Here is a 113,957-nt window from a genome sequence, read left to right on the forward strand (position 1 = left end):
TGACGATCTTGGTGGTCGAGGCAGGGATCGCGACCGGGGCGCCCTCGGTGGCCTCGTAGGTCAGGCCGTCGCCCTCCAGCGGGCCGACGGCGGCGATGACGTGGCGGCCGAGGTCGGGCGAGTCGAGCGGGGCGAGCGCCTGGCGCACCGCCTTGCGGTTCAGGACAGCGGCGCCGTCGGCGGCCGGCGCGAGAGCGGCCGGCGCCACGACCGGGGGAATGTCGACGCTGGGCGGCGGCGCGACGGCGGCGGGGTCGGCGGGATCGCCCGCGTCGGCGCGCAGCTCGTCCCACCACCGCTCGGCCCAGCCGGTCTGCCAGGCCACGCCGGCGCCGGCCAGCAGCGCGATGACCAGTACGCCGGCGAGCACCCGCCGGGCGCGCCCGGCACCCGGCTCACGATCCCTCTTCCCCACCCGTTCTCCTCCCCGACTGCGCGTTCGGGGCCATTGTGCGGGACAATGACGCGTACATCGGCGTCGGGCAGGTTCCAGGGGCTCCCGCGAGCACGTCCGCGCCAGACCCTTTCCGGGCCGAGATCGTGTGGAGGAAGCCAGTGCTGGAGTTCGACGTCCTCGTGGAGATCCCCAAGGGGAGCCGCAACAAGTACGAGGTCGACCACGAGTCCGGGCGGATGCGTCTGGACCGCTTCCTCTTCACCTCCACGATGTACCCCGCCGACTACGGCTACATCGAGGACACCCTCGGCCAGGACGGCGACCCGCTGGACGCCCTCGTGCTGCTGCAGGAGCCGACCTTCCCGGGCATCCTGATCAAGTGCCGCGCGATCGGCATGTTCCGGATGACCGACGAGGCCGGCGGCGACGACAAGGTGCTGTGCGTGCCCGCGGGCGACCCGCGGATGGAGCACCTGCGCGACATCAACCACGTGGCGAACTTCGACCGCCTCGAGATCCAGCACTTCTTCGAGGTCTACAAGGACCTCGAGCCCGGCAAGTCCGTCGAGGGCGCCGACTGGGTCGGCCGCACCGAGGCCGAGGCCGAGATCGTCGCCTCCTTCGAGCGGTTCAAGACCTCGGGTCACTGACCTCGTTGAGTCGTCACATTCTCCAGCTGAGTTGCCACCAACTCCCACACCAACGGTGAGTTAGTGGCAACTCGAACGGAGACTGTGACGACTCAACGGACCACAGCTACCCGCGCTTGACCCCGCGGAAGTAGGCGATCGCACCACTCCGATCGAGGAGTACGTCGTCGATCCCCTCGTCCTCCAGCCAGCGCTGCACCTCCGCGCCGGTGCAGCCCGGCCCGAGCAGCCCCGCGACCCGGCCGGCCCGGCGCAACGGCTCGAAGCGGAGGCCGGTGTCGTTGAGCAGCGCGCTTCCGGTGAGGACTCCGCCGGGGCGCAGCACGCGCCCCATCTCGGCCACGGCGCGCTCCGGGTCGGGGAAGCAGTGCAGGCCGGTGAAGGTGACGACCAGGTCGAAGGAGGCGTCGTCGAACGGCAGGTCGCCGACGTCGGCGATCCGCGGCACGACCTGGTCGGCGACACCATGGCGCTCGGCCATCCGCAGGGTGCGGTCCAGCATCGCCTGGGAGATGTCGCCGGCGACGTACTCCACGTCCTGACCGCGGCGCAGGCCGCGCAGGGCGACCCCGCCCCCGCAGGGGATGTCGAGGATCCGGCTCCCGGCGGGCTGCCGGCCGATCTCGTCGGCGGCCCGGTACAGCAGGCGCAGGTCGCTGTCGATGCCGAGCCGCCAGATCGCCCCGCCGGCGGTCGGGTGCTCGACGGTCCAGTCGTAGAACGACGCCCACAGGGGGTCCTCGGACCACCCGCCGAGTCCGGGCACGTGGGCCAGGGCGGAACGGATCATGCCTCTCCTCGGATGAGTGCCGGGGCGCGCAGGAGCTCCTCGGGTACGGCGAACGCGTCGACCAGCTCGCGCGCGATCGGCCGGACCCGGCGGCACAGGTCCCCGATCTCGCGGGTGATCGCCTTCGAGCGCTGGGTGTTCAACCGGCCGTGCTCGATGAACCAGCCGCGGTCGGCCTCGATCCCGGACAGCGCATGCAGGTCGCACAGCAGGTTCAGGGTCAGCCGCAGGTCGCCGGCGTCCTCGGGCAGGGACGCGACCTTCGAGACGTTGGCCTCCAGGACCAGGCGCTCGACGTGGGCACGGGCGGCCGCGATGACGTGGTCCTGCACCCGCGAGAAGACCTCACCGGGGTTCATCCCCTCGTCGACACCCCGCTTGAGCCGGCGCGCGACGCCGCCGATCAGGTGCTCCTCGCGGAACCGGTACATCGCGAGGTGGTAGTTGGGGTCGCGCAGCCCGCTGTCGGTGTGCCACTCGTCGTCCCCGCCGGGCAGGACGTCGCGGAGCTGCTCGAGCAGCCGGTGCACCCGGGTCCGCTCCAGGACCGTCTCGACGGCCAGGCCGGCGACGAAGCGCACCATGCCGAGCTGGTCGAGGTCGGAGAAGTCACTGGCGTAGTCGGTCAGCAGGCCCTTGCCGACCAGCTGCAGGAGGACGTGGTTGTCGCCCTCGAAGGTGGTGAAGACGTCGGTGTCGGCCTTGAGCGCGGCGAACCGGTTGACGGCGAGATAGCCCGCGCCGCCGCACGCCTCGCGGCACTCCTGGATGGTGTCGGTCGCATGCCAGGTGGTCAGCGCCTTGGTGCCGGCGGCCCGGGACTCCAGCAGCCGCCGGGTCTCCTCGTCGGTGCGGAGACCGGAGAAGACGTCGTGCAGCTCGCCGGCGAGCACCTCCTGGGCGAAGTGCAGCGCATAGGTCCGCGCCAGTCGGGGGAAGAGCCGCCGCTGGTGCAGTCCGTAGTCGAGGAGCAACTGCTCCTGGCCCTCCGGACCGTCCTCGGCACCGGTCTCGAACTGCCGGCGCCGCAGGCCGTAGCGCACGGCGACGGTCAGCGCCGTCTTCGCGGTGCTCACGCCCGCCGCGCCGACCGACACCCGGCCCTGGACCAGGGTGCCGAGCATCGTGAAGAACCGCCGGCCCGGGCTCTCGATGTCGCTGACGTACGTCCCGTCCTCGGTCACGTCGGCGAACCGGTTGAGCAGGTTCTCCCGGGGCACCCGCACGATGCCCGCCGGATCGAACCAGATCCGGCCGTTGTCGACGCCGTTGAGCCCCATCTTGGCGCCGTCGTCCTCGATCCGCACACCAGGCAGGACCGCGCCGCTCTCGTCGCGCAGGGGTACGACGAGCGCGTGCACGCCGTGCCGCTCGCCGGCCACCTCCAGCTGGGCGAACACGACGGCCACCCGCGCGTGGGCGGCGGCGTTGCCGATGTAGTCCTTGCCCGCCTCGGGCGTCGGCGTCGTGATGACGAAGGTGCCGGTCGCCGGGTCGTAGGTGGCGACGGTGCCGAGCGCCTGGACGTTGCTGCCGTGCCCGGTCTCGGTCATCGCGAAGCAGCCGAGCAGCCGGCCACTGACCACGTCGGCCAGGTAGGCATCGTGGTGACGCTGCGTGCCGAGCTGCAGGATCGCGCCGCCGAACAGGCCGAACTGCACCCCGACCTTGACGAGGACCGACAGGTCGCCGTACGCGAGGGTCTCGAAGGCGGCGATCGAGGCGCCGATGTCGCCCCCGCCGCCGTACTCCTTCGGGAAGCCCATCGCCGCCGCGCCGGTGCCGGCCATCTCCAGCACCACGTCCTTGACCCGCTCGCGGAACTCCGCGCGGGGCATCGTCTCGGCATCCTCCAGCACGGAGGCGTACGCCGGCAGCAGTGCCCGCACGGAGCGACGGACGTCGGCGTACCTCCCGTCGAGCAGCGCGGTGAGCGCGGCGACGTCGACGCTCAACTCGGGGGGCGCGGTCGCGGTGGGGTCCTCGGCCATGGAGCGAACCTAGTGGATGGGGCGCGGGCCGATCAGGGGCGAGCGAAGAAGTCCGGGGTGCGCCAGTAGTCGATCGACTCCTCGCTGACCGGGCGACCAGTGCGCGGGGCGTGGATGATCCGGCCGTCGCCGGCGTAGAGGGCGACGTGGAAGATCGAGCCCGGCCCGCCGTCGGACCAGAAGACCAGGTCGCCGGGCTGCAGCTGGTCGCGGCTGATGGGCGTGGACTGCTCGTACTGGGCGACGGAGTAGTGCGGCAGGGTCCTCCCCGCCGCGGCCCACGCCTTGGCGACCAGGCCGGAGCAGTCCCACGCGCCCGGACCCGCCGCGCCCCAGCGGTAGGGCTCACCGAGCTGGGCACGGGCGAAGGCGATCACGGCCTGGGCGCCGCCCGCGGGGGCAGGGGCGGGGGCCGCAGTCGCCGGGGCGCCGCCGTCCGCCTGCTCCCCACCCGCGTGCTTCGCGTCCTTCGCGTCCTTCGCCGCCTGCGCGTCAGCGGCGGCCTGGGCGGCTTGGGCGGCCTGGGCGGCGGCCTCGGCGTCGACCGCGGCCTGGTGGGCGCGCGCCACGGCGACGCTCACCCCCTGGAGCCGGGCCAGCCGCTGCACCAGTCGGGTACGACGGGCCTCGATCCGCTCCGTGACCGCGGCGGCGTCGCCGGCGGCTGCCCGGGCGGCGTCGCGCGCGGCCCGCGCGTCGGCGAGCGCCGCGGTGGCCTGCGCGGTCGCGGCGGAGGCGGCATCCGCGGCGGTGGCGGCGGCATCGGCCGCGTCTACGTACGCGATCCGGCGCTGATCGAAGAGGGACTGCACGTAGTCGCTGGCGGCCGACCGCTCGAGCAGGGCGTCCATGCCCTCGGCGTCGACGAGCGCCTCCACCACCGACATCTCGAGGCCCATGCCCTGGGCGGTGATGACCGCGTCGCGGAAGGCCGCCTTGTGCCCGGCCAGGATCTGGTCCGCGGCGGCGGCGTCGGCGACGGCCTGCCGCTCGACGGCCCGCGCGGTGCGTGCGGTCCAGCGGGCGCCGTTCCAGGCCTCGGTGGCCTTCGCGGCGCGGACGGTCGCGGCGTCGAGCCGGGCCGCGGCGTCGACGAGCTGCTGCCGGATCGCGGCGACGTCGCCCTCGGCGGCACCCGCGCGCTCCTGGGCCGCCTGCACGTCCGCGGCGCTCGGGGCGCCCTGCGTGACCGGCGGGACCGGCGGGACCGGCGCGGGCGGGTCAGCCTGGGCTCCGGGGACGCAGACCACCGCCGTCACGACGAGGGCGAGCAGTCCGGATCCGAGGCTGGGAGAACGCACTTGCGTCACCGTAGTGCGCTTTTGTCACATCCGAAACAAAAATCTCAGAAATCTCAGAAGTCACCGGCGTGTCGACTTGCGAACTACACCGATGTAGTTCTCGGCTCCGCCGCCGCTCGACGGGCTCGCGCCACCCACACCGCCCAGACCACGGCGGGAACGCCGGCCGACCAGACGCAGGAAGCGAGGTACGAGCGACCGGAGCCGACCAGACCGGTGCTTCCCGCCGTGCCGAAGGCGTGCCGCCACGCGAAGCCAGGGCCTACGACGCTCGACCGCGCGCGGCAGCGCGGCGCGAGGAACGAGCGACGGGCTCGCGCCATCGGACTCAATCGACGTCGACGGGGACCTTGGAGGTGGTGGTCGTGGGATGCGAGCGCAGATGTCGGTCGAACTTCTGGCCGCTGGCGATGCCGCCGACGTAGAACGCCACGATGGCGATCGCGATGCCGGCGAGGTCGTCGGCGACGTAGTGCCAGCCGAAGTACAGCGTGGCGATCACGGTGAGGCCGAAGTTGACCCAGAAGATCCACTTGAGGACCTTCGAGTGCAGCGTGTACTGCACCATCAACGCGATCAGCAGGGTGATCGCGGTGTGCAGGCTGGCGAAGCCGGCGATCGAGTTCACCGATCGGGTCGCGCCGCCGTAGAGCACGTTGCCGCGCGCGTTGACGATGCTGTCCATCAGGTCCGTGGTGCCGGTGTGGGCCAGCGAGGTGTACTCCGGCCAGAACGCGATGCCGGGACCCAGGGTCGGCAGCAGGTAGTAGGACAGCGTGCCGAGCGACCAGGCCAGGCACTGGGAGGTCACGAACCAGTAGCCGAAGGACAGATTGCGCGACCACACCAGCCACGCGGTCAGGCCGAGCGGCACCAGCGGCAGGAACATCAGGTAGATCGGCGACAGGACGTGTGCCGTGAGGCTGGTGCCGAAGACGGCGTGCAGGACGTCGCTCGGGTCGTGGCCGAAGAACATGACCCGGTCCATGATGTGCAGCTCGCGGTCGTAGGACAGCGCCTTGACCACACCCGGCTCGGCGTCCGGGTCGGAGCGCACGAACGGCAGGAACGACTTGAGGTTCCGGTAGCTGACGTAGGTCAGGTAGAAGCTGATGACGCCGATCGCGACCAGCGTCGCGCGCTCCTTGGTCCAGTGCGTCTTCAGCCGCTCGCGCACGACCGGGATCACCCGGCTGGGACGGCCGTGGGCCTTCCACAGCGCCAGGGGCAGCAGGTCGAGCAGCAGGGCGCCGAGGAGAAGCAGCGGCAGCCGGATGTACGACGGGCCCAGGAAGCTGCCCTCCGGGTCGAGAAGCCGGCGATCGAGCTTCCACGCGGTGAAGACAGCGAGGCCCAGCATGAGCGCGGCCGTGCCGATGAGGAGGGTGTAGGCGCGGCGATACACCCGACGGATCCTACGGTGCCCCTCCAGCCGGCCCGGTGGCAGCGCCCGGCAGGACGGCGATGGCGTGCGCTTCGACACGTACGACGACGGGCCGGCCCGGCTCCACGACCCACCCTGGAGCGCCGATCGCGTCCAGGTCGCCGACGCCTTCGACCGACACCACGAGCCGTCCGGCGTCGGGGGCCGGGCGGAAGCTGCGGACGACGGCCGGGATCCCGTCGCCCGGGGTCCCCTCGCCCGGCCCGGAGCCCGGCCCGGGGCCGGCCAGCACCGCGGACGGGCGCAGTGCGACGGCGCCCGCGGCCGGCGGCAGTCCGGCCCGGCGCAGCAGCGTGGCGGCGGCCGCCCCGTCCAGCACCCGGCCGTAGCCGAGGAAGAGAGCGGTGTCCGCATCGGCCGGGTGCGCCCAGACGTCACCGGTGGGTCCCTCCTGGACGATGCGCCCGGCCCGCATCACCGCCAGCCGGTCGGCCACCGCGAAGGCCTCCTCCTGGTCGTGGGTGACCAGCAGCGCCGTCGTACCGGACTCGACGAGGATGCGACGCAGGTCGGCGGCCAGCCGGCCGCGCAGGCCGGTGTCGAGCGCGCTGAGTGGCTCGTCGAGCAGCAGCAGCCGAGGCCGGGCGGCGAGCGAGCGGGCCAGCGCGACCCGCTGCCGCTCGCCGCCGGACAGGGTGCGGGGCAGGCGGTCGGCGTACCCGCCCAGGCCCACCAGGTCGAGCAGCGCCGCGACCTCCGTGCGGATGTCGGCCCGGGAGGCGCCCTGCAGGCGGCGGGCGTACCCGACGTTGCGCGCGACGGTGAGGTGGTCGAAGAGCTGGCCGTCCTGGAACATCAGCGCGAACCCGCGCCGGTGGGTGGGCGTGCCGGCGAGGTCGGCGCCGTCGCAGGCGATCCGGCCCGCGGCGAGCGGCTCGAGTCCGGCGACGGCTCGCAGCAGCGTGGACTTGCCACAGCCGGACGGTCCGAGGACGGCGAGCACGTCGCCGTCCGCGACACTCAGTCGGACGTCGTCGACGGCCGGTGTCCCGTCGAAGGTGACGGTGGCTCCCTGCAGGTCGAGCATCACCATGCTCCTACTCCCGGCACCCGCAGGCGCTCGACGACGAGGATCACACCCGCGGTGACGGCGGCGAGCACCACCGACGCCGCCATCGCGGTGCCGTAGTTGAGGGCACCGGGATGCCCGAGCAGACGGTAGATCACGACCGGCAGGGTCGGCTCGGCCGGCCGCACGATGAACGACGTCGCGCCGAACTCCCCCAGGGAGACGGCGAACGCGAAGCCCGCGGCGGCCAGCAGCGGGCGCCAGACGACGGCGAGGTCGACGGTCAGCAGGGTGCGCACCGGGCCCGCGCCGAGGGAGGCCGCCGCCTGCCGCTGGCGATCGTCGATGCCCGCCAGCACCGGCACCAGGACGCGGACGACGAGCGGCAGCGCCACCAGCGCCTGGGCGATCGGCACCAGCAGGGGGCTGGCGCGCAGGTCGAGCGGCGGCCGGTCGAGCGCGATGAGGAAGCCGAACCCGAGCGTGACCGCCGAGACGCCCAGCGGCAGCATGAAGAAGCCGTCGAGCACCGCCCGCGCCCGCCGCCCCGCACGGGTGCGGACCGTGCGGGTGACGACGAAGGCCACGATCAGGCCCAGCGTGAGGGACATCCAGGTGGCGTCGACCGCGATCCGCAGCGAGGCCGTGAGGGCGTCGGTCACCGACACCTGCAACAGTCCGTCGGCCGAGCCGGTGAGAGCTCGGTAGTGCGCGAGGGTCCAGCGGCCGTCGCGGCGGACCGAGCCGATCAGCAAGGCCAGCACCGGCAGGGCCACGAGCCCGAGGGTCAGCAGCGTGACCGCCAGGGCCGGGGCGTCGCGCCACCGTGGCCGCGCCGGTGCGGGGACGACCCGCCGCACCGTCGGGTCCGGTACGGCGCGCAGCCGGCCCACCACGACGAGCAGGGCCACGACCGCGAGCATCTGCACGAGCGAGAGCGCCGCCGCCGCGGGCAGGTCGAGCAGGTCGGCGGTGAGCAGGTAGATCTCGGTCTCCACCGAGGAGTAGCGCACGCCGCCGAGGACGAGCACCACGCCGAACGCCGTGGCGCAGAACAGGAAGACCACGCTCGCGGCGGACACGATCGAGGGCCGCAGCGCCGGGAGGGTGACCGTGCGGAACACCTGGGCCGGCGTCGCCCCGAGTGCGGCCGCGGCCTCGCCCGGACGCCGGTCCAGACCCTCCCAGGCCGCGCCCACGGTCCGGATCACCACCGCCACGTTGAAGAAGACCAGGCCGATCAGGATCGCGACGGGGGTGCCGTCGAGGCCGAGCGCGCCCAGCGGTCCCGAGTCCGCGATCAGCTCGCGCACGGCCAGGCCGACGACGACCGTCGGCAGCACGAAGGGCACCAGCAGCGCGGTGCGCACCAGCGCCCGGCCGGGGAAGCGCAGCCGGTGCAGCACGTAGGCGGCCGGCAGGCCGAGCAGCACCGCGACCGCCGTGGCGACCGTGCTCGTCCACACCGTGAACCACAGCACCCGCCCGGTGCGGGGGCGGCGCAGCACGTCGAGCACCGCGCCGGGGTCGAACGCGCCGTCCGGCCAGACCCCCCGCTGCAGCATGGCTCCGACGGGCAACACGAAGAAGACGGCGACGACCGCGACCGGGACCGCGGCGAGCAGCCCCAGCCCCAGCCGCCGGACCATCATCGCGAGACGATCTCCGTCCACTGTTCGAGCCACGCCTGCCGCTCGGCGGCGATCTCGGCGGGTGCGACCTCCTCGGTGCGTTCCGGCCGCGGGGCGAAGGTCGCCCAGTCGGCGGGCAGCTCGGCGTCCGCGTCGACCGGGAAGACGTACATCGACTCCGGCAGCGCCGCCTGCACCTCGGGCGAGAGCAGCCAGTCGATCACCGCGTGGGCACCGGCGGTGTTGGTGTCATCGCCCGCCAGCACGCCGGCGTACTCCACCTGCCGGAAGCAGCCGTCGAGCAGCGCGCTCGTCGTCGACCGCTGCCCCGCCTCGTCGAGGGTGAACGCCGGCGAGGAGTCGTAGGACACGACGATCGGCCGGTCGCCGCCGGAGAAGGTGAAGTCGGTGTAGTAGGCGTCCGACCAGCCCTTGACGACCTTGGCGCCGTTGGCCACGAGCTTCGTCCAGTACGACGACCAGTCGTCGCCGTACCGGCCGATGGTCGCCAGCAGGAAGGCCAGGCCGGGCGAGCTGGTGCTGGCGCCCGGGATCACGAAGAGGTCGCGATAGGCGGGCTTCGTGAGGTCGTCCAGCGTCGTGGGAGCGGGCACGCCCTCACCCTCGAACCAGGCGTCGTCGACGTTGACGCAGACGCTGCCGGTGTCGACCGGTGTGAGCGCGTCGTCCTCGTCGCCCGACAGCTCGTAGGCGTCGGCGCCCGCCGGCAGTGTCGGGGCGTACGACGCGAACACGCCTTCGTCGACCGCGCGGGTCGCGAAGGTGTTGTCGACGCCGAACACCACGTCGCCGACGGGATTGCTCTTGGTGAGCACCAGCTCGTTGGTCAACGCACCGGCGTCCTCGAGCTTGCTGATCCTCAGGTCGTAGCCGGTGTCCTTCTCGAACGCCGCCACGAGCTCGTCGGGGATCGCGAAGGACTCGTGGGTCACCAGGGTGACCGTCGTGTCCTCAGCCCGGTCGCCGGCCCGGTCGCCGTCGCTCTCGCTGCCGATCAGCGAGCAGCCGCTCGCCAGGAGGGCGGACGTCGTGAGGGCCGCCAGGCCGAGGCCCCTGAGGCGGCCAGTGAGCATGCGCGTACGCATCGGATGACTCCCTTCGCCGGTGCTAACCGGATCAGGTTCGGAGGGTCTGCGGCCCGCGCCGCACTCTCAGCACCCCCGTGGGTGCTCCCCTGTCTGACGCCGCCAGTCTAGGCCGTCCCGGCGCGGCCCCGCGCGCGGGCCGCGGCCGTCAGCGCGCGGTGTAGACGACGCCGTCCGGGTGATCCGTGGCCGTGGCCTGACCGCGGGCGACCAGCAGGTCGAGGTGGGCCTTGGTCTCCATCGCGGCCATGCCCTGGCTGAAGACGTCGAGCTCGGCGAAGGCCCGCTCGTGCCGGGTCCAGCCGAGGTCCTTGGCGACGACCAAGGAGGTGACGGCACCGCGGTCCACGAGCGAGGCCAGGCACAGGGCGAGCCGGTGCTCGTGGTGGGCGAGCAGCTCGTCGACCCGGGCGTACGACGAGGGGGCGACCGGGCCGTGCGCGGGCAGGATGCGCAGGTCGGGCAGCTCGCGGACCCGCGCGAGCGAGGCCATGAACTGGCCCAGCGGCTGGTCGGCGGGCGGCGCGGTGAAGCCGATCGACGGCGTGATCGTGGGCAGCACGTGGTCGCCGGCGAACAGGACTCCCTCACGCTGGTCGGCGTACACGTAGTGGCCGGGGGTGTGGCCGGGGGTGTGCACGGCGTCGATCCGCCGGCGGCCGATGTCGAAGGTGCGGTCGCCGTCGAGCCACACGTCGGGGAAGGCCCAGTCGGCGGCGTCGGGGAGCGCGCCGTCGTGTCCCTCGCGCCACTGATCGGCGACCTCCTCGGCACCCGCGGAGCGCAGCATGTCGAGGAACGGGCTCTCACCGAGGTCGGCCTCGGAGGCGCGGTGGAGCAGCTCGAGCGCGGGCTGCTCCTCGGCGCCGAGCACCACCTCGGCGCCGTACTCGTGGCCGAGGACGGTCGCGAGCGTGAAGTGGTCGCGGTGCACGTGGGTGACCAGGAACCGCCTGATGTCACCGAAGCCGGAGTCGATCGAGCGCAGGCTCTTGTCGAGGAGCTCGCGCGCGACCGGGATCGACCAGCCACCGTCGATCAGCGTGAGGCCGTCGTCGCCCTGCACGACGTACACGTTGATCGCCTTGAGCGCGTCCATCGGGAGGGGCAGCGGGATCCGCCAGATCCCGTCGGCGACCTGCCACGCGCCCTCGTCGGACCAATAGCGACCGGAGTCGGGTGAGACGGCGTGGCCGGTGGCGATCCCTCCAGTGGTCATGAAGGCACTCTAGGTGGCATTCACATCCGGCCGGAGATCGGGTAGCTGGAGGTCGAGGTTCGGCTCCTGGATCCCGCCGTCGACCTCCAGCATCTTGCCGGTGACGTACTTCCCCGCCGGGGACGCCAGGTAGACCACCGCCGCAGCGATGTCCTCGGCCTCGCCGATCCGGCCGAGCGGCGTCGCCTCCTCCAGCTGGGTCCTCATCTCCGGCACGCCGGCGACGAACTCCAGCGCACTGGTCATCACCGAGCCGACGAAGACGCCGTTCACCCGGATCTCCGGGTTGAGGTCGGTGGCGGCGAGCCGCGACCAGTGGGCGAGGGCCGCTTTCGCGGTGCCGTACGCGAGATAGCCGCGCCCGGCCAGGCGCCCCATCGCCGAGGAGATGGAGGTGATCGACTTCTGCCGCCCCTCCCCTGCCGAGGCCAGCATCAGTGGCACGGCGGCCCGGCTGAGCGCGTGCGCGGTCGCGACGTTGAAGTGGAACGCCTCCTCCAGGTAGGCGACGTCGGTGTCGAGGAAGGCGTTCGGGATGGTGCCACCGACGTTGTTGACGACGACGTCGAGCCGACCGAACGCGTCGTACGCCTGTTGCGCGAGGCCCGCGACCTCCTCGGTGTGCGCGAGGTTCGCGGGTACGACGAGGGCCCGGCGCCCGGCGTCCTCGATCCGCCGCGCCACCTCCTTCAGCTGCGCCTCGGTGCGCGAGGAGAGGACGACGTCCGCACCCGCCTCGGCGAGCGCGACCGCGGTGGCGGCGCCGATCCCGCGGCCGGCCCCGGTGACGACAGCGACATGGTCGGTGAGCCGGAACCGGTCGAGGATGCTCATCGCGTCGTACCGCTGACGAGGCCGCGGCCGGTCACGAGCGGCAGGTCGAGCGCGGTGACCAGGCCCGGCCTCGCCGCGACGACCGCCGGGATCGCGTTGATCAGCCGCTGGGCGGTGACGATCATGCCCGAGACGTTGTGGTCGCCGTGCTCGCCGTGGTGGGTGAACTCGAGCTTCATGCACGGCTCGCCCGTGACCTCGATGCGGTAGCAACCGTCGCCCTCGTGGGGCGTGGGCCAGTCGGGCTCGGCCGCGGCGTCGGTGCGGGTGACGTGCTCCAGGGTGATCCGCGGGACGCCGTCGACGGTGCCGATGACCCGGAACAGCACCGATCCCATCGTCCCCTCCTCGATGTCGAGGGAGACCGTGCTGACCGAGCGCGGCGCCGGCCGACGGGTGACCTCCTCGACGAGCGGCTCGTCCAGGGTCACGCCGAGGCCGGCCGCGATGACCCGGACGACCGGGCCCCAGGCCGTGGTCAGGATGCCCGGCTCCCACAGCAGTGGCTTGGCGTCCAGCGGCTGTCCGAAGCCGAACAGGTCGCGCATCACGACCGGCTGGTAGTAGGTCGAGTAGTCGGCGATCTCGCTGACCCTGACGTGGTCGATGCGCTGGCTGAGGCTGGTGAGCACCAGCGGCAGCACGTCGTTGGCGAAGCCCGGGTCGATGCCGTTGACGTGCAGGCTGGCGTCGCCCTGCCGGCCCGCCTCGTCGATCTGGTCGATCATCTCGGCCGGCAGCGTGCCGTCGCGGTGGAGCAGGATGACCGGACCGGACGAGACGACGTTGACGCCGTCGCGGATCAGCTCGGTGAGGTCCGCGATCGACTCGAACACCCGGTCGTCGGTCATCGCGCCGTGCACGATGCAGTCGGGGCGGAGCGCGACCAGCTCGTCGCGGTCCGTCGTCGCCCTGATCCCGAGCTCGCGGTCGAGACCGGCGAGCAGGCCGGCGTCCTGGCCGTGCTTCTCCGGGGTCGACGTCCACACGCCGACCAGCTCGAGGTCGGGATGGGCGTCGACGCCGACGATCGCGTGGCGGCCGATCGTCCCGGTGGACCAGACGACGACCCGCAGGGGCTTCTCAGGGATGGCCTGTGACATGCGGGTCAATGTAGAACAGGTTCTAGTTTCTGGGAAGGCCCAGGTCAGCGCGGGCCGGGGATGACCTCGCCCGGCGCCCATTCCGGGCAGCGGGTCCCGGAGTAGATCGTCGGCATGCACCGGTTGCAGTGGATGCAGATGCCGCGACTCGCCTCGCCGCCCCGGAGCCGGTCGACCAGGTCCGGCTCCCGGAGCAGCGCGCGGCCCATGACCACGAAGTCGAAGCCGTCGGCCATCGCCTGCCGCATGGTCGCCAGCTCGTTGATGCCGCCGAGCAGCATCAGCGGCATCGCGACCGCGCCGCGGAGCCGGAGCGCCTTCTCGCGGAAGTAGGCCTCCTCGAAGTCGTAGCGCTTGAGGAAGCCGCGCCCCGCCGGGGTCCGCATCCCCCACCGCACCAACGGCGGCATGGTCGCGGCGAACTCCGCGAGCGGCACGCCACCGCGGAAGAGGTACATCGGGTTCATCAGGGACGAGCCGCCGGAGAGCTGCAGCGCGTCGAGGTGGCCGTCGGCCTCCAGCAGCTGCGCGAGCTCGATGCTCGTCTCCGTCGTCACGCCGCCGGAGAAGCCGTCGGAGACGGACACCTTCGCGGTCACCGCGGCGGCGTCCCCCACCTCCTCCCGCACGACCCGCGCGACCTGCCGCGCGAGCCGGGCCCGCCGCTCCAGCGGGCCACCCCACCGGTCGCGACGTCGGTTGAGGCCGGGGGCCAGGAAGGACGAGATCAGGTACGAGTGCGCCATGTGCAGCTCAAGCACGTCGAACCCGGCGCGCACCAGGGTGCGCGCGGCGTCGACGTACGCGCGGGTGACCCGGGTGAGGTCACGCTCGGACGCGGCGCGGATCATCTGCATCGACAGCGGGCTCGGCATCGGGCTGGCGGCGATCGCGTGGACGCCGTTGGAGCGGCCGTTGGCGACCGGGCCGGCGTGCCCGACCTGGCCGGCGATCTTCGCTCCGGTCGCGTGGATCTCGTCGGCCAGCCGGGCCAGGCCCGGCCGGGTCGCCTCGCCCACGACGATCTGCTCGCGGTGGGTGCGGCCGTCGGGCGCGACGGCGAGATAGGCGACGGTGGTCAGCCCGACGCCGCCGGCGGCGGGCGCCCGGTGGTAGGCGATCAGCTCGTCGGTGACCACGCCGTCCGGCGTACGTCCCTCGAAGGTCGCGGCCTTGACCGTCCGATTGCGCAGGCGGACCGGACCGAGCTCGGCCGGGGCGAAGACGTCGGGGATGCTCACCCGGCGCACTCTAGACCCGCAGTGGAACACGTTCTAGGAGTCCGGGCTCCGCAACAGCGTGAACTCGTCATCTATTGCGAACGGCCGGACCGTCCTAGGCTCCGGAGCATGGCCAAGACCCTCTGGCGGGACCGCAACAACGCCCTCGACCCGGAGACGGACTATGTCGAGATCTACCAGAACCTCGCGCTCTACGAGTTCACCTGGGACCTGACCCAGGCGCTCAGCTTCGCGCTCTTCCGGACCTACGCCGTGCCGAGCATCGGCCGGCTCCTCGACGAGACCGGCGCATTCACCGGCGCCGTCCAGAAGAGGTACGACGACACGGCGCTGCTCCTCGAGGCGCCGTTCGTGCACGGCTTCGACTCCGAGGCGGGCCGGACCGCGATGCGGCGGATCAACCAGATGCACCGGATGTACGACATCTCCAACGACGACTTCCGCTACGTCCTGTCGACCTTCGTCGTCGTCCCCAAGCGCTGGCTCGACGACTACGGCTGGCGCTCCCTCAGCGACGGCGAGCTGCGCGCGAGCGTCAACTACTACCGCGCGCTCGGGCGGCACATGGGGATCAAGGACATCCCGGAGACCTACGACGCGTTCCTGCACCTGATGGACGACTACGAGCGGGCCCACTTCGACTTCGACGCGGGCGGCCGCCGGGTCGCGGACTCCACGCTGCGCCTGCTCGCGACGTTCTACCCACGCCCGCTGCGCAAGCCGGTCGACCTGTTCAGCCGCGGGCTGATGGACCAGCCGCTGCGCGAGGCCTTCGCGTACCCCGACCCGGGCCCGGTCGTCCGCCGCCTCAGCGTCGGCGCGATGCGGATCCGGGCCCGGCTGCTGCGCTACACCCCGTCCAACCGTCGGCCGACGTTCACCGCAGACCTGCCCCGGATCAAGAGCTATCCCGACGGCTACCGGCTCGCCGACCTCGGCACCTTCCCCGTGCCGGGTACGGGCGGCTGCCCGGTGCGGCACGACGCCTCCGTGGCTCCCGGCTGATCTGGTCGTCGTACCGGGCATTCCTGTCGTCCTTCGGGCCAGATCACGACCGATCTGTCCGGTACGACGGCGAGATCAGCCTCCGAAGCGAGGCGTCCGCTTCTCCAGGAACGCGGCCACGCCCTCCCGCCCGTCGGGGCTGTCGGCGAGAGCCCGGATGGAGAGCGTCTCCTTGCGCAGGGCGGACTCCGGCGCGGGCGCGGCGACCTCGCGGAGCAGGCGCTTGGCGGCGGCCTGGGCGGTGACCGAGCCGGCGGCCAGGTCGGCCACGATCTGGTCGGCGGTGGCGGCCAGCTCGTCGGCGGGTACGACGCGCGCGACCAGCCCGGCGTCGTACGCCTCCTGCGCGGTGAGCAGATCCCCCAGGAGCGCGACGCGCAGCGCGCGGTGCAGGCCGAGGGTGTGGACCAGCAGCGAGCTGCCGCCGTCGGGCGAGAGGCCCACCTTCGTGTAGGCGAGGCTGAATCTCGCCCGTACGGCGGCGACCACGATGTCGGCCGCGGCGGCGAGCGGGAAGCCGGCGCCGGCCGCGGTGCCCTGAACGACGCTGACGACGATGGCCTCGGAGCGGACCAGCTCGCTGACGACCCGGTGCAGCGCCTCGGCGAGGTCGTCGATGAAGCCGGCGACGTCCTCGGCCTCGGCGAAGGCGCCGAGGTCGCCACCCACGGAGAAGAACCGGCCCTCGGCCGCGAGCACGATCACCCAGGCGGCGTCACGGTGTGCGGAGCGGACCGCGTCGTGGAGCTGCGCCACCGAGGCGTGGTGGATCGGGTTGCCGCGGTCGCCGTCGGCGAGCGTGATCCGGGCGACGCCGTCGGCGTACGCGTAGCGGACGAAGGTCTCGGTCATCGGCTCGGTCCTCGGTCTCAGCGGAACTGGTCGTGCAGGGCGGGCGGCAGGTCGAACAGCGGGTCGCGGTTCAACTCGGCACGCCCGAGGGTGGTCAGGTGGGCCTCGTCGGGGCCGTCGAAGATCCGCATCGCGCGGTGCCAGGCGTAGAGCGACGCGAGCGGCGTCGCGTCGCTGATGCCCGCGGCGCCGTGGAGCTGGATGGCCCGGTCGATGACGGAGAGGACGGCGCGGGGCACCGCGATCTTGGCGGAGGCGATCAGGTGCCGGGCGCCCTTGTTGCCCTCGGCGTCGACCGTGTGCGCGGCCAGGTGGCACAGGGCGCGGGCCTGGTCGAGCTCGACGCGCGACTCGGCGATCTTCTCCCGCACCGCCGACTGCTCGGCGAGGAGGCCCCCGAAGGCCGTGCGGGTCTTCGCCCGATCGACCATCATCGCGAGCGCGCGCTCACCGGCGCCGAGCGCCCGCATCACGTGGTGGATCCGGCCGGGGCCCAGCCGCATCTGGGCGGCCGCGAAGCCCCCGCCCTCCTCGCCGAGCAGGTTGCCGACGGGGACGCGGGCGTCGGTGAACTCGATGACGGTGTGGCCGTGCTGGTCCTGCCGGCCGAACACGGGGTACGAGCGCTTGATCTCCACACCGGGCGTGTCGACCGGGACGATCAGCATCGACTGCTGACGGTGCGTGGCCGCCTCGGGATCGGTCTTGCCCATCACGATGAGCACCCGGCACCGCGGGTCGGCCGCGCCGGTGATCCACCACTTGCGGCCGTTGACGACGTACTCGTCGCCGTCGCGCTCGATCCGGGTCTCGACGTTCGTGGCGTCGGAGGAGGCGACCGCGGGCTCGGTCATCGCGAATGCCGAGCGGATCTCGCCGTCCAGCAGCGGTCGCAGCCAGCGCTGCTTCTGCTCGTCGGTGCCGACCAGGTGCAGCAGCTCCATGTTGCCGGTGTCCGGCGCCTGGCAGTTGATCGCCTCCGGCGCCAGCTCGAGGCTCCAGCCGGACAGCTCCGCGATCGGCGCGTACTCCAGCTGGGTCAGCCCGGACTCGCTCGGCAGGAAGAGGTTCCACAGGCCGCGGGCCCGGGCCTTGACCTTCAGCTCCTCGACGACCGTCGGCACGGTGTGGTCGTCCGGGCCGGCGGCCTCGCGGTAGCGCTCGTAGGCCTCCTCGGCCGGGAACACGTCCTCGGCGAGGAAGCGGCGCATCTCGTCGTACAGGCGCAGGGCCTGTTCGCTCGGCGCGGCGTAGGCGGGATACATCGGCGAGGGCCCGGTCATGGGGGCCACTATGGCGCACCCGCTCGGTGCAGGACTCACCGGTCGACCGGTTGTTCCGACACTCACGAAGCGCAGTCGCCGGTGTCGACCTCGCCGTCGTCGGTGCCGGGGGCGGTGCCGGCGCGCGCGCTGGCCTGCACCTGCTGAGCGGTGAGGGCGTACCCGGTCTCGGGGTCGGTCACCGACGCGGCGAAGACGACGCCCGCGACCTTGCCCTGCGGCGTGACGATCGGGCCGCCCGAGTTGCCGGGCCGCACCAGGCCGCGCAGTGAGTAGACCTCGCGGACGACGGTGCCGGCGCCATAGATGTCGGGCGAACGGAGGTTCTGCATGGCGCGTATCCGACCGGTCTGGACGTCGAACGGACCGTCCTGCGGGTAGCCGACGATCGCCACCGGGTCCTCGGCGCCGACGCCGGTGTCGAACCTCAACACCGGTGCGTCGTCGGTCTCCACGGCCAGGACGGCGACGTCGAGGTCGCGGTCGTAGAGGACGACCCGGGCCAGCTCGGTGCCGCCGCCGATGCTCACCTCCGGATCCTCGACGCCGGCGACGACGTGGGCGTTGGTCATCACCCGGTCCTCGGCGAAGACGAATCCGGTGCCCTCGACCCCGCGGCCGCAGCGGTTGCCGCCCCGGATCTTGACGACGCTGGAGCGGGTCGCGTCGACCCGGTCGGAGCCCGGCAGGTCGGCGGGCCCGGGCGCGACCTCCACGATCCGCTCCGGGGCGAACGGCTCGAGGTAACGGGGGAAGAAGCCGGTGCCGACCACGTTGTTGAACGCCTGCAGCGCGTTGGGTGCCGACTCGGGGAGCGCCTCGTTGACCTTCGAGAGCACCGCGGAGCCGCGCACCATCGAGGTGACCGAGCCGATCCGGGTCCCGGAGATCGCGACCCCGAGCGCCCAGGCCACGAGAAGGACCGCGAGCGCACTGAGCAGGGCACCGCCGACGGCGTCGAGGGCGCGGGCAGGCTGCCAGGTGATCCGCTCGCGCACCCGCGCGCCGGCGTACTGCAACACGGCCTGGCCGAGCGAGGCGCAGAGGATCACGATGAACAGCGCGCCCAGGGAGACGGCCAACGACGGGTCGAGGCCGCCGAGGACCAGCGGTGCCAGCAGGATGCCGCCCAGACCGCCCGACAGCAGCCCGATCGTCGCGAAGGCGCCGGTGATGAAGCCCTGCCAGTAGCCGGAGAGGGCATAGGCGGCGACGAGGACGACGAGCAGCCAGTCGAGGACGTTCACTCGTTGGGCTCCAGGATGTCCATGCCGTCCCCCGCATCGTCGTCGACAGCCGCCGCGGCGGCCGTCCGGCGGACGTGCTCGGCGAGCATGTAGTCCGGGAGATCATGCACCGGTGGGTCCGTCACCGGGGGGAGCCACCCGAGGAAGTCGAAGAACCGGGTCAGGATCCCGCCCGTGAAGCCCCACAGGATGACGTCCTTGTCGGGGCCGATGAGGAAGCCAGGGCCCATCCAGCCCCCGGGGTGGCGGACCTGGATCCGGTGCTCGGGCGCGAACAGCTCCTCGAGCGTCACCCGATGGATCGCGTGCACCTCCTGCGGGGAGGCGACCCGGATCGGAGCCGGCTCCCGCCACCACCCGAGGACGGGCGTCACCGCGAAGTTGGACGGCGGCAGCCACAGCTCGGGCAGCGTGCCGAAGACCTCGACGCCGGCGGGGTCGACGCCGATCTCCTCATCGGCCTCGCGCAGCGCGGCCTCGACCACCGTCTCCCCGGGATCGATGCTGCCGCCCGGGAAGGAGACCTGACCGGGGTGGGAGCGCATGTCGTGGGCGCGCTCGGTGAGCAGGACGTCGTGGTCGCCGAAGAGCATGAGCACCGCGCCCCGGCGTACGGGCTTGTCCTTGGGCGGCAGGAACGCGGTCAGGTGGCTGCCGCTGATCCGGCGCGCGCCCTGGGCGACGGGGTGCAGCCAGGCGGGCAGGCCCGCCGGCAGCTCGGCCGGGACGTCGGCGGCCTCGTCGGTCACGACGCCGCCCGGGCGGTGAGGTCGAGGCCGAGGTACGTCGCCACCATGGCGACGATCTCGTCGGGCGAGGTCACGCCGCCGGTGTGCGGCCGGGACACGGTGCCGTCGGCGGCGACGAAGAGGAAGAACGGCAGGCCGATGCCGAGGTCGGCGTCGGTCTCCTCGAGGTCGCCGCAGCCGTCGGCCAGGGAGGGGTAGGTGACGCCGCTCTGCCGCGCCAGGTCGATGGCCGCCCCGGGATAGGTGTCGAGCCAGTTGACGCCCAGCACGGTGATCCGGTCGCCGTAGGACTGGTAGAACTCCTGCAGCGCAGGCATCTCCTTGCGGCACGGGCCGCAGTTGGACGCCCAGAAGTTGAGGACCGCCGGGCCGCGGACCTGGGACAGCGCCGCGCCGTCCGCACCACCGAGGCAGTCGAGCTCGAGGTCGGGCAGCTGCGCGGCGGCACCGTCGGCCACCAACCAGGCCGCCGGGTCGCAGTCGGCGATGCCGGCCGCCTCACGGTCCTCGATCAGCTCGGGCGTCGTCGCATCGACCTTGCACGCGAAGGCCGGCGCCACGCTGTCGCAGCCCGTGAGCAGCACGCCCGCCGCCATCAGGGCGACGGCGGCGGCGCGAAGGCGCATCAGTTGGGCCCCTCAGCGCGGACCAGCTTCTCCGCCTCGATCGGGTCCGTCGGTCCGGTGCCGTAGGACGGGCACCATCGGGCGACCGGGCAGGCACCGCACGCTGGCTTCTTGGCGTGACAGCGTCGCCTGCCGTGCCAGATCAGATGGTGCGACAGCATGGTCCAGTCGCGCTTCGGGAAGAGCGCCCCGACAGCGTGCTCGACCTTCACCGGGTCGGTCTCCTCGGTCCACCCGAGCCGACGGGCCAGCCGGCCGAAGTGGGTGTCGACCGTGATCCCGGGCATGTCGAAGGCGTTGCCGAGCACCACGTTGGCGGTCTTGCGGCCCACCCCCGGCAGCGTGACGAGGTCGTCGAGCCGGGCAGGCACCTGGCCGTCGTAGCGTTCGACGAGCGCCGCGCTGAGCTTGAGCAGCGACTCGGTCTTGGCCCGGAAGAACCCCAGCGGACCCACGATCTGCTCCAGGTGGGCGCGATCGGCGGCGGCCATCGACGGCGGGTCGGGGTAGGCGGCGAACAGCGTCGGGCGCACCGCGTTGACGCGCTTGTCGGTCGTCTGCGCCGACAGCACGGTGACGACGAGGCACTCGAAGGGGTTGTCGAAGTCGAGCTCGGCCTTGGCGTCGGGGTAGGTCTCGCCGAGCACCCGGTCGATCTTGCGGGCCCTCCGGACGAGCTGGGTCGACGTCTCCTCGGTAGTGTCGATCGGCCGCACGGAGGCCACCCTACGGTGTGCCTCCGACAGCGCGGGCCGGTGTCTCCGAGGGGGACATGCCGGACGCGGCACTAGGTGTGACATCACGCACTGGCTAGGATGCCGCAGACCGGGTTTTACGCAACTTTGGAGGAAGCGTGGACAACGACGTACTCCGTCAGGCGCCACTGTTCAGTGCCCTCGACGACGAGGCAATGGCAGGGCTGCGCACGTCGCTGGCCACCACCCGGCTCCGCCGCGGCGAGGTGCTGTTCCACGAGGGCGACAGCGGCGACAAGCTGTACGTCGTCCTCGAGGGCAAGGTGAAGCTCGGCCGCACCTCGTCCGACGGCCGCGAGAACCTGCTCGCGATCATGGGCCCCGGGCAGATGTTCGGCGAGCTCTCCCTCTTCGATCCGGGCCCGCGCTCGGCCACCGTCACCTGCGTCACCGACGCCGAGTTCGCCTCGCTGTCGCACGAGGACCTGCTGCGCTGGCTCGAGGGGCGCCCGACGGTCGCCCGCGGTCTGCTCGCCCAGCTGGCCGCGCGGCTGCGCAAGGCCAACGACGTGGTCGCCGACCTGGTCTTCTCCGACGTCCCCGGCCGCGTCGCCAAGGCGCTGCTCGACCTCGCCGACCGCTTCGGCCGCACCGCCGACGACGGCGTACACGTCCACCACGACCTCACCCAGGAGGAGCTCGCCCAGCTGGTCGGCGCCTCCCGAGAGACGGTCAACAAGGCGCTCGCCGACTTCGCCTCGCGCGGCTGGCTGCGCCTGGAGCCCCGCTCCGTCGTCATCCTCGACATGGAGCGGATGTCGCGCCGGGCCCGCTGAGCCCTGGTCCGCGGGAGCCGCGGTTTCATCACGTGATGTAGGCGAAGGGTCGCTTCTGTAGCGGAGCTCCACTACAGAAGCGCGGGTTCGGCTACATAACGTGATGAAACCAACCGCGCAGACCGACCCCGCGGCTCAGCCCGGGCCAGGCTCAGCGGCGGGCGAGGTACGCCAGCTGGGACCGCACCGACTGCTCGGCCGCCCCCCACAGGGACTCGTCGACGTCGGCGTACACCACCTCGACGACCTGGCGCGGCAGCGTCGGGTGGTCGCCGACGTCCGGGGGCAGCTCGTCCGGCGACAGGCCGAGGCGCGGTAGCGCGGCCTCGACCTGGGCGAGCCGGTCGCGGCGGTGTACGACGTAGTGGTCGAGCACGGCCGCGGCGTCCGGCAGGACCGGGCCGTGGGCCGGCCACAGGGACGCGACGCGGCCGTCGGTGACGAGCGACCGCATCCGGGCGATGGAGTCGAAGTAGGCGCCGAGGTCGCCGTCGGGGTGCGTGATCACGGTCGTCCCGCGGCCCAGCACCATGTCGCCGGTGAGCAGCGCGCCGTCGGCCTCGAGGAGCAGCGAGATGGAGTCGGCGGTGTGGCCGGGAGTGGTGAGGACCTCGATGTCGAGGCCACCGACGGACAGCACCTCGCCGTCCGAGATCGGGTCCGAGCGCCAGCACTGCGCCGCGTCGAGACCCCGCACACCGCAGCCCATCCGCTCCGCGAAGGAGCGGGCCGCCTCGGTGTGGTCGAGGTGATGATGGGTCACGACGACGGCGTCCACCTGGCCCGCGACCGCGGCGACGGCGTCCAGGTGCTCGTCGTGCAGCGGCCCCGGGTCGACGACGATCGAACGCTCGGAGCCGGGCTCCCTCAGGATCCAGGTGTTGGTGCCGTCGAGCGTCATCAGGCCGGGGTTGGGCGCGAGCACACAACGACCCCGGTCGCCGTACGAACCGCCGTGCCAGGGGTCCATCAGGCCCTCCGCGCCGCGACGAGCGGGCGCAGCTCGTCGGGCATCGACAGGGCGTGACCGTCGCCGAGCGGCTCGACCTCCGGCGTGAACATCGTGACCGCCCGCCCTCCGCTCGCCGCGATCACCTCGGCGGGGGTGGCGTGCGTGCCGACCTCCAGGCAGGTCAGGTACGTCGGCGGCAGCATGGCCAGCTCTCCCGTGTCGGCGGCGTCGGCGGCCGCCGCGGCACCGACCCAGACCACCTCGGAGGACTCACTGGACACGTCGCGCGTGACCTGTCCCTCCGGGAGCTGCGCGACGAAGAACCAGGTGCGGTAGCGCTTCGGCTCGAACACAGGCGTCAGCCAGCCGCTCCAGATGCCCAGCAGGTCGGTGCGCAGCACCAGTCCCCGACGGTCGAGGAAGTCGGTCATGGCCAGCTCGTGCGACTCCAGGGCGACCCGGTCGGTCTCCCACTCGTCGCCGGTGGTGTCCGCGACGACGCTGTCGGCGGAGGTGCCGGCCAGCAGCACCCCGGACTCCTCGAACGTCTCACGGACCGCGGCGCAGACCAGAGCCCTCGCCACGTCCTCGGTCGTGCCGAGGCGCGCCGCCCACTCCGCCGGCGCCGGGCCGGCCCACGCCACGGTGTGGTCGTAGTCGCGCGGGTCGACGCCACCGCCGGGGAACACGCACATGCCGCCGGCGAAGGCCATCGAGACCTGCCGCCGCAGCAGGTAGACCTCCGGCTCGCCGGAGGCGCCGGGCCGCAGCACGACCACCGTCGCCGCGTCGCGCGGGACGGCGGCCTCACGCCGGCCGTCGGCGTACTCCGCCGCCAGGTCGGCGAGCCTCGCGGGGAGCTGAACCGGCGGCAACGGGACGGACGTCACGCGGCGCCGCCGATCTCGGCGATCACCTCGACCTCGACCGGCGCGTCCAGCGGGAGCACGGGTACGCCGACCGCGGAGCGCGCATGCACGCCCGCGTCGCCGAACACCTCGGCGAACAGCTCGGAGGCGCCGTTGGCGACGCCCGGCTGGCCGGTGAAGTCGGGCGTCGAGGCCACGAAGGCGACGACCTTCACGATGCGCACCTGGCTCAGGTCGCCGGCGATCGAGCGGATCGCGGCGATCGCGTTGAGCGCGCACTGGCGCGCACAGGCGTAGGCGTCGTCGGCGCCCACCGTGTCGCCGACCTTGCCGGTGGCCATCAGCGCGCCGTCGCGCATCGGCAGCTGGCCGGAGGTGTAGACCCGCTCGCCGCTGCGGACGGCGGGGATGTAGGCCGCCACCGGCGGGACGACCTCGGGCACCGTCAGGCCGAGCTCCGCCAGCCTCTCCTCGGGAGTCGTCATGCCTCAGCCCTCGATCGGGCGCTTGAAGTAGGCGATGTCATTGCCGCCCTGGCCGGGGACGAGGACGACGAGCTCCCAGCCGTCCTGGCCGAAGTTGTTGAGGATCTGCGCCGCGACATGGTTCAAGACCGGCGCCACCTGGTACTCCCACTTGGTCATGCTCCGCACCCTACTCAGTGCCGATCGACGCGAGCACGTCGCTCGTGCCTCGCGCCGTGCTGCCGCGCGCGCAGTTGGCTTCCGTCGGTCCTGCCTTCGCCTGGCGGCACACGTCCGGCACGGTGGAAGCACCGCTCTCGTCGGCTCCGGTCGCCGTCCCTCGCTCCCTACACCTCCTCGCCCGGCGTCCCCACCGTCGCCTCGGAGAGATTCGGAGGCGCAAAGCATCGGCGGATCAGCCGTAGCGGTTCACGACCCAGAGCAGCTCGCGGTAGGCGTCGTCGTCCTCGGGCGGGGGCGGGTCGACGTCCTGGGTGGTGCGCAGGGTCTGCGGGTCGACCGGCGGAGGCAGGTGCCTGTAGCGCTCCAGTCGCGACTGCTCGGCCATGGACGGCTCCTTCCGACACCTCGATGGTACGCCGCGGATCCACCCGTGGTCTGACGTTCGCGACCCGGCCGCCGTCTACGGTGGCCCGGTGGCCGGACCTGCCCTGGGAGCGCACCGACAGCCGTGGCGGCTCGGACCGCGCGGCGAACGATGGTTCGACGTCGCCCTGACGGCGGTCCTGCTGCTGCCGGTCCTGCCGTACCTGTTCTTCGTCGACGTCGCCGACGGCCTGCTGATGTTCGCGCAGATCACGCCGTTGCTGTTCCGGCGCCGGTACCCCGTCGCGGTGTTCGCCGCCGTCGCAACCGCGACGGCGGTCCAGCCGCTGCTCAACGACCACCCGCTGTGGAGCCAGTTCGCGTTCCCGGTCGCGGTCTACTCCGTCGCGCGGTACGCCGGCCCGCGGTGGGCCGCGGGCGCCCTCGGCACCGGCCTGGTCGGTGCCCTGGTCGCCGCGTTCGACTGGCTGCGCGGCTTCGGTGCCGACCTGCTGACCGTCGAGAACGTCACCGCCTACTCGGTCACCGTCGCGCTGTTCGCCGTCGTCGCCTGGACGCTCGGGACCCTCGGCCGGACCCGGCAGGCGTACGTCGACGCGCTGGTCGAGCGCGGCGCGCGGCTCGAGCGCGAGGCGGCTCAGCAGGCCGCGCTGGCGGCGATCGACGAGCGGCACCGGATCGCCCGCGAGATGCACGACGTGGTGGCGCACGGGCTGACCACGATCGTCGTGCAGGCCGACGGCGCCCGAGCGGCGGCGGCGCACGACCCGTCGGTGACCGGGCCGGCGCTGGCGACGATCGCGACGACCGGCCGGGAGGCGATCGCGGAGCTGCGCCGGATGCTCGGGCTGCTGCGCGCGGAGGAGGCGCCGACGACTCCCCAGCCTCGCCTCGGCGACCTCGCGGCACTCCTCGGCGAGGCACGTGCTGCCGGGACACGCGTCGTGGCCCAGCTCCCCGAGCCGGCGCCCGAGGTCTCGGACGGCGTCGCCCTGACGACGTACCGGATCGCGCAGGAGGCGCTCACCAACGTCCGTCGGCACGCGGGACCCGACGCTGCCGCGACCGTCGCGCTGCGGGTCGAGGCGGGCGCGGTCGTGGTCGAGGTGACCGACGACGGCCGGGGCGCGGCCGCTCCCGACGACGGCCGCGGACTCGGGCTCGCCGGGATGCGGGAGCGGGTGGCCGCCCACGGTGGCACCCTGACGACCGGGCCCGCGCCGGGTGGCGGCTTCGCGGTGTGCGCGAGGATCCCGCTGTGACCGAGCAGCACCGGCCGCCCGAGGCGACCTCCCCGACCGAGCCGATCCGGGTCTTCCTCGTCGACGACCAGGACCTGGTCCGCGCCGGGTTCCGGATGCTGATCGACAGCCAGCCCGACCTGAGCGTGGTCGGCGAGGCCGGCGACGGCGGCGAGGCACTGGAGCGACTCGCGGTGACGCGCTGCGACGTCGTCCTGATGGACGTGCGGATGCCGCGCCTCGACGGCGTCGAGGCCACCCGGCGGCTGGCTGATCGGCCCGATCCGCCGCAGGTGATCGTGCTGACCACCTTCGATCTCGACGAGTACGCCTTCGCCGCGATCCGGGCCGGGGCCGCGGCGTTCCTGCTCAAGGACGCGACCCCCGAGACCCTGCTCGACGCGATCCGGACCGTCCACGGCGGCGAGTCCGTGGTCGCCCCGAGCACCACCCGGCGCCTGCTCGAGCACTTCGCGGACGTCCTGCCCGACCCCGCGGCGCCGGGCCCCGACGCCCGGCTCGACAGCCTCACCGAGCGCGAGCGGGAGACCCTCGTCCTGGTCGGCCGCGGCCTGGCCAACGCCGAGATCGCCGCCGAGTTCGTGGTCTCCGAGGCGACGGTGAAGACCCACATCGGCCGGCTGTTGGCCAAGACCGGGTCCCGGGACCGCGTCCAGCTGGTCGTGCTGGCCTACGAGACCGGGCTCGTCCGCCCCTGACCCCCGTCGTACCGGACAGAACGGTTCTGAGTTCGCCCGATTTACGACCGTTTTGTCCGGTACGACGACCAGACCGGCCCCGAGGTCCACCCGTCGGCGGACGACGGATCAACCCGTGGCCTGACGATCGGGGGGGGCGATCCCGGCGAGGCTCGTCGGCATGACCTCGCTGACGTCCCCCCAACCCCCCGCGCCCACCGTCGCCCTCGCCGCCAGCGCCCGGGGCCTGATGAAGTCCTTCGGCCGCGACGACACCCTCGTCCACGCGCTCCGCGGTGTCGACCTCGACCTGCCCGCCGGCCGGTTCACGGCGATCATGGGGCCCTCCGGCTCCGGCAAGTCCACCCTCATGCACTGCCTGGCCGGGCTGGACCAGCCGACGGCCGGCGGGGTGACCGTCGCCGGCCAGGCGCTGGAAGGCATGGACGACGACACGCTGACCCGGTTCCGCCGCGACCACGTGGGCTTCGTCTTCCAGGCGTTCAACCTGCTGCCGATGCTGAGCGCCGCGCAGAACATCTGGCTGCCCACCGAGCTGGCCGGTCGGGACCGCGAGCGGTCCCTGCGCGAGCGCTTCGACGGCATCGTCGAGACCCTCGGCCTCACCGAGCGACTGACCCACCGGCCGGCCGAGCTGTCCGGCGGCCAGCAGCAGCGGGTCGCCATCGCCCGCGCCCTGCTGTCCGCGCCGGCGATCGTGTTCGCCGACGAGCCCACCGGCAACCTCGACAGCTCCAGCTCCGCCGAGGTGCTCTCGCTGCTGCGCCAGTCGGTGCGGGAGCTGGGCCAGACCGTCGTGATGGTCACCCACGAGACCGAGGCGGCGACGTACGCCGACGACGTCATCGTCCTCGCCGACGGCCGGATCACCGAGCGTCGTCAGGCTGCCGCCTGATGCGCACCGTCATCCTGGCGTCGCTGCGCACCCACACCCGCCGGTACGGCGCCGCGCTGCTCGCCATCGTCGTCGGATCCGCGTTCATCGTGGTCACCGCGGCCCTCTCCTCCGCGGTCCGCGACGGCCTGACCGCCGGCATCGGCGAGCCCTACGCGGGTGCCGACGCCGTCCTCGACCGTCCGTCCTCCGGCGATGCGGCCCGTCTGCTCGCCGCCGCGCCGGGGGACGACGCCGACGCGTGGCTGGTCGGCTGGACCATGCAGCAGGTCGCCCGCGAGGGCAAGGTGATCGACTCCAGCACCGACATCGCCCAGGTGCCCGACCGCCCGGCCCACCGCTGGCAGGACCTGCTCGACGGCCGCTTCCCCGGCGCTCCCGGCGAGGCGCTCGTCGACACCAACGCGGCCAAGGCGAAGCAGCTCGCGCTGGGCGATCGGCTGCGGATCGGCACCGGCAGCAGCGCCCTGGAGGTCACCGTCGTCGGGATCGCGGACTCGCCGTCGAACCACGCGGTCGCGTCGGTCTACCTGCTCTGGTCCGACCTGTCCCGCTGGGCGGACAGCCTCTACGTCGGCAGTCTGGCCTGGAGCGGCGGCGGCTACGACGCCGCCCGGTCGGCCATCCGGACGGTCGTGCCGGACGCCGAGCCGACGACCGTCCCGGCGTTCCTCCAGGAGCTGCAGCGGGAGGTCAACAACGGCGTCGACATCATCCAGGTCGTCGTGCTGCTGTTCGGCGCGATCGCCCTCGTAGTGGCCGTCCTGGTCATCAACAACACGTTCACGATCCTCTTCGCCCAGCGCTCGCGGGACTTCGCGCTGCTGCGCTGCGTGGGCGCGACGCGCAGCCAGGTGCTGCGCTCGGTGCGCCTCGAGTCCGTCGCCCTCGGCGTCCTGGCCGCCATCATCGGCGTGCTGTCCGGCCTGGGGGCCGGCTACGGACTGGTGGCGCTGGTCCGCGCCCAGTGGCCGGGAGCCCGGCTGGGTCACGCCGACGTCGCGCCGGCGTGGCTGGCCGGCTCCGCGGCCGTCGCCGTCGGAGTGACCCTGGTCGCGGCGTGGCTGCCGACCCGGCGCGCGGTGCGGATCAGCCCACTCGCGGCCTTGCGCCCCGACGACAGCACCCAGGCGCGGACCCGCACCGGCCGGATCCGGATCGCGTTCGGCGCGGTCATGCTCGTCGCCGGCGTCCTCGGCCTCGTCGCCGCCGTCGCCACGGCCAATGTCGGCGCCCTCGCCGTCGGCGGCGCGACGGTCTTCCTCGGCGTGCTGCTCTTCGGCCCGATCCTGGTGCCGGCCCTGATCCGCGCCACCGGACCGCTCACCCGGCGGCTCCTCGGACCGGCCGGCCGGCTCGCCGCGGGCAACGCCGTGCGCAACCCGCGCCGGACCGCCGCCACGGTGGCCTCGCTGCTCATCGGCGTCACGTTGACGACCGCCGTCCTCACCGGCATGGCGAGCTCCCGCTCCGCCGTCTCGGCAGAGATGGACGAGCAGTACTCGATCGACCTCACGGTGACCGCCCAGGGCCCGCTGCCGGCGGACGCCGTGGACCGGCTCGCCGCGGTCGACGGAGTCGCCGCCGCCGTACCCGTCCCGGGCGCGGTCGCCACGATCGATGACCTCGCGCCCCTCCCGCTCCTGCCGGCCTCGGCCGACGGCGACGCGACCGTGCTGCACGGTGCGCTCCCCACCCCGGGGCCACGTCAGGTGCTGGTGCCCTGGGATCTGCTCGGCGACGGCCTCGAGGTCGGCGACGTCGTGCCGGTCACGGTCGGCGACAGGACCCGGGAGCTCCGCGTGGCCGGCGGCGAGGGCTGGGGCGAGGCCGCCCTGGTCCGGCGTACGACGCTCGACGCCCTCGCGCCCGCAGCGGCGGTCCACGCCGTATGGCTGCGGGCAGCGGGGGACGCCGACCCGGAGGATCTGGCCGGCTCGGTGGAGGCCATCGCCGCGCCGGTCGACGCGGGCGTGGAGAACGGCCTGGCCAAGCGGTCCTACGTCGACCTGCAGCTGGACGTGCTCACCGGCGGCGTCGTGGGCCTGCTCGCCATCGCGGTCCTGATCGCCCTCGTCGGCATCGGCAACACGCTCGGGCTCTCGGTGCTCGAACGCGGACGCGAGCACGCACTGCTGCGGGCCCTCGGGCTCACCCGCCGCCAGGTCCGCCGGATGCTGGCCACCGAGGCCGTGCTGCTGTCCCTCGTCGCGACCGTGCTCGGCACCGCGCTGGGCGTCGTCTTCGCCTGGACCGCGGTCCGCGCGCTCGTGCAGCCCGCGATCGACGGGGCCGGCCTGGTCCTGCCGTGGGGTCAGTTGGGCCTGGTCGTGACGATCGCCGCCCTGGCGGGGCTCGTGGCCGCCGTCGTCCCGTCCCGGCGGGCATCGCGGATCGCCCCGGCGGCGGGACTCTCGCTGGACTGACCCCCGACGTGGGGACGCACCATTAGGCTCGCCGGGTGAGTGATTGGCCGAAGGTGCGTCTCCACGTCGTCACCGGCAAGGGCGGGACGGGCAAGTCCACGGTCGCGTCGGCCCTCGCCCTCGCGCTCGCCACCCGCGGCAGGAACGTGCTGCTGTGCGAGGTCGAGGGCCGCCAGGGCATCGCCCGGATGTTCGACGTCGACCCGCTGCCCTACCAGGAGCGGAGGCTGACGACGGGGCTGCCCGAGCCCGACGGCGGCCGCGGGGTCGTGCACGCGCTGCACATCGACGCCGAGTCGGCGCTTCTGGAGTACCTCTCGATGTACTACCGGCTCGGCCGCGCCGGCAAGGCCCTCGACCGGTTCGGCGTCATCGAGTTCGCGACCACCATCGCCCCTGGCGTCCGCGACGTGTTGCTCACCGGCAAGGTCTACGAGGCCGTGCAGCGCAACCGGCGCAACAAGTCGGCCATCGAGTACGACGCCGTGGTGCTCGACGCCCCGCCGACCGGCCGGATCGCCCAGTTCCTCAACGTCAGCAACGAGCTCGCCGGGCTGGCGAAGGTCGGGCCGATCAAGGCCCAGTCCGACACGATGATGAGCCTGTTCCGCTCCCCCCGCACGGCGGTCCACCTGGTCACCGTGCTCGAGGAGATGCCGGTCCAGGAGACCGCCGACGGGATCGCCGAGCTGCGTGCGGCCCGGCTGCCGGTGGGCGGTGTGGTCGTCAACCAGATCCGGCCCCGCGACCTCGACGCTGCCGACCTCGCCGCGGCCCGGGCGGGAACGCTCGACCGGGGCCGGATCGAGAGCGACCTGGCCGACGGTGGCATCGCCGTGGGCCCCGACCTGGTCGACGGACTGCTGGTCGAGGCGGCCGACCACGCCGAGCGCCGGGCGCTGGAGGACTCGCAACGGGCCATCGTGGCGGGACTGGACGTGCCGTCGTACGAGCTGCCGCGGATGGCCGGCGGCATCGATCTCGGCGGGCTCTACGAGCTCGCCGGCCTCCTCCGAGAGCAGGGAATGGCGTCGTGAGCACCTCCCGCAGCAGCGCTCACCGCCCGTCGCGCGTCGGTCCCGCGACCGGCCGTCAGGCCGGCCCCCTGGACGTCGACGCCCTCATCGACGACCCCGGCACCGGCATCATCGTGTGCTGCGGCTCCGGCGGTGTCGGCAAGACCACCACCAGCGCCGCGCTCGCGCTCCGCGCCGCCGAGCGGGGCCGCCGGGTGGTGGTGCTGACCATCGACCCGGCCCGCCGGCTCGCGCAGTCGATGGGCATCGAGGAGCTCGACAACACCCCGCGCCCCGTGGTCGGCGTCGAGGGCACCGGCAGCCTCGACGCGATGATGCTCGACATGAAGCGCACCTTCGACGAGGTGGTGCTCTCCCAGGCCAGCCCGGAGAAGGCGAAGCAGATCCTGGCCAACCCGTTCTACATCGCGCTCTCGAGCTCGTTCGCGGGCACCCAGGAGTACATGGCGATGGAGAAGCTCGGCCAGATCCACCGCGATGCGCAGGCCCAGGGCACCTACGACCTGATCGTCGTCGACACCCCGCCGTCGCGTTCGGCGCTCGACTTCCTCGACGCCCCCGAGCGCCTGTCCAGCTTCCTGGACGGCCGGTTCGTGCGGCTGCTGCTGACGCCCGCCAAGGGCCCGGCCAAGCTGATGACGGCCGGATTCAGCCTGATCACCAACGCCCTCACCCGGATCCTCGGCGCCCAGTTCCTCAAGGACCTGCAGACCTTCGTCACCGCGCTCGACACGGTCTTCGGCGGCTTCCGGCAGCGGGCGCAGCAGACCTACTCGCTGCTCAAGGCCGACGGTACGGCGTTCCTCGTGGTCGCCGCCCCCGAGGCGGACGCGCTGCGGGAGGCGGAGTACTTCGTCGAGCGGCTCAGCGAGGACGACATGCCCCTGGCGGGACTCGTCGTCAACCGCGCCAGCCCCGAGCCCGCGGGCGAGCTCTCCGCGGACGAGGCGATGACGGCCGCCGAGCGGCTGCGCCGCACCGCGAGCGCCTCGCCGACGGCGTCCCTGACCGCCGGACTGCTCCGACTGCACGCCGACCGGGTGCGCATGGTGCAGCGCGAGCGCACCCTCCGGGACCGGTTCGCCACCGCGCACCCGCAGGTGCCGACGGTCGTCGTACCAGCGCTCGCCGGTGACGTGCACGACCTCGGCGGGCTGCGCACGGTGGGCGGGCTGCTGGGGGGCACGGCGGACGGATCCACGAGCCCCGCGTGAGCAGGCTCCCGCGTCGGTGACGCGCACCGGGACCCGGACGGGTCCCGGGAGGGATCAGACCGTGGCGTCCTGATCGTCGCGAGCGGACTCCAAGACGTTGCGCCAGGAGGCGTTCGGACGGCGTCGGAGGAGCGCACGGCGCTCCCGCTCGGTCATCCCGCCCCAGACACCCCACTCGATCTGGTTGTCCAGTGCCTCGGCCAGGCACTCGGTGCGCACCGGACAGCCGGTGCAGACCTGCTTGGCCTTGTTCTGCTCGGCCCCACGGACGAAGAGCTGGTCCGGCTGTTGTCCCCGACAGGCGGCGCGTGGCGCCCAATCCTCAACCCACATGTGTTGTCCCCTGGTGCTTCCCACAACCGAGGAGCCAACGCCCCCACAGCGCTCGGTCTCCTCGACCGGTCCAAGGTAAAGGACGACGCGCCACACCGATATCGCTCATCGGGCCCAACCTGTCTAGTCACATCGGACTAGACAGGTCGGGCCCAGAGCGCCGCCGATCCGGCGTCACGGGGCCGGAGCGAGCGGTCCGAGGACTCGGGACCGTGGGGTGGGACCACGTACCCTGAGCGCATGTCCCGCACCCGGTTCGACGGCCTCCCACCGCGGAAGGTCGCCTCCCACCTCGGCGTGATGCTGATCGTCGCGGCCGTGCTCGGCGTCGTCGTCTCCGGTCTGGCCATCCCGTTCGCGGGCGTCCTCGGCTTCTCCGCGCGCAACGTCTCGGAGTCGGTCGACGACCTGCCCCAAGAGCTCGAGACCGAGCAGCTGCCGCAGCGCACCGAGGTCAAGGACGCCGAGGGCAAGACGATCGCGACGCTCTACGACCAGAACCGGGTCAACGTCCCGCTCGGCCAGATCTCCCGCACGATGGTCGAGGCCATCGTTGCCATCGAGGACTACCGCTTCTACCAGCACGGCGCGCTCGACCTCAAGGGCACGATGCGCGCGCTGTTCACCAACCAGGCCGCGGGCGGCGTCACCCAGGGCGGCTCGTCGATCACCCAGCAGCTGGTCAAGCTGACCCTGATCACCCAGGCGAAGGGCGACAAGGAGGCCATCCGGGCCGCCAAGGAGGACAGCTACGGCCGCAAGCTCCGCGAGCTCCGTTACGCGATCGCCCTGGAGAAGCGGCACACCAAGGACTGGATCCTCGAGAGGTACCTCAACACGGCGTACTTCGGCGACGGCGCCTACGGCATCCAGGCGGCCGCGCAGCACTTCTTCAGCGTCAACGCCAAGGACCTCAATCTGCGTCAGTCGGCGCTGCTCGCCGGCCTGGTCCAGAGCCCCGAGGCCTACAACCCGACCAAGAACAAGGCCCAGGCGACAGTGCGCCGCAATATCGTGCTCGACCGGATGGCCCAGCTGAGCGTGATCAGCGACGAGGACGCCGGCAAGGCCAAGGACCGCAAGCTCGGCCTTCGCGTGCAGAACCAGCCCAACGGCTGCGTGAACTCCGAGGCGCAGTTCTTCTGCGACTACGTCGTGCGCTGGCTGATGACCGACCCGGCGCTGGGCGCCAACCCGGAGGAGCGCCGGCAGCTGATCTTCAACGGCGGCCTGACGATCAAGACCACTGTCGACCTGCGCTACCAGAAGGCCGCCAACGACTCGGTCACCTCCCAGGTCTACAAGGACGACCTCGCCGTCGGTGGTCTCGCGCTGATCGAGCCGGGCACCGGCAACGTCAAGGGCCTCGCCCAGTCCCGGCCGATGGGCAAGAAGAAGGGCGAGACCTTCCTCAACTACACCGTGCCGACGCGGTACGGCGACGCGGCCGGCTTCCAGCCCGGCTCCACGTTCAAGGCGTTCGTCCTCGCCGCGGCGATCAACCAGGACATCCCGCTGACCCAGCGGTTCCCGGCGCCGAACCCGGGCCGCTTCCCGCTCAACGAGTTCGAGACCTGCGACGGGCCCTACCAGAGCAGCGAGGTGTGGGAGCCCAAGAACTCCACGAGCTCCTCGGCCTCCCCCGACCTCTACGAGGGCACCCGGAACTCGGTCAACACCTTCTTCGTCAACCTCGAGCTCGCCACCGGGCTCTGCGAGCCGTGGAAGCTGGCTCGCGAGATGGGCATCACCGAGCTCACCGAGGCCAACATGATCCCGTCGTTCACCCTCGGCGTCGCCGATGTCAGCCCGCTGGAGATGGCCGAGGCCTACGCCACCTTCGCGGCCGAGGGGCTGCACTGCGACGCGCGGCCGGTCACCGAGATCGCCGACGCGCAGGGCAATGTGCTCAAGAAGTACGAGAAGAACTGCACCCAGGTCCTCGCCAGCCCGGTCGCCAACGCCGTCAACGACGTCCTCCGTGGTGTCATCGAAGGCGGATTCGCGAGCGCGCAGGCGCCGGGGCAGCCCGCGGCGGGCAAGACCGGAACCACCAACGGCAACAACTCGGTGTGGTTCGTCGGCTACACGCCCAACCTCGCGGGCGCCGCCATGGTCGCGGGCGTCAACGGCCAGGGACACCCCGAGTCCCTCGACGGCAAGTCGGTCGGCGGGCGCACCCTGTACGCATCCTCCGGCTCGACGACCGCGGGCCCGATCTGGGGCGACGCCTTCAAGGCCATCGCCCCCCTGCTCGACGACATCGACTTCACGCGGCCGTCCTCGAGCGACATCCGCGGCCTGCTCACCACCGTCCCCGCCGTCTCCGGCAAGCCGTACGACGACGCGAAGGCGATGCTCGAGGGGCTCGGCTTCACCGTGACCAACGGCGGCACCGTCGACTCCGCGGTCGGCCAGGGTCTGGTCGCCTGGTCCGCCCCCGGCACCGGTGCCCGGCTGGCCGCCGGCGACACCGTGACCCTGTTCATCTCCGACGGCACGCCGAAGGTGAAGAAGGGCAAGAAGAACAAGGGCCGGGGCAACAACAACGGCAACGGCAACGGGCAGGGCTGAGTCGGCTCGGCCGCACCGGGCGAAGCCCGCGGGGCGAGCGGAGCGAGGTCCGGGCGGCGAGCCCGGTATCCGACACGCTCGGCCCGGCAACACGGCCGGCAGCGTGGCGCCCCGGCGGCGTAGCCGCGTCGCGAGGCGACCGCGGTCCGAGCGCAGCGAGTGACCGTGCGCGCCTCTCGACCGGGCGACACGCTCGGCCCGACAACACAGCTCACCCGAGCTGGCGGCGTACCTCCGCCGCGACGGCGGCGCCGTCGGCCCGGCCCTTGACCTGCGGCTGCACGATGCCCATCACCTGACCCATCGCCTTCGGGCCCGCGCCGGCGGCCCCGGCCTGCTCGACGGCCGCCGTCACGATCGCCGCGATCTCCTCCGGCCCGAGCTGCGCGGGCAGGTAGTCCTGGATCACCGCCGCCTCGGCCCGCTCCTTGGCGGCGCTCTCGGGGCGGTCGCCGTCCTCGAACGCGACGGCGGCCTCCCGGCGCTTCTTGGCCTCGGCGGCCAGGACGGTGAGGACCTCGTCGTCGGTCAGCTCCTTGGCGACCTTGCCGGCGACCTCGGCGTTGGTCACCGCGGTCAGGACCATCCGCAGGGTCGACGACCGAACCTCGTCGCGGGCCTTCATGGCGGTCGTGAGGTCGGTACGCAGCTGGTCCTTGAGGGTGCTCATGCCTCGATTCTGCCTGCCGTGGGCGAGACTGGACGAATGGGATTCGGGACGGCGCTGCTGCGGACCGCCGGAGTCGGGGGGGCCCTCGGGGCGGCCGTGACGTCGTACGCCCTGTGGGAGGCACGTCAGTACACCCTGCGCCGGGTCGATCTGCGTGTGCTCGCGGCCGGGATGCGACCGCTGCGGGTGCTCCACCTCAGCGACCTCCACATGACCCCCGGCCAGACCCGCAAGCAGGAGTGGCTGCGGGGCCTGGCCCGCCTGGAGCCGGACCTCGTCGTCGACACCGGCGACAACCTCGCCCACCGGGCGGCCGTTCCCGTGGTGCTCGACAGCCTCGGTGGACTGCTGGAGCGACCGGGCGTGTTCGTGCACGGCTCGAACGACTACTTCGAGCCCGGTCTCCGCAACCCTCTCGGCTACGTGCTCCCCGACAACGGCAAACGCCACACCGCGACGCCGCAGCTCCCCTGGCGCGAGCTCAGCGCCGCCCTCACCGGCGCCGGGTGGCTGGACCTCACCAACCGCCGCGACCGACTCACCGTCGGCGACACGATCCTCGCCCTCGCCGGTGTCGACGACCCGCACCTCGCCTACGACGACCTGGCCGCCGTCGCGGGGCCCGCCGACGCCACCGCCGACCTGCGGCTGGCACTCGCGCACGCGCCGTACCTGCGGGTGCTGGACCGCTTCGCGACCGACGGGTACGACGCCGTCCTCGCCGGGCACACCCACGGCGGTCAGGTCCGACTCCCGTGGCCCGGCGACTCCCGTGCGTACGCCACCAACTGCGACCTCGAGCCCGCGCGGGCCCGCGGCCTGCACCGCCACCCCGCCGACTCCCGGCCCGGCGACCCCGGATCGGCCTGGCTGCACGTGTCCGCCGGCCTCGGCACCAACCCGTACACCCGGATCCGGATCGCCTGCCGCCCCGAGGCCACGCTGCTCACCCTGCTCCCGCGGTAGGGCTGCCAGGGGTATCCCGATTGCGGGTCCGGCCACCGGCTCCGCTATGCTCCCGTGCTGGTGAGCCGCTCCTCGGAGCCGGTTCATGGCGGGCTGTGGCGCAGCTTGGTAGCGCGCCTCGTTCGGGACGAGGAGGCCGCAGGTTCAAATCCTGTCAGCCCGACCGATCGACGGGCGGATCCGGTGAGACCGGATCCGCCCGTCGAGGTTTTCGCCCCCGTGTCGCCGTGCGGCCACCCCTCGCTCACCTGCGCGTTCGTGACACACTGCATGCCATGTCAGACGAGCAGGACAAGCTGAAGCTCAGCTTGGAGCCGCCGAAGCTGTTCGGGCGGAAGAAGAAGGCCGCCGGCCAGGCACCCGCCGCTCCCGGTGCTCCCGGCCGCCCTGCTCGTCCTGTCGCCCGCCCGGAGCCCGAGGCCACGCCCGATCCTGTCGCTGCTGCGCCGGCACCCGCGCCCGAGCCGGAGCCCACGGTTGACCCGGAGCCCACGGTTGACCCGGAGCCCACCGACGAGCCCGAGGCGGAGCCCACCGTCGACGTCGACTCCACGGAGCCGGAGCCTGAGTCCACCGTCGAGCCTGTGGCCGACGGCGACCCCACGGAGCCGGAACCTGAGGCCGCCGCCGACCCCGAGCCCACGCCCGAGCCTGAGGCCGCCGACGCCGACGCTACCGAGTCGGAGCCTGCGGCTGCCGCCGACCCCGAGCCCACACCCGAGCCCGCCCCGGAGGTCACCGCCGAGGTCGACGTGGGACCCGAGCCGGAGCCCGAACCGACGGTCGTCCTCCCCGAGGCCGACGAGCCCGCGCCGGAGTCCGCCGACGCGGCACCGGTCCCCACGCCGGAGCCGGCCCCCGAGCCCACACCACAGCCGGCCCCCCGTCGCGCACCCCGGCCCGCTGCGGTCGAGGTGGAGCCCGAGCCGGTGAGCACGAGGGATCTCGAGGACGCCGAGATCGTCTCGCTGGGCGCGGGCGGCGCCCTGCTGACGGCCTACCGCGCCGCGGCCCTCTCCGGCCTCGTGGTGGGCGCGGCGATGGTCGTCCTCACGTGGCTGTCCCTGCGCGGCTGCGAGGCCGTGCGCGGGACGTCCTCCTGCGGCGGCGGCCCCGGCTTCCTGCTGCTGGTCGCCACGTTCGCGCTGTGCGTCCTGCTGGGTGCCCAGCTGCTCAAGGCGTTCGCCATCCCGGATCCGGGCAGCAGCAGCTTCCTGGCCGTCGGCCTGGTCGCGGTCGTGGCGCTGCTCTTCCTCATCGACCTGCTCGACCACTGGTCGACGCTGATCATCGTGCCGATCCTCAGCATCGGCGCCTACCTCGCCTCGGTCTGGGTCACCAGGACGTTCGTCGACCCAGCCAACGAGTAGGCCGGGCTCGTTTCATCACGTGATGTAGGCAGTCCGCGCTTCTGTAGTCGAGTTCCCGCTACAGAAGCGCGGGTTCACCTACATCACGTGATGAAGCCGCGACCCCTCGCCCTGGGCTGCGTCAGCGGGAGGCGGCGATCAGCTCCGCGATCTGGACCGTGTTGAGGGCGGCTCCCTTGCGCAGGTTGTCGTTGGAGACGAAGAGCGCGAGGCCGCGGTCGTCGTCGACACCGGGGTCCTGGCGGATCCGGCCGACGTACGACGGGTCCTTGCCCGCCGCCGCGAGGGGATTCGGGATGTCGGCGAGCTCGACGCCCGGAGCCCCGGCCAGCAGCTCGCGGGCCCGCTCGGCGGTCAGCGGCGAGGCGAACTCCGCGTTGATCGCCAGCGAGTGACCGGTGAAGACCGGGACGCGGACGCAGAGGCCGGAGACACGCAGGTCCGGGATGCCGAGGATCTTGCGGGACTCGTTGCGGAGCTTCTGCTCCTCGTCGGTCTCGTTCAGTCCGTCGTCGACGAGGTTCCCGGCGAACGGCAGCACGTTGTAGGCGATCGTCTTCTTGTAGACGCCCGGCTCGGGGAACGCGACGGCCTCGCCGTCGTACGCCAGCTCCCGGGCCTTGTCGCCCGCCGCGGTGACGCCCGTGGCGAGCTCCTCGACACCGGCGATGCCGGAGCCGGAGACGGCCTGGTACGTCGACGCGATCAGCCGGACCAGGCCGGCCTCCTCGTGCAGCGGCTTGAGCACCGGCATCGCGGCCATCGTGGTGCAGTTCGGGTTGGCGATGATGCCGCGACCCGCCTCGATGACGGACGCCGCCGCCTCCGGGTTGACCTCGGAGACGACCAGCGGGATCGCCGGGTCCTTGCGGAAGGCCGAGGAGTTGTCGACCACGATCACGCCTGCGTCGACGAACCGCTGGGCCAGCGCGCGGGAGGCGGTGGCCCCGGCCGAGAACAGCGCGACGTCGAGCCCGGTCGGGTCGGCGGTCTCGGCGTCCTCGACGGTGACCTCGCGATCGCCGAACTGCAGCACCTTGCCGGCCGAGCGGGCCGAGGAGAAGAAGCGGACGTCCCCGACCGGGAACTCCCGCTCGAGCAGGATCTGGCGCATCGCCACGCCGACCTGGCCGGTCGCGCCGACCACACCGATGTTGACGCTCATCGTCCGGTCCCCCCGTAGACCACAGCCTCGATCTCGTCCGACCCGAGGTCGAACGCGGCGTGAGCGGCGTTGACGGCCGCCTCGACCTGGGTCTCGGCCACGACGACCGAGACACGGATCTCCGAGGTGGAGATCATCTCGATGTTGACGCCCGCCTCCGACAGCGCCTCGAAGAAGCGCGCGGAGATGCCCGGCGAGGAGCTCATACCGGCACCGACGACCGACACCTTGCCGACGCTGTCGTCGTACTGGAGGCTGTCGAAGCCGACCGTCTCCTGGAGTCGCGAGAGCGCCGTCATCGCGGTCTGGCCCTCGCCGGCGGGGAGCGTGAAGGAGATGTCCGTCAGGCTGGTCGCTGCGGCCGACACGTTCTGCACGATCATGTCGATGTTGATCTGCGCCTCCGCGACGGCGCGGAAGATCGCCGCCGCCTCGCCCGGCTTGTCCGGTACGCCGACCACGGTGATCTTGGCCTGGCTGCGGTCGTGGGCGACACCGGTGATGATCGCGGCTTCCATAGTATTTGCACCCTCCTGAGCAACACCTGCAACATCTGCGGACTTGACGACCCAGGTGCCCTCCTTCTCGGAGAAGGACGAGCGGACGTGGATGGGCATGTCATAGCGGCGGGCGTACTCGACGCACCGCAGGTGCAGGATCTTGGCGCCCTGCGCGGCCATCTCAAGCGTCTCCTCGTAGGAGATCCGCGGCACCTTGCGGGCCCGGGGCTCGATGCGGGGATCGGCGGTGAAGATGCCGTCGACGTCGGAGTAGATCTCGCAGACGTCGGCGCGCAGCGCGACGGCCAGCGCGACCGCCGTCGTGTCGGAGCCACCGCGGCCCAGCGTGGTGATGTCCTTGGTCGTCTGGGAGACGCCCTGGAAGCCCGCGACGATGGCGATCGCGCCCTCGTCGATCGCGGTCTGGATCCGGCCCGGCGTGACGTCGATGATCTTCGCCTTGCCGTGCTCGGCGTCGGTGATCACGCCGGCCTGGGAGCCGGTGAACGAGCGCGCCTCGTGGCCGAGGTCGTGGATCGCCATCGCCAGCACGGCCATCGACATCCGCTCGCCGGCGGTGAGCAGCATGTCGAGCTCGCGGGCCGGCGGCAGCGGCGAGACCTCGTTGGCGAGGTCGATCAGGTCGTCCGTCGTGTCCCCCATCGCCGAGACGACGACCACGACCTGGTGGCCGGCCTTCTTCGTGTTGACGATGCGCTGCGCGACGCGCTTGATCCCGGCGGCATCGGCGACCGACGAGCCGCCGTACTTCTGCACGACAATGCCCACGGGGGCTCACTCCTGGCGGTGGTCTCGGTGACGGTGCTACTTCTAGGGCAGGGCCACGACGACGGGGCCGCCCCCGAGTCTACGAGAGGGGGCTAGCCCTTTTCCGCGCTGTCCAGCACCGCGGCCGCCGCCTCGACCAGGGCCAGCTCCTGGGTGGTGTCCAGATCGACGTCGAGCCGGTCGTGGGCCACCACCGAGAGCAGCGCCTTCATCGCCGAGCCGGCGAGCGCGCCCCACGAGGACACGTAGGAGAACTGCCACCACCACAGCGCCTCCTCGACGTCGCCCGCCTCGTAGTGGCGGACCCCGACGGCGAGGTCGGCGGCGATGCTGGTGAGGTCGTCGGAGAGCAGGCCCTCGACGAGCTCCGGGTCGTAGGGGTCGAAGACGTAGCTGTAGGTGTCCAGGTTGCCCAGCAGCCCGGCCAGCTGGAGCCGGAGCTCGTCGATGTCGTCGGGGTCCGGGCCGTCGTCGGGCTGGTACTCGTCGCGAGGCGCGAAGTCGCGGTGCACCCCCAGCCGGGCGCCGGTGAGCGCGATCTGGCTGATCTGGAGCAGCAGCAGGGACACCGCCTGGCCGCCGCTCGCCTGCGCCGCGACGACCCGCAGGCCGTCGAGGAACGATCGCACCGACGCGGCGATCTCGTCGGCCAGCCGCACGGTCTCCGTCTCGACCGCGATCAGCGCCTCGAGCGCGGCGAGGCCGGGGAGCTGGTCGCTGGTGGTGATGCTGTCGTCGCTCATGTTCCCGTTCATGTCGCTGTCTGCCTTCCCACGAATGCCCGACCCAAGGTGACCTCGTCGGCGTACTCCAGGTCTCCTCCCACCGGAAGTCCACTGGCCAAACGCGTCACGCGCAACCCCAGAGGGCTCAGCATGCGCGTGAGGTACGTCGCGGTGGCCTCGCCCTCGAGGTTCGGGTCGGTCGCCAAGATCACCTCGGTGACGGCGCCGTCACCGAGCCGGGTGAGCAGCTCGCGGATGTGGAGCTGCTCGGGACCGATGCCGTCGATCGGCGAGATCGCGCCGCCCAGGACGTGGTAGCGGCCGCGGAACTCGCGGGTCCGCTCGATCGCCACGACGTCCTTGTACTCCTCGACGACGCACAGCACCGCCGGGTCCCGGCGCGGGTCACGACAGATCCGGCACTGGTCGTCCTCGGCGACGTTGAAGCAGACCGAGCAGAACTTGACCTTGTCCTTGACCTCGATGAGGACCTCGGCGAGGCGACGTACGTCGGCGGGGTCGGCCTGCAGCAGGTGGAACGCGATCCGCTGGGCGCTCTTCGGACCGACCCCGGGCAACCGCCCGAGCTCGTCGATGAGGTCCTGGACGACGCCTTCGTACAAGGGTGCTGCCCCCGCTCAGAAGCCGAGCTGGCCGGACGCCGGGCCCGGCCCGCCCAGGCCGGGGAGGCCGCCCAGGTCGGGCAGGCCGCCGGCCAGCGGGCCGAGCATCTGCTCGGCGAGCTCGTCGACCTTGGCCCGCGCGTCGCGGAACGCGGCGACCACCAGGTCACCGAGGTCGGCCAGCGCCTCCGCGTCGGTGCCGTCGAGCGCGTCGGGGCTGATCGTGACGGCGGTCAGCTCGCCGGCACCGGTGACCGTGACGGTCACGGCGCCGCCGGCGACGGTGCCGTCCACCGTGGCCTCGGCCAGGCTCTGCTGGGCGCTCTGGAGCTGGTCCTGCATCTGCTGGGCCTGCTGGAGCAGGGCGCCGAGGTCGAGGCCGCCGGCGCCGCCGAGGGCGTCGAAGGGGTTCTGGCTCATGGAGCGGGTCTCTTCTCTGTGATCCGGTGGGATGGTCCGGCGGGGTGGTGCGGGTGCGGCGCGGTCGGCGACTCAGCCGCCGCGGGGGATCTCCTCGATCATCTGGGCACCCAGCTCCCGGGTGAGGAGCTCGGCACTCGACTCGGCGTCGACCTCGCGGTCGTTGAAGTCCACCGCGGCGTCGGGGTCCTCCGCCGGAGCCTCCGCGGCGGCATCGGCCTGGGCCTGGATGTCGGCCACGCGCGAGCGCCTCGAGACCGGCTCCTCCGGCGGGGCGTCGGCCGGTGGCGGCTCGACGGCCCACGGCGGCGGGTCGTCCGGGGGTGCGGACTGAGCCGACGGCGCGGCGGGCGCCGCCGAGGAGGGCGGCGCGGTGACCTCCGGCCAGCCACCGGACGCGGGGGCCGGGGAAGCGGACGCGGCCGGGGAAGCGGGGGCGGGCGCAGCGGAGGCCGGCTCGGGAGCGCGGGCCCCCGGGTCGGCGGCGGGGTCGACGATCGCCTCGATCCGCACCTCCGCACCGATCTCGTCGATGACCGCCTGCTGGACGATCTCGGCGTGCCCGCCGGACTCGAACGACCGGCGCGGCCCGTCGGTCTGGAAGCCGAGGCTGAGCACCTTGCCGTTGAAGCCCACGACCTGGGAGTTCTGGGTGAGGTGGATCCAGGTGACCCGCTTGACGCCCTTGACCCGGTCGATGACCGAGGGCCACAGCCGTCGGATGTCGACCAGGCTCAGACCGCTGCCACCGCCAGCCTCCTCGGCCGGGGCGGCGGCCGGCGTGCGAGCGGCGGACGACGTGGGAGCGGCGGCGACCGGGGCCGCCTGCTCGGACTCCGGCACAGGCTCCGGCTCCGGCTCCGGAGCCCGGATCGGCTCGGGCTCACGCACCGGCTCCGCGGCGGATGCCGGGGCCGGATCGGCGGCGGGTCCCGGGTCCGGGGCCGCCTCCGCGACGGGTGCCGACGCCGGCGGCGACACGGGCGGCGACACGGGCGGCGACACGGGCGGCGACACGGGCGGCGACACGGGCGGCGACACGGGCGTGGCGGGCGCCGACACCGGCGCGGCCGGCGGTGCCGAGGCAGGTGCGGCGGTCGGCTCCTCGACCCGCTCGGGTGCGGCCCGCTCGGCCCGCGACGGCACGGGCCGGTCCTGGGCGGGGACCGCGGCCGGAGCGGCGGCGGGCGCGGACTCGGCCGTCGTCGTACCGCTGATCGAGGCTCGACGCTCGAGCCGGTCGAGGCGGGCGAGCACGCCCTCGGTGGTGTGGTCGGCGGCGGGGAGCAGGATCCGGGCGCAGATCAGCTCCAGCAGCAGCCGGGGCGCGGTCGCGCCGCGCATGTCGGTGAGGCCGGCCGCGACGAGGTCGGCGGCCCGGGTCAGCTCGGCGCGGCCGAAGGCGGCCGCCTGGGCGACGAGACGGTCGGCCTGGTCGCCGGAGAGGTCGAGCAGTCCGGAGGCAGCGGCGTCGGGGACCGCGGAGATGATGACGAGGTCGCGCAGCCGGCGCAGCAGGTCCTCGGTGAACCGGCGCGGGTCCTGCCCGGTCTCGATCACCTTGTCGACCACGCCGAAGACCGCCGACCCGTCGCCGGCGGCGAAAGCGGAGACGACGTCGTCGAGCAGGGTGTCGGGGGTGTAGCCGAGCAGACCGCTGGCCAGGTCGTAGGTCACGCCCTGCACCCCGGCCCCGCCGAGCAGCTGGTCGAGCACCGAGAGCGTGTCGCGCGCCGAGCCCGCGCCGGCCCGCACGACCAGCGGCAGTGCCGCCGGCTCGATCGAGACGCCCTCGCGCTCGCACAGCTCGGTGAGGTACGACGTCAGCAGCCGCGGCGGGATCAGCCGGAACGGGTAGTGGTGGGTGCGCGAGCGAATGGTCGGGATGACCTTCTCCGGCTCGGTCGTGGCGAAGATGAACCGCAGGTGCGGCGGCGGCTCCTCGACCAGCTTGAGCAGGGCGTTGAAGCCCTGCGTGGTGACCATGTGGGCCTCGTCGATGATGTAGACCTTGTAGCGGCTCCGCACCGGGGCGAAGAAGGCCTTCTCACGCAGGTCGCGCGCGTCGTCGACACCACCGTGGGAGGCCGCGTCGATCTCGATCACGTCGATCGAGCCCGGCCCGTTGCGGGCCAGGTCGCGACAGCTCTCGCACTCGCCGCACGGGTCGGAGATCGGCGCCTTCTCGCAGTTGAGCGCCCGCGCGAGGATCCGCGCGCTGGTCGTCTTGCCGCAGCCGCGAGGGCCGGAGAAGAGGTAGGCATGATTGACCCGGTTGGCGGCCAGCGCGGCCCGCAGCGGCTCGGTGACGTGCTCCTGCCCGATGACCTCGGCGAAGGTCTCGGGCCGGTAGCGGCGGTAGAGCGCGAGGGGGGAGTCCACGTGAGCCACCCTAGTCGCTGGCCCCGACACGGTCGGGCGCCCGTGGCGGACGCGGCGACGCCGCCGGTCCCGCCTATCGTGATGCCCTCGGGAACGAGAGGACGAGCACCATGACGACGATCGACCGGGACGCGGCACGGGCGTTCCAGAAGCGGATGGTCCGGGTGCGCGAGGACGCCGCCCTGGGCCTGCTCCTCGGCATCGGCGACGAGCTGGGACTGCTCGACGTCCTGGCGCGCTCCGGGCCGGCGGATCCCGCGACGCTGGCCACGGCGGCCGGAGTCGACGAGCGCTACCTGCGCGAGTGGCTGGACGGGATCGTGGCCGGCGACGTGGCGACGTACGACGCCGCGACCGGCCACTACGCGCTGTCCCGCGAGCGCGCCGCCTGCCTGACGCCCGCCGACGGCCCGGTGAACCTCGCGCGCAGCATGAAGATGCTCACCATGCTCGCCGGCGTCGAGCCCGAGCTGCGGGAGCGGTTCCGGCACGGCGGCGGGCTGGGGTACGACCGCTTCCCCCGGTTCCACGAGCTGATGGCCGCGGACGCCGCGGCCGTCCACGACGCGGGCCTGCTCGACGTCGTGGTGCCGACCGTCCCCGGGCTCCACGAGCGGCTGACCGAGGGCGCCGCGCTCGCCGACATCGGCTGTGGGTCCGGGCACGCGGTCAACCTGCTCGCCCGGGCCTACCCCGCGAGCCGGTTCGTCGGCTACGACCTCGGCGCCGAGGCGATCGACGCGGCGCGCGCCGAGGCCGCGGACTGGGGCCTGACCAACGCGTCCTTCGAGGTCCGTGACGTCGCGCAGCTGGGTGAGGCGGCGGCGTACGACGTCGTGACGGCCTTCGACGCGATCCACGACCAGGCGTTCCCCGACCGGGTGCTCGCCGGCATCGCGGCCGCACTGCGTCCGGGCGGGACCTTCCTGATGGTCGACATCAAGGCCGAGACCGGGGTCGAGAACAACCTGGGCCTGCCCTGGGTGACCTACCTCTACACGCTGAGCCTGATGCACTGCATGACCGTGTCCCTCGCCCACGGCGGCGCCGGGCTCGGCACCGTCTGGGGACGACAGACCGCGGTCCGGATGCTCGAGGAGGCCGGCCTGGTCGACGTCGAGGCCCGCGAGGTCCGGACCGACCCGTTCAACTACTTCTACGTCGCCCACAAGCCGTAGTGGGAAAAGCAAAGGCCCCCCACGTACCCGATAGAGCTCACTTACCCTTGCTGCCTTCCGGCCCTGGGGGAGTTGGGTGAGATACCGCCACGTGGGGGGTTGCGGGCCACTTTAGAGGATGGGGTGCACCCGGCTCACATCGACCGCCGCATCGAGCCGACGTGGCCTCAGCGCAGCAGGTTGAGCACGGTCAGCAGGACCGGCGCGACCATCACGACCAGGAGCACCCACGCGACCATGCGGTGCGAGCGCTTCGCGCTGTCCAGCGAGCCCGCGAACTCGAGCAGGGCACCGTCGGGCACGGACCGGTTGAGGCCCATCCGCTGCGCGTCGGTGGGCAGGTGCTCGGCGGGAGCCCAGGGCTCCGGCTCGTCACCCCGCGCGGTCATGGGCCGATGGTACGCCGCGCGCTCCGTCAGCGGGCGAGTCCCGATTCCACCTCACCGTCCATCTGCCGGTAACCTCCTCCGCGGAGGTATCGCCTAGTGGCCTATGGCGCTCGCTTGGAAAGCGGGTTGGGTTAACGCCCTCGGGGGTTCGAATCCCCCTACCTCCGCCGGAGAATCAGACGGCGCCGACCCCACGTCGGCGCCGTCTGCTGCGTTCGGGGGCGGCGTGGACCGCTGTAACACGCCGCCCACCCGACTACCGGGCACCTGTCAGCGGCGAACCAGAGGTTCGCACGGCGTGTCGTGCCGAGAACCGGCGACCAGTCCGGCGGACAGCGTGTTGCAACATCGTGCGGCCGCGCCGTCCGGGCACGGCGCTCAGCGGCGCCGGGCGAGAAGCGGGCGCAGCAGGAGGAGGACGACGAGCGCGGCACCGCCGCCGAGCCCCCACCAGATCGCGTCGTGCCGCGCGCCGGCGAGGACGTCCGCCTGGGCGCGGGGCGGCTTGGCGGGCCGGACCTGCTGGGTGCGCTCGGCTCGCATGTCGGCGATGTCGCGCTGGATCGCCTCGACGGGCTGGACGACGCCGTACCCCGTGATCGGGCTCGACGGGCCGCCGTTGCCGCTGGCGGTCTGCTCCAGGCGGTTCCGCAGCTGGGCGGCGTCCTCGTCGGGGTGGGCGGACCACACGAGGGCCGCGACACCGGCCACCTGGGCGGCCGCCCAGGCGGTGGAGGCGCCGTCGACGACGCACCAGCCGCCGTTGAGCGCCTTGGACACCGCGCCGAAGCCGGGCGCGGCGAGGTCGATGGCCGAGCTTCGGAGCACGGTCCCGCGGCTGCCGGGCGTCGACACCCCGACCGCGATCACCTTCGGGTGCGCCGCCGGCCAGATCACGTCGGCGGCGTCCTCGCCCTTCGCGGCCTCGCCCTCGTAGCCGTCGGGGAAGGCCCCGTCGCCCGACGGGCGGTCGCCGGAGGCGGCGACGAGCAGCACACCGGTGGCGACCAGCCGGTCGACCTGCGCCTCGAGCTCGGCGGAGTACGGGACCTGCGCGGGCACGACCACCACGGCGCGGGGACGAGCGCCACCCTCCCGGGCGGCGGCGAGCTCCCCGAGCCGCTGAGCCAGGTCGGCGGCCATCGGGATCCGCTGCCCCTCCTGGGAGCGCTCGAGCGTGTCGTAGAACGGCGCGTCGACGACGTCGGCGTCGGGTGCGATCCCGACGTCGACGCGGGTCGGCTCGACCTGGTCGGGGCCGGCGATGATGCCCGCGACGGCGAAGCCGTGGCCGGTCGGCAGGTCGACGGGCGTCGTCCCCCGGAACCCGTTGATGCCGCTGTCCACGACGACCACCTGCACGCCCTGTCCCGGCTGCGTGCCGGCCTTCTTCACCAGCGCCTGCGCCTCCTTCACGTGCAGCGCCAGGTTGGCCGCGTTGTCGCCCTTGACCGTGAGCTGATCGGTCGTGGTCGCGCTGACCTGCAGGCAGCGCGGCCCCTCCACGTCGGCGACGACGTGCACCTCCGGAGCCGCACCCACCGGAGCCGCCCCCACCAGGGTCAGCCCGAGGGCGACGCTCGCGAGCCCGCCCGCGGCGGAGCGGGAGGAGCGGGAGGAGCGGCCTCCTACGCCGTGTCCTAGGCGCCGCACGACCGGTCCCTCGACGGCGGGCACAGCGCCGCGTCCTGGGAGAGCTCGGGACCGACCTCGAACAGCTTGTTCCACACGTCGGGCACGACCAGGCCCGGAACCTTGCCGTAGCCCAGCTGGGCGAGGTCGTCCGTGCTGGCGACGGGGTAGCTGTAGCCACGGTCGTCGATCAGGTGGATCGTGCCGCCCGTGCTGGTGATCCAGTCGGCCGAGCGGATCACCGCGCCGTGGCCGGACGCGACGGTGACCTCCCGGTCGCCGGCGGCGACGCCCTCGGCGCTGGCGGCCCCGGCGGGGGCCGAGACGAGCCGGACGGCCGGCTCCTCGCCCTCGGCGGTCGTCAGCTGGGCGCAGGCCTCCTCGGTGGCGGGCAGTGAGCCGGCGAGGACCTGTTCGGGCCAGTGCTCGCCGGCGCCGGCGGCGCCGCGCACGATGTCGAAGGGTGCGCCCGGCGCCTCGGTCACCGGCCGCGGCGCGCGCTTGCCGAGCGAGGTGTTGCGCAGCACCGCCGCCTCGAAGGGCGACAGCTCCACGAAGCCGGCCTTCGTGAACGCGTACGTCGTGCCGGAGCGCTCCAGCCAGTCGCCGACGCGGGCGCCGTCGTAGCCCGGGAGCCGGGCCGGCTCGCCCCAGCCGTCGAGGCCGAGGCCCTCGGCGTCCAACGAGGCGCCGGGTGGGAACAGCTCCAGCCACGCGTCCGGCACCGTGATCTGGTCGTTGGGCGAGATCCGCAGGTCGCTGTAGAGGCCATCGTCGCCGGTGGTGAGCTCGTAGCGGTACGCACGGCGCGGCAGGCCCGGCACGTCGGCCTCGGCGATGAGGTAGACCGCGTCCTCGGCGGCCGACCTCACCACGAAGCCGGTGGTCGGCGTCGGCGTCACGTCGGGCGAGACCTCGATCGCGGTCTGCATGCCCAGCCCGTTGCCGGTGCACGACGTCCAGCCGCTCTCGACCAGATCGCCGGCTCCCGGCACCGTGGCCGGGGCGTCGAGGATCCCGATGGGCGGCCCCTTCCGCTCCCCCGCGATCTCCTCGTCGGGCACCTTGCGGGCCTCGACCCCGGCGCCCAGGATCAGCTGGGCAGACGTCACGTTGATGACCGGCCGCACCCGCGGCAGCCCGGAGGCCAGGTCCTCGTCGAGGATGACGTAGAGAGCGCCGCGGTCGTCGGCGACCAGCCCCGGCTTGTCCCAGTCGACCTCGGCCCGGTCCGACAGCGCACCGGCGATGGCGGCGCCGGCCACGAGGAGGATCGCGAGCGCGACGCCGCCGACGATCATCCGGCCGGGCCGGGTGGGCTCGACCTCACGACCGCCCGGCGCTCCGGACACGAAGGCGGTGACCAGCCGGCGGCGGCTGAAGGCATAGGCCTCGACGAGGTCCTTCTTGGTGGCCACAGGCGACTATCCGAGCCAGTCGCGCACCTGGTCGAACAGACCGGTGGCGACGACGAGAAGGGGGAGCAGGGTCAGGAGGGCGACGGACTCGAGTACGTCGCCCAACCGGCCCCGGCGTACGGACGGGGCAGCGGGGCTGAGCGTGGCGACGAGCAGCACCGCACCCACCACGGCGAGGACGACGGCCAGGGTCGGACGCCAGTCGGGGTGGAAGGCGAGCACCGCGACCGCGACCGCGACGATGCCCGCGACGCCCGAGGCCAGACCGAGCAGGACCTCGCTGCCGGTGCGGTACTGCCGGGTCCGGAGAACGACGATCAGGCAGGCGTCGACCGCGAGCAGGGTGCCGGTGACGCCGAGGCTGACGGCGAGCGGCGCCACGAGCACGAGGAGCAGGCCGACGGTGCCGCTGATGGCGAGCAGGATCTCGTGGGCGACCCGGGCGTCCGCGGCGACCCGGGCCCGTTCGATGTCGTCGGGGTCGGCGGTGATGTCGGCCGGCGAGTAGAGCTGGTCGACGCGGGTCGTCGTGGCGCCGAGGGCGAGCCACGGGAAGATGCTGCCGGCCAGGACGACCAGCACCAGCACGGTGGTGAGCAGCGGCGCCGGCGCGAGGCCGTCGGGCGACGATCGGACGTAGACGCCGACGCCCACCCCGAGCGCACCCACGACGATCGGCGGGAACGCCAGCGTCCGGCCGGGCCCGAGGCCGATCAGGCACACGACGCCCGCCACCAGGGCGCCGGCACCGGCGGCGGCGAGCGGGTCGGCGAACCAGGTGTCGCCGTCCGGGGCGAACATGATGCCCGCCGCCGCGGCGTACCCGGCACCCAGCCAGGCCACGCCGACGCCGGCCTCGTGCTCGCCCTGCGCCCGGGAGAGCACGATCGCGCCCGCACACAGCGCGACGGCGACCAACGCGGTGGCCGCAGCGGCGATGTCGGAGCCGCGCTGGATCAGCAGCGCGCCGGCGCCGAGCGCGAGGAACAACCCCGCCGCGACGAGCGCCGTACGACGCCCGGCGGCCGGTGCCCAGGGCTCGAGGTCGTGCTCGACGACGTCGGTCATCGCCTCGACGACGTCGTCGTAGACCCGGGGCGCCGGGTCGTCGACGCCGGCGGTGACGGTCAGCAGGCCGCCGTCCTCGATGCCCTGCAGGGTCAGGCCGGTGTCGAGCGTCAGTCGGCGGCCGTCGGCGGTGCCGACCCGGTAGCCGCCGTGGACGGTCGCGGGGTCGAGCAGGCCGACGCTGCGGGCCAGCTCAGGCAGCAGCTCGGCCACCGGGATGGCCCCCGGGAGAACCAGGTCCACCCGCCGGGTGCCGGACGTCACCGTCACCCGGACCAACCCGGAGGCGACGGCGGCGCTCGTCCGCGGCGCTTGTGTCATCTGCCCCATCCTTCCCGAGAGCCCGAGCTCCGGATCCTAGCCTCGACCTTGCGGCACGGTGTCCGCACAGCAGCGAAGGGACCGACCACACGGTCGGCCCCTTCGTCGTGCGCTCGGCCCAGAGAGCTCCGGCCGGCAGCGCGGCGGGAGGCGACCTCCGGGAACTTGCTTGGCTTTCGTGTCGCCGGAGACGCGCTCGGCCCAGAGAGCTCCGGCCGGCAGCGCGGCGGGAGGCGACCTCCGGGAACTTGCTTGGCTTTCGTGTCGCCGGAGACGCGCTCGGCCCAGAGAACTCAGAATCGACCGGCGCCGCGCTTGTCGGCCTGGATGTACTCCGAGTTGGACTGGTAGGTCGTCTTCGAGACGCCGTCCAGCAGGTCGAGCAGCTCCTTCATCGCCCAGTCCCAGGCCGACTTGGCCTGGTCGTAGCTCAGCCGCTGCTCACTGTCGGGGGCCCAGGTGCTCACGTAGGGCTGGGCGTCGCTCTCGAGCTGGTCGAGGCGGGCGTTCATCGCCTTCGCGGTCTCGTACATGTTCTGGGCCGCGGCCTCGAGGGAGGCGTGCTTGACGCGCAGGCCGTCGAGGGAGCCGAAGTCAGGTCCGGTCATGGTTGTCTCCTGGAGTTCGTCGAGTCGTGGGGTGGATGGGCGGGGACTACTGCTGGCCCAGGCGGTTGAGGAGGTTGACCATCTCCGAGCCGGCCTGCTCGTCGACCGCGACGTTGTCCTTCTCGGTCTCGGTCAGGGACGCGTGGAAGCGGTCGAGGGCCGTGGTGACGACCTTGTGCTTCTCGAGCCACGCGTTCTTGAGGTTGTCGAAGGAGAGACCGGCGGTGCCGACCCACTCCTGGCGCATGCTCTCGAGCTGACCCTCCATCGTCTGGGCCTGCTTGCCGAGGTCCTGCTTGGCGGTGATGACCAGATCGGCGACCTTCCCGAGGGCGCCCTCTGCGTGTCCGAACTCGACTGCCATGTCTGCTCCTTGGTGCTGGTTGGCGGGCGGTGGGACCCGCCCCGTGCAATTCGGTTTCCTCGATCTGGCTCCCCGAGCGCTGCCCAAGAGCCGACGCGTGAGGTGCTACCCAGCGCCGGCGCACGGCTAAACCTCAACCCGTGACTTCCCACAGGTGACGGAAGAAGCCGACGGCGACGACGAGGGAGCCCACGGCGAAGGCGCCGCAGACCGCCTCGCCGATCTCGGCGCGCCGCGACCACCACGCGGACCGCCAGCCGCGGCCCACGAGGACCGCCGCCGCCACCAGGATCCCGGCGAGGGCGACGGCGACCGCGGTGACCACCCCCGGCGCGACGACCGGGCTCCCGGCCCCCGGGGCGAGGCCGAGCAGGACGACGGCCAGGGCGGCGAGCGCGACCACGCCGGCGAGGCGCAGCAGCCGGCTCGCGACGGCATGGCGATAGCTGCGGGCGGCGAACAGCAGCGCCGCGCCGCCGAAACCGATCAGGCAGCGGGCGCCGGTGCTGTCCAGGGGCAGGCGCGCGGTGGTGAGCAGCAGGGGGGTCGTGACCACCACGACGACCAGGACCGCCGTCGCAGCGGCCGTCACGACCCGGGCGCCGCGGGCCGCGACGGACTGGACCGCCTGCTCGGGCACGACGATCCGGCCGCGGCGCCCGGTGGGACGCTCGCGGGCCGACCAGGCGGTGACGGCGAGGCGTTCGAGGTCGAGGAGATACTGGTCGGGTACGTCGACCGCCAGCTCCGGCACGAACCGGGCGGCCAGCACGGCGGCCAGGAAGAGCACCGCCCACACAGCCTGGGGCGCCACCCCGGTCAGGGCACCGAGCCCGGCGACGGCGAACCAGCCGGAGCCGACCACGATCCAGACTCGGAGCCCGTCGACCGCGGGGTCGTCGGGAGCAGCGAGCGCGCGGCCGACGCCCGCGGTGACCGCGGCGCAGAGGGCGGCGATGCCGGCGACCGTCGGCAGTCGTTCGGGCAGCGGGTCCCAGGCGAGTGCCAGGCCCGCCGCGGCGGCGTAGGCCGGAGCCGCGAGCGCCCGCTGGGAGCGCAGGACGCCGACCGGCAGGCAGCCCACCGCCGCCGCCGCGAAGAGCACCGCCACGACCGGCCAGCGGTCCTCGGCGGGTGTCCCGGCCGCGCACCACCCGCCGACGACGGCGACACCGACCGCGAGCGCGAGCCAGAGCGCCGAGGCCGGCCCGGCGGCGAGCGTCGCCTCGCCCGCGTCGCCCGAGCGGAACCTGCTGCGCGGCGGCGCGGGCCGCGAGGAGGGATCGACCGCGACGACGACGGAGCCGGCGACCAGTCCCGCCGCGCCGACGACGGCGCTCGGCTGGAGCGGCACGCCCGAGCGGGTGACCAACGGCAGCACGACCGGCAGGCCGGCCTCGGCGGAGTAGGCCCGGGAGACGTCCTCGAGGGTCGCGTCGACCGGCACGGTCAGGTCGAGCACGCCCCGGGGTCCGTGCACGCTCACCGCGGTGACCGTGCCGGGTGCCGGGCTACGGGTCCCACTCACCGGATGACCACCTGCGCCTCCCGAGATCGGTGTCGTGCCGGACCGAGGTTCACGGCCCGGCTCGCAGGGTAGTCCTCCTACCCGTGCGTTCCGATGCTCCTTACCCCAACTCCCTCGTCTCCTATCATCGGTGCGGTCGCATGAACGGGCCGGGCCACAGGGGACGACAGGGGGCGACAGCGTGACGGTGGGGATCACTCCAGGTGGCGGGCCGGGCATGCACCGGGGTACGCCGGGCGGCCCGCAGGGCGGTCTGCCGGGCGCCCTGCCGCCCGGAGCGCCGGGTGGTCCCCCGGGCCGCCGCGTCGCGCCGGCCGCCGCACCCGGCAGCCTGACCCAGCGCGGCAACCGCGGCGAGCGGCCCGAGCTGCCCAGTGGCCAGCTCCAGCTGCAGCCGCCGCCGCAGCTCCAGCCGAGCGAGGGCGCGGCGGGCGTGGCGATGAACGCCATCCCGATGCTCGGCAGCCTCGGCTCGATCGTCCTCGTCGCCGGTCTCGGCGGCGCGGGCGGAAACCAGGCGCTGCGGTTCATCGCCGCCGGCATGTTCCTCTTCGCGACGCTCGGCTTCATCGTCGTCCAGATCGACCGGCAGCGGAAGCAGCGCCAGCAGCAGGTCACCGGGTCGCGCACGGAGTACCTCCGCTATCTCGCGACGGTCCGCAAGGTCGCTCGCGACGCAGCCGACCAGCAACGCCGGGCGCTGACCTGGATGCACCCGGCGCCGACGTCGTTGCCGTCGCTCGCGGAGGACCGGACCCGCGTGTGGGAGCGGTCGTCGTCCGACCCCGCCTTCCTCCAGGTCAGGTACGGCGTGTGCGCGCAGCCTCTCGCCCTCGAGCTGCTGCCGCCGGAGAGCGCTCCCATCGACGAGGTCGACCCGGCGTCGGCGTCGGCGCTGCACCGCCTGCTCGTCGTCCACCGGCTGCAGCCGGACCTGCCCGCGTCCATCGACCTGCGGGCGTTCGACCGGATCGAGGTCTGCGGCGACGAGGAGGAGGCCCGCTCCCTGGCCCGGGCGCTGCTCTGCTCGGCGGCGACCTTCCAGTCGCCGGAGAACCTGCAGGTCGCGGTCCTCGCCGACGAGGCGACGCTGGCCCACTGGGACTGGGTGAAGTGGCTGCCGCACGCCCACAGCCAGCACCAGAACGACGCGGTGGGGCCGGCCCGGATGGTCACGACCTCGCTCAGCGACCTCGCCACGATGCTGCCGCCGGACCTGAGCGAGCGCCCCCGCTTCGGCGCCGACGAGCGGCCCGCGATCCCCCACATCATCCTCGTCACGGACGGTGCCGAGCTGCCGCCGGGCAACCACCTGGTCCCCTCCGACGGCCTGCACGGCGTCACCGTGATCGACCTTCCCGCCCGCTGGGGCGAGCTGGACAGCCCGACGGCGCTGCGCCTCGAGATCGAGGACGACGCCCGCTCGGCCGCGGCCGAGCACGCGGAGACGGTGCCCCTGGTCGCCGTACGCCTGCGGACCGAGCCGGTGCGCGCGAGGGCGGACCAGTGCGGCGCCGCCACCGCCGAGGCCCTCGCCCGGCGGCTGACGCCGTTGTTCACCCCGTCCGCGGGCGCCGCGGTCGGCGAGGAGGCGGCGGCCGACCTCACCGGCCCCACCGACTTCATGGACCTGCTCGGCCTCGGCGACGTCCACACCTTCGACCCCGGCACCGCCTGGCGGGCGCGGCCCGCTCGCGACCGGCTGCGGGTGCCGATCGGCGTCGGCGACACGGCCGGACCGATCCACCTCGACATCAAGGAGTCCGCCCAGCAGGGCATGGGTCCCCACGGCCTGGTGATCGGCGCGACCGGCTCGGGCAAGTCGGAGTTCCTGCGCACCCTGGTCCTGGGCCTGGCGATGACCCACTCCCCCGAGCAGCTCAACATGGTGCTCGTCGACTTCAAGGGCGGCGCGACCTTCGCCGGCATGGCCGAGATGCCGCACGTCTCGGCGGTGATCACCAACCTGGCCCAGGAGCTCACCCTCGTCGACCGCATGCAGGACGCGCTGTCGGGCGAGATGGTGCGCCGCCAGGAGCTGCTGCGCGAGGCCGGCAACTTCGCCTCGATCCGCGACTACGAGAAGGCCCGGACGTCGGGCGATCCGGCCGCCGCCGCGCTCACGCCCCTGCCCTCGCTCTTCCTCGTGGTCGACGAGTTCTCGGAGATGCTCTCGGCCAAGCCCGAGTTCATCGACCTCTTCGTCGCGATCGGCCGCCTCGGCCGCTCGCTCGGCCTGCACCTGCTGCTCGCCTCGCAGCGCCTGGAGGAGGGCCGGCTGCGAGGACTCGAGTCGCACCTGTCGTACCGGATCGGACTGCGTACCTTCAGCGCCCAGGAGTCGCGCGCCGTGCTCGGCGTACCGGATGCCTACGAGCTGCCGGCGGTGCCGGGCCTGGGCTACCTGAAACCGGACCCGACGACGATGACGCGGTTCAAGGCGGCGTACGTGTCCGGTCCGCCCGAGGCCGGTCGGCGCCGGGTCGTGCGCGACAGCGGCGGCAAGGTGCGCGGCATCCTGCCGTTCACGATCTCCGAGGTGCAGACCTTCGACGAGCCGGAGCGCGAGGACGCCGACCAGTCAGGGGTCCCCGCCGCACCGGTCGTCGAAGGCAGTGCGTCGCTGTTGGACATCGCGGTCACCCGGATGGACGGGCTCGGCCCGGCCGCGCACCAGGTGTGGCTGCCGCCGCTGGACCGGCCCGACACCCTCGACCAGCTGATGCCCGACCTGGCACCGCATCCGGAACTGGGCCTGGTCTCGCTGCAGTGGCGCGGCATGGGCGGCCTGACCGTGCCGCTCGGCACGGTCGACCGCCCGCGCGAGCAGCGACGCGACACGCTCACGATCAGCCTGAGCGGCGCGGCCGGTCACGTCGCGGTCGTCGGCGGGCCGCGCAGCGGCAAGAGCACGCTGCTGCGCACGGTCGTGACCAGCCTGTCGCTCACCACGACCCCGCTGGAGTCCCAGTTCTACGTGCTCGACTTCGGCGGCGGGACCTTCGCGCCGATGACCGCGCTCCCCCACGTGGCCGGCGTCGGCACCCGCTCCGAGCCGGAGGTGGTCCGCCGGATCGTCGCCGAGGTGCGCGGCATCGTCGACCGTCGTGAGCGCTACTTCCGCAGCCAGGGCATCGACTCGATCGAGACCTACCGCAGCCGCCGCGCCCAGGGCCGGGCCGACGACGGGTACGGCGACGTCTTCCTCGTCATCGACGGCTGGGGCACGCTGCGCTCCGACTTCGACGACCTGGAGCTGGAGATCCAGCAGCTCGCCGGACGCGGCCTCACCTTCGGCCTGCACATCGTCACCGCCTCGACCCGCTGGCCCGACTTCCGCGCCGCCATGCGCGATCTGCTCGGCACCCGGCTCGAGCTCCGCCTCGGCGACCCGATCGACTCCGAGATCGACCGCAAGGTCGCGGCGCTGGTGCCGGGCAACCGGCCCGGCCGCGGCCTGGTGCCCGGCAAGCTCCACTTCCTCGGTGCGCTCCCCCGCACCGACGGCAACGGGACGGCCGAGACCCTCGGCGACGGCGTCGACGCTCTGATCGCGGCGGTGACCGCCGCCTGGCGCGGCCCGGCCGGCCCGAAGCTGCGCCTGCTGCCCGACCGGATCACCCTGGACGAGGTGCGCGCCCAGGCCGGTACGCCGCCGCAGCGGCAGCTGCTCCTCGCCATCAACGAGAAGGAGCTGGCCCCGGTCGCTCTCGACGTCGACGCCGAGCCGCACCTGCTGCTCTTCGGCGACGGCAAGTCGGGCAAGAGCAACCTGCTGCGCACCTACTGCCAGGAGATCATGCGCACCCGGACCCCGGCCGAGGCCCAGATCGTGCTCGTCGACTATCGCCGCTCGCTGCTGGGTGAGGTCCCCGAGGAGTACCTCCTCAACTACCTCACCTCCGCGACCCAGGCGCAGCCGGCGCTCAACGACCTGGCGACGTACCTCCAGAACCGGATCCCGGGCCCGGACGTCACCCCCGAGCAGCTGCGCAACCGGTCGTGGTGGACCGGGGCGGAGGTCTTCGTCGTGGTCGACGACTACGACCTGGTCGCGACCCAGCAGAGCTCGCCGGTCGCCCTCCTGCAGCCGTTGATGGCCCAGGCCCGCGACGTCGGCCTGCACATCGCCGTCGCCCGCCGCTCCGGCGGTGCGTCGCGGGCGCTCTACGAGCCGGTCATCCAGACCATGCGGGACCTGGCGATGCCGGGCGTGCTGCTCTCCGGCAGCCGGGACGAGGGCGCACTGATCGGCAACCTGCGGCCGGGACCGGCCCAGCCGGGCCGCGGCAAGATGCTCACCCGCGACCGCGGGGCCGAGGTCGTGCAGCTGGCCTGGACCGATCCGTCACTGTGAGCGCGGGCAGCTGCAGGAATCACCACTTAAGCGGCGACTCCTGCAGCAGGCTCAGGCTCGTCAGACGACCGGGGCGCGGCGATGAGCGCGGCGATCGCGGTGGTGACCGGGACCGCGAGGACCAGGCCGATCGAGGTGACCAGCGTGCGGATCACCTCCTCGGCGAGCTGCTCGGTCGAGATCAGGTCGATCAGCGGGCGGTCGTAGACGCGCAGCAGCATCAGCAGGATGAGCGCCGTGCCGACGTAGGCGAAGACGATGGTGTAGATCGTCGAGGCGATGTGGTCGCGGCCGATCCGCATGGCACTGGTGAAGACCGCCGTGCGCGACGCCTGCGGGCTGGCGGCACGCAGCTCCCAGACAGCCGAGGCCTGGGTGATGGTGACGTCGTTGAGGACGCCGAGCCCGGCGATGACGAGCGCGCAGCCCAGCAGCGCCTGGAAGTCGAGTGCTCCGAAGGAGGCCAGGATCGCTCCGGTCTCGTCGCTGATGCCCGTCAGCCGGGCGTCGCCGATCGCGACGACGCCGATGCCGGCGGTCAGCACGATGCCGAGCAGGGTCCCGGCCAGGGCGGTGCTCGTGCGCAGCGAGAAGCCGTGCGTCGTGTAGAGGACGACGAACATGATCGCGGTCGCGCTGGTCAGCGCCACCCCGACGCCCGAGGCACCGGCCAGCAGCGCCGGCAGCATCCACCACCACACGACGAGCCCGCCGAACGCCAGCCCGATCAGGCCGAGGAGCCCGCGCCAGCGGGCGACCGCGAGCACCACCGCGACGAAGAGCACGCTGAGCCAGACCAGCGTTCCGTAGCGCTCGGTGGCGAAATAGGAGTACGACGCGCCCTGGTCCGGCGCCTCCTCGGGGGCCGGCGTGCGCAGCAGCTCGACGCGGTCGCCCTTCGCGAGCCCGGACTCGACGACCTCGGGGGGCACGTCGAGACGGACCGGCTCGTCCTCGCCGTCGACCAGGACGGTCACGGTGCTGCAGCCGGAGCCGTCGGGGAGCCCGGTCCGGCCCGTGCATCGCTCGGCCACGGCGACCACCTCACCGGACGGGAAGGTCACGCCGGGAGCGGCGAACTGGGCCGCGGCACCGCCGTTCTCGGCGCTGCGGGCCGCGGCGTCGCCCGGCGGCCACCAGATCGCGAGGCCGGCCACCGTGCCGATCAGGGCGAGGGCCAGCGCCGCGAGCAGGACGGCCCGGGCCGTCGTACCGACCTGGATCTGGTCCTCGGGACCGCGGTCCGCCCGGTGGGAGTGGCCGTGCCCATGTCCGTGTCCCCGGCCCCGGTGGCTGCTCACGCGGATACCCTGCCACGACCGGCCCTGATATGAGAATCGTTGTCAACTAGGCTGGGGCCGTGAGCCCGCACGTGCCCGTGACCGTCCTCACCGGACACCTCGGCGCGGGCAAGACGACCCTGCTCAACCGGCTGCTGCGCCGGCCCGGCGCACGGATCGGCGTGATCGTCAACGACTTCGGCGCGATCAACATCGACGCCGCCCTGGTCACCGGGCAGGTCGACGAGCCGGTGTCGATCGCCGGCGGCTGCCTGTGCTGCCTCGAGGACGTGTCGGGACTGGACGCCGCCCTGGAGCGGCTCGCCCATCCCCGGCTCGCGCTCGACGCCATCGTGATCGAGGCGAGTGGGCTGGCCGAGCCGGGGGCGCTGGCGCAGCTCGTCCACGCCAGCGCCGCACCACGGATCCGCCCCGGCGGAGTGGTCGACGTGGTCGACGCGGTCGAGTACTTCACGACGGTCGACGACGGCGGCATGCCGCCCGCACGGTTCTCGGTCGCGACGCTCGTCGTGCTCAACAAGGTGGATCTGCTGCCACCGGCGACCAGGGACGCCACGCTCACGGCGATCGAGGACCGGGTGCGCGAGGTCAACCCGGCCGCACAGGTCGTGCGCACCTCCCGCGGCCGGATCGATCCCGCGCTCCTCCACGACGTGGCGTTGGCCGAGGACCCGCCGGACCAGCTCCCGCTCGCGGCCCTGCTCCGCGCCGAGCGGGCCACGCAGGACGCGGACGGGGACACGCACGACCATGTCCACGCCGCCTCGGCATCCGCGCGCAGGGACGGCGCGGTGGACGCCGGGCGGATCGTCGATCTGCTCCTCGACCCACCCGTCGGCGCCTACCGGATCAAGGGGACGATCGCGGTCGACGCCGGCCGGCACCGCAGGGGGTACGTCGTCCACGTGGTCGGCAGCCAGGTCCACGTCGCCACCCTGCGCCCCGCCCCAGACGTCAGCGAGCTGGTCGCGATCGGGATCGGCCTGGACGCCGGCGCCGCGCGGGCCCGGCTCGAGGACGCGCTCGCGTCGACGGCCGGGCAGCCCGGCGGCGACGGCCGGCGGCGCCTCGAGCGACTCCGGCGGCTCACCAGCTCGACGTCGTGATCCCCGGCAGCTCGCCACGGTGGGCGAGCTCGCGGAACCGGATCCGGGACAGTCCGGCCTTGCGCAGGTAGCCGCGCGGGCGGCCGTCGACCTGGTCGCGGTTGCGCAACCGGACCGGCGAGGCGTCCCGCGGCAGTCGGGCCAGGGCCCGGACCGCCGCGGCCAGCTCGGCCGAGCCGGGCTCGGCACGACGGACCCGCTCCTTGAGGGCGGCCCGGCGCCCGGCGTACCGCTCGACGGTGGCCCGACGCTTGGCCTCGGCCGCGATCTTGCTCTGCTTGGCCATCCTCAGCGCTCCTCACGGAAGTCGACGTGGCGGCGCAGGACCGGGTCGTACTTGCGCAGCGTCAGGCGGTCGGGGTCGTTGCGCCGGTTCTTCCTCGTGACGTAGGTATAGCCGGTGCCGCCGCTCGAGCGGAGCTTGACGATCGGGCGGACCTCGGATCCTCGGCCCTTCGATCCAGCCATGTCAGAGCCTCTCCCCTCGGGCGCGGAGCTCGGCCACGACGGACTCGATCCCCCGCTGGTCGATGGTCTTGACCCCGCGGGCGGAGACCCGCAGCGTCACCTTCCGTCCGAGGGACGGCACCCAGTAGCGCTTGCGCTGGATGTTGACGTCGAAACGGCGTCGGGTACGCCGGTGCGAGTGCGAGACGTTGTTACCGAAGGCCGGTCGCGCGCCGGTGACCTGGCACACCTGGGACATCGTCTTCTCCTTCTCTCGGAGCATGTGTCATGATTGAGAACGATTCTCATTCTAATCACGAAGGGCACAGGAGATGAAACAGGGCATCCACCCCGAGTACGGACCGGTCGCCTTCCGCGATCGCGCCACCGGTGACGTCGTCCTGACGCGGTCGACGCTGGCCGCGCGGACGGACGGGCCCACGATCGGGCTCGACGGACGGACCTACCCGGTCGTCGACGTCGACGTGAGCGTGCACAGCCACCCGTTCTGGACCGGCCAGGGCCGGGTCGTCGACAGCGAGGGTCGGGTCGAGGCCTTCGAGCGCCGCTACGGCCGGCGCAACGTCGAGGAGCGGCCATGAGGGTGCCTGTCGTCCTCCTCTCCGGCGTCGACCCGGACGCGATGGCCACCACGATGGTGAGCCTGCAGTTCGGCCTGCCCGACGCCGTCGCCGTACGGCACGAGATCGATCCGGAGCGCGGTCTGCTCACCCGCACGGTCAGCGACCTGTCCGGCGTCGTGGAGACCCACGAGTCGCTGCTGGAGCACGCCTGTGTCACCTGCGCCATCCGCGAGGACATCGTGCCGACGCTGGAGCGGCTCGCCCGCGACGGCCGCTGGCACAGCATCGTGGCCCACCTGCCGGTCGGGGCCGAGGCCGGCCACCTGTGCTCGGTCCTGACCTGGGACACCCGGCTCGCCCGCTTCCTGCGGATCTCGACGGTGGTCACCGCGCTCGGCGCGCGCCATCCGGTGCGCGACCTGCTCGGCGACGACCTCCTCGCCGACCGCGGGCACCATTGCGCACCCGACGACCGCCGCGGCGTCGGCGAGGTGCTGGCCGCGATGGTCGAGTACGCCGACGTGCTGACCTTCGACGACGACGTCGACCCGGTCGCACGCGGCCTGGTCGAGACCCTCGCCCGTCCGGGTGTCGCGCTGCTCGAAGGCGGCCACGGCCTCGAGAGCCAGCAGCTCCTCGGGAGCCTGCACCAACGCGGACACAGCGACGCGTGGCTCAGCCCGACCCGGTCCGAGGCGCTGCCCGACGTCATGACCGAGGGCGTGTGGCAGGTGGACCTGCAGTCGCTGCGGCCCTTCCACCCCGACCGTCTGCTGGAGTCCCTCGAGCTGATCGGCGGCGGCACGCACCGCTCTCGGGGCTGCTTCTGGCTGCCGACCCGGCCCGGACGCGCGGTGGAGTGGGACGGCGCGGGCGGCCAGCTCAGCATCGGCGACCACGCCGGCTGGGGCCGGCGGACCCCGTTCACCAGGATCGTGCTCACCGGCGTCGGCGCGGCCCCCGCGCACCTGCGGCCGGCCTTCGCGGACCTGCTGGTCGCCGAGGGCGAGCGCGGCTCCTGGTCCGTCGGCGAGGACGGCTTCGAGCCCTGGCTCGGGCCGATCCGGGAGGTGGCCTGACATGGCAGTGCCGAAGCGCCGTACGTCGCGCAGCCGGAGCCGGCACCGCCGGGCGCAGTGGCAGGCGACCGCGCCGGACCTGGTGCCGGTGACCATCGACGGTCGCACCCACCGGGTGCCGCGGCGGCTGATCGGCGCCGTCATGGACGGGCTGGTCGATCCGGAGACCGGACGGAGGACGAGGCGATGAAGGTACGCAACTCGATCCGGTCGCTGAAGCGTCAACCGGGCGCCCAGGTGGTCCGCCGGCGTGGGCGGATCTACGTGATCAACAAGCAGAACCCGCGGATGAAGGGCCGCCAGGGCTGACCCGGGCCCGGTCCTCGGGTACCTGAGGACGGCACCCGAGACCGATGTCCGGCACGATCGGCCGACCTAGCGTCGAGAGCATGATCCGTCGTCCCCTCGCCGCCGTCCTGCTGGCCTGCTACTCCGTCGTCGTCGCCCGGCTCACCCTCGCCGACCCGGCGGCGGGCCGCTGGGCCTTCGAGCTGGCCGACGCGGCCGCATGGCGGGCCAGCGACGGCCGGCTCGAGTGGAGCGAGACCGAGGTGATCGCGAACGTCGCACTCTTCGTACCGGCGGGCTTCCTGCTCGCGGTCCTGCTCGGCCGGCCGCTGCTCGCGGTGGCCGTGACGGTGCTCGCGTCGGCCTGCATCGAGCTGGCGCAGCAGCGGTTCCTCCCCACCCGGGTGCCGTCGCTGGCCGACGTCTGGCACAACGGTCTCGGCGGCCTGATCGGGGCGGTCCTCGCCGCTCCGTTCAGCCAGGTCGGCGCCCGCGCGGCCGGTCGGCGCAGTCGCCGCGCCGGATCCGTGGCTCAGCGCGCTGGGCAGTACTGAGCGAGCCAGTCACCGAAGGCGCCGACCACCCCCGACACCGAGGTCGCCCGCCCGTCGTCCTCCAGCGCGCCCGGAACGGCGTCGCCGGGGAGCGTGTCTCCCAGGGAGTCGTAGACACCGGAGATCTCGATGCGATAGCCGGTGCGTACCAGCGGGCTCATCGACGCCGGTACGCCGGTCGCGACCAGGTCCGCCGCGGCGGCGGCCAGCTCCTGGGCGCCGGTCTCGCCCGGCTGGGCGAGGTGCTGCCCCTGCGCCGCGGCGAGCCGGCGGTAGCCCGCACAGAACGCGTCGTCGCTCGGAACCGGCGCGGCCGCCGGCGGCCCCTCCGACAGCCCCTCTGACAGCCCCTCCGCCACCCCGGCCGTCGCCCCGGCCCCGTCGTCTCCCCCGTCGCGTCGACCGAGGACCAGCAGGAGCACCAGGACGGCGACCAGGACCATCGCGAGCGCCCAGCGGGACAGGCCCCGCACGGGAGCCTGCTCACTCATAGGGCCGCTTCGGGGCCGCGGTCGGAACCACCTCGGCGACCTCGAGGACCGGCGCGTCGGTGGCGCCGATGCCCTCGCCGGTGCCGCTCACCCAGGTCCCGACGACCTCGACCCACTGCTCCTCGGCCGGCACCTCGGAGCCGTCGGGCCCGGCGGCGCGGACCCGGAAGGCGAGCGCGTCCGCCGCGCAGCAGCTGATCGAGAGCCGGGTGACGTACCACCCCTCGTCGTCACGGGTGACGAAGCCGACCAGCCGGACCTGGCGATCGGTCAGCACCTCGGGGTACACCGAGGCGTAGGCGACGAACTCCGAGACCAGCATGTCGTTCACCTCGCCCGTGGGCAGGGGCGCCACCGCGGCCTTGTCGAGCCGCACCGCGGCCACGTCGTTCGCGCGGCGCTCCGCGACGTAGGCGCCGAGGGCCGGGGGCTGGACGACGAAGGCGACCACGACCGGGAGCAGGAGGGCCCACACCGCGGGCGACGCCTGATCGTCGTCGTGGCTGCGGCTGAACACCGCGAGGAAGGCGAGCGCCACCATCGCGACACCGCTGACGACGAGCGGCCACTTCATCCAGTCGTTGACGTAGCGGGCGTACTCGTCGGTGGCGCCCACCCGCAGGGCGACCGCGCCGATCGCGGCGAGGACGACGGCCTGAGCGTTGCGGTTCACAGCAGCACCCACCCGACGAGGGCGGCGATGACGGTGGCGACCACCAGGACCAGCGGCACGAACTGCGCGGCGAAGCTGCGGCCGAACTGGCCCGCCTCCATCGCGGCGAGCTTGATGTCCATGACGGGACCGACGACGAGGAAGACCAGCTTCGCGGTGTCGGAGAACGAGGTGAGGCTCGCGGCGACGAAGGCGTCGGCCTCGGAGCACAGCGCGACGAGGAAGGCGAAGGCGGCGAGCACGACGATGGCGACCAGCCACTGCCCGGCGACCGACTCCACGATGCTCACCGGGACCAGCACGTTGACCGTAGCCGCGACCATCCCGCCGATCACGAGGAAGCCGCCGGCGGGGAGCAGGTCGTGCCAGGCCGCGCCGACGAACCGGCCCCACCTCGTGTCCCTGCCGTGGGCGTGGCGGATCTCGGTGATCCGGGGCAGGCGCAGCGCGGGCACCCGGCCGGCGACGCCGACATAGATCCAGCCGATCACCACCGCCACCAGCAGGGAGGCGACGAACCGGCCGACGACCATGTCGGTGCGGCCCTGGAAGGCGACCGCGGTCGAGATGATGACGGCCGGGTTGATCGCGGGTGCGGCGAGCAGGAAGGTGAGCGCGACCGGCGCCGGTACGCCGCGCCGGGCCAGCCCGGAGGCCACCGGCACCGCCGCGCACTCGCACGTGGGCAGGCCGATCCCGGCGACGCCCGCGACCGGCACCGCCAGCGCGGGGTTCCTCGGCAGGACCCGTGCGACGACCCGCTCGGACAGCAGAGCGGAGATCAGGCCCGAGAGGACCACGCCCAGGACGAGGAACGGGATCGACTGCACGACGATCGCGAGGAAGACGGTGGCCCAGGTCTGGAAGGCCGCGCCCTCGAGGCGGTCTCCGAGAAGACGTTGGACCGGGACAGCGGCGACCAGGAGGCCCAGCACCAGCCAGACCTGAAGGTCGCCGCCGGACCGGGTCGTGGGCGAACGGGTCGTGCTCATCGCCCGGAGCGTAGTGCCATCAGGTTACGAACGGGAATCATTGTCAACAACAGGACATGGCCGGCCACGGCGCTCAGCGCCGTACCCGGACCCGCGCCGACCGATCACGCCCGGCGGTGACCCGGTCGTCACCCCGATAGACCACGGCGACCCGCTTCGTCCCCGGCGGAACGCTCCTCGCGATCCGCACCCTGATCCTGACCCGGCCACGCTCGTCGAGGTGCACGATGCGGACCCTGCCCGCCAACCTGACCCGGACCACCCCCGAGGGCACCGTCACACCGGCGCGCACCCGCACCCGCACGACCACCGACCCGCCGCGCCGGACGACCGGGCGCGACACCCTCACCTTCAGCGCCGGTGCCGCCTTCACCGCCGGGTCGGCGCCCGGCGCCGGTCCGGTCGGCGCCGGACCGGTCGGTGCCGGCCCCGTCGATGCCCCCACCGTGAGCGTCACCTCCGGCGACGGACCGTAGGCCACCTCGCCGGTCGGCGTGACCACCGACACCCGGTACGCCGCACCGTCGTCGGCCGCCGCGGCGACGAAGGACAGCTCCGCACCGCTCTCGCCCTCCAGCACCGACCACTCCTCGGAGTCCGCTGTCCGACGCTCCCAACGGTGCCCCGTCAGCACCGTGGATCCGTTGGCCGGCAGTACCCTCGCCAGGGCGACCTGTCCGCCCTCGACGTACGACGTCTCCCCGCCCACCGTCGGCTGCTGACGCGCCGGCGAGCCGTGGTCGTCCACGTGGATCGTGCGGGTCTCGGACACGGCCGGCTCCAGGGCGGAGTCGGCGTAGGTCAGCACGGCGCGCACCTCGACCCCGTGCAGCGCCTGCTCCGCGGCGGCCTCCCACACGTCTTCCTCGACGCCGGGCATCGGCACCCACTCCCCGAGGGCCCCGTCCGCGCCGGGCCACCTCCACTGCCAGGCGAGGTCGTCGCCCTCGAGCGGCGCGGGATCGACCGTGAGCGCCAGCCGGACGGCGTCGCCCTGGTGATAGTGCTCGGCGAGTGTGCCGAACTCCAGGATCTGCGTGGTCAGGTCGTCGGTGACGTTGACGGGCATCGCGGCCGACTCCTGGGCGAGCACGCCGTGGTTGTAGAGGCTCAGCCGCAGCGATCCGCCGTCGTGCTCGGCCCTGGTCAGCGCCGGGCCGGCGAGGCCGGGCAGGTCCTGCTGCTCCTCGCCCCACACCACGGAGCTCTCGCCCCGGGTGAAGGTCCACGTGTAGGTGAGGTCGTCCGACTCCCGCTCGGGATAGGCGACGGACTCCAGCTCGACCCGGCCGCCCTCGCGGTAGAGGTTGCGGTGCCCCTCGACCTTCAGCTCGCGGTGCCCGGTCAGGACCGGGTGGAACTCCGAGCGGGCGACGTCGACGCCGTCCTTGACGACGCTCACCACGAGCGGCTCGGCGTACGGCTGGGTCTGCGGGGCGTTCGCGACGAGCTTGAGCCGCACGGTCCGCTTCGTCTCGTCGTCGTAGCTCGCCTCCCAGTCCCAGACCTGCAGGCCGTAGTGGGCGGCGTACCAGGGGAAGCCCCACGAGAACGTCTCGCCCTCGCCAAGCTCGCGCCCGGTCGCTGTGAACTCGATGACGTCGCCGGGGAGCAGCGGGTCGGCCGCCTCCCCGACCTGGGTGACGACCGGGCGCGCACCCTGGTGCTCGACGGCGACCGGCAGCCACGGCGTCGTGTTCAGGGCGGTGCGGGTCGCGGTGTCATAGAGCTGCAGACTGATCTCGGTGTCATCGGCGAGCGCGTCGAGGACGCGGGTGTAGGTCGCGCTCGTCGTCGACTGCGGCACGAGGATCTCGGCGCTCCCGGCGTTGCGTACGCGCCACCGGAAGACCTGGTTCTCCCCGAGGGTCACGCCGACGGCGGCTGCGCTCAGCGTGTCGCCCGGCCGGTACGAGGGCTGGACGCCGGCGATGCGGAGGTCGCCGGCGGTCGCCTCGACCGCGAGCGTCACCGCCGGCGACGGACCGTAGGCCACGGCGCCGTTCGGCTTGACCAGGGACACCCGGTAGCGCGCGCCGTCGTCGGCCGCGGTGGCGGTGAGCCCGAGCGTCTCGCCCACCTCGTCCGCGAGCGTCGTCCACTCCTCGGAGCCGGCCGCCCTCCGCTCCCAGCGGTGCTCGGTCAGGACCGTCGGCCCGTTCTCCGGCAGCTCACGCGTCAGGGTGGTGGTCTCCCCCTCCATGACCGAGATTCGCCCCGTGATCGTGGGCTGCTGTCGCGCCGCGGCGCCGTGATCGTCGACCTGGATCGTCACCGGCTCGGCGACGATCGAGTCCTTGCCCCCTGCCGCGAAGTCGAGGATGACCCGCACCTGCACGCCGTCGAGCGCCTGCTCGGCGGTGAGCCGGTGCTGCTTCCCCGATGCGGCGGGGAAGGGCTCCCAGTCACTGTCGGCCCACTTCCACTCCCAGCGGATCTCGTCGCCCGGCAGCGGCTCGGGCGCCACGGTCGACGCCAGACTCACGGCGTCCCCCTGGTGATAGTGCTCCGCGAGCTGGTTGAGGAAGAACAGCTGGGCGTCCGGATCGTCGGTCACGTAGATCCGCACGGCGGGTGTCCTGAACGCCTCGACCCCGTCGGGCGTGAGCACCCGCAGCCGCAGGTAGCCCTTGTCGTGATCGGCGACGTTCACCGCCTTCTCCAAGGTCGCGGGGCTCTGCGAGCCCGCGGCCCACACGACCGTGCTCGGGTCGGCGGCGGCGAAGTCCGGCAGCTTGCTGAACTGCCATTCGTAGGTGAACGCGTCGCCTGGGCGGACCGGATAGATCTGGGCGCCGAGCTCGGCCGTCGCCCCTTCGAAGTAGAGCGTCTGCAACCCCTGGACGGGCAGCTCGAAGTTCGCCGCCTGCACCCGGTGCGGCTCGGATTGGCGCACCGGTACGCCGTCGCGCAGCACCCGCACCGCGACGTCGTAGTCGTTCGCGTTGTCGCCCACCCGCTTGATCGTGACCGAGGCCGGATCTGGGTAGGCCGCGGTCGAGCCGGAGACGGCGAGGCGGGTCGACCAGGTGACGCCGAGACGGTAGACGAACTCCGTGGTCTCGCCCCCCGCCAGGTCCAGCCCGCCGGCCTCCAGGCGGTAGAGGTCTCCGGGATAGATCGGGCCGCTGCCGCCGACGCGGGTGAGCGAGGGCCGCTGGCCCGCCTGCTCGACGTGCACCGGATACCAGCCCGCCTGAGCGACGGTCGAGCCGCTGCTGCACGTCGCGTTGGCGCACTGGCGCACCGCGACGCTCAGCTCGTAGCCGTCGTCGGAGGCGCCCAGCACCGGCGACCGGGTGTACGCCGTCGAGGTCGACGTCTGCACGTTGAGGCCGGAGCTGGTGGAGCCGATCGGACGCCACAGCCAGCGATACATCTGGCTCTCCGCCAGGGTGACCCCGACGACCTCGGCGCTCAGCAGGTCGCCCGGCAGGTAGGACGCCTCGACGCCGGTGACGGCGAACGGCACCCCGCCCTCGTCGGTGACGGAGACCGTCACCGGCTGCGAGCTCGAGGTCGCCGCCAGGTTGGCGACGTTCGGGACGAAGACCGCCGTCACCTCATGGGAGCCGATCGCCAGGGCGTCGACGGTGAGCGCTGCCGCACCGGCGACGACCCCCTCGTGACCCAGCACCGTCGTACCGTCCCGGAACTCGACGGACCCCTCCACCGTCGCCGGGGAGACGGACGCACCGAGTTCCACGGGCGTGCCCACCGTGACCGTCGACTCGCCCTGGATCTGCACGGCGGTCTCGGTCGCCACCTGCTCCGGCAGCTCACCGACCACGAAGGTGTAGACCGCGGTGTCCGCCACCGGGGCACCGGAGACCGTCCCCGACGCCTTGACGGTCAGGTGGTAGATCCCCGGCGCGGTGAACGCCCAGTTGGCGTGCATGTGCGAGCGACCCACCAGGTCGAATGCCTTGACGTCCTCGTCGCTCGACCACTGCCGTACCGGGCCGTCGATGTCGTTCTGGTAGACCTCGACGTCGCCGGGACCCGCCACGTCGACCAGGGTCATCGTGGTCGTGTTCGCGTCCAAGGTCCCGTCCGGGACGGACTCGGTCGAGAACCCCGGCCACAGCTGGTCGGTCGCGAAGTTCTGCGGCGCGATCCACACCTCGGTGCCGGCCGGCGCGATGAACGGCCAGCTGGCGGGCGCCGGACGCTTGGAGTCGTCGTCGACGTGGAACCACACCTGGTCCGCCCCGTAGCGGGTGTGCGGGCCGGGCGTGTCAACCTTCGTCGCCAGCGTCAGCGCGCCGTCCTCCCAGAAGGTCGCGATCGCGTCGGTGTGGACGTCGGCGATCACCCGCCGCTCCACCGGCGACGGCGCCGGGCCCGCGGCGGCGGAGGCATCCGCCGGCAGGGCGCCGAGGAGACCCAGCGCGAGCGCCAGCGTCAACAGCAGGCTGACGGGGGAGAGACGAGCACCCTGGGCGGGCGCGGGAGCAGGTGACATCGACACGGTCCTCGTCATCGGTCGCAGCAGACAGCGGAACCGACCAGGCAGCCCGAGCAGGCGTGGTCGGAGGACTCGACCGTAGAGGTTATTGAGAATGATTGTCAATCTCAATGGCCGAGCGGCGTTGGGGCACGCTGCTGCTCGACGGCGTCGGGCGACGCGGGGGGACGGGTTCATCACGGTACGTAGGTCAACCGGAGCTTCTGCAGTGGAGCTCCGCTACAGAAGTGGCGCTTCGCCTACATACCGTGATGAACCCGCGCGCAGAGGGGCTACAGGACCGCAGCCGACCCGGGCCTCGTCGCTGGGGTCCGCTCCCGGCCGCGGGCGAGGACGGCGAGGACCCCGTGCCGCGGCGCGGCGAGCCAGGCGAGCAGGAAGGCAGCGGCGAGCACCAGCACGATGGTCGCCCCCACCGGCAGGTCCCACGACCACGACACGTAGAGCCCCACCGTCGCACCGACGACCCCGACCACCGGGGCGAGCACCATCATCGCGCCGAGCCGGTCGGTCAGCAGCCGGGCGGTCGCCGCGGGCGCCACCAGCAGCGCCAGCACCAGGACGTTGCCGATCGTCTGGACCGACATCACCACGGCCAGGGTCACCAGGACATAGAGGACCAGGTCGTGGAGGAAGACCCGCAGGCCGAGGGCTCGCGCCATCTCGCGGTCCAGGGTGACCGCGACCAACCCGTGGTGGAGCAGGAACAGGACGGTCAGGACCACCAGGCCCGTCCCGGCGATCACAACGAGGTCGCGATCCGGCACGCCCGCGATCGAGCCGAAGAGGAACTGCTGCAGCGAGCCGGCGTACCCGGGAGCGCGGGAGATGATCACGACGCCGAGGGCGAAGGCGGCGACGAAGAAGACGCCGATCACCGAGTCCTCCTTGAGGCGCCGGCCCTGGCTGAACACCGCGATGAGGACGGCGGTGAGGACGCCCGCGACGGTGCCACCGACGATCAGGTTGCCGGACAGCACGAACGCCACCGCCAGGCCGGGGAAGACAGCGTGGGCGACGGCATCGCCGATGAACGCCATCCCCCGCAGGACGACGTAGCAGCCGACGACGCCGCACACGATCGACGACATCATCGCGACGGCGAGCGCCTTGGGCAGGAAGCGCAGGTCGGGATTGGTCAGGTCGGCGAGGAAGTCGAGCGGACTCATACCGTCACCCCCGCCGCCAGGACCCGCAGGAACGGGCTGTCGACGCCGACGCCGAACGTCTCCGACCAGGCGTCGGGACGGGCCCGCAGCTCGGCGGCGGTCCCGGTCGCGACCACCGTCCGGTTCAGCAGGACGACGCGCCGGCAGGCGAAGAGCGCCGAGCCGATGTCATGGGTCGTCATCAAGACGGCCCGGGCCTCCCCGTTCGCCCCGTCGGCGAGGCCGGTGAACATCGTGAGGAGCGACTCCTGGGTGGGCAGGTCGAGGCCGGTGAACGGCTCGTCGAGCAGCAGCACCGACGGATCGAGCGCCAGCGCCCGCGCCACCAGCACCCGCTGCCGCTGGCCGCCGGAGAGCTCCCCCACCGGCCGGCGGCGCAGGTCGGTCATGGCGACCAGCCGCAGCGCCCGGTCCACCGCCCTCCAGTCCGCGACACCCGGCCCGCGGCCCGGGCGCAGTCCCCCGGCCCGGCCGGTGAGCACGACCTGCTCGACCGAGATGGGGAAGTCCCAGGCGAACTCGTGGCGCTGGGGGACGTAGCCGATCTCAGCACGCCGCCGCCGGAGCGGGTGGCCGTCGATGAGCACCTCGCCCGCACGCACGCGGGTGAGGCCGAGGATGGCCCGCAGCAGCGTGGTCTTGCCCGCACCGTTGGGACCGATCAGACCGACCAGCTCGCCGGGCCGGAGGTCGAGGTCCAGGCCGCGCAGCACCGGCCGGCCCCCGAGATCGACCTCCACACCGCGCACCCGCAGCCCCGCGCTCATCCGTCCGCTCCCTCGTCGGCCAGTGCCCGCGTCCGGGTACGACGACCGCGCGCGACCACGGCCAGCAGCATGCCGGCCAGGGCGACCGCACCGGCACCGACGGCCCACAGCCAGGCCGGCGTACCGTCCCCGGTCTCCTCGGCGGCCTCCGGATCCGCCGCGGCACCGGAGTCCGGCGTCACCGGCCCGGGGGCGGCCTCGGCGTGGCGGGCCTGCTCGGGATCGGTGCCGTCGCCGACGGCCATCCGCAGGGTGCCGGTGGTGGTCTGCTCGGTGCCGTCGACGAAGGTCGCGGTGGCCGCGATCGACACCAGGTAGGCGCCCGGCTCGCTGAACACCCAGTTGGCGTGGGTGTGCGTGTTGACGTCGACCCACAGGTTCTGGGCGGCGGCGCGCCGGTCGAGATCACGCGAGTCCCAGAGCACGTCGGGCTCGCCGAAGCCGCCGTCCTGGAGATAGACCACCAGGTGCCCGGGGCCGTCCACGCCGCGCAGGGTCAAGGTGACGCCACGGTCGACGGTCTCCAGCACCGACGGGTCCTGGGTGTTCCAGCCGAGCCAGACGACGTCGAGGTCCTGGGTCTGCGGGACCACGTGCACGCCGGCTCCGGGGTCGACGCCGAGGAAGGCGTACGCCGGGTCGTCGGGCACCTGCTGGACAGCGGCGTCACGCACCCGGATCACCGCATGCTCCAGCGGACGCCAGACCGAGCCCTCCAGCCGGGTGTCGTCGTGCACCATCAGCGTCCACTCGCCGGGGGCGCCACCACCACCGACCAGACGCGGCCCCAGATCGACGTGCCCAGCCTCGAGCACGACGTCGTCGGTCGCCACCTCCTGGTCGGGGTCGATGGTCTGCTGGAGAGCGCCGTCCTCCGGCGGCACCGTCGGCGTCGGGTCTCGGGGGGCGGCCGCAGCCGCCGGGACGAGTGACAAGGACAGCGCGGCGACCAGCACCACGGCCCGCCAGCGGTTCAGGACGGGCCCCGTCAAGGCGGGCCCCTTCACGACAAGCACCTCTGGATCTCCTCTGCGTTGAAGCGCATCATCTGGACGTAGTCGGTCACCCGGTCGTCGAAGGCATCGCCGTAGATCGAGCAGACCTCGACGCCCTCCTCCTCGGCGACCTGCGTGAGCACGGAGGACCGGGCCTGCAGGTTGGGCTCGAGGAAGACCGCCGGCACCCCGAGGGTGCGGATGGTCCCGACCAGCTTGCGCCGGTCGGCGAGCGACGGCTCGGTGGCCGGGCTGGGGGTGACGAAGCCGGCGACCTGCAGGTCGTAGGCGTGGGCGAGATAGCCGAACGCGTCGTGCGTGGTGACCAGGTAGCGGCGGCGCTCCGGCACCGCCGCGATGGTCTCCCGGACGTACGCGTCGAGCTGCTCCAGCTCCGCGAGGTAGGCATCCGCCCGCTCCCGGTAGGCCAGCGCATGCGTGGGATCGGCGTCGATCAGGGTGTCGCGGATCAGCTCGGTGTAGGCCATCACGTTGCCCACGTCCTGCCACAGGTGCGGGTCGATCTCGCCGTGCACGTGCTTGCCGAGCACGGCCTGCGGGAGCTGGTAGACCGCCGTGCCGGGCCGGCCGAGGAAGCCGAGCCGCTCGTCGCCCGGGACCTCGACCAGTGCCTTCGCGGGTACGTCGACCACGACCTCCGCCGGCTCGAGCTCCTCCTGGCTGTGCTCGCCGCCGCCCTCGGGGTCGTAGCGGAGGTCCATGTCACCGCCGTCGCCACCATCGAGGTCGACGGTCACGTCGGCATGGCCGCGGTCCAACACCCTGCCGTCCCCGGCCTCGGCGGGCGGGACGCCGACCGCGAACGTCACCGTCGTGGCCCCGATCGGCACCGGCCGCACGCCGCTGTCCACCTGCAGCCGGGCCGCGAAGTCGACCGTGTAGATCCCCGGCTCCGAGAACGACCAGGACATGTGGGTGTGCGCGTCCGCGGGCAGCACGGCGGTGTCGTCGCGGTAGCCGTCGGCGGCGTCGAAGCCGTCGCTCGAGTCGAAGTAGACCTCGGGATCGCCGAAGGAGCCCGTGATGAAGCCGACCATGCGTCCCGGACCGGTCATCCCGGTCGCCGAGAGGAGCACGTCGGAGGCCCGCGTGGCGCCGTACTGCTCACCACGACCGTGGACCCGCAGCCCCAGCCAGATCGTGTCGAGGTTGACCTTCTCGACGAGCGGGATGATCTCGGCGGCGTACTTCACCGCGTCCTCGGCGAGCGAGATGTTGACCGCCTCGTCGGGCAGGTTCGCGTCGAGCACCTTGATCACACGGTGCTCCTCCAGCAGCAGGTAGTTGCTGAAGGCGACGTCGGCGTAGACCACGTCGCGAGCGCGGCGCAGGCTCGGCTCGTAGCTGTGCGGATCGGCGCCGCCGGGCACGAGCGACACGACGTTCACGTCCGCGCCGCCGACGTTGCGGACCAGATCGGCGATCAGCCCGGTGGTGGTGACCACCTGGAGCCGGTCGTCGTTCTCCGAGAGCGTGGGCGGCGCGGCGCAGGCCGTCAGGAGGACGGCGAGCGCCGCGCCGACCGCGGTCCGTCTACGCATGGGCGAGGCGGCGGGTCGCCCGGCGGCGTACGCCGAGCACGGCCGCGCCGGTCACCACCAACGTGACGCCGAGGGGCAGCAATAGCGTGAGGCTGTCGTCGGCGCCGGTGGCGGGGATGACGCAGTCCCGCGTCGGCGCGGCGGGCAGCGCCGTCGGCAGCGTGGTCGGCAGTGTGGTCGGCAGCGCCAGGGGCACGGTCAGCCCGACGCTCCGGCCCCCGCCGCCGGCCCCGCCGCCGACCACGAAGGTGAGCGTCGCCCGGTCCGAGACCGACGTCCCGTCGCTCAGCGTCGCTGACTGGGTGATGGTGACCTGGTAGGTGCCCGCGGCGGTGAACACCCAGTTGCCGTGGGCGTGCACGTTGAGCGGCACGTCGAAGGACCGCGGGAAGCCGGCCACGCTGCCGAACACCTTCTCGCCGACCCCGCCGAAGGAGTCGGTGAGGTAGACCGCGAGCTCACCGGGGCCGCTCACGCCGTCGAGCCGGTAGCGCACGGAGCCGCGGACCTGCTGGCGCACGGTCTCGTGCTGGGTGTTCCAGCCCAGCCACGGCACACCGGAGACCTGGGTCTGCGGGATCAGCCAGATCTTCGCTCCCGCCGAACCGAGGAAGGAGTACGCCGAGCCGGCGGGCACCTCCTGCTCGGCCGCACTGCCGAGCACGAACCTCAGGCCCTCCGGCTGCACCCAGCTCGGCGGCTGGGTGCGGTCGTCCTTCACCCGCGCCTGCATCGCCGTGCCCTCGATCACCGAGCCGAAGTCGAAGTGGCCGTCGCTCACGGCGGTCTGCGCGGTCGGCGGCGTCGCCGGGTCCGACGCACCCGGCGCGCCCGATGCGCCGGACGGGCCCGCCGGGGCCGCGGCGTCCTGGTCGCGCGCGACCGGGACGCACTCCGCGGGAGTCCGCGTGGGGAGCGGAGCGGGCGCCGGCGGCGTACCGGTCTCCGGGCCGCCCTGGGCGCTCTTGCCCTTCTTGCCGTCCTTGCCCGTCTTCTCGCCGGCCTTGCCGGTGTCGGCCACCGGGCCGGGTGCCTCCTGGGCGCACGGGCCGACCCGGAAGGTCAGCGTGTCGGTGCTGGACACCTCCCCGCCGGACGTCAGCCGCGCGAGATGGGTGGTGGTGACCCGGTAGACGCCGGGCCGGGTGAACGACCAGTTGCCGTGGGCATGGACGTTGGCCGGGATGGTGGTGCTGCGCGGCCAGCCGTCCGCGGTGCTCAGCACCGGCGAGATCGACCCGAACGAGCCGGTCTGGTAGACGAACAGCTGACCGGGCCCCTCGACCGTGTCGAGCTGCCAGGTCGTGGCGCCCTGGATGTCGCCGATCGCGCTCGCGTGCTGGGTGTTCCACCCGAGCCACGGCACACCGGTCTCCTGGACCTGCCCGATCGTCCAGATGTCGCCGCCGACCGCCCCGAGGAAGGCGAGGGCGGGGTTCGCCGGCACCTGCTTGCGGGCCGGCTCGCCGACCTCGAACAGCATCGTCGCCGGCTCTCGCCAGACCGGCGGGCTGGTGCGGTCGTCCTTGACCCGCGAGTCGAGCCGGCCGCCGGCCACCTGCACGCCGTAGTCGAAGTGACCGTCGCTGACCCGGACCGCGTCGGCGGGCAGGCCGGGCGCCACGCACGCGTCCTCCTGCTTCGCCGGTGTCACCGCGGCCGCGGGCTCGGGCGGTACGACGGCGGGTGGTGGCTCGACCGGCCCCAGCTCAGCGGGCCCCGGCTCGACCGCCCCCGGCTCGACCGCCCCCGGCTCGACGGGCTCCGGCTGGCCCGGCAGGGGCTCGACGGGCTCCGCCGACGGGTCCGGTACGTCGAGCAGGTAGCGCGTCGCGACGCCGGAGAAGGTCGCTTCCACGACGTACCGTCCAGGTGCGGCGAAGGACCACAGCGGCCAGCCCTCACTGTCGGGCGGGAGCGCCACGAGGTCGGGGCGATCGTCACCGGTGTCGACGAGGGCGACCCGTGCTCCGTCGGGACCGACGTCCTGGACGAGCACCCGGCCCGGGCCGCTGACCTCCAGGTCGACGTCGAGGGTCCGCCCCGGCTCCGTGACCGGCACGCGGCGGGTGCTCCAGCCCAGCGGTGTTCCGTCGCCGAGCGCCTCGTCGCCGAGCTCGACCACGACGTCGGCGGGCCGGTGGACCTGCGCGGCCTGGGTCAGGTCGAGCACGGGCGTCCCGTCCTCCGCCCACGCCGCGTCCAGGAGGGTCACCGGACCGTCCACGGTGCGCAGCACTGTCGGGCCGGCGCCGCCGGCGGAGGGGGCGGCACGGACCGGAGCCGTCGGGAGACCGCTCATGACGAGCAGGAGCAGAGCGGCCCCGACCGCGAGCAGGGCCCGGGGACGGCGGCAGGCGAGGTGGGGGAGGTACGGGAACGGGCGCAGGGCGGGCTTCATGGTGACTTCCGAGTCGGGAGTGGAGGGCGGGACCGGCCCGGGACCGGTCCCGCCCGGAGGCGGAGAGCCGTCAGGTCGGCTGGAGTCAGCGGCGGACCTTCACGACCTGAGTCGTGCTCGACCTCTCCGTGCTGGCGTCGCCCTTGTAGACGACCTTGAGCTTGTGCTTGCCGGCCTTGAGCCGCGGCAGCTTGACCACGACCTTGCCGTTCGCCTTGACCGTGCCGGTGCCGATCCGCTTGCCGCCGTCGCGGACGACGACCTTCCCGGTGACCGCGGCACCCGGCGCCAGGGGCACCGTGACCGCGACCTTGACCTTGCCCCGCATGCCGGGCGTGAGCCGCTTCGGCTTGACCGTGACGCTGACCTGGCTGGCCGCCTTGCCCGCGGCCGGCGGGGGCGAGACCGCCTGACCGGCGCCGACGCTCAGCACGACGGGCGCCGACTCGGCGATGACCGCGTGGTCGTGGTCGAAGATCCGAGCGACGACCTCGGCGCCCTGCAGGTCCGCGGTGATGGGCAGGTCGGCGGTGGCCTGGTTCGAGTCGGGGATGTAGGTGAAGAACTCCTCGCCGGGCTTGCGGACGTACCAGTGGAAGTGGTCCTCACCCGTCGCGGGGCTCTGGGTCGAGCTGAGGTGCGCGGTGTCCCCCACGGCATACGACGCCTTGTCGGTCTGTGCCGTGAGCGTGGTGACCTGGGGCAGCTGCGAGACGTGCAGGGTCAGCGGCTCGGAGGACGCCACCACGTTGTGGGAGTGGTCATAGAGGCTGGCGTAGACCTGCGCGCCGTCCCAGACCAGTGACGTCGGCAGTTTGAGCTCGCCCGTGCTGGACCTATTGCTGATCACATAGTCCGCGCCACCCGGCGCCTTGATGAACCAGTGGTAGTGATCCAGGTCCGTCTCCGTCGTCGGGGCCGCCGTGAGCGTGATGCCCTGACCGTAGAGGTAGGTCGCGTCCGGCTTGTTGGGCGTGACCTCGACGCCGACGTCGGCGGGCGCCGGGTCGCCGACACGGATGTGGTAGCTCGCAGTCGGGCCGCTGAGGGTGCCCCCGCCGGTCGTCGTGGCCCGCGGCGTGACCTCGAAGGTGTAGTCGCCCTTCTCGGAGAACGTCCAGTTCGTGTGGACGTGAGCGCTGCGCGAGATCGGGATGACGTCCGGTCCCCCGTCGCTGCTGTCGACGTAGTGCTTCTCGACTCCGCCGAAGGAGTCGTTCATGAAGGAGTGGACCTCGCCGGGACCGTCGACCTCGACCTCGAGCTCCACGGGACTGCCTACAGCCGGCAGATCGATGCCAGCCGGCAGGGTGGACGGCAGCCGTTCGGTGCTCCAGCCCGGCCAGGGCAGGTCGTGGTTCTGGGTCTGCGGCAGCATGTAGACGGTGTCCCCAGGGGCCCCCAGGAACGCGTACCCCGCGGCAGCAGGCACCTCGAGCGCGGCGATCTGGTCGTCGACTGCGATGGTCACGTCCGCGGGGTCACGGAACGTCGCACCGGGATCGTGCAGTCCGGTGTCGTCCTTGATCTGGAGCGCCAGACCGGCGCTCGCCTGGTCGTAGGTGACCTCGAACAGGTCGATGTGACCACGGTCGAGGACCACGGGCCGGTCGGCCGCGACCGCGGGTGCGGCCAGGCCGACGGCGACCGCGCCGCTGGCGAGTGCCAGCGCAGTCAGTGAGCTGATGGTTCTCATCGGGTGTCGTCCCTCTCCACCGACGGCGGGTCCGTCGGGAGCCCGGACTCTACATGAGAACGATTATCATTTGCACTAGGGTGTCCGTACATCACCGATCGGACCCCAGGAGGACCAGATGAACCGCACCGACCTGACCGCCGTCGTCGCCGACGCGACCGGCCTCACCACCCACCAGGCAGCCGAGGCCGTCGCCGCAACGCTCGCCGGCATCGCCCGGGGCATGGCCGAGGAGGGAAGCGTGGCCCTGCCGGGGTTCGGAACCTTCGAGCGGCGCGCCCGCGCGGCGCGCACGGGTCGGAACCCGCAGACAGGCGAGCCGATCGAGATCGCAGCGAGCGTCGCGCCCGCCTTCAAGCCCGCCGCCGCCCTCCGGCGACAGGTCGCGGCCGGCCGGCCCGCGGAGAACTAGAACGCGTTATCGTTTCGCCATGAGCGGTGTGGTCGGGGCGGACGCCCTGCGGCAGGAGTACGACGTCGTGGTGGTCGGGTCGGGCGGCGGAGCCCTGACCGGGGCCGCCCTCGCCGCCGCGGCCGGGCTCAGCACCCTGGTGCTCGAGCGGACGCCGCTGGTCGGCGGGACGTCGGCGTACTCCGGCGGCGCCTGCTGGCTGCCGGGCAGCGACGTGCAGCAGCGCGCCGGCCTGCCGGACTCGACCGAGGGCGCACGGGCCTACCTCGCGGCCGTGCTCGACGAGCCCGACCCGGACCGGGTCGAGGCCCTGCTCGCCCAGGCGCCGCGGCTGGTCGCGCGGCTCGAGGCGGATCCGCTCATGGAGTTCGAATGGATCCCGTTCTCGGAGTACTACGACGCCCCTGGACGGGTTCCGATGGGCCGCTCGATCCAGCCGGTCGGCATCCGTCGCGACGAGCTCGACGCCGCGGTCACCGCGCTCGTGCGGCCGCCCGTCGAGCGCGACCGGGTCGGCCGCCCGGGCCGGTCCACCCTGTCCGGAGGCCAGGCACTCATCGCCCGCCTCGCCGCGATGACCGCCCGTGACGGCGGCACCATCGCGACCGGCCGCCAGGTCACCGGCTTCGGGAGCGACGCCGACGGCCGCGCCACCACGGTCCGCTTCGATGGGCCGGACGGCCCGGGCGAGGTCGGGGCCCGGCGCGGGATCCTCATCGCGGCGGGCGGCTTCGAGGGGAGCCCGGAGCGCCGTACCGCCCACGGGACGCCCGGCGACGCGGCGTGGACGATGGCACCGCGCGGCACCAACACCGGCGAGGTCATCGACGCGGCCACCGAGATCGGCGCGGTCACCGACTGGTCGGGCGAGGGCTGGTTCTGCCCGGGCCTGCAGCAGCCCGACGGCGGCGGCGCCTTCACGCTCGGCTTCCGGGGCGGCGTGATGGTCGACGGCTCGGCGCAGCGGTACGGCAACGAGTGCCTGCCCTACGACCGGTTCGGCCGAGTGATGGCGGCATCCGCCGACCGGACGCCGTCCTGGCTCGTCTTCGACTCCCGCGAGGAGGGCCGGCTCCCCGCGATCGCGATGCCCGAGGGCGAGCGGGCCGAGCATCTCGCCGCCGGCACCTGGGTGGAGGCGGACACGATCGAGGACCTGGCGGTGGCCGCGGGACTCGACCCGGCCGCGCTGGTCGCGACCGTCGAGCGCTACAACGCCTTCGCGGCCGCGGGCAAGGACGAGGACTTCGGCCGCGGCGAGGACGAGTACGACACCTTCTTCGCCGGGGGCGGCGGCCCGCCGGCGGTGCTGGTGCCCGTCGACCGGGCGCCGTTCACCGCCGCGCGGTTCGTACTCTCCGACCTCGGCACCAAGGGCGGCCTGGTCACCGACGCCAGCGCCCGGGTCCTCGACACCAACGGCACTCCCATCCCCGGCCTGTACGCCGCCAGCAACTCCACCGCATCAGTGTTCGGCTCGGCCTACCCGGGCCCGGGCGCGCCCCTCGGCGCGGCGATGACGTTCGCGTCGCTCGCCGTGGAGGACATGCTGGCCCGCCGCCCCTTGTAACTAAGGGTTACCGCGAGGAATTCGGCGCACGAACGCCCGGGTAGAGGTCATAGCACCCAGGTAGATGGACCCGACCAGTCGTCACCGCACGAGGCGCATGGCCTGCGGCAGCCCGGGCGCATGACCCGTGGCAACCCGGGCGTACGTCGCGACTACGTCGGTGCTGTTGCTACTACCCGGGCGTTCGTGCGCCGAATTCCTCGCGGTAACCCTTAGTTACAAGCGACGGAGGCCCCGCTGAGGGCCGATCAGTCGGCGAGGCGGTCCAGGACGGTCGTCGCGAACCGGCCCAGGCTGCGCACCTGGTCGGCACTGAGCCCGTCGAAGAACAGCTCGCGAACCAGCGCGACATGCCCGGGGGCGGCGGCGGCGATGGCGGCCTGGCCGGCCTCGGTCAGGTCCACGAACGCGCCTCGACGGTCGTCGGCGCAGTGCCGGCGCTCGACGAGGCCACGCGCCTCCATCCGGGAGACCTGCTTGGAGACCCGGCTCTTCTCCCACTGCAGCCGCTCGCCGAGCTCGAACATCCGCAGTGTGCGGTCGGGCACGTCGCCGTCGGTCAGCGCGACCAGGATCTCGTAGTCGGAGATGGAGAGGCCGCTGGCCGCCTGGAGCTCACGGTTGAGCCGCGCGGACAGCTGGGCGTTGAGGTCGATCCAGGCCCGCCAGGCCCGCTGCTCCTCGTCGTCGAGCCACCGCGTCGTCGTACTCATCAGGCACATTCTAGCCGAGAATGTTGACACATCCACGATCTCCGAGGAGAGTAGTTGACATGGCAACGATTGACCTCGACGCGATCACGAAGGACCGCGAGCGGATCAAGAAGGAGTATCTCGCCCCCGAGGGCGAGCGGCCCGAGAGCAGTGCCCGCGGCATCCATCACGCCGCGCTGCTCTCCTCGGACGTGCGGCGGACCATCGACTTCTATCAGGGTCTGCTGGAGTTCCCGCTGACGGAGATCTTCGAGAACCGCGACTACGCCGGCTCCGACCACTTCTTCTTCGACGTGGGCGCCGGCAACCTGCTTGCCTTCTTTACCCTGCCCGGCCTCGGCCTCGGGCCGTACGCCGAGGTGCTCGGTGGGCACCACCACCTCGCGATCTCCGTGACCCGCGAGAAGTGGGACTACCTGCGCGCCAAGCTCGACGACGCCGGAGTGGCGTACCACCTCGAGTCGAAGGTCTCGCTCTACTTCCCCGGGCCGGACGGCGAGCGCCTCGAGCTGCTCGCCGACCCGCTCGGCGAGATGTACGGCACCAAGGTCCTCTGACGACTACCCGGGCGTTGTGGCTACTACCCGGGTGCTGTGGCGGCCGAATTCGTGCCGCAACCCTTAGTTACAAGCGGCGCGGCGGCGACGATCCGATCCACCCGCGCCGGCGGAAGACGGCGTACAGCCCGACGCTCACCATGGCCATCAGGACCACGGCGAAGGGGTAGCCGAGCTGCCAGTGCAGCTCGGGCATCTGGTCGAAGTTCATGCCGTAGACCGTGCCGATCAGCGTCGGCGCGAACAGGATGGCGGCCCAGGCGGAGATCCGCTTGACCTCCTCGTTCTGGTCGAGGCTGGCCTCGGTCAGCGCCGTCATCTCCTCGTTCTGCTTCTGCGCGACGAGGGTGGCGTTGACGGTGAGGATGTCGCGCAGCAGCTGGCGGAAGCCGTCCACCTGCTCGATCACCTGGGTGAGGTGGTCGTCGACGTCGCGCAGGTAGCGCTGGAGCTCGTCGTCGGTGCCGTACTTCGCGAAGCCCAGCGTGAGCTGACGCAGCACGGTCGCCAGCGGACGCGTGGCGCGCTGGAACTCGATGACCTCGCGGGTCAGCTCGTAGATGCGCCGCGACACCGCCGGGTCGCCGCCGAACACCTCGGTCTCGATCTCGTCGATGTCGTTCTCCAGGCCCGCCACGACCGGCAGGTAGCCGTCGACGACCCGGTCGAGGATCGCGTAGAGGATCGCCTCGGGGCCGAGCCGGAGCAGGTCGGGGTTGCTCTCGAGACGGCGCCGGACGGCGGCGATGTCGGGCGCCTCCGCATGCCGGAGGGTGACGACGAAGTCGGGGCCGACGAAGAGGTGCACCTCGCCGAACTCGACCTCCTCGACATCGTCGAGATAGCGGGCCGCACGGAGCACGACGAACAGCGTCTCGTCGTACCGCTCCAGCTTGGGGCGCTGGTGCGCGACGATCGCGTCCTCGACGGCGAGCTCGTGCAGGTCGAACTCCTCGGCCAGGGAGGCGAGCTCGTGCTGCCCGGGCCGGTAGAGCCCGATCCAGGCGACAGCCTGGTCGTTGTCGTTGAGCGCGCGGTAGCTCTCGGCGAGCGACGTCGGCGACGCGACCCGGTCGCCGTCGACGTAGACCGCGCTGTCGACGAGGCTCGGGCCGGGGGGACCGCCGGCACCGGACGGGCCGGACGGGGCGGAGGGACCGGACCCGCCGGGCGGTACGGCGGCAGTGGCCGGCACGACCTGCTGGGGTCGCCGGACTCGATCGGTCAGGCTGCGGAGGGGCGTGCGGATGGTCCTCGCGGACCGGTTCTGGGACATGCGGGATCCTCGGGGTGGTGAGCGGGGGTGGGACTGGGAGGTTGGCCGTCCATCGCCGATCACCTCCTCGCTCCGGGAATCCACGGGTCGCCGTCCAGCATAGGGACCCGAGCCGACCCGCGCCCAACCGTCGGTCGGCCCGGGACCCGCGCACTGTGACCCAACGCACGCATCCCACCGGGCGGCCCGATGAGGGCCGCGTCAGGCCCGGGGCCTACGATCGAGCCGCTTTGTCGACTCTTGCAAGGGGAAGCGTTGAGCACCACCGAAGACAAGTTCACTCGCTGGAAGAACCACGAGGAGCTCGCCGAGGCGATGATCCCGATCGTCGGCAAGCTGCACCGCGAGAAGGACGTCACCATCCTTCTGCACAGCCGCTCGCTGGTGAACAAGTCGGTGATCGACATCCTCAAGACGCACCGCTACGCCCGCCAGATCGACGGCGTCGAGCTGTCCGTGGCGGACACCTTCCCCTTCCTCGAGGCGATCGCCGCGCTCGACCTGGGCGCCGCGAAGGTCGACCTGGCGCTACTGATCCGCGCCCACCGCGCCGCCGACGGATCGCCGTCGATCGTCGAGTTCACCGCCGCGGCACTGGCCGAGGCGACCGGCGACAACAAGAGCCCGGCCCCGTGCCCGCAGGACGTCGTCCTCTACGGCTTCGGCCGGATCGGCCGCCTGGTCGCGCGGCTCCTCGTCGAGAAGTCCGGCTCCGGCAACGGCCTGCGCCTGCGCGCCGTGGTGGTGCGCAAGGCCAAGGGCGACGACCTGAAGAAGCGCGCCTCGCTGCTGCGCCGCGACTCGATCCACGGGTCCTTCAACGGGTCGATCACGGTCGACGTGGAGAAGAACCAGATCATCGCCAACGGCAACGTGATCCAGGTGATCTACTCGAACTCCCCCGAGGAGGTCGACTACACCGAGTACGGCATCGACGACGCCATCCTGATCGACAACACCGGCATCTGGCGCGACCGCGAGGGCCTCTCGACGCACCTGCGCCCCGGCATCGCGAAGGTGCTGCTGACCGCGCCGGGGAAGGGCGACGTGCCGAACATCGTGCACGGCGTCAACCACCTCGACGTCGACCTCGACGAGAAGATCCTGTCGTGCGCGTCGTGCACGACCAACGCGATCGTCCCGCCGCTCAAGGCGATGGAGGACGAGTTCGGCATCACCCGCGGGCACGTCGAGACGGTGCACTCGTTCACCAACGACCAGAATCTGCTCGACAACTTCCACAAGGCCGACCGGCGCGGTCGATCCGCGCCGCTCAACCTGGTCATCACCGAGACCGGTGCCGCCTCCGCCGTGGCCAAGGTGCTCCCGGACCTCGACGCCAGGATCACCGGAAACTCGATCCGGGTCCCCACGCCGGACGTCTCGATCGCGATCCTGTCGCTGCAGCTCAAGCGCGAGACCACGCGCGAGGAGGTCAACGCCCACCTGCGCAAGGCGTCGCTGACCGGTCCGCTGGCCCGCAACCTCGACTACACGACCGCCTCCGACGCCGTCTCCACCGACTTCATCGGCGCCCGCGCGGCCTCGATCGTCGACGGCGGCGCCTCGATCGTCGACGGCGACTCGGCCATCCTCTACGTCTGGTACGACAACGAGTTCGGCTACTCCTGCCAGGTGCTGCGCACGGTGCAGTACATCTGCGGCGTGGAGTACACGACGCTGCCGCGCGCCTGACGGCACCCGCGCCCGTGTGCGCCGGTCCCGCCCCTTGCGAGGGGCGCGGGACCGGCGCACACTGCATTTGAGGGGGGTTCACACGGAGGTGGAACCATGAACGACAGCCCGGAAGCCGGCGTCGACATCCTCGCCGACACCATCACGCAGACCCACGCGGTGCTCCACGCTCGGATGCGCAGCGCCGAGGCGTGCCATCCGACGCGGGACCGGCCGCGCGCGGCGTACAGCGCCGCCGATCCGTTCCTGGCGAGCACCAGCCGTCATGTCGCCGCGGTCAACGCCGTCCTCGTGCCCGCCGCCCTCCGGCACCTGGGGCAGCGCCATCGACGCGCCCGCGACTTCGCCCGGCAGAGCCGGCGGCTGGAGGTCGCCCTGGTCGAGCTCAAGGCCAAGCTCTACGGCTCGACGTTCGCCGTACGACGGCCGTGGACGTCGATCTGGGAGGAGGTCGAGCGCGAGCTGGCCGGCACCCGCGACCTGGAGCTGCGGCTGGTCGACGACCTGGCCGGCGCCACCTCCACGGACGAGCGCGGCCAGCTCGCGCAGCGCCTCTTCCGTGCCGAGCGGCGGGTGCCGACCCGGCCCCACCCCTACCTCCCCCACCGCGGCGTCCCCGGGCGGCTGGCCCGTCGCGTCGCGCTGCGGGTGGACCGGTTCTGGGACACCGCCGAGGGCCGGATGATCCCCGAGCCGGTGCGGCCGCACCGTTCGCGCGACGGCCGCGTGACCCAGTACCTGCTGGCGGACCCGCACCTTCCGGGGTGAGCGAGGTCCCGAAGGGGGCCGTTACATCGGATCGGGTGAGGATCGCCACCCCCGAAACGTGATCTCGGCCACTGCGCCGGCCACGGCCCCCGGGTCGAATGGTCGGTCGAGACCTCCCCGACCCGGGGAGGCCGCCCGCGTCGCGCCGAGGCCCGCGCTCGACGGTGGGGAGACATCGACCACGATGAGGTAAGCGCGGGCACGGGGGACCCAGGCAGTACGCCGGACAGCGATCCGGCTCGGGGCGAAGGGACGAGACCGTCCCTGGGCACCAGCAGCCCAAGCCCGACAGGTCATCTCTCGCAGGCGCCGCTGACGGAGTTCCCTTCTGATGTCCACCATCGCGTCGCGCGCTGCCGCGCGCCTGCTCGTCGTCCCGCTCCTCGCCGCCGCGTGCCTGTTCACGTCGGCCCCGCAGGCCCACGCCGACGACGTCGTCTCCACCCTCACCCCCGCCGAGCAGAACAAGGATCACGCCGCCGACGACCCCGCGGACGGCGGCAAGTCCAAGAAGGAGAAGGCCGAGGAGCGCGCCGAGAAGCGCATCGACAAGGTCATGGCCACGGTCCGTTCGCGGGCCGGGAAGCCCTATGCGTACGGCGCGGCCGGGCCGAACGCCTTCGACTGCTCCGGTCTCGTGCAGTGGGTCTACCGCCACGTCGGCGAGAACCTGCCCCGCACCTCCTCCGCCCAGGCCGGCGCCACCCAGCGGGTCCGCAGCCCGCAGGTCGGCGACCTGGTGTTCTTCACCAGCGGCGGCCGGGTCTACCACGTCGGCATCTACGCCGGCGCGCGCATGATCTGGCACGCCTCGCGGCCCGGCGTACCGGTGCGCAAGGACCGGATCTGGACCGGCTCGGTCTTCTACGGCCGGGTCCGCTGAGCCGACCGACCCCGGACGCCGGCACTCCGGATGAGGGAGTGCCGGCGTCCGCATGCCCGGCCCCGTGCGCCCGGGGGTGCGCCACCAGGTCCACTAGGTTCTCCCCATGACCGTGTACGTCGACGACATGCAACGGCCCGCGATCGTGGGACCGGTCGACGGCGTCTGGTCGCACCTGCTCTCCGATCTCCCCGGCGAGGCCGGGCGCCGCGAGCTGCTGGCGTTCGCCGAACGGCTCGGCATCGAGGCGCGCTGGATCCAGAACCCAGGCACGGCCACCGAGCACTTCGACGTCACCGAGCCGACCCGGCAGCGGGCGCTGGCGCTCGGCGCGACACCGATCACCTACGGTCGCGCGGTCGCCGCGATCACCCGGGCGAAGCGGGACGCGCCGACCCGGCGCGTTTGAACGCGCCGGGTCGGCGCCTCTTTCGCGTTCAGATGCGCCGGGTCGGTGTCAGCGGCCGGTGAACCCGGGCGGCCTCCGCTCGAGGAACGCCAGCATCGCCTCGTCGAGGTCGTCGCTCAGAAGGAAGGCCGCGTTCCACACGGCGGTGTAGCGCAGCCCCGCCTCGACCCGCGGAGCCCGCTCGGCGTCGAGGACGTCCTTGACGCCGCGCAGCACCAGGGGTGAGTTCGCCGCCATCCGCGCGGCGAGTCCGGCGGCCGCCGTACGGGCCTCGTCGGCGGAGGCGTGGACATGGTTGACCAGGCCGATCCGCGCGGCGCGGTCGGCATCGATGTCGTCGCCGGTGAGGGCGAGCTCGCGGAGGTGGCCGTCGCCGATCACGCCGACGAGGCGCTGGAGGCTGCCGAGGTCGGCGACGATGCCGACCTTGGCCTCACGCACGCTGAAGACCGCGTCGGCCGAGGCGACCCGCACGTCGCACGCGACCGCGAGGTCGACGCCACCGCCGATGCACCAGCCGGTGACGGCGGCGACCGTGGGCTTGCGGAGGCTCGCGACGACGTCGAGCGCCGACTGCCAGCGGCGGATCAGCGCCATCAGCTCCTGACGGGCGCCGGCGTGGGTGGCCGCCCGCAGTGGGGCGAAGGTCTGTGCGGCGGCGGCCAGGTCGAGGCCGTACGAGAAGTGCTTCCCTGCCCCGGTCAGCACGACCGCCCGGACGGCGTCGTCGGCGTCGAGCTCGGCGAAGGTGGCGGCCAGCTCGCCGAAGAACGCGTCATCCATGACGGCCTTGCCGTCCGGCCCCGCCAGACCGACGGTGGCGACCGCCGCGTCGTGGCTGACGGTGAACCTGCGCTCGGTCACGGAGCGACCTCCTCGACGATCTCGGAGAGCCGGCTCACCTGCGCGACCTTCTCCTCGTCGGCCGCGGCGAGCGGATTGAGCAGGAAGGTGCGCACGCCGGCCGCGTGGAACTCGGCCACCTGGCGACGGATCGCGTCCTCGTCGCCGAGCAGGGTCACGGCGTCCACCAGCTCCTGGGGTACGGCGGCGGCGGCCTCCGCCTTCTGGCCGGACAGGTAGCGGTCCTGGATCTCCTTCGCCTCGGCCTCGTAGCCGTAGCGGCAGGCCAGCTGGTTGTAGAAGTTCTTGTCGCGCGCGCCCATCCCGCCGATGTAGAGCGCGAGCTGGTTGCGGATCGCCTGCACGGCCTCGGGCGAGGGCTCGCCGAGGTGGAAGGCGATCTGGAGCTGGATGTCGAGCTCGCCGAGCGCGGCGTCGCGCTTCGCGAACCCCTCCGCGAGTGACGGTCCCCAGGCGAGGTCGACCTTGCCGGGGTGGAAGAACAGCGGCTGCCAGCCGTTGGCCAGCTCGGCGACGAGCGCGACGTTCTTGGGGCCGAGCGCGGCGACCGAGATCGGGATCTCGCTGCGGACCGGGTGGTTGATGAGCTTGAGCGGCTTGCCGAGGCCCGAGCCGCCCTTGTCCTTGGTGAGCGGGACGTCGTAGAACCTGCCCTCGAACTCCACCGGCTGCCGCTGCCACACCTGCCGGCAGATCTCGATCACCTCGCGGGTGCGACCCAGCGGGGCGTCGTACTTGACGCCGTGGAAGCCCTCGATCACCTGCGGCCCGCTCGCGCCCAGGCCGAGCGTGAACCGGCCGTCGGAGACGAAGTCCAGGCCCGCCGCGGTCATCGCGGTGAGCGAGGGGGTGCGGGTGTAGATCTGGAAGATCGCCGACATCAGCTCGAGCCGCTCGGTCTTGGCGGCGATGTAGCCGAGCTGGCTGACCGCGTCGAAGGAGTACGCCTCCGGCATCGCGACCAGGTCGAGTCCGTTGCGCTCGTACTCCTGGAGCAGCTCCACGGTCTCGGCGAATCCGCCGGAGTAGTCGATGATCATGCCGAGTCGCATGGGTCTCCTCAGTGCTTCGGATCTGGATTCCAACGGGTGCTGAGGTCGATCATCGTCCACCGGCCCAGCGCGCCGCGACCGGACCTCCTCGGCGCGAGGCTCACGCCGCCTCGGGGTCGACCACGAGCACGATCTTCATCGCCTCGTCGGACGACATGAGGCGGAACGCCCGGTCGTAGTCGTGGAGCGGGATCCGGTGGCTGATGACGGGGTCGAGGCGCAACCGGCCGCCCAGCAGGAAGTTCTCGACCTGGTACCAGGTCTCGAACATGCGACGCCCGAACACGCCGTGGATGGTGAGGCCCTTGAAGACCACGTCGTTGAGCAGGTCGATCTCGACCGGCTGGGTGGGTACGCCGAGGAGGGCCGCGGTTCCCCCGCACCGAAGGGACGCCAGTCCCTGGCCGATCGCCGCGGGACTGCCACTCATCTCCAACAGCACGTCGGGACCGCCGTCGACCAGGCGGCGTGCCTGCTCGGGCCACTCCGGATCCGCAGCCGGCAGGACGTGGTCGGCGCCCATCTCGAGCGCGAGGTCGAGTCGCCGCGGACTGATGTCGGTGGCGATGATGGTCCCCGCGCCCGCGGCGCGGGCGATGGCGATGGAGATCGCGCCGATCACGCCGGCCCCGGTCACCACGACGCTGCGGCCGGCGACGCCCGCGGTCATGACCGTGTGCATCGCGTTGCCGATCGGGTCGAGGATCGCCGCGATGTCGTCGGGGATGGACTCGTGGACCGGCCACACGTTCGCCTCCGGCAGGACGACGTAGTCCGCGAAGCAGCCGTCGACGCCGGCGCCGAGGATGCGCACCTCCTGGCACACGTGGCTGTAGCCGGTGCGACAGGCCTGGCACGACCCGCAGGCGAAGTGTCCCTCCCCGCTGACCCGCTGTCCCACGCGCACCCGGGCGACCGCGTCCCCGACGGCGGCGACCCGGCCGACGAACTCGTGACCGACCGTCGTCCCCAGCGTGACGTGGCCGGCGGTCCACGGCGCCCACTCGTAGATCCCCTTGTCGGTGCCGCAGACGCCGGCGTGCGTGACCGCGACCAGCACCTCGCCGGCACCGGGCTCGGGGACGGGGGCGTCGTACGTCGGGGTGAATCCTGCTGTCGGTTCTGTCTTTCGCAAGGCGAACATCGGTCGTATCAGCTCCTGTGGTCGGGTTCGAGTCGGGCAGCCTCGGCGAAGGCGTCGATCGCTGCGTCGAGGTGGTGGTCGGTGTGCGCCGCCGAGATCTGGACCCGGATCCGAGCCATCCCGCGCGGGACGACCGGGTAGCTGAACGCGGCGGTGAAGATCCCGCGGTCACGCAGGACGGCGGCGACGCGGCGGGCTCGCTCGTCGTCACGGATCATGACGGGCACGATGGGACCGGGGCTGTCGAGGAGCTCCCAGCCGGTCTCCTCCATGCCGCGGCGGAACCGCGCGACGTTGGCGCGGAGGAGCTCCAGGCGGCTCAGGTCGTCGCGGATCGACCTGATCGCGGCGACCGCGGCGCCGGCCGAGGCGGCCGGCATCGGACTGGTGAAGATGAAGAACCGGCCGCGGCTCCGCACCTCGTCCACGATCGCGGCGGGCCCCGCGAGGAAGCCGCCCAGCCCGGCACCGAGCGCCTTGGCGAACGTGCCGGTGCGCAGGGTCGAGACGGCCGACCCGTGGTGCTCGACCGAGCCGCGTCCGGTGCGGCCGATGACGCCGATGCCGTGGGAGTCGTCCACGACGAGCTCGGCGCCGAGACGACCGGCGAGAGGCTCCAGCTGGTCGAGGCGCGCAATCGAGCCCTCCATGCTGAAGACCCCGTCGGTGACGACGAGCGTGCGGTCGGCGCCCGTCAGGTCCGCACCGACCTGCTCGAGGGAGCCGAGGTCGTCGTGCCGGTACACCCGCGTCCGGCCCCGGGCCAGGCGGCAGCCGTCGACGATGCTCGCGTGGTTGTACTCGTCGCTGACGATCGTCGACCCCGGCGTGTCCGCGAGGGTCTGGAGGGTGGCGCAGTTCGCGGCGGCGCACGAGTTGAACAGCAGCACCGACTCGCACCCGAGAAAGGCGGTCAGCTCGTCCGCGAGCTCGCGATGGACCCGGGTGAGCGCGATGCTGGGGTTCAGCCCGAGGCCGCTGCCGTAGGCGTCCAGGGCCCGGTGCGCGCCGGCGAGCACCCGTTCGTCGCCGGCCAGCCCGAGGTAGTCGTTGGACGAGAGCATGATCATCTCGCGACCGTCCAGATCGACCCGCCCGGAGAGGCGACCCTCGGCGGTCGGCCAGTACTGGTCCGTCATTCCTGCTCCTCTGGTGTCCCCGGAGACCGGCGCGCTCGGGCGACCGGCACGTCGCCGCGTGCGGCGTGACGTCCGGGTGGGTGGGATGGTGCGCAACGTCGCCTCCGGGGTTCGGCCCCCGGGGCGTGGGTACGACGGCCGGTTCGGGCCCGCCGGTCACCCCATGACGCTGAAGGTGCTGTCCCGGTTCACTGGTCGCTTCCTGCTGTAGTGGGACAGGTCGACGGTGTGACCGGTGTTCGGCAGCGTCATCTGCACCGGGTGCGTGTCGTGGTCGCGCCCCGCCTCGCACGACGCGACGATCGCCGCCAGCACGTCGCCGATGACCGGGGCGTTCTTGAACTGGTTGCCGCTCGTGCCGATCGCGACGTAGTAGCCGCGGAGGGCCGTCTTGTCGTAGATCGGGATCCAGTCGTCGGCGACGTCGTAGACGCCGGCGATGCCGCGGGGCACGTTCGGCACCGCGAGCGACGGCACCCGCCGGGCGGCGCGGAACACCTGGGCGTCGAAGACCGACTTGGTCGGACCGTGGTTGTAGTCGTCCGGATCGTCGAGCCACTCCATCGGGTCGCAGGCGGGCTCCGTGCCACCGATGAGGAGGTCGCCGTTCGGCGTGCCGCGGAAGTAGGTGCCCAGGTCGAGGTCGCCGACGAGGGGGACCAGCCGGTCCGCCCCGGAGCCCGCGGGCGCGGCGACCTGGTGGACCTCCTGGCGCATCGGCCGTGTGCCGACGTTGAAGTCGTCGGCCACGCCGGCGAGCGCGTTGACGACCGCCGAGTGCGGGCCGGCGGCGTTGACGACGATCCGGGCCGGCACCGTCACGCCGCCCTCGACCTCCACGCCGGTGACGACTCCGTCGACCCGCCGGATGCCGGTCACGGTCGTCCGGAGCCGGAGCTCTGCCCCGTGCCGGCGCGCGGCGCTCATCAGGTTGTGGGCGGCGAGGGCCGGGTCGTCGACGAAGCCGTTGTCGGGCATCCAGTATCCCCCGACCTCACCGTCGGGGTCCGCCCAGAAGGCCGGGTCCTCGACCCGCTTGGGCGGGTAGTGGTGCGCCGGGTCGAGCATCGGCAGCCGCGACCGTAGCGTGGCCGCGTCCCACCGCTCGTAGGGGATCCCCGCCCGATCGAACAGGGCGAGCACGCGCCGGGCGTCCTGGTCCGGCGAGTCCAGGACCACCCCGCCCGTCTTGACGAACCGGGCCATCCCCGCCTCGTCGACCGCACCGAGATGGTCCGCCCAGGCCTCCCACCTCGTGTACGCCTCCCAGGCGAGGGCGACGCCCTCCCAGGTGGAGTAGTTGAACCGGATGTTGGCCGAGGAGGCACTGGTGGAGCCGCTGCCCACCGCGCCCGAGCGGTCGAGGACGCAGACCCGATAGCCGTCGCGGGCGAGGGCGTGGGCGATCGAGCAGCCGACGACTCCGGCCCCGATGATGGCAGCGTCGTACGCAGTGTGTTCCATGGAAGATTCCTCGATGGTTCGAGTGGGATCGGCCCGAGAGAGGCCGAGACGTCGGGAGGTCGCGCCGGGCGCGACGTGGCGATCGGCTAGGAGCCGGGACCGGCCAGGGCGGGGTCCATGCCGTTGTCCTCCAGCGCGGCCGCGACGGTGCCGTCGGCGATCAGCGTCTTGATGTCGTCGTCGATCGCCGCGATCAGGTCGGTCTCGTCCTTGGGCAGGGCGATGACCACGTGGTTCTGCGTCGCCGAGGCGGCGATCTCCGGCGTCGCCTGGAAGGCCGTCGTCTTGAGACCGGAGTCCTGCGCGGCCCGGTAGCCGGCCTCGGCACTGGTGAGGACCGCCGCGTCGACGCGACCGTTCTTCACGTCCGTGAGGAGGCTCGCGGAGTCCTGGTAGAGCTTGACGTTGTCGGCTCCGAGCTCCTTCTGGAAGTCCTCGTTCCACAGGTAGCCCTGGATCACTCCCACGGTCTTGCCCTGCAGGTCGTCGAGAGTCCCGCTGAGACCGTCCTTCGACAGCAACGCCATGCCGTCGCGGTACATCGGCGCGCTCAGGCCCAGCGTCTGGGCTCGTTCCTCGGTGTAGTAGATCCCACCGACGACGAGGTCGGCCCGGCCGGCCTCGATGCTGGCGAGGCCCGCCGCGGCCGAGACGGACTGCTCCTTCAGCTCGAGGCACTCCAGCTTGGCGATCTCTTTCACGATCGCGCCCTCGACGCCTCCGTAGGTGGCGCCTTCCTTGGTCGTGTAGGGCGGCGTGACGTAGACGAGGACGTTGAGCTGGCCCTGGGAGAGGGTCGGCACGTCCGGGTGGGCGGGCTTGCACCCCGCGGGCGGGGACGACGTCCCCGGCTCGTCGGAGGTGCCGCAGCCGCCGGCCACGGCGACCAGCAGGCCGCAGGCGAGGACAGCAAGGGGGCGACGCATCTTCATCGTTCTCTCCGTTCAGAGGTGGTTTCCCACGAGGGGTTGGTCCGGTCCGGCCGCTCCGGTGGGAGCGCGGCTCCGGCGACGGTCGGGGCGCGCCGCGGCCAGCGAGCACGCATCAACGCGACGGCGGCGAGCGAGATGGCGCCGTACACGAGCCCGGCCAGGGTCAGCGTCGCGGTGAACTGGTAGGTGATCGACGCCTGGCTGTAGGCGCGACTGAGCAGCTCGGGCACCGACACCGCGAAGGCGAGCGAGGTCCCCTGGTAGAGCAGGATGCAGAAGCCGACCAGAGGCGGGACCACGACGCGGATCGCCTGGGGCAGCACCACCAGCCGCAGCTCCTTGCCGTGGCTGAGGCCCAGGGCCTGACAGGCTTCGCGGTGTCCGACGGGAATCGAGTTGATCCCCGCGCGGAAGATGTCCGCCGTGTAGGCCGATGTCGTGAACGCGAGAGCGATCGCCGCGCACGCGAAGCTGCTCCAGGTGAGGCTGAGCTGCGGGAGCCCGTAGTAGACGAAGTACAGCACGACGAGCGCCGGCGCGCCGCGCCCGACCTCCACCAGCAGGATCGCCGGCCAGCGGACCGCCCGCCGTCGCGCGGTCATCGCCAAGGCCAGGGCCAACCCGAGGGGCAGGCCCAGGAGGAGACTCACCCCGGTCAGCTGCAGGGTGACGACCAATCCGTCGAGGAAGTCCGGCAGGTAGTCCTGCCACTCGTTCAGCATCGACATGGTCAGACCCCCACCAGTCGTCGCGACAGCACCCGGTCGGCGGCCCGTGCCACCAGGGCGAAGGGGACGCCGAGGGCGATGTAGAGCAGTCCCGCGACGGTGAAGTTCCCGAGTCCGTTGAGGTCCTGCTGGGTGAGCTGCACGGCGTGGAAGGTGATGTCGGTGGCACCGATCACGGAGGCGATGGCGCTGTCCTTGAGCAGCGCGATCGCGAAGGTCGCCATCGGCGGCACGACCACGACCAGGGCCTGCGGGAGGATCACGCGCGCATAGGTCTGGGCACGCGGCAGGGCCAGGGCCCGGGTCGCCTCCCACTGGCCGACGGGGACCGCGTCAAGCCCGGCCCGGTAGGCCTCCGACAGGTGCGCGGCGTAGATGAGTCCCAAGCCGATCACCGCCGCCTGGAGGGTGGTCAGCCGGACCTGGTCGGTGCTGCCCAGGGAGTAGTAGATGAGGAACAGCCAGACGATCGGCGGGACCGCACGGAGGACCTCGACGACGACCACGGCGGGCAGCCGCACCAGCCAGAGCTCGGAGCGGCGCAGGACGGCCAGGGGAAGACCGAGGACGGCGGCCACGACGAACGACGCGAGCGTGATCCCGATCGTCTGGGGGATGCCGGCGGCGAGCTCGCTGAGGATCGTGCTCACGGCTACCGGTTCCGGACCGCGTTGAGGAAGCGCTGGGTGCGCGGGTGCTGGGGATCGCGCATCAGCTTGCCGGCGGCGTTCTGCTCGACGATGCGGCCGTCCGCCATGAAGACCACGCGATCGGCGACGTCCTCCGCGAAGTGCATCTCGTGCGTGACGACGACCATCGTCATCCCCTCCGCGGCGAGGGATCGCATGGTGGCCAGGACCTCGGCGCCGAGCTCCGGATCGAGCGCCGACGTCGGCTCGTCGAAGAGCATCACCTTCGGCTCCATCGCCAGCGCACGGGCGATCGCGATCCGTTGCTGCTGTCCGCCCGAGCACTTCCCGGGCTTCACGTGGGCGTGGTCGGCGAGACCGACATGCGTCAGCTGCTGCATCGCCCGCTCCCGCGCCTGCGCCGGCGGCACGCCGAGGGTGTGGACCGGCGCGAGCATGACGTTCTGCAGCGCGGTGAGGTGCGGGAACAGGTTGAACGACTGGAAGACCATCCCGACGTCGCGGCGCAGCGCGTCCAGGCTGCGGCGCGAGCCGCCGACCTCGGCGCCCTCGAGCAGGACCCGCCCCTTGCTGGGCGGCTCCAGGAAGTTGATCGCGCGCAGCAGGCTGCTCTTGCCGGCCCCACTCGGACCGATCAGGGCGACCACCTCGCCGCTCGCCACCTCCAGCGAGACGTCGTGGACGACCTCGTGGTGCCGGTAGGCGACGCAGACGCCGTCGAGGGCGAGCAGCGGTCGCGACTCCGCGGTCATGACGTGACCACGCGCGGGCTCGGGGCACCGACCGACACCGGACCACGGGGGTGGTCGTCGTACCAACGCTTCATCGATTCCTACCTCCGCCGCCTGATCGGTGACTCAGTATGGAGAGGACGTCGCGCGCGTTGCTATGCACAAATGCCAACTGCTCGGGCTCTGCCTGTCGGCAGATGAAGACTGGTCCGGCGCCGCGCCTAGGCAGTGCTCTCCGCGAGTCGCATCAGCTTCAGGCCCAGGTGGAGGGTGAGGCGGTCGCGGCCGTCATCGAAGTCGAGTCCGGTCAGCTCCTCGATCCGGGCGAGTCGCTGGTACAGCGTGGCTCGGTGGATGTGCAGTGCCTGCGCCGCGCGCTGGACGTTGCCGGCGAGGTCCAGGAAGGTCTCGGCCGTGGACAGCAGGACCTCGCCGTGCTTGGTGGAGGCCATGCCCGCCAGCGGAGCGAGGTGCGGTCCCAGCGCCGGGTCCTGGGGATCGAGCTTCGCCAGGAGCCCGTACACGCCCAGCGAGTCCCAGGTCACCACCTCGCCCAGACCGGGCAGGAACCGCGCGGCTCGAACCGCGATCAGCGCCTGCTGGTAGGAGCGGTGCGCACCGACGACGTCGGCCTGCCGGGCGCCGACGCCCACGAGCAGCCCCACGCCCAGCCGCTCGGCGATGCTGCCGACGAGGGGGCGCACCACGGACAGCGCCGCATCGGCCGCGTCGTCGCGGGTGTGGGCGACGAGGACGACGAGGTCGTGGGTCCTCGGCAGGCACAGGATCGCGGGGTCGGTGCCCATGCTCGTGGCGTGCTGGGCCGCCTGCGCCAGACCGGAGGCGGACCCGCCGTGCTCCTCCGGCAGGTCCGCGGGACGGACGACGTTCACGCTCACCGCCGCGGTCGGCGTCAGCAGCTCCTCGTCGATGGCCTCCAGCCGGGCCGCGACCCGCGTCGGCTCGTCCGCCGAGATCAGGTCGCGCACGAGCGCATTGCAGCGCGCCTGCCGCCGCTGCATGAACAGGTCGCGTCGGTACAGGATCATGCCGGCCTGGTCGGCGACGAGCGCGGTCTCCCGAAGGTCGTCGTCCGTGACGCGCCCGTCGTCGATGAGCCACAGATACCCGAGGAGCAACCCGGCACAGCGCACCGGCGCACAGACCCGGTCCTTCGCGCCGATCTCGGCGGGCGTCGCGATGCGGCGCGGCCCCTCGTACTCCGCGATGCCCAGGGAGAGCACCCATGCCCGCAGCTCGGGATCGACACCCCGTCCGAGCACCGACTGCACCCGCACCGGATCCTCGTCACCGAAGTGACGGCTCGCGACGATCAGGCTCAGGGCGGGGTCGTCGAGAGCGACCGATCGCTGCAGGCGCTCCGCCAGCACGTCGACGAGCTCCTGCAGCTCCTCGGACCTCAGGAGGGACCCGGCACCGGTCGACACCGGGCAACCCTAGATGATTGATTCCAAGGTCTCGCACGCTCCGCGACGCTCACCACGCACGCTGACGGCGTCGCCAACGCTCGACGTACGCCCGGTATGCCATCGCGTCGGCGCCTTGTCATCGCACGCGTTGAGCGCCGCTCGCTTGCACGATCCCTTGGAATCAACCATCTGGCCGCCGACGGCCCGGGCCGAGCCGATAGATTTCAGCCTGTGCCCGGCATCGCTCAGCAGCTCCAGCGCCACGGAGCGGGCGACGTCAGCGACGACGCCGCTGTCCTCGGCGCGTACTCCTCCGACGCCTCGCTCTACCGCGTCCCACCGGCGGCCGTCGCCTTCCCGCGCTCGGCCGACGAGGTCGCCGCGACGCTGGCTGCCGCGCGCGAGCTGGGACTGACGGTCACGGCCCGCGGCGCCGGGACGTCGGTGGCGGGCAACGCGATCGGGCCGGGTGTGGTCGTCGACTTCAGCCGACACCTCGACAACGTGGTGTCGGTCGACGCCGACGCCGGGACCGCCGTCGTCCAGCCGGGCGTCGTGCAGGCGGTGCTGCAGCAGGCGGCCGCGCCGTACGGGCTGCGGTTCGGGCCGGATCCGTCGACCAGCACCCGCTGCACCATCGGCGGGATGATCGGCAACGACGCGTGCGGCGCGCGGTCGCTGGCCTACGGCCGGACCTCGCACAACGTGCGCGGCTTCCGCGGCCTGCTGGCCGACGGCACCCTCCTCACCACGGGGTACGACGCCGCGGGCAAGCCGGTCGCGGCGGCCGAGGGCTCCGACGTGCTCGACCGGCTGCGCGCGCTGGTCGCCGACGACCTGGGCACGGTCCGCACCGAGTTCGGCACCTTCGGCCGGCACGTCTCGGGCCTCGCCCTCGACCACCTCGCCCCCGAGCGCGGCTTCGACGTGACCCGGGCGCTGGTCGGCTCCGAGGGCACGCTCGCCGTGCTGACCGAGGCCACCGTGCGGCTGGTCCGGGCATCGAAGGCGGCGCTGATGATCGTGCTCGGCTTCCCCGACTTCCCGACCGCCGGCTTCGCGACGACCGAGGTGCTCGCCTTCGAGCCGTCGGCCTGCGAGGGCCTGGACCGGCGCATCGTCGACGTGATCCGCGAGCGGCGCGGGCCGTCCGCCGTCCCGGAGCTGCCACCGGGTGACGCCTGGATGTTCGTCGAGCTCTCCGGCGACGACCCCGCCGACGTACGACGCCGCGCGGAGCTGCTCGCCGCCGCCGGCCTCGGCGTCTCCGCGCTCGTCGTCGACGACCCGCGTGCGGCCGACCGGCTCTGGAAGATCCGCGCCGACGGCGCCGGGCTCGCCGGGCGGGCGCCGTCCGGCCAGCCGGCCTGGGCCGGCTGGGAGGACTCCGCCGTCCCGCCGGAGCGGCTGGGCGAGTACCTCACCGCCTTCGAGGGCCTGCTCGCCGCGCACGAGCTGACCGCGATGCCCTTCGGCCACTTCGGCGAGGGCTGCCTGCACGTGCGGATGGACTTCCCGTTCGCCCGCCCCGACGGCGCCGACCGGTTCCGCGCGTTCCTCGAGGGGGCCGCCGACCTGGTCACCTCACTCGGTGGCTCGCTGTCGGGCGAGCACGGCGACGGCCGGGCCCGCAGCGACCTGCTGCCGCGGATGTACTCCCCCCGGGCGCTCGGGCTGATGGCCGGGGTCAAGGACCTCTTCGACCCGACCGGCGTGCTCAACCCCGGCATCCTCGTCGACGCCGTGTCGAGCACCGACGACCTGCGCTACTCCGCCGGCACCCGACTGACCAAGGGGCTGGCGTTCGCCTATGCCGACGACGGCGGCGACTTCGGCCAGGCGGTGCACCGCTGCACCGGCGTGGGCAAGTGCCGCGCCGACAACAGCGGCTCGGGCGGCGTGATGTGCCCGTCGTACCAGGCGACGAAGGAGGAGATCCACTCCACCCGGGGCCGTGCCCGGCTGCTGCAGGAGATCGTCAACGGCGACAGCGACGTGTCGTGGGGCTCCCCCGCCGTGCACGACGCGCTGGACCTCTGCCTGGCCTGCAAGGGCTGCGCCTCCGACTGTCCCACCGGCACCGACATGGCGTCGTACAAGGCCGAGGTGCTGCACCAGACCTACAAGCGCAAGCTCCGGCCGCGCTCGCACTACTCGGTGGGCTGGCTGCCACGCTGGGCCAAGGTCGGCTCCGCGATGCCGCGCTTCGCCAACAAGTCGATGGACGTCGGACCGCTGCGCAAGGTCGCGCTCAAGGCGGCCGGCGTCGACGCCCGGCGGCGGATGCCGGCGTTCGCGCGGCGTACCTTCCGGCGGGCCTTCGCCGGGTCGGTCGGGACGGGGACGCCGGTGGTGCTCTTCGTCGACTCCTTTACCAACCACTTCGCCCCCCAGGTCGCGGACGCGGCGGTCGAGGTGCTGCGCGCGGCCGGCTACGACCCGCGGATCACCCGGCAGCAGGAGTGCTGCGGGCTGCCCTGGATCAGCACCGGCCAGCTCGACGGCGCGGCGCGCCGGATGCGCGGCATGGTCGACGCGCTCGCCGACGACGCCCGTGCCGGTACACCGATCGTGGGCCTGGAGCCGTCCTGCACGGCGGTCCTGCGCCACGAGCTGCGCGAGCTCGTCCCCGGACCCGACGCCGACGCCGTGGCCGGCGCGACGGCCACCCTGGCCGAGCTGCTGTCCCGCACCCCGGGCTGGACCGCGCCCGACCTCACCGGCACCCGGATCGTCGCTCAGCCGCATTGCCACCACCACGCGGTGATGGGCTGGACCGCCGACCGGACGCTGCTCGAGAAGGCCGGTGCGAAGGTCGAGGCGCTGGCCGGGTGCTGTGGCATGGCCGGCAACTTCGGGGTCGAGCAGGGGCACTACGAGGTGTCGGTCGCCGTCGCCGAGCAGAACCTGCTCCCCGCGGTGCGCGCGTCCGCGGACGACTCCGCCCGGGTCGTCCTCGCCGACGGCTTCTCGTGCCGCACCCAGCTCGACGAGCTCGCCCCCGATGCGCGGCCGCTGCACCTCGCCGAGCTGCTGGCCCGCGGCCTGGGCTGAGTCCCGCCCGCCTCACGCGGCCGCTGGGCTCAGTTTCATCACGGTATGTAGGTGAACCGGAGCATCTATAGCGGGGCCCCGCTACAGATGTGACCCCTCAACGACATAACGTGATGAAACTGCAGCGACTGCTCCGAACTGCCGGCCGAGGTCAGCGCGTCGCCAGCCACTCCTGCGTGGTCGTGGCGAGCTCGGCGCGGGCGGCAAGGTCACTTGCCGCCGGCGCCGGGTCGACCCGATGGCCCTTGCGGTAATAGCCGGACGTCGCCTCCGGGTCGTTCGCGACGCGGACCAGATGGGCCGCCGACTCCGCGGGCGTCATCAGCATCCGCCGCTCCAGCGGACGAGCCAGGTTGCGCAGCCGGCGCAGCAGTGGGCGGGTCTCCAGGCCGCGGTTCGCGATATTCGTCGACACCGCGCCGGGGTGGACGGCGAGGGCGCGCAGCCCGCGGTCGCCGTACCGATCGGCGAGGAGGGCGGCGTGGTGGACCAGGCCCAGCTTCGAGGTGCCGTACGACGCCCAGGAGTCGTACGGCGCCGGGCGGCCGAGCAGCTGGTCGGTGGTCCCGCGCTCGTGCAGCTGCGAGACGACGTGGAGCACACAGGACGTCTCCGGCACCAGCAGTGCGGGGAGCAGCGCGGTCGTGAGGTCGACGGTGCCGAGGTAGTTGGTGCGCCAGTGGATCTCGTGGCCGTCGGCCAGCTGGGGCTCGGTCCAGCGGGAGCCGAGGTCGAGGTGGATGCCGGCGCTGTTGACCAGCAGGTCGAGGCGGTCCGCGTGGTCGGCGTACCAGCCCGCGAAGGCGGCGACCGAGGACCTGTCAGCGAGGTCGAGGGCGTGCCAGGCGTGAGCGTCGACGGCCGCGCCGCGGGTGGTGACGACGACCTCCCACCCGGCCGCGGCCAGCGCGTCGGCGACGGCCCGGCCGATCGAGTCCGGGCCGGCGCCGGTGACGACCGCCCGCGGGGCGCTCACCAGACGACGCCGCGGTCGACGACGAGGTTGGCTCCGGTGACCGACGCGGCGGCATCGGAGGCGAGGTAGAGGAGCGCCTCGGCGACATCGCCTGGTGGCATGAAGCCGGGAATGACCGAGGTGCTGCGGGCGATCAGGTCCCAGTTCGTGTCGGCGGGCAGGCCGGCCGCGGCGGCCTCGACCATCGGGGTCGCGATGCCGCCCGGCGAGACGCAGTTGACCCGGACCCCGCGGGGCCCGAACTCGACGGCCAGGGCGCGCATGCCGAGCAGCAGCGCGGCCTTGGAGGAGCAGTACGGCGCGTTGTAGGGCTGGCCCATCACGGCGGAGATCGAGGCGACGGAGACGACATTGCCCTTGCTCTCGACCAGTGCGTCGCCGAAGGCCTGGGCGAGCATCAACGGCGCCAGGGCGTTGACGTCGAAGTGCTTGCGGAGCAGGTCCGCGGTGATCGCGCCGAGCTCGGCGAACTTCTGGATCCCCGCGACATTGCACAGCACGTCGAGTCCGCCGAGCTCGGTGAGAGCGGCGGCCACGAAGGCCTCGCGGGCGCGGTCGTCGGCCAGGTCGCAGGCCACGACGCCGTCGGTCGCGACCACGTCGGTCGCGACCACGGTGGCGCCCTCGGCGCGGAACAGCTCGGCCACCACCTGGCCGAGGCCACCGGCGGCGCCCGTGACGACGACCCTGCGGCCGGTGAAGCGCTGGGCACGGGGAGCGGGCTGGTCGGTCATGGTTCCTCCTGGCTCGTGGCGCCGCGGGACGGCGTTCCGCCAGAAGAATAGAACCTGTTCTATTCAATGCGCTCGCGAGCCGGCCACCCGCTCCGGAAAAAGGCACAGTGCCCCGGCTCCGAGGAGCCGGGGCACTGCGAACACTCAGCCGATCAGAGGCCGATCGGAGACCGATCAGGCATCGTCCAGCGCCTGGGCGACGCGGCGGTGCGCCTCCCAGATCTCCTCGGGCAGGCCGTCGAACTGCGCGAGGTGCTTCTCGCGGAAGTCCATCTCCTGCCTCCAGCGCGCGACGTCGATCGTGAGCAGCGTGTCGAGGTCGGCGAGCGCCTGCTCGTCGAGCCCCTCGAGGTTGAGCTCCTCGCGCTTGGGCAGCACGCCGACGGCGGTCTGGACGCCCTCGACCTCGCCGTTGAGGAACTCCATCAGCCAGTTCAGCGGCCGGAGGTTCTCGCGGTAGCCGGGCCACAGGAAGCGGCCGTCCTCGCCGCGCTGGAACCAGTTGACGTGCGCGAAGATCGGCTTGGTCGTCGCCCGGCCGATCACCTCGAGCCAGTGCGCGGCGTACGCGGCCTCGGAGTAGGACATGAACGGACGCATCGACATCGGGTCGTAGCGCAGGACGCCCTCGAGGCCGTCGGCCGCGGCGGTCGCCTCGGCACCCAGGGTGAGGCCGTCGTAGACGCCCTCGGCGATGTCGGTGATCGCGCGGATCAGCGGCTCGCGGTCGCGCGTGCGGCCACCGAAGATGATGCCGTGGATCTCGACGCCCTTCGGGTCCTCGAAGTCCTCGGCGACGTTGGGCACGTTGGCCAGCGTCGTGGTGAACCGGCTGTTGGGGTGCGCCCAGGGCGCGTCGACGTCCTCGGGGGCCCGGTCGGCGATGACGTCGCCCTTCCAGTCCTCCCAGCCGTCGAGGTCGGTCGGCTTGTCGCTCTTGCCCTCCCACCAGACCTGCTGGGTCTTGGGGTTGTAGGCGACGTTGGTGAAGATGGCGCCGGTGCCCGGGACGATCGAGTCGATCGCGGTCGGGTTGGTCTTCTCGTTGGTGTCCTTCGCGACACCGAAGACGCCGTTCTCCGGGTTCATGCCGTAGAGCTTGCCGTCGTCGCCGACCCAGATCCACGCGATGTCGTCGCCGTAGAACTCGACGTAGTAGCGGTCACCGAGCGCGTCAGGCGCCAGCGTCATCGCGAGGTTGGTCTTGCCCGAGGCCGACGGGAAGCCACCGCAGATGTTGTACTTCTTGCCGGTCTCCTTGTCGGTGATGCCGAGCAGCATGAACTGCTCCACCAGGAAGCCGTTCTTCCAGCCGTCGTAGGAGCCCTGGCGCAGACCGTGAGCGATCTTGCCGAGCAGCGCGTTGCCGCCGTAGGACGAGCCGAAGTGCAGGATCGTGCGCTCGTCGGCGACGGTCACGAAGTAGCGCTTGTCGTCGGGCGTGCCCTGGCCGAGGTTCTCCAGGTCGCCGGTCACGTGCACGGCCTTGACGAACGAGTCGCCCAGGTCGTTGATGTACTCCACGCCGACCCGCGCCATGCGGATCATCTGGAGGACGACGTTGCGGTTGTCGGTGAGCTCGACGCCGGCGGCGAAGTTCTCGACCGGCGAGCCCTTGGGCGACATGAGGTAGGGGATGACGTACATCGTCTTGCCCACCGAGGCGCCGGTCATCAGCTCGACGAGCTTCGGCTTCATCTCGGCCGCGGGCTTCCAGTTGTTGTAGACGCCCTTGTCGGCCTCGTCGGAGGTCGCGACGATGGTGCGCTCCTCGGCGCGCGCGGTGTCCTTGAAGTAGGAGCGCGAGTAGTAGAGGCCCTCGCCGGCCGGGAGAAGCTCACCGGCCTCCAGGGACTCCTGGACCAGCCGGGCGTCGTCGGCCGCGGACACGACCTCGATCCGATCTGCTCCCGTGATGTTGGCCCAGTGTGCGACGTACTCCCGAACGTGGGGGTTGGTGAGACCACCCTCGTCGAGCGCCCGCTCCACATCAACCATCGCTTTCGCCAGCCTTTCGGTCCTTGTCCAGGTGTGGGGACGCTACCCCACAGCCCACCCGGTTCTTACCGGGGTTCGAATCGTCCGATCCGGGGACACCGTCGTCCGCGTGACAGTCACCATGACACCCGTTTTGCGCTGACGCACATCGGCGCGTACCTCCGCTGCGCGCATGCGTGCGAGCCGGTCAGCTTTGGATCGATCGAATGTCAACGAGCGGCCGCGAGCAGCTCACGGGCCCGGCGCAGGCGGCGGAAGTACGTCGCCCGGCTGAGGTAGGTCTCGCGCATCACGGCCTCGTGAGAGGCACCGACGGTGAGATAGCGACGCCGGACGAGGTCGCGCAGACCCGGCTCCCCCGCGAGCGTCTCGTCGACGCGGGCCCGCAGCCAGATCCGCTCCTGCTCATCGGCCGAACCGTAGGTCCCGAGGGCCGCGACGAGGTCGCCGGAACGTCCCTCGGGGCGGCCCTGCTCCACGACGACCGCCCCGTGCAGCAGCCCGGCGAGACCCCCCGGCCCGACGTCGGCGACCCAGCTCGTGACGGGCACACCGTCGAGGTCGCGCCGCAGCGCCGGCACCTCGGCGTACCCGTAGGCCTCGAGGACCGCCCGCTCGCCCGGCAGGTCCCCGACCAGGTTGACGTGGTCGCTGCGCGGGTTGCCGACGCCGCACTGGGCCAGGCCCGCCGCGTTGCGCACCCAGGCGACCTCGGGCTCGTCGACGTCGTCGAAGGTCAGCTGCACGGCGCTGAGCACCGCCCGGTCGGTGGCACCGTGCCGGCGGGCGTGCTCGACGACCGGCGCCACCAGCCGCGCCCGCGGTCCCTGGAGAGCGGACGCCGCCTCCATCGACAGCGCCGCGACGACGGCGACCGGACGGCCGTCGGCCCGGCGCACCACCCGCGCCCGCTCGCCCAGCCACGGCGCCAGCACGCCCCACAGCCCCGACAGGCGGGCCTCCAGCGCCGGGCGTACGACGGCCGCGTCGGTCGTGCGCCAGCGGTCGGCGTAGTGACGGCTCAGTGTGGTCGGTCCGAGCCCCCCGCGCAGCCCGGGGTCGCGGACCAGGGCCGCCAGCCGCGGCAGCGCGCCGGACTCGCCCGCGACGGCACGGGCGCGCTCGTGCTCGGCGACCCGCAGCACCGCGGCGGCGGCGCGCCCGGGCTCCTCGGCGCACAGCCGCTCCGCGAGCTGGCCGGCCAGCGAGGGGTGCAGCACGAGGCGGTTGCCCACCGGCTCCACCACGCTGGTCTCGCGCAGCGCCTCGACCAGCTCGGCCACGCGGCCGGGGAAGAGGTCGGCCAGCAGCGGCCCGTCGACCCCCGCCGCCAGTACGACGACGGCGAGCAGGTCGGGGTCGAGCCGGTCGAGTGCGGCATCGGCCAGGTGGGCGGCGAGGTCCTCGCCGCAGGCACGGATCAGCACGGCGTCGTCGCGCTCGCCCGCGACCGCCCACGCCCGGGCGCCCAGGACCAGGGCGAGCGGGAGCCCACCTGCCCGCGCCGCGAGGGCGGCCCGCGCGGCAGGGTCGTCGACGTCGTACCTGGCGAGGAGAGCGTCCGCGTCCTCCGGCCCCAGGCCACCCAGCCGGGCCGGCAGGCAGAGCGCGGCGAGCGGCTCGGGCAGCCAGCGCGCGGGCAGGGTCCGGGCCGCGACGACGAGACGGGTGTCCGCGGGCAGCCGCGCCGCCGCGGCACCGACCGCGCCGAGGGCCGGGCCGAGGGCGCCCACCTCGTCGACCAGGACGACGAGGCCGGGGCCGTCGACCGTCTCGAGTCCGCCGAGCACCCCGAGCGCACCGTCGGCACGCGCGTCGAGAGCGAGCACGCGGCGCCCGGACCGCTCCGCCCGGCGGCCCGCCTCGCGCAGCGCGGCGCTCTTCCCGACACCGCCGCGGCCGGTCACCGCGAGGACCCGCGCCGAACCGGCCGGGTCCAGCAGCAGGTCGAGCCGCCGCGCCAGCTCCGCGGGACACGCGTAGCGCCGCGCATCCAGTCCCTCGGCGTACGCCGCCAGGGTGGGCACGTCCGGTCGGGCCGGCCGCAGCTGCACGATCCCCATGACGGAAGGGTAGAAGTGGTGTTGACGAGTGGTCAACGCGCTCGCGTAGGGTCGCCGGGTGACCACCAGCCTGCTGCGCGGCCTGCGGGCCCTCGAGCTGCTGGGCGGCGAGGCGCTCGGCGTCTCCGAGATCGCCCGTCGCCTCGGGGTCGACAAGGCCGGCGTCTCCCGGATGCTCGGTCAGCTGCACGCCGAGGGCTGGGTACTGCGCACCGGCGCCCGCTACGTGCTCGGCGAGCGCGCGGTGACGATGGTCGCCACCGATCCGGCCGGAGTACGCCGCCGGGCCGGCCGGGTCGCGGCGCGACTGCACGAGCGCACCGGCCTGACGGCGGTCGTGGTCCGGCTCGCCGGCGACGGCGCCCGGCCGGTGGCGGTCGCCGGGCCGGCCGACTTCCTCGATCCGGAGGCGCCCTACGAGCACCTGTGGCTGACCGCGGGCGGCATCGCACTGCTCGCCCAGCTCCCCGACCCCGAGCTCGACCGCCGGCTCGACGTCACCCCGTGGCCCCGTCCGTCGCCGGCCGCCCCCCGGGACGCGGCGGCGGTGCGCGACCTGGTCCGGACGGTGCGCGCGGGTGCCCCGGCCGAGGAGCGCTCCTGGACGGTCGAGGGAGCCGGCTGCATCGCGCTGCCGTGGCCGGTCGTGGAGCCGGGGCCGCCGTACGCCGTGCTCGCGCTGGGCCCGGTCGCCGACGTCGACCGGGACGCCGACGCGACGCGGCAGGCCCTGCGCGACGCGGTCGGCCCCTGAGAACGTGTTCCGAGCGCGCCGCCGGAGTCTCACGCTGGTCTCACAACGCCGGGAACCTCTCGGTCACGCGTCCCGCACGTCCGACGATCGCCGGGTGATCCCTCGCTCGCGCCTCATCGCCGGTCTTCTCCTCGTCCTCGCCCTGGCCCTCGCGCCCCTCGGCGCGGTCCCGTCCCGGGCCGAGCCCGGACCGTCGGACCGCGGCAAGGCAGTGGCCGTCACCCCCGCGCAGCCGATGGCCGGGGAGCGGACCCGGTTCAGCGGACGGGTCGGTGCCGCCACCGGCCGCGCCACGCTGGAGCGGAAGAAGGGGAAGCGCTGGGTCGCGGTGGCCCGCGGCAAGGTGAGGAAGGGCAGGTACCAGCTCGACACGAGGGTGCACAAGGCCGGCATCTACCGGGTCCGTGCCGGCGGGTTCACGAGCAAGAGGGCCAGGGTCCGGCTCGCGCCGCAGGCGGCGCAGCTGAGTGTGGGGACGCCGTTCGTCGTCGGGCTGGGTCGCCCGGTCACCGCCACGGTGACACCGGCGCGCGCGGGCCGGACCGTCCGCCTGGAGCGGCTCGACGGCGCGACCTGGACCACCGTGGGGACCGCGACGAGCGAGGCCACCGGCCAGGTCCGGTTCGGGTACGCCGGCGGGCCGGTCGGCACCACGTCGTACCGCGTCGTCGGCGACGCGCACCACGGGTCGGCGGGCGTGGCGTCGGCCGCGCAGCCGGTGCGCACCGCCGCCTCGCCCGAGCTCGTCAGCCCCGCCACCTCGCCCGGCGACGACAGCCACGACCCGGCGGTCTCGGCCGACGGTCGATGGGTGGCCTTCACCTCCGAGTCCCGCCTGTTGCCCAGCGACACCGACGACTACAGCGACGTCTACCTCTTCGACCGGATCTCCGGCACGTTGAGCCACCCCGTCGCCGCGGCCACCGGCCACGTCCTCAGCCCGCTGCTCTCCGCGGACGGCCGCTTCCTCGCCTTCCAGTCGGACGCCTTCGACCTCGCCGGCGAACCGGGCTACGACCACGACGTCTTCGTGCTGGACCGGGCGAGCGGAGCGATCGACCTGGTCTCGCAGACTCCGGGCGGCGTCGCCGCCAACCGCCCCTCCGACCTGTACGCGATGAGCGACGACGGGCGCTTCGTCGCCTTCACCTCCCCCGCCGCAGACCTCGTCACCAACCTCCCGCCGCCCGACACCGACGTCCGGCACGCCTACCTGCACGACCGCACGACGGGGGTGAACCGCGGCCTCGACCGGACCGGCCTCGGCTGGTCGGACGTCAACATCTTCAACCTGGACCTGAGCGCCGACGGCACCCGCGCGGCGTTCTCCAGCAGCGACACCGACCTCGATCCGGGCGACGTCGACGGCTCGGCCGTCTTCGCGTGGGACATCGCCGCCGACGGCGCGATCTCGAACCGCACCAACCTCACACCCGACATCGACGCGGACAGCCCGTCGCTGGGCGGTACCGGCGACGAGCTGGCGTTCACGACCGACGAGGCCCTGTCGCTGTCCGACCTCAATGGCTCCCGGGACACCTACCTCCGCACCGTCTCGGGGACCTTCCTCCTCGCCGGTCCGTACGGCGCCGCGGGCAATCCGGGCGGCACGCTCTCCGACGACGGCCGGTTCGTGTCGATGGGCACCAAGAACGTGCTGCCCGGGGACACCAACGGCGGCCAGGCCGACGTCGTCGTGTGGGAGCGGGCCACCGGCACCAGCACCCTGGTCACCCGCGCGGGTGCCGGCGCGAGCGGCGAGGCCGAGCTCTCGGCCGACGGCTCCGTCCTGGTCTTCGGCTCGGCGGCGGCCGTCGTCCCCGGCGCCACGGGCGCCTACAACGTGTACGTCCAGGTCCTGCGATGAGGACCTGGATCGCCGTCGCGGTGGGGCTCACGCTCGCCGCGACGGGCCTGCCAGCACCCGCCGTCCACGCCGCCGCCCCAGACCCGTGGGTCGGTGTCGCCTGGACCACCCCCGGCGCCGTATCCCCGGCCGGGGTGGACCTCGCGGCAGGTGGGGTGTGGCCGTTGGCCGACGGCTCCCTGCTGGCGCTCTGGTCGGTCGCCGACGATCCGACCGATGCCGGCGACGGGCCGGCCCAGGTCTGGTCGCGCACCCGGACATCCGACGGGCTGTGGGGGCCGCCGGAGCAGGTGAGCGACTACCAGCAGTACTTCACGACCTACCCGAACTTCAGGTGGGACGTGAACGCCACCGGTGCCGCGGTCGTCGCCTGGACCCAGTACGACCCCGGCGCGACGTCGTGGACCTACCGTGCCGTCACCCGCTCGACATCCGGGGCGTGGGCGGCGCCACACACCGTCGCCGTCGAGGACACCGGCACCGTGGGCTCGATCAGCCTCAGCGGCAGCAAGGCCGTCGCCGTCGCCCCCGACGGCGACACCACGGTGGCCTTCGAAGCCCGGGAGGCGCAGGAGGATCCCGGCGAGAGCAGCGCCGACCCCGAGGTCTTCCGGACCCACGGGTCGGGCTCCACCTGGACGACGCCCGAGGAGGTCTCGGTCGAGACGCCGGCGATCCCCGTGAACTGCCTCGAGCCGGACCCCGACGACTGCCCCGACCGGGAGGGCCCCTCGGACCAGCCGGCGGTCGCCTTCGACGGATCGGGGCAGGAATGGATCGGATGGATCCATCGTGAGGCGGCCGACGAGCCCGCGGAGGAGGCGGGCGTCTTCCTGCGCGGCTCGACCACCACGCAGCTGGCCACCGGCTCCGAGCTCGAGGCACGCTCCTTCGCCCTCGCCGGCATCGACGCGGACCCGACCGGCGGGGTCGCCGTCGCCTGGCACCGCCAGGTGTCGACAGGCACCGAGACGTGGGCGCACGCCGGCGGCGACATCGGCGGCGCGACCGGGCTGATCACCGCCGCTGCGGTCAACGGCGCGGTGCGCTCGATCGCCATGGTCGACGGCCACGCCCTGGTGGTGGTCGGGGTCCCGCCGGCGGCGATCGACGGCAGCCGCAACCTCCACGCCGCTCTGCGTCCCCCCGGTGGATCCTGGGGATCGGGCGCGGCGATGACCGAGGACGGCGCCGACGTCTTCGGCACCGGCGGTCGCGCCGTCCTCACCCCGGCAGGAGTGCCGGTCGTCGCGTACGCGCACGCGAGCACGGACCGGGGCCGCGTGCTCGCCCCGGCGGAGAGTGGCTGGTCGAGCATCCCCTTCAGCGGCGCGCTCGACCTGTCCGGGCCGGCGACCGCCGTGCAGTCGCTCCACATCGCCCCGGACGGGCGGCTCCTCGCCGGCTGGCTCTCCGCCGACGAGGGCGGGGACCGGCTGCATGCCGGCGCCAGCAACGGCCTTCCCGGTGCGGTGCCACCACTGACCCCACCGCCCTCGCCCCAGCCGCCGACACCCGGTCCGGCTGCGTTCACCACGGTCGATGACGGTGCTCTGATGCGATCGGCCGGCTGGAAGCGGACCCGCGCGCCGTCGTACGCCGGCGGCACCGCCGTGCTGACGAAGCGTCGAGGCGCGACACTCAGCCTGCGCCGTACGACGCTCGATCAGGTCGGTGTCCTGGTCAGCACCTGTCGGCGGTGCGGCAAGGTCGACGTGTTCGTCGGACGCACGAGGATCGGCCGGGTCTCGCTCAAGGGCGCTCCGGCCCACCAGCAGCTCCGGCTGCTCCCGATGTTCAGCGCCCGGACCGGCAAGGTCCGCGTGGTCGTCGCCACCTCGGGCCGGACGATCCGGGTCGACGGGCTGGCGATCCGCACCGGTTGAGGTCGTCGCACGCGGGTAGGAGGCGGGCATGAGCCTCCCGCCCCCGCCACCCCCGGGACCACCACCCTCGGGACCGCCGCAGGGGCCGCCGCCCGGGTGGGGTCCGCCCGGATACCCGCCGTTCGGCCCGCCGCCGCGACGGCGGCGGGTCGGCCTCGTCGTCGGGGTCGTGGTGCTGGCGGTCGCCCTGCTCGCCGCGGTCGGCGTCGGGGCGTTCCTGATCGCGGGCGGGGGCGACGACGACGGGGATCGCACCGCCGACGACCGGAGCAGCGCCGACTCCCGCACGACGACCGGCTCCGACGCCACCCCGACCCCGTCCGCGACCGGCTCCCCCGACAGCCCGACCGGCCCGACCGGCCCGACCGCCCCGACCGCCCCGACCTCGGGCCCGTCGACGCCGTACACACCCTCGGACGACACCGACGACGACATCCACAACGACGTCGCGACCGCCGACTTCCCCGGCGACTGGGACTTCAAGCTCGGCGATGTCGAGCACCACGCGAAGCTGCTGCGCGCGGTGGACCACCCGAGCTGCGCTCCGGTCGAGGCGGGCAACGTACTGACCCGCCAGCGCTGCCAGTACGCCGCCCAGTGGGTGTTCAACGCGGTCGGCGGCAAGGTCCGGCTGACCCACCTGTTCCTGGTGTTCGACACCGAGCGGCACGCCAAGGCCGCGCAGGGCACGTTGAAGGACCAGGATCTCGACCTGCCCGACGGCAGCACCCTGCCCTCGTTCGTCCTGGGCAAGTGGAACGCCAGCGTCTACGGCAATATCGTCGCGGTCACCATCGGCACGTCGAGGACGAAGGTGTCCGAGAAGCGGCTGACCTCACTCGTCAACACCATGAACAGCGACTACAAGTCCGCCCTGCTGTTCCGTTCTTGATGGGCCGAGCGTGTCGCACACGAGGCTGCCGCCCGGGACTCGCTGCGCTCGCCCCACGGGCTTCGCCCCGTGCAGATTCGCGGCCGTGCGTCACGCTGCCGGCCATGCCCGCCGGGGCCGGGCCGATCGCCAGGAAGTTTTACTTCAACCTGATGACAAGGCCTGGCGGCATCTGGCATGCTGCTCTCGCCGCCGCAGGTGACCCGAGACGCCTGCGGCGGCTTCCAGTTTTTTATGGGCCGAGCGTGTCGCACACGAGGCTCGCCGCCCGGGACTCGCTGCGCTCGCCCCGCGGGCTTCGCCCCGTGCCGCTTCACGGCCATGCGCCACACTGCCGGCCGGGCGCCGGCCGAGCGACGTCAGTCGCGGTACGCCGGCGAGCGGCGGCTCGGCGGGGGCTCGGCGCTCGCCAGCAGCGGCAGCACCCGCGGCGGGATCAGCACGGACAGCACCATCACGCTGGTCGAGCGCACGACCGACGACGACTGGTCGATGCGCACCAGGGTCGCCTGCAGCTCCGGATGCGAGCGCGTCGCGACCCGGCACAGCACGTCGTAGGAGCCGGTCGTCACATAGGCCTCGAGCACCTGCGGGATCGCCTCGAGGTCGCGGGAGACCTCGTCGAGCGCGCCCTGGGAGATCTCGAGGGTGACATAGGCCTGCACCTCGAAGCCGGCCGCGGCGACGTCGAGCGTGGGGTCCCAGTCGGCGATGACACCGGCCTCGGTCATCCGCCGCAGCCGGCTCTGCACCGTGGCGCGGGCGACCTGGGTCCGGCGGGACAGCTCGAGGTCGCCGGCGCGGGGGTGCTCGGCGAGAGCGGCGAGCAGAGCGAGGTCGATCCGGTCCAGGGCGAGCACCTCTCCAATCTAGTCACTCCGGCCACTTGCAGGCACCCAGAAGCGGCAGAAGGGGCCATCTTGCCTAGCTGTAGCTGCGCAGGTTGTGTGGCCGTTCCGCGCTCTGCTGTGCTCCCTGTATGTCCCTCCAGGAGACCCTGACCAGCGAGGAGCGGCTCGCCGAGCTCGACCTCGCCACGCTCAAGCAGCTCGTCGGCCTCGTCGACTACGACGACCGTGCGGACCCGTTCCCGGTGACCGGCTGGGACGCCGCGGTCTGGGTGGTCGGCAACGCCACCCAGTCCGCGCACTTCTTCGTCTCGGCGTTCGGCATGGAGCTGGTCGCCTACTCCGGCCCGGAGACCGGCAACCGCGACCACGTGGCCTTCGTGCTCAAGAGCGGCGCGGTCCGGTTCGTGCTCAAGGGCGGCGTCGACCCGCGCAGCACCCTGCACGACCACCACCGCAGGCACGGCGACGGCATCGTCGACATCGCGCTGGAGGTGCCCGACGTCGACAAGTGCATCGCGCACGCCCGCTCGGTGGGCGCGACGGTCGTCGAGGAGCCGCACGACCTCACCGACGAGCACGGCACCGTGCGGATCGCCGCCATCGCGACGTACGGCGACACCCGGCACACCCTGGTGGACCGCAGCCGGTACGACGGCCCCTACCTCCCCGGCTACGTCGCGCGCACCTCCACCTTCCGGAAGCGGGAGGGCGCGCCCCGCCGGCTGTTCCAGGCGCTCGACCACATCGTCGGCAACGTCGAGCTCGGCAAGATGGACGACTGGGTGGAGTTCTACCGCAACGTCATGGGGTTCACGAACATGGCCGAGTTCATCGGCGACGACATCGCCACCGACTACTCCGCGCTGATGTCGAAGGTCGTCGCGAACGGCAACCACCGGGTGAAGTTCCCCCTCAACGAGCCGGCGATCGCGAAGAAGAAGTCCCAGATCGACGAGTACCTCGAGTTCTACGACGGCCCCGGTGCCCAGCACCTGGCGCTGGCGACCAACGACATCCTCGACACGGTGGACCGGCTGCGCGCCGAGGGCATCGAGTTCCTGGCGACGCCCGACTCCTACTACGAGGACCCCGAGCTGCGGGCCCGGATCGGCGAGGTCCGCGTCCCCGTCGAGGAGCTGCAGAAGCGCGGCATCCTGGTCGACCGCGACGAGGACGGCTACCTGCTGCAGATCTTCACCAAGCCGCTCGGCGACCGGCCGACGGTCTTCTTCGAGTTCATCGAGCGGCACGGCTCGCTGGGCTTCGGCAAGGGCAACTTCAAGGCGCTGTTCGAGGCGATCGAGCGCGAGCAGGAACGACGGGGGAACTTCTGATGGCGACCGACACCGCGCCGGCCGCCCCCGGTGCCGGCATGCTCGAGCTGCTCGGCCGCTTCGAGGCCAAGGCACCGGAGATCGTCTTCGAGTGGCACGACGCCGAGACCGAGGCGAGGGGCTGGGCGGTGATCAACTCGTTGCGCGGCGGCGCCGCGGGCGGCGGCACCCGGATGCGCGCGGGCCTGGACCGCAACGAGGTCGAGTCCCTGGCCAAGACCATGGAGGTGAAGTTCACCGTCTCGGGCCCCGCGATCGGCGGCGCCAAGTCGGGCATCGACTTCGACCCGTCCGATCCCCGCCGCGAGGGCGTCCTGGCCCGCTGGTTCAAGGCCGTCTCCCCGCTGCTGAAGACCTACTACGGCACCGGCGGCGACCTCAACGTCGACGAGCTGCACGACGTCATCCCGCTCACCGAGCGCTACGGCCTGTGGCACCCCCAGGAGGGCATCGTCAACGGCCACTTCGCCGCCGACGAGCGCGAGCTGGTGCAGCGCGTCGGCATGCTGCGCCTCGGCGTCTCCAAGGTCGTCGAGGATCCGCGCTACACGCCCGACCGGGACCGCAAGTACACCGTCGCCGACCTGGTCACCGGGTGGGGCGTCGCCGAGTCGGTCGTCCACTACTACGCGACCTACGGCGCCGACCGCGGCCAGCAGCTCGCCGGCAAGCGCGTGATCGTCCAGGGCTGGGGCAATGTCGGCTCCGCGGCCGCCTACTACCTCGCGCAGGCCGGAGCCCGCGTGGTCGGCATCATCGACCGCGACGGCGGCCTGATGAACGCC

At 72.8% G+C, this 113,957-nt stretch carries 103 protein-coding genes, 2 tRNA genes, 1 other RNA gene and 1 riboswitch (2 of these 107 cut by a window edge); of the genes, 36 read left to right on the top strand and 70 right to left on the bottom strand.

The window, feature by feature from the left end; all coding sequences use genetic code 11:
* Nucleotides 1-415, bottom strand: partial view of a D-alanyl-D-alanine carboxypeptidase/D-alanyl-D-alanine-endopeptidase gene (gene dacB / locus RB608_RS14135; RefSeq protein ID WP_308088609.1) — the start only. The gene continues 1,049 nt to the left of window position 1, outside the view; 415 of the gene's 1,464 nt are visible here — the first part of the coding sequence; it begins with the start codon at nt 413-415; its stop codon lies off the left edge, out of view.
* A 143-nt stretch (nt 416-558) separates the two neighbouring features.
* On the opposite strand from dacB, the gene RB608_RS14140 reads away from it, so the two are divergent.
* Entirely contained in the window at nt 559-1,047 is a 489-nt protein-coding gene (locus RB608_RS14140; protein ID WP_308088798.1) for an inorganic diphosphatase, read from the top strand.
* Between the two features lie 106 nt (nt 1,048-1,153).
* Here RB608_RS14140 and RB608_RS14145 read toward each other — a convergent pair whose 3' ends face one another.
* From RB608_RS14145 to RB608_RS14195, 11 genes are all read right to left on the bottom strand, one after another.
* Nucleotides 1,154-1,837, bottom strand: coding sequence for a methyltransferase domain-containing protein (locus tag RB608_RS14145; RefSeq protein WP_308088611.1), 684 nt, complete (start codon nt 1,835-1,837; stop codon nt 1,154-1,156).
* Nucleotides 1,834-3,828 carry an acyl-CoA dehydrogenase gene (locus RB608_RS14150; protein WP_308088613.1) on the bottom strand — a complete coding sequence of 665 codons (1,995 nt, stop codon included), beginning with the start codon at nt 3,826-3,828 and terminating at the stop codon, nt 1,834-1,836. Before RB608_RS14150 ends, RB608_RS14145 begins: the two co-directional genes overlap by 4 nt.
* A 32-nt stretch (nt 3,829-3,860) precedes the next feature.
* Nucleotides 3,861-5,129, bottom strand: coding sequence for a C40 family peptidase (locus RB608_RS14155; RefSeq protein ID WP_308088614.1), 1,269 nt, complete (start codon nt 5,127-5,129; stop codon nt 3,861-3,863).
* A 328-nt stretch (nt 5,130-5,457) separates the two neighbouring features.
* Nucleotides 5,458-6,534, bottom strand: a complete 1,077-nt coding sequence (locus tag RB608_RS14160) for a phosphatase PAP2 family protein (RefSeq protein ID WP_308088615.1) — start codon at nt 6,532-6,534, stop codon at nt 5,458-5,460.
* Between the two features lie 10 nt (nt 6,535-6,544).
* Complete coding sequence (locus RB608_RS14165) at nt 6,545-7,600, bottom strand: ABC transporter ATP-binding protein (protein WP_308088616.1); 1,056 nt, start codon at nt 7,598-7,600, stop codon at nt 6,545-6,547.
* Nucleotides 7,600-9,234 (bottom strand): ABC transporter permease subunit, encoded by a 1,635-nt coding sequence (locus tag RB608_RS14170; protein WP_308088617.1) that lies wholly within the window; start codon nt 9,232-9,234, stop codon nt 7,600-7,602. The genes RB608_RS14165 and RB608_RS14170 overlap by 1 nt, the downstream gene beginning before the upstream one ends.
* Nucleotides 9,231-10,307, bottom strand: coding sequence for a thiamine ABC transporter substrate-binding protein (locus tag RB608_RS14175; protein WP_308088618.1), 1,077 nt, complete (start codon nt 10,305-10,307; stop codon nt 9,231-9,233). The genes RB608_RS14170 and RB608_RS14175 overlap by 4 nt, the downstream gene beginning before the upstream one ends.
* Before the next feature lie 3 nt (nt 10,308-10,310).
* Nucleotides 10,311-10,420: riboswitch (TPP riboswitch) on the bottom strand.
* 47 nt (nt 10,421-10,467) lie between these two features.
* Nucleotides 10,468-11,538: an MBL fold metallo-hydrolase gene (locus RB608_RS14180; protein WP_308088619.1), complete on the bottom strand. Its 1,071-nt coding sequence runs from the start codon at nt 11,536-11,538 to the stop codon at nt 10,468-10,470.
* Nucleotides 11,539-11,547: 9 nt separating this feature from the next.
* Nucleotides 11,548-12,372 carry an SDR family oxidoreductase gene (locus RB608_RS14185; RefSeq protein ID WP_308088620.1) on the bottom strand — a complete coding sequence of 275 codons (825 nt, stop codon included), beginning with the start codon at nt 12,370-12,372 and terminating at the stop codon, nt 11,548-11,550.
* Nucleotides 12,369-13,475 (bottom strand): diacylglycerol kinase, encoded by a 1,107-nt coding sequence (locus RB608_RS14190; protein ID WP_308088621.1) that lies wholly within the window; start codon nt 13,473-13,475, stop codon nt 12,369-12,371. Before RB608_RS14190 ends, RB608_RS14185 begins: the two co-directional genes overlap by 4 nt.
* Nucleotides 13,476-13,519: 44 nt before the next feature.
* Nucleotides 13,520-14,716 (bottom strand): NADH:flavin oxidoreductase, encoded by a 1,197-nt coding sequence (locus RB608_RS14195; RefSeq protein ID WP_308088623.1) that lies wholly within the window; start codon nt 14,714-14,716, stop codon nt 13,520-13,522.
* 108 nt (nt 14,717-14,824) lie between these two features.
* Here RB608_RS14195 and RB608_RS14200 point away from each other — a divergent pair, with 108 nt between their 5' ends.
* Nucleotides 14,825-15,721: an oxygenase MpaB family protein gene (locus tag RB608_RS14200; protein ID WP_308088625.1), complete on the top strand. Its 897-nt coding sequence runs from the start codon at nt 14,825-14,827 to the stop codon at nt 15,719-15,721.
* A gap of 75 nt (nt 15,722-15,796) precedes the next feature.
* On the opposite strand, the gene RB608_RS14205 is transcribed toward RB608_RS14200, so the two are convergent.
* From RB608_RS14205 to nth, 6 genes are all read right to left on the bottom strand, one after another.
* Entirely contained in the window at nt 15,797-16,573 is a 777-nt protein-coding gene (locus RB608_RS14205) for an enoyl-CoA hydratase-related protein (RefSeq protein WP_308088626.1), read from the bottom strand.
* A 17-nt stretch (nt 16,574-16,590) separates the two neighbouring features.
* Nucleotides 16,591-17,856 carry an acyl-CoA dehydrogenase family protein gene (locus RB608_RS14210; protein ID WP_308088628.1) on the bottom strand — a complete coding sequence of 422 codons (1,266 nt, stop codon included), beginning with the start codon at nt 17,854-17,856 and terminating at the stop codon, nt 16,591-16,593.
* Between the two features lie 62 nt (nt 17,857-17,918).
* Nucleotides 17,919-19,103: a MarP family serine protease gene (locus RB608_RS14215; RefSeq protein WP_308088630.1), complete on the bottom strand. Its 1,185-nt coding sequence runs from the start codon at nt 19,101-19,103 to the stop codon at nt 17,919-17,921.
* Nucleotides 19,100-19,852 carry a CoA pyrophosphatase gene (locus tag RB608_RS14220; RefSeq protein ID WP_308088631.1) on the bottom strand — a complete coding sequence of 251 codons (753 nt, stop codon included), beginning with the start codon at nt 19,850-19,852 and terminating at the stop codon, nt 19,100-19,102. The genes RB608_RS14215 and RB608_RS14220 overlap by 4 nt, the downstream gene beginning before the upstream one ends.
* On the bottom strand, nt 19,849-20,478 hold the full coding sequence (locus tag RB608_RS14225) for a TlpA disulfide reductase family protein (RefSeq protein WP_308088632.1): 630 nt from the start codon (nt 20,476-20,478) through the stop codon (nt 19,849-19,851). Before RB608_RS14225 ends, RB608_RS14220 begins: the two co-directional genes overlap by 4 nt.
* A complete protein-coding gene (nth, locus tag RB608_RS14230; protein WP_308088633.1) occupies nt 20,478-21,194 on the bottom strand; it encodes an endonuclease III in 717 nt (238 codons plus the stop codon). The genes RB608_RS14225 and nth overlap by 1 nt, the downstream gene beginning before the upstream one ends.
* A 194-nt stretch (nt 21,195-21,388) precedes the next feature.
* On the opposite strand from nth, the gene RB608_RS14235 reads away from it, so the two are divergent.
* Complete coding sequence (locus tag RB608_RS14235; RefSeq protein ID WP_205126405.1) at nt 21,389-22,009, top strand: Crp/Fnr family transcriptional regulator; 621 nt, start codon at nt 21,389-21,391, stop codon at nt 22,007-22,009.
* A 151-nt stretch (nt 22,010-22,160) separates the two neighbouring features.
* Here the strand turns inward: RB608_RS14235 and RB608_RS14240 are convergent, their stop codons facing one another.
* The 5 genes from RB608_RS14240 to RB608_RS14260 form a co-directional block, all read right to left on the bottom strand.
* Complete coding sequence (locus RB608_RS14240) at nt 22,161-22,979, bottom strand: MBL fold metallo-hydrolase (RefSeq protein ID WP_308088634.1); 819 nt, start codon at nt 22,977-22,979, stop codon at nt 22,161-22,163.
* Nucleotides 22,979-23,851 carry an NUDIX domain-containing protein gene (locus RB608_RS14245; RefSeq protein ID WP_308088636.1) on the bottom strand — a complete coding sequence of 291 codons (873 nt, stop codon included), beginning with the start codon at nt 23,849-23,851 and terminating at the stop codon, nt 22,979-22,981. Before RB608_RS14245 ends, RB608_RS14240 begins: the two co-directional genes overlap by 1 nt.
* Nucleotides 23,848-24,315, bottom strand: a complete 468-nt coding sequence (locus RB608_RS14250; RefSeq protein WP_308088637.1) for a RidA family protein — start codon at nt 24,313-24,315, stop codon at nt 23,848-23,850. The genes RB608_RS14245 and RB608_RS14250 overlap by 4 nt, the downstream gene beginning before the upstream one ends.
* Before the next feature lie 3 nt (nt 24,316-24,318).
* Nucleotides 24,319-24,474, bottom strand: coding sequence for a DUF4177 domain-containing protein (locus RB608_RS14255; protein WP_257426113.1), 156 nt, complete (start codon nt 24,472-24,474; stop codon nt 24,319-24,321).
* A 235-nt stretch (nt 24,475-24,709) separates the two neighbouring features.
* Nucleotides 24,710-24,862, bottom strand: coding sequence for a hypothetical protein (locus RB608_RS14260; RefSeq protein ID WP_308088638.1), 153 nt, complete (start codon nt 24,860-24,862; stop codon nt 24,710-24,712).
* Nucleotides 24,863-24,950: 88 nt separating this feature from the next.
* Here RB608_RS14260 and RB608_RS14265 point away from each other — a divergent pair, with 88 nt between their 5' ends.
* The 6 genes from RB608_RS14265 (at nt 24,951) to RB608_RS14290 (ending at nt 32,393) form a co-directional block, all read left to right on the top strand.
* A complete protein-coding gene (locus tag RB608_RS14265) occupies nt 24,951-26,123 on the top strand; it encodes a sensor histidine kinase (RefSeq protein ID WP_308088639.1) in 1,173 nt (390 codons plus the stop codon).
* Complete coding sequence (locus RB608_RS14270; RefSeq protein ID WP_308088641.1) at nt 26,120-26,821, top strand: response regulator transcription factor; 702 nt, start codon at nt 26,120-26,122, stop codon at nt 26,819-26,821. The genes RB608_RS14265 and RB608_RS14270 overlap by 4 nt, the downstream gene beginning before the upstream one ends.
* Nucleotides 26,822-26,981: 160 nt before the next feature.
* Entirely contained in the window at nt 26,982-27,716 is a 735-nt protein-coding gene (locus RB608_RS14275) for an ABC transporter ATP-binding protein (protein WP_308088642.1), read from the top strand.
* Nucleotides 27,716-30,142 (top strand): FtsX-like permease family protein, encoded by a 2,427-nt coding sequence (locus tag RB608_RS14280; RefSeq protein WP_308088643.1) that lies wholly within the window; start codon nt 27,716-27,718, stop codon nt 30,140-30,142. The genes RB608_RS14275 and RB608_RS14280 overlap by 1 nt, the downstream gene beginning before the upstream one ends.
* A gap of 35 nt (nt 30,143-30,177) precedes the next feature.
* Nucleotides 30,178-31,179, top strand: coding sequence for an ArsA-related P-loop ATPase (locus tag RB608_RS14285; RefSeq protein ID WP_308088644.1), 1,002 nt, complete (start codon nt 30,178-30,180; stop codon nt 31,177-31,179).
* A gap of 68 nt (nt 31,180-31,247) precedes the next feature.
* Nucleotides 31,248-32,393 carry an ArsA family ATPase gene (locus tag RB608_RS14290; RefSeq protein WP_308088799.1) on the top strand — a complete coding sequence of 382 codons (1,146 nt, stop codon included), beginning with the start codon at nt 31,248-31,250 and terminating at the stop codon, nt 32,391-32,393.
* Nucleotides 32,394-32,447: 54 nt separating this feature from the next.
* On the opposite strand, the gene RB608_RS14295 is transcribed toward RB608_RS14290, so the two are convergent.
* Complete coding sequence (locus RB608_RS14295; RefSeq protein WP_282401519.1) at nt 32,448-32,726, bottom strand: WhiB family transcriptional regulator; 279 nt, start codon at nt 32,724-32,726, stop codon at nt 32,448-32,450.
* Between the two features lie 240 nt (nt 32,727-32,966).
* On the opposite strand from RB608_RS14295, the gene RB608_RS14300 reads away from it, so the two are divergent.
* The gene (locus tag RB608_RS14300) at nt 32,967-35,300 is read left to right on the top strand and encodes a transglycosylase domain-containing protein (protein ID WP_308088646.1); all 2,334 of its coding nucleotides are present in this window, start codon (nt 32,967-32,969) and stop codon (nt 35,298-35,300) included.
* Between the two features lie 211 nt (nt 35,301-35,511).
* Here RB608_RS14300 and RB608_RS14305 read toward each other — a convergent pair whose 3' ends face one another.
* Nucleotides 35,512-35,970: a GatB/YqeY domain-containing protein gene (locus RB608_RS14305; RefSeq protein ID WP_308088647.1), complete on the bottom strand. Its 459-nt coding sequence runs from the start codon at nt 35,968-35,970 to the stop codon at nt 35,512-35,514.
* A gap of 36 nt (nt 35,971-36,006) precedes the next feature.
* On the opposite strand from RB608_RS14305, the gene RB608_RS14310 reads away from it, so the two are divergent.
* From RB608_RS14310 to RB608_RS14320, 3 genes are all read left to right on the top strand, one after another.
* Complete coding sequence (locus tag RB608_RS14310; protein ID WP_308088648.1) at nt 36,007-36,936, top strand: metallophosphoesterase; 930 nt, start codon at nt 36,007-36,009, stop codon at nt 36,934-36,936.
* A gap of 89 nt (nt 36,937-37,025) precedes the next feature.
* Nucleotides 37,026-37,099: transfer RNA gene (locus RB608_RS14315), tRNA-Pro, on the top strand.
* Nucleotides 37,100-37,211: 112 nt separating this feature from the next.
* A complete protein-coding gene (locus RB608_RS14320) occupies nt 37,212-38,306 on the top strand; it encodes a hypothetical protein (RefSeq protein WP_308088649.1) in 1,095 nt (364 codons plus the stop codon).
* A 121-nt stretch (nt 38,307-38,427) separates the two neighbouring features.
* Here the strand turns inward: RB608_RS14320 and RB608_RS14325 are convergent, their stop codons facing one another.
* The 6 genes from RB608_RS14325 to RB608_RS14350 form a co-directional block, all read right to left on the bottom strand.
* Nucleotides 38,428-39,471 carry an aspartate-semialdehyde dehydrogenase gene (locus RB608_RS14325; protein WP_308088650.1) on the bottom strand — a complete coding sequence of 348 codons (1,044 nt, stop codon included), beginning with the start codon at nt 39,469-39,471 and terminating at the stop codon, nt 38,428-38,430.
* Nucleotides 39,468-40,760, bottom strand: a complete 1,293-nt coding sequence (locus tag RB608_RS14330; protein WP_308088652.1) for an aspartate kinase — start codon at nt 40,758-40,760, stop codon at nt 39,468-39,470. The genes RB608_RS14325 and RB608_RS14330 overlap by 4 nt, the downstream gene beginning before the upstream one ends.
* A gap of 92 nt (nt 40,761-40,852) precedes the next feature.
* On the bottom strand, nt 40,853-41,503 hold the full coding sequence (locus RB608_RS14335; protein ID WP_308088653.1) for a DUF5063 domain-containing protein: 651 nt from the start codon (nt 41,501-41,503) through the stop codon (nt 40,853-40,855).
* An 8-nt stretch (nt 41,504-41,511) separates the two neighbouring features.
* Nucleotides 41,512-42,108, bottom strand: a complete 597-nt coding sequence (gene recR, locus RB608_RS14340) for a recombination mediator RecR (protein WP_308088654.1) — start codon at nt 42,106-42,108, stop codon at nt 41,512-41,514.
* Nucleotides 42,109-42,123: 15 nt separating this feature from the next.
* Nucleotides 42,124-42,528 (bottom strand): YbaB/EbfC family nucleoid-associated protein, encoded by a 405-nt coding sequence (locus RB608_RS14345; protein ID WP_308088655.1) that lies wholly within the window; start codon nt 42,526-42,528, stop codon nt 42,124-42,126.
* Between the two features lie 72 nt (nt 42,529-42,600).
* The gene (locus RB608_RS14350) at nt 42,601-44,910 is read right to left on the bottom strand and encodes a DNA polymerase III subunit gamma and tau (RefSeq protein ID WP_308088657.1); all 2,310 of its coding nucleotides are present in this window, start codon (nt 44,908-44,910) and stop codon (nt 42,601-42,603) included.
* 110 nt (nt 44,911-45,020) lie between these two features.
* Between RB608_RS14350 and RB608_RS14355 the strand changes: the two genes are divergently transcribed.
* Nucleotides 45,021-46,088: a methyltransferase domain-containing protein gene (locus RB608_RS14355; RefSeq protein ID WP_308088659.1), complete on the top strand. Its 1,068-nt coding sequence runs from the start codon at nt 45,021-45,023 to the stop codon at nt 46,086-46,088.
* Nucleotides 46,089-46,098: 10 nt separating this feature from the next.
* Here RB608_RS14355 and ffs read toward each other — a convergent pair.
* Nucleotides 46,099-46,189: signal recognition particle sRNA small type (gene ffs / locus RB608_RS14360), an RNA gene on the bottom strand.
* A gap of 66 nt (nt 46,190-46,255) precedes the next feature.
* Nucleotides 46,256-46,477: a hypothetical protein gene (locus RB608_RS14365; protein WP_308088661.1), complete on the bottom strand. Its 222-nt coding sequence runs from the start codon at nt 46,475-46,477 to the stop codon at nt 46,256-46,258.
* Nucleotides 46,478-46,559: 82 nt separating this feature from the next.
* Between RB608_RS14365 and RB608_RS14370 the strand changes: the two genes are divergently transcribed.
* Nucleotides 46,560-46,644, top strand: a tRNA-Ser gene (locus RB608_RS14370).
* Between the two features lie 211 nt (nt 46,645-46,855).
* Here the strand turns inward: RB608_RS14370 and RB608_RS14375 are convergent.
* The 6 genes from RB608_RS14375 to RB608_RS14400 form a co-directional block, all read right to left on the bottom strand.
* Nucleotides 46,856-48,130 carry a S8 family serine peptidase gene (locus tag RB608_RS14375; RefSeq protein ID WP_308088662.1) on the bottom strand — a complete coding sequence of 425 codons (1,275 nt, stop codon included), beginning with the start codon at nt 48,128-48,130 and terminating at the stop codon, nt 46,856-46,858.
* Nucleotides 48,118-49,527 (bottom strand): type VII secretion protein EccB, encoded by a 1,410-nt coding sequence (gene eccB, locus RB608_RS14380; protein WP_308088663.1) that lies wholly within the window; start codon nt 49,525-49,527, stop codon nt 48,118-48,120. Before eccB ends, RB608_RS14375 begins: the two co-directional genes overlap by 13 nt.
* 6 nt (nt 49,528-49,533) lie before the next feature.
* Nucleotides 49,534-50,916, bottom strand: a complete 1,383-nt coding sequence (gene eccD / locus RB608_RS14385) for a type VII secretion integral membrane protein EccD (protein ID WP_308088665.1) — start codon at nt 50,914-50,916, stop codon at nt 49,534-49,536.
* Between the two features lie 293 nt (nt 50,917-51,209).
* On the bottom strand, nt 51,210-51,524 hold the full coding sequence (locus RB608_RS14390; RefSeq protein ID WP_308088666.1) for a WXG100 family type VII secretion target: 315 nt from the start codon (nt 51,522-51,524) through the stop codon (nt 51,210-51,212).
* Between the two features lie 46 nt (nt 51,525-51,570).
* A complete protein-coding gene (locus RB608_RS14395) occupies nt 51,571-51,888 on the bottom strand; it encodes a WXG100 family type VII secretion target (protein ID WP_282401536.1) in 318 nt (105 codons plus the stop codon).
* Between the two features lie 133 nt (nt 51,889-52,021).
* Nucleotides 52,022-53,416 carry a hypothetical protein gene (locus tag RB608_RS14400; RefSeq protein WP_308088668.1) on the bottom strand — a complete coding sequence of 465 codons (1,395 nt, stop codon included), beginning with the start codon at nt 53,414-53,416 and terminating at the stop codon, nt 52,022-52,024.
* 181 nt (nt 53,417-53,597) lie between these two features.
* On the opposite strand from RB608_RS14400, the gene eccCa reads away from it, so the two are divergent.
* On the top strand, nt 53,598-57,773 hold the full coding sequence (gene eccCa / locus RB608_RS14405) for a type VII secretion protein EccCa (protein WP_308088669.1): 4,176 nt from the start codon (nt 53,598-53,600) through the stop codon (nt 57,771-57,773).
* A 26-nt stretch (nt 57,774-57,799) separates the two neighbouring features.
* Here the strand turns inward: eccCa and RB608_RS14410 are convergent, their stop codons facing one another.
* Nucleotides 57,800-59,074 (bottom strand): YibE/F family protein, encoded by a 1,275-nt coding sequence (locus RB608_RS14410; protein ID WP_308088670.1) that lies wholly within the window; start codon nt 59,072-59,074, stop codon nt 57,800-57,802.
* A 59-nt stretch (nt 59,075-59,133) separates the two neighbouring features.
* On the opposite strand from RB608_RS14410, the gene RB608_RS14415 reads away from it, so the two are divergent.
* A complete protein-coding gene (locus RB608_RS14415; RefSeq protein ID WP_308088671.1) occupies nt 59,134-60,180 on the top strand; it encodes a GTP-binding protein in 1,047 nt (348 codons plus the stop codon).
* Here RB608_RS14415 and rpsN read toward each other — a convergent pair.
* Genes rpsN through rpmB form a run of 3 tightly spaced genes read right to left on the bottom strand, consistent with a single transcriptional unit; the run spans nt 60,161 to nt 60,886 of the window.
* Nucleotides 60,161-60,466, bottom strand: a complete 306-nt coding sequence (gene rpsN / locus RB608_RS14420) for a 30S ribosomal protein S14 (RefSeq protein ID WP_308088672.1) — start codon at nt 60,464-60,466, stop codon at nt 60,161-60,163. The two genes, RB608_RS14415 and rpsN, sit on opposite strands and share 20 nt — an antisense overlap.
* A 2-nt stretch (nt 60,467-60,468) precedes the next feature.
* Entirely contained in the window at nt 60,469-60,648 is a 180-nt protein-coding gene (rpmG, locus tag RB608_RS14425; protein WP_308088673.1) for a 50S ribosomal protein L33, read from the bottom strand.
* 1 nt (nt 60,649) lies between these two features.
* The gene (gene rpmB, locus RB608_RS14430; protein WP_308088674.1) at nt 60,650-60,886 is read right to left on the bottom strand and encodes a 50S ribosomal protein L28; all 237 of its coding nucleotides are present in this window, start codon (nt 60,884-60,886) and stop codon (nt 60,650-60,652) included.
* A gap of 73 nt (nt 60,887-60,959) precedes the next feature.
* Here rpmB and RB608_RS14435 point away from each other — a divergent pair, with 73 nt between their 5' ends.
* The 5 genes from RB608_RS14435 (at nt 60,960) to RB608_RS14455 (ending at nt 63,132) form a co-directional block, all read left to right on the top strand.
* The gene (locus tag RB608_RS14435; protein ID WP_308088675.1) at nt 60,960-61,229 is read left to right on the top strand and encodes a type B 50S ribosomal protein L31; all 270 of its coding nucleotides are present in this window, start codon (nt 60,960-60,962) and stop codon (nt 61,227-61,229) included.
* Nucleotides 61,226-62,290, top strand: coding sequence for a GTP-binding protein (locus RB608_RS14440; RefSeq protein WP_308088676.1), 1,065 nt, complete (start codon nt 61,226-61,228; stop codon nt 62,288-62,290). Before RB608_RS14435 ends, RB608_RS14440 begins: the two co-directional genes overlap by 4 nt.
* 1 nt (nt 62,291) lies before the next feature.
* The gene (rpmF, locus tag RB608_RS14445; protein WP_308088677.1) at nt 62,292-62,480 is read left to right on the top strand and encodes a 50S ribosomal protein L32; all 189 of its coding nucleotides are present in this window, start codon (nt 62,292-62,294) and stop codon (nt 62,478-62,480) included.
* Nucleotides 62,477-62,599: a type B 50S ribosomal protein L36 gene (gene ykgO, locus RB608_RS14450; protein WP_204837680.1), complete on the top strand. Its 123-nt coding sequence runs from the start codon at nt 62,477-62,479 to the stop codon at nt 62,597-62,599. Before rpmF ends, ykgO begins: the two co-directional genes overlap by 4 nt.
* Before the next feature lie 80 nt (nt 62,600-62,679).
* Complete coding sequence (locus RB608_RS14455; protein ID WP_308088678.1) at nt 62,680-63,132, top strand: VanZ family protein; 453 nt, start codon at nt 62,680-62,682, stop codon at nt 63,130-63,132.
* On the opposite strand, the gene RB608_RS14460 is transcribed toward RB608_RS14455, so the two are convergent.
* The 10 genes from RB608_RS14460 to RB608_RS14505 form a co-directional block, all read right to left on the bottom strand.
* A complete protein-coding gene (locus RB608_RS14460; RefSeq protein ID WP_308088679.1) occupies nt 63,111-63,623 on the bottom strand; it encodes a hypothetical protein in 513 nt (170 codons plus the stop codon). The genes RB608_RS14455 and RB608_RS14460 overlap by 22 nt on opposite strands.
* The gene (locus tag RB608_RS14465) at nt 63,616-64,296 is read right to left on the bottom strand and encodes a TIGR03943 family putative permease subunit (protein ID WP_308088680.1); all 681 of its coding nucleotides are present in this window, start codon (nt 64,294-64,296) and stop codon (nt 63,616-63,618) included. The genes RB608_RS14460 and RB608_RS14465 overlap by 8 nt, the downstream gene beginning before the upstream one ends.
* Entirely contained in the window at nt 64,293-65,288 is a 996-nt protein-coding gene (locus tag RB608_RS14470; protein ID WP_308088681.1) for a permease, read from the bottom strand. The genes RB608_RS14465 and RB608_RS14470 overlap by 4 nt, the downstream gene beginning before the upstream one ends.
* A 73-nt stretch (nt 65,289-65,361) precedes the next feature.
* Nucleotides 65,362-69,771: a choice-of-anchor M domain-containing protein gene (locus tag RB608_RS14475; RefSeq protein WP_308088682.1), complete on the bottom strand. Its 4,410-nt coding sequence runs from the start codon at nt 69,769-69,771 to the stop codon at nt 65,362-65,364.
* 257 nt (nt 69,772-70,028) lie between these two features.
* A complete protein-coding gene (locus RB608_RS14480; protein ID WP_308088683.1) occupies nt 70,029-70,925 on the bottom strand; it encodes an anchored repeat-type ABC transporter permease subunit in 897 nt (298 codons plus the stop codon).
* Complete coding sequence (locus RB608_RS14485; protein WP_308088684.1) at nt 70,922-71,692, bottom strand: anchored repeat-type ABC transporter ATP-binding subunit; 771 nt, start codon at nt 71,690-71,692, stop codon at nt 70,922-70,924. Before RB608_RS14485 ends, RB608_RS14480 begins: the two co-directional genes overlap by 4 nt.
* Nucleotides 71,689-72,684: a choice-of-anchor M domain-containing protein gene (locus tag RB608_RS14490; protein WP_308088685.1), complete on the bottom strand. Its 996-nt coding sequence runs from the start codon at nt 72,682-72,684 to the stop codon at nt 71,689-71,691. Before RB608_RS14490 ends, RB608_RS14485 begins: the two co-directional genes overlap by 4 nt.
* An 11-nt stretch (nt 72,685-72,695) precedes the next feature.
* A complete protein-coding gene (locus RB608_RS14495; protein ID WP_308088686.1) occupies nt 72,696-74,249 on the bottom strand; it encodes an anchored repeat ABC transporter, substrate-binding protein in 1,554 nt (517 codons plus the stop codon).
* A complete protein-coding gene (locus RB608_RS14500) occupies nt 74,242-76,650 on the bottom strand; it encodes a TIGR03773 family transporter-associated surface protein (protein ID WP_308088687.1) in 2,409 nt (802 codons plus the stop codon). The genes RB608_RS14495 and RB608_RS14500 overlap by 8 nt, the downstream gene beginning before the upstream one ends.
* 85 nt (nt 76,651-76,735) lie before the next feature.
* The gene (locus tag RB608_RS14505) at nt 76,736-78,346 is read right to left on the bottom strand and encodes a choice-of-anchor M domain-containing protein (RefSeq protein WP_308088688.1); all 1,611 of its coding nucleotides are present in this window, start codon (nt 78,344-78,346) and stop codon (nt 76,736-76,738) included.
* A 118-nt stretch (nt 78,347-78,464) separates the two neighbouring features.
* Here RB608_RS14505 and RB608_RS14510 point away from each other — a divergent pair, with 118 nt between their 5' ends.
* Together RB608_RS14510 and RB608_RS14515 are read left to right on the top strand one after the other, a co-directional pair.
* Nucleotides 78,465-78,758: an HU family DNA-binding protein gene (locus RB608_RS14510; RefSeq protein ID WP_308088690.1), complete on the top strand. Its 294-nt coding sequence runs from the start codon at nt 78,465-78,467 to the stop codon at nt 78,756-78,758.
* Nucleotides 78,759-78,777: 19 nt separating this feature from the next.
* Nucleotides 78,778-80,328: an FAD-dependent oxidoreductase gene (locus tag RB608_RS14515; RefSeq protein WP_308088691.1), complete on the top strand. Its 1,551-nt coding sequence runs from the start codon at nt 78,778-78,780 to the stop codon at nt 80,326-80,328.
* A gap of 248 nt (nt 80,329-80,576) precedes the next feature.
* On the opposite strand, the gene RB608_RS14520 is transcribed toward RB608_RS14515, so the two are convergent.
* Entirely contained in the window at nt 80,577-81,041 is a 465-nt protein-coding gene (locus RB608_RS14520; RefSeq protein ID WP_308088692.1) for a MarR family winged helix-turn-helix transcriptional regulator, read from the bottom strand.
* A gap of 59 nt (nt 81,042-81,100) precedes the next feature.
* Here RB608_RS14520 and RB608_RS14525 point away from each other — a divergent pair, with 59 nt between their 5' ends.
* On the top strand, nt 81,101-81,598 hold the full coding sequence (locus RB608_RS14525; RefSeq protein ID WP_308088693.1) for a VOC family protein: 498 nt from the start codon (nt 81,101-81,103) through the stop codon (nt 81,596-81,598).
* Nucleotides 81,599-81,665: 67 nt separating this feature from the next.
* Here RB608_RS14525 and corA read toward each other — a convergent pair whose 3' ends face one another.
* Nucleotides 81,666-82,874 carry a magnesium/cobalt transporter CorA gene (gene corA, locus RB608_RS14530; protein WP_308088694.1) on the bottom strand — a complete coding sequence of 403 codons (1,209 nt, stop codon included), beginning with the start codon at nt 82,872-82,874 and terminating at the stop codon, nt 81,666-81,668.
* 255 nt (nt 82,875-83,129) lie between these two features.
* On the opposite strand from corA, the gene RB608_RS14535 reads away from it, so the two are divergent.
* The 4 genes from RB608_RS14535 (at nt 83,130) to RB608_RS14550 (ending at nt 86,629) form a co-directional block, all read left to right on the top strand.
* On the top strand, nt 83,130-84,569 hold the full coding sequence (locus RB608_RS14535; RefSeq protein ID WP_308088695.1) for a glyceraldehyde-3-phosphate dehydrogenase: 1,440 nt from the start codon (nt 83,130-83,132) through the stop codon (nt 84,567-84,569).
* A gap of 96 nt (nt 84,570-84,665) precedes the next feature.
* A complete protein-coding gene (locus RB608_RS14540; RefSeq protein WP_308088696.1) occupies nt 84,666-85,337 on the top strand; it encodes a hypothetical protein in 672 nt (223 codons plus the stop codon).
* Between the two features lie 331 nt (nt 85,338-85,668).
* The gene (locus RB608_RS14545) at nt 85,669-86,220 is read left to right on the top strand and encodes an NlpC/P60 family protein (protein WP_308088697.1); all 552 of its coding nucleotides are present in this window, start codon (nt 85,669-85,671) and stop codon (nt 86,218-86,220) included.
* A gap of 106 nt (nt 86,221-86,326) precedes the next feature.
* Nucleotides 86,327-86,629, top strand: a complete 303-nt coding sequence (locus RB608_RS14550) for a DUF4031 domain-containing protein (protein WP_308088698.1) — start codon at nt 86,327-86,329, stop codon at nt 86,627-86,629.
* A gap of 48 nt (nt 86,630-86,677) precedes the next feature.
* Here RB608_RS14550 and RB608_RS14555 read toward each other — a convergent pair whose 3' ends face one another.
* From RB608_RS14555 to RB608_RS14600, 10 genes are all read right to left on the bottom strand, one after another.
* Nucleotides 86,678-87,493 carry a crotonase/enoyl-CoA hydratase family protein gene (locus RB608_RS14555; protein ID WP_308088699.1) on the bottom strand — a complete coding sequence of 272 codons (816 nt, stop codon included), beginning with the start codon at nt 87,491-87,493 and terminating at the stop codon, nt 86,678-86,680.
* Nucleotides 87,490-88,545 carry an LLM class F420-dependent oxidoreductase gene (locus RB608_RS14560; protein WP_308088700.1) on the bottom strand — a complete coding sequence of 352 codons (1,056 nt, stop codon included), beginning with the start codon at nt 88,543-88,545 and terminating at the stop codon, nt 87,490-87,492. The genes RB608_RS14555 and RB608_RS14560 overlap by 4 nt, the downstream gene beginning before the upstream one ends.
* 100 nt (nt 88,546-88,645) lie before the next feature.
* Entirely contained in the window at nt 88,646-89,689 is a 1,044-nt protein-coding gene (gene tdh / locus RB608_RS14565) for an L-threonine 3-dehydrogenase (protein WP_308088701.1), read from the bottom strand.
* Nucleotides 89,690-89,697: 8 nt separating this feature from the next.
* The gene (locus RB608_RS14570) at nt 89,698-90,828 is read right to left on the bottom strand and encodes an aminotransferase class I/II-fold pyridoxal phosphate-dependent enzyme (RefSeq protein ID WP_308088702.1); all 1,131 of its coding nucleotides are present in this window, start codon (nt 90,826-90,828) and stop codon (nt 89,698-89,700) included.
* A 156-nt stretch (nt 90,829-90,984) separates the two neighbouring features.
* On the bottom strand, nt 90,985-92,292 hold the full coding sequence (locus RB608_RS14575; RefSeq protein WP_308088703.1) for an FAD-dependent oxidoreductase: 1,308 nt from the start codon (nt 92,290-92,292) through the stop codon (nt 90,985-90,987).
* Between the two features lie 86 nt (nt 92,293-92,378).
* Nucleotides 92,379-93,224 (bottom strand): transporter substrate-binding domain-containing protein, encoded by an 846-nt coding sequence (locus RB608_RS14580; RefSeq protein WP_308088704.1) that lies wholly within the window; start codon nt 93,222-93,224, stop codon nt 92,379-92,381.
* On the bottom strand, nt 93,221-93,952 hold the full coding sequence (locus tag RB608_RS14585; RefSeq protein ID WP_308088705.1) for an amino acid ABC transporter permease: 732 nt from the start codon (nt 93,950-93,952) through the stop codon (nt 93,221-93,223). Before RB608_RS14585 ends, RB608_RS14580 begins: the two co-directional genes overlap by 4 nt.
* 2 nt (nt 93,953-93,954) lie before the next feature.
* Nucleotides 93,955-94,602 (bottom strand): amino acid ABC transporter permease, encoded by a 648-nt coding sequence (locus RB608_RS14590; RefSeq protein WP_308088706.1) that lies wholly within the window; start codon nt 94,600-94,602, stop codon nt 93,955-93,957.
* 2 nt (nt 94,603-94,604) lie between these two features.
* Nucleotides 94,605-95,354, bottom strand: a complete 750-nt coding sequence (locus RB608_RS14595) for an amino acid ABC transporter ATP-binding protein (protein WP_308088707.1) — start codon at nt 95,352-95,354, stop codon at nt 94,605-94,607.
* A gap of 200 nt (nt 95,355-95,554) precedes the next feature.
* Nucleotides 95,555-96,781, bottom strand: coding sequence for a helix-turn-helix domain-containing protein (locus tag RB608_RS14600; protein ID WP_308088708.1), 1,227 nt, complete (start codon nt 96,779-96,781; stop codon nt 95,555-95,557).
* A gap of 213 nt (nt 96,782-96,994) precedes the next feature.
* Here RB608_RS14600 and RB608_RS14605 point away from each other — a divergent pair, with 213 nt between their 5' ends.
* Nucleotides 96,995-99,817 (top strand): FAD-binding and (Fe-S)-binding domain-containing protein, encoded by a 2,823-nt coding sequence (locus RB608_RS14605; RefSeq protein ID WP_308088709.1) that lies wholly within the window; start codon nt 96,995-96,997, stop codon nt 99,815-99,817.
* Between the two features lie 151 nt (nt 99,818-99,968).
* On the opposite strand, the gene RB608_RS14610 is transcribed toward RB608_RS14605, so the two are convergent.
* The 4 genes from RB608_RS14610 to RB608_RS14625 form a co-directional block, all read right to left on the bottom strand.
* The gene (locus RB608_RS14610; RefSeq protein WP_308088710.1) at nt 99,969-100,793 is read right to left on the bottom strand and encodes an SDR family NAD(P)-dependent oxidoreductase; all 825 of its coding nucleotides are present in this window, start codon (nt 100,791-100,793) and stop codon (nt 99,969-99,971) included.
* Nucleotides 100,790-101,527: an SDR family oxidoreductase gene (locus RB608_RS14615; RefSeq protein ID WP_308088711.1), complete on the bottom strand. Its 738-nt coding sequence runs from the start codon at nt 101,525-101,527 to the stop codon at nt 100,790-100,792. The genes RB608_RS14610 and RB608_RS14615 overlap by 4 nt, the downstream gene beginning before the upstream one ends.
* Before the next feature lie 174 nt (nt 101,528-101,701).
* Nucleotides 101,702-103,525 (bottom strand): phosphoenolpyruvate carboxykinase (GTP), encoded by a 1,824-nt coding sequence (locus tag RB608_RS14620; protein WP_308088712.1) that lies wholly within the window; start codon nt 103,523-103,525, stop codon nt 101,702-101,704.
* 209 nt (nt 103,526-103,734) lie between these two features.
* Nucleotides 103,735-105,588: a hypothetical protein gene (locus RB608_RS14625; RefSeq protein ID WP_308088713.1), complete on the bottom strand. Its 1,854-nt coding sequence runs from the start codon at nt 105,586-105,588 to the stop codon at nt 103,735-103,737.
* Between the two features lie 58 nt (nt 105,589-105,646).
* Here RB608_RS14625 and RB608_RS14630 point away from each other — a divergent pair, with 58 nt between their 5' ends.
* From RB608_RS14630 to RB608_RS14645, 4 genes are all read left to right on the top strand, one after another.
* Complete coding sequence (locus RB608_RS14630) at nt 105,647-106,342, top strand: helix-turn-helix domain-containing protein (protein WP_308088715.1); 696 nt, start codon at nt 105,647-105,649, stop codon at nt 106,340-106,342.
* A gap of 94 nt (nt 106,343-106,436) precedes the next feature.
* Entirely contained in the window at nt 106,437-108,209 is a 1,773-nt protein-coding gene (locus RB608_RS14635; RefSeq protein WP_308088716.1) for a hypothetical protein, read from the top strand.
* On the top strand, nt 108,206-110,095 hold the full coding sequence (locus RB608_RS14640; RefSeq protein ID WP_308088717.1) for a hypothetical protein: 1,890 nt from the start codon (nt 108,206-108,208) through the stop codon (nt 110,093-110,095). Before RB608_RS14635 ends, RB608_RS14640 begins: the two co-directional genes overlap by 4 nt.
* A 28-nt stretch (nt 110,096-110,123) precedes the next feature.
* The gene (locus RB608_RS14645) at nt 110,124-110,987 is read left to right on the top strand and encodes a hypothetical protein (RefSeq protein ID WP_308088718.1); all 864 of its coding nucleotides are present in this window, start codon (nt 110,124-110,126) and stop codon (nt 110,985-110,987) included.
* A gap of 359 nt (nt 110,988-111,346) precedes the next feature.
* Here RB608_RS14645 and RB608_RS14650 read toward each other — a convergent pair whose 3' ends face one another.
* A complete protein-coding gene (locus tag RB608_RS14650; RefSeq protein WP_308088719.1) occupies nt 111,347-111,847 on the bottom strand; it encodes an Lrp/AsnC ligand binding domain-containing protein in 501 nt (166 codons plus the stop codon).
* A 119-nt stretch (nt 111,848-111,966) separates the two neighbouring features.
* Here RB608_RS14650 and hppD point away from each other — a divergent pair, with 119 nt between their 5' ends.
* Nucleotides 111,967-113,172, top strand: coding sequence for a 4-hydroxyphenylpyruvate dioxygenase (gene hppD / locus RB608_RS14655; protein WP_308088721.1), 1,206 nt, complete (start codon nt 111,967-111,969; stop codon nt 113,170-113,172).
* A protein-coding gene (locus tag RB608_RS14660) for a Glu/Leu/Phe/Val dehydrogenase dimerization domain-containing protein (RefSeq protein ID WP_308088722.1) crosses the window boundary here: on the top strand, nt 113,172-113,957 show its 5' portion. The gene runs 492 nt beyond the window's last position; the window shows 786 of its 1,278 coding nt (coding positions 1-786); the start codon lies at nt 113,172-113,174; the stop codon falls past the right edge of the window. The genes hppD and RB608_RS14660 overlap by 1 nt, the downstream gene beginning before the upstream one ends.

Source organism: Nocardioides sp. LHD-245, from assembly GCF_030929495.1.
Classification (GTDB): domain Bacteria; phylum Actinomycetota; class Actinomycetes; order Propionibacteriales; family Nocardioidaceae; genus Nocardioides.

What these genes read in the sequence shown, in the direction of transcription:
- RB608_RS14240 (WP_308088634.1), bottom strand. Translation starts at nt 22,979, where the DNA reads ATGGACCCCTGGCACGGCGGTTCGTACGGCGACCGGGGTCGTTGTGTG.
- RB608_RS14175 (WP_308088618.1), bottom strand. Translation starts at nt 10,307, where the DNA reads ATGCTCACTGGCCGCCTCAGGGGCCTCGGCCTGGCGGCCCTCACGACG.
- RB608_RS14305 (WP_308088647.1), bottom strand. Translation starts at nt 35,970, where the DNA reads ATGAGCACCCTCAAGGACCAGCTGCGTACCGACCTCACGACCGCCATG.
- RB608_RS14575 (WP_308088703.1), bottom strand. Translation starts at nt 92,292, where the DNA reads ATGGAACACACTGCGTACGACGCTGCCATCATCGGGGCCGGAGTCGTC.
- RB608_RS14620 (WP_308088712.1), bottom strand. Translation starts at nt 103,525, where the DNA reads ATGGTTGATGTGGAGCGGGCGCTCGACGAGGGTGGTCTCACCAACCCC.
- RB608_RS14210 (WP_308088628.1), bottom strand. Translation starts at nt 17,856, where the DNA reads ATGACCGGGCCCTCGCCGATGTATCCCGCCTACGCCGCGCCGAGCGAA.
- RB608_RS14165 (WP_308088616.1), bottom strand. Translation starts at nt 7,600, where the DNA reads ATGCTCGACCTGCAGGGAGCCACCGTCACCTTCGACGGGACACCGGCC.
- RB608_RS14595 (WP_308088707.1), bottom strand. Translation starts at nt 95,354, where the DNA reads ATGACCGCGGAGTCGCGACCGCTGCTCGCCCTCGACGGCGTCTGCGTC.
- RB608_RS14260 (WP_308088638.1), bottom strand. Translation starts at nt 24,862, where the DNA reads ATGGCCGAGCAGTCGCGACTGGAGCGCTACAGGCACCTGCCTCCGCCG.
- rpsN (WP_308088672.1), bottom strand. Translation starts at nt 60,466, where the DNA reads ATGGCCAAGCAGAGCAAGATCGCGGCCGAGGCCAAGCGTCGGGCCACC.
- RB608_RS14520 (WP_308088692.1), bottom strand. Translation starts at nt 81,041, where the DNA reads ATGAGTACGACGACGCGGTGGCTCGACGACGAGGAGCAGCGGGCCTGG.
- RB608_RS14545 (WP_308088697.1), top strand. Translation starts at nt 85,669, where the DNA reads ATGTCCACCATCGCGTCGCGCGCTGCCGCGCGCCTGCTCGTCGTCCCG.
- RB608_RS14640 (WP_308088717.1), top strand. Translation starts at nt 108,206, where the DNA reads ATGAGGACCTGGATCGCCGTCGCGGTGGGGCTCACGCTCGCCGCGACG.
- RB608_RS14280 (WP_308088643.1), top strand. Translation starts at nt 27,716, where the DNA reads ATGCGCACCGTCATCCTGGCGTCGCTGCGCACCCACACCCGCCGGTAC.
- RB608_RS14365 (WP_308088661.1), bottom strand. Translation starts at nt 46,477, where the DNA reads ATGACCGCGCGGGGTGACGAGCCGGAGCCCTGGGCTCCCGCCGAGCAC.
- corA (WP_308088694.1), bottom strand. Translation starts at nt 82,874, where the DNA reads ATGTCCCAGAACCGGTCCGCGAGGACCATCCGCACGCCCCTCCGCAGC.
- RB608_RS14255 (WP_257426113.1), bottom strand. Translation starts at nt 24,474, where the DNA reads ATGACCAAGTGGGAGTACCAGGTGGCGCCGGTCTTGAACCATGTCGCG.
- RB608_RS14625 (WP_308088713.1), bottom strand. Translation starts at nt 105,588, where the DNA reads ATGGGGATCGTGCAGCTGCGGCCGGCCCGACCGGACGTGCCCACCCTG.
- rpmF (WP_308088677.1), top strand. Translation starts at nt 62,292, where the DNA reads ATGGCAGTGCCGAAGCGCCGTACGTCGCGCAGCCGGAGCCGGCACCGC.
- RB608_RS14560 (WP_308088700.1), bottom strand. Translation starts at nt 88,545, where the DNA reads ATGCGACTCGGCATGATCATCGACTACTCCGGCGGATTCGCCGAGACC.
- RB608_RS14355 (WP_308088659.1), top strand. Translation starts at nt 45,021, where the DNA reads ATGACGACGATCGACCGGGACGCGGCACGGGCGTTCCAGAAGCGGATG.
- RB608_RS14150 (WP_308088613.1), bottom strand. Translation starts at nt 3,828, where the DNA reads ATGGCCGAGGACCCCACCGCGACCGCGCCCCCCGAGTTGAGCGTCGAC.
- RB608_RS14250 (WP_308088637.1), bottom strand. Translation starts at nt 24,315, where the DNA reads ATGACGACTCCCGAGGAGAGGCTGGCGGAGCTCGGCCTGACGGTGCCC.
- RB608_RS14475 (WP_308088682.1), bottom strand. Translation starts at nt 69,771, where the DNA reads ATGACGAGGACCGTGTCGATGTCACCTGCTCCCGCGCCCGCCCAGGGT.
- RB608_RS14345 (WP_308088655.1), bottom strand. Translation starts at nt 42,528, where the DNA reads ATGAGCCAGAACCCCTTCGACGCCCTCGGCGGCGCCGGCGGCCTCGAC.
- RB608_RS14470 (WP_308088681.1), bottom strand. Translation starts at nt 65,288, where the DNA reads ATGAGCACGACCCGTTCGCCCACGACCCGGTCCGGCGGCGACCTTCAG.
- RB608_RS14435 (WP_308088675.1), top strand. Translation starts at nt 60,960, where the DNA reads ATGAAACAGGGCATCCACCCCGAGTACGGACCGGTCGCCTTCCGCGAT.
- RB608_RS14205 (WP_308088626.1), bottom strand. Translation starts at nt 16,573, where the DNA reads ATGACCGAGACCTTCGTCCGCTACGCGTACGCCGACGGCGTCGCCCGG.
- RB608_RS14180 (WP_308088619.1), bottom strand. Translation starts at nt 11,538, where the DNA reads ATGACCACTGGAGGGATCGCCACCGGCCACGCCGTCTCACCCGACTCC.
- RB608_RS14170 (WP_308088617.1), bottom strand. Translation starts at nt 9,234, where the DNA reads ATGATGGTCCGGCGGCTGGGGCTGGGGCTGCTCGCCGCGGTCCCGGTC.
- RB608_RS14310 (WP_308088648.1), top strand. Translation starts at nt 36,007, where the DNA reads ATGGGATTCGGGACGGCGCTGCTGCGGACCGCCGGAGTCGGGGGGGCC.
- RB608_RS14200 (WP_308088625.1), top strand. Translation starts at nt 14,825, where the DNA reads ATGGCCAAGACCCTCTGGCGGGACCGCAACAACGCCCTCGACCCGGAG.
- RB608_RS14395 (WP_282401536.1), bottom strand. Translation starts at nt 51,888, where the DNA reads ATGGCAGTCGAGTTCGGACACGCAGAGGGCGCCCTCGGGAAGGTCGCC.
- RB608_RS14300 (WP_308088646.1), top strand. Translation starts at nt 32,967, where the DNA reads ATGTCCCGCACCCGGTTCGACGGCCTCCCACCGCGGAAGGTCGCCTCC.
- RB608_RS14505 (WP_308088688.1), bottom strand. Translation starts at nt 78,346, where the DNA reads ATGAGAACCATCAGCTCACTGACTGCGCTGGCACTCGCCAGCGGCGCG.
- RB608_RS14390 (WP_308088666.1), bottom strand. Translation starts at nt 51,524, where the DNA reads ATGACCGGACCTGACTTCGGCTCCCTCGACGGCCTGCGCGTCAAGCAC.
- RB608_RS14570 (WP_308088702.1), bottom strand. Translation starts at nt 90,828, where the DNA reads ATGACGGACCAGTACTGGCCGACCGCCGAGGGTCGCCTCTCCGGGCGG.
- RB608_RS14460 (WP_308088679.1), bottom strand. Translation starts at nt 63,623, where the DNA reads ATGAGTGAGCAGGCTCCCGTGCGGGGCCTGTCCCGCTGGGCGCTCGCG.
- RB608_RS14455 (WP_308088678.1), top strand. Translation starts at nt 62,680, where the DNA reads ATGATCCGTCGTCCCCTCGCCGCCGTCCTGCTGGCCTGCTACTCCGTC.
- rpmG (WP_308088673.1), bottom strand. Translation starts at nt 60,648, where the DNA reads ATGGCTGGATCGAAGGGCCGAGGATCCGAGGTCCGCCCGATCGTCAAG.
- RB608_RS14580 (WP_308088704.1), bottom strand. Translation starts at nt 93,224, where the DNA reads ATGAAGATGCGTCGCCCCCTTGCTGTCCTCGCCTGCGGCCTGCTGGTC.
- RB608_RS14485 (WP_308088684.1), bottom strand. Translation starts at nt 71,692, where the DNA reads ATGAGCGCGGGGCTGCGGGTGCGCGGTGTGGAGGTCGATCTCGGGGGC.
- RB608_RS14500 (WP_308088687.1), bottom strand. Translation starts at nt 76,650, where the DNA reads ATGAAGCCCGCCCTGCGCCCGTTCCCGTACCTCCCCCACCTCGCCTGC.
- tdh (WP_308088701.1), bottom strand. Translation starts at nt 89,689, where the DNA reads ATGTTCGCCTTGCGAAAGACAGAACCGACAGCAGGATTCACCCCGACG.
- RB608_RS14440 (WP_308088676.1), top strand. Translation starts at nt 61,226, where the DNA reads ATGAGGGTGCCTGTCGTCCTCCTCTCCGGCGTCGACCCGGACGCGATG.
- RB608_RS14540 (WP_308088696.1), top strand. Translation starts at nt 84,666, where the DNA reads ATGAACGACAGCCCGGAAGCCGGCGTCGACATCCTCGCCGACACCATC.
- ykgO (WP_204837680.1), top strand. Translation starts at nt 62,477, where the DNA reads ATGAAGGTACGCAACTCGATCCGGTCGCTGAAGCGTCAACCGGGCGCC.
- RB608_RS14585 (WP_308088705.1), bottom strand. Translation starts at nt 93,952, where the DNA reads ATGTCGATGCTGAACGAGTGGCAGGACTACCTGCCGGACTTCCTCGAC.
- RB608_RS14550 (WP_308088698.1), top strand. Translation starts at nt 86,327, where the DNA reads ATGACCGTGTACGTCGACGACATGCAACGGCCCGCGATCGTGGGACCG.
- RB608_RS14325 (WP_308088650.1), bottom strand. Translation starts at nt 39,471, where the DNA reads ATGAGCGTCAACATCGGTGTGGTCGGCGCGACCGGCCAGGTCGGCGTG.
- RB608_RS14295 (WP_282401519.1), bottom strand. Translation starts at nt 32,726, where the DNA reads ATGTGGGTTGAGGATTGGGCGCCACGCGCCGCCTGTCGGGGACAACAG.
- RB608_RS14615 (WP_308088711.1), bottom strand. Translation starts at nt 101,527, where the DNA reads ATGACCGACCAGCCCGCTCCCCGTGCCCAGCGCTTCACCGGCCGCAGG.
- RB608_RS14145 (WP_308088611.1), bottom strand. Translation starts at nt 1,837, where the DNA reads ATGATCCGTTCCGCCCTGGCCCACGTGCCCGGACTCGGCGGGTGGTCC.
- RB608_RS14320 (WP_308088649.1), top strand. Translation starts at nt 37,212, where the DNA reads ATGTCAGACGAGCAGGACAAGCTGAAGCTCAGCTTGGAGCCGCCGAAG.
- RB608_RS14190 (WP_308088621.1), bottom strand. Translation starts at nt 13,475, where the DNA reads ATGTCACAGGCCATCCCTGAGAAGCCCCTGCGGGTCGTCGTCTGGTCC.
- RB608_RS14235 (WP_205126405.1), top strand. Translation starts at nt 21,389, where the DNA reads ATGGCAGGGCTGCGCACGTCGCTGGCCACCACCCGGCTCCGCCGCGGC.
- RB608_RS14510 (WP_308088690.1), top strand. Translation starts at nt 78,465, where the DNA reads ATGAACCGCACCGACCTGACCGCCGTCGTCGCCGACGCGACCGGCCTC.
- hppD (WP_308088721.1), top strand. Translation starts at nt 111,967, where the DNA reads ATGTCCCTCCAGGAGACCCTGACCAGCGAGGAGCGGCTCGCCGAGCTC.
- eccD (WP_308088665.1), bottom strand. Translation starts at nt 50,916, where the DNA reads ATGACACAAGCGCCGCGGACGAGCGCCGCCGTCGCCTCCGGGTTGGTC.
- RB608_RS14335 (WP_308088653.1), bottom strand. Translation starts at nt 41,503, where the DNA reads ATGAGCGACGACAGCATCACCACCAGCGACCAGCTCCCCGGCCTCGCC.
- RB608_RS14480 (WP_308088683.1), bottom strand. Translation starts at nt 70,925, where the DNA reads ATGAGTCCGCTCGACTTCCTCGCCGACCTGACCAATCCCGACCTGCGC.
- RB608_RS14185 (WP_308088620.1), bottom strand. Translation starts at nt 12,372, where the DNA reads ATGAGCATCCTCGACCGGTTCCGGCTCACCGACCATGTCGCTGTCGTC.
- RB608_RS14275 (WP_308088642.1), top strand. Translation starts at nt 26,982, where the DNA reads ATGACCTCGCTGACGTCCCCCCAACCCCCCGCGCCCACCGTCGCCCTC.
- RB608_RS14225 (WP_308088632.1), bottom strand. Translation starts at nt 20,478, where the DNA reads ATGCGCCTTCGCGCCGCCGCCGTCGCCCTGATGGCGGCGGGCGTGCTG.
- RB608_RS14525 (WP_308088693.1), top strand. Translation starts at nt 81,101, where the DNA reads ATGGCAACGATTGACCTCGACGCGATCACGAAGGACCGCGAGCGGATC.
- RB608_RS14515 (WP_308088691.1), top strand. Translation starts at nt 78,778, where the DNA reads ATGAGCGGTGTGGTCGGGGCGGACGCCCTGCGGCAGGAGTACGACGTC.
- rpmB (WP_308088674.1), bottom strand. Translation starts at nt 60,886, where the DNA reads ATGTCCCAGGTGTGCCAGGTCACCGGCGCGCGACCGGCCTTCGGTAAC.
- RB608_RS14645 (WP_308088718.1), top strand. Translation starts at nt 110,124, where the DNA reads ATGAGCCTCCCGCCCCCGCCACCCCCGGGACCACCACCCTCGGGACCG.
- RB608_RS14495 (WP_308088686.1), bottom strand. Translation starts at nt 74,249, where the DNA reads ATGCGTAGACGGACCGCGGTCGGCGCGGCGCTCGCCGTCCTCCTGACG.